This is a genomic window from Catellatospora sp. KI3, assembly GCF_029948125.1.
Lineage (GTDB): Bacteria > Actinomycetota > Actinomycetes > Mycobacteriales > Micromonosporaceae > Catellatospora.
Genome location: NZ_JASAMB010000030.1, coordinates 1 through 84,628 on the forward strand (window position 1 = coordinate 1; position 84,628 = coordinate 84,628).

83 protein-coding genes and 1 riboswitch are annotated in these 84,628 nt (G+C 73.0%); of the genes, 45 read left to right on the forward strand and 38 right to left on the reverse strand.

What is annotated here, in order from left to right:
- Positions 1–234: 234 nt before the first annotated feature.
- Entirely contained in the window at positions 235–1,149 is a 915-nt protein-coding gene (locus QEZ54_RS32220; RefSeq protein ID WP_281308534.1) for an SDR family oxidoreductase, read from the forward strand.
- Here QEZ54_RS32220 and QEZ54_RS32225 read toward each other — a convergent pair.
- Positions 1,140–2,123, reverse strand: coding sequence for a YafY family protein (locus tag QEZ54_RS32225; protein WP_281308535.1), 984 nt, complete (start codon positions 2,121–2,123; stop codon positions 1,140–1,142). The genes QEZ54_RS32220 and QEZ54_RS32225 overlap by 10 nt on opposite strands.
- A 14-nt stretch (positions 2,124–2,137) precedes the next feature.
- A complete protein-coding gene (locus tag QEZ54_RS32230) occupies positions 2,138–2,704 on the reverse strand; it encodes an alpha/beta hydrolase (RefSeq protein WP_281308536.1) in 567 nt (188 codons plus the stop codon).
- Between the two features lie 175 nt (positions 2,705–2,879).
- Between QEZ54_RS32230 and QEZ54_RS32235 the strand changes: the two genes are divergently transcribed.
- The 12 genes from QEZ54_RS32235 (at position 2,880) to QEZ54_RS32290 (ending at position 12,507) form a co-directional block, all read left to right on the forward strand.
- Entirely contained in the window at positions 2,880–4,076 is a 1,197-nt protein-coding gene (locus QEZ54_RS32235; protein WP_281308537.1) for a tetratricopeptide repeat protein, read from the forward strand.
- Between the two features lie 284 nt (positions 4,077–4,360).
- Positions 4,361–5,500 carry a cellulose binding domain-containing protein gene (locus tag QEZ54_RS32240; RefSeq protein ID WP_281308538.1) on the forward strand — a complete coding sequence of 380 codons (1,140 nt, stop codon included), beginning with the start codon at positions 4,361–4,363 and terminating at the stop codon, positions 5,498–5,500.
- A 199-nt stretch (positions 5,501–5,699) separates the two neighbouring features.
- A complete protein-coding gene (locus QEZ54_RS32245; RefSeq protein WP_281308539.1) occupies positions 5,700–6,320 on the forward strand; it encodes a CDP-alcohol phosphatidyltransferase family protein in 621 nt (206 codons plus the stop codon).
- Between the two features lie 13 nt (positions 6,321–6,333).
- Entirely contained in the window at positions 6,334–7,224 is an 891-nt protein-coding gene (locus QEZ54_RS32250; RefSeq protein ID WP_281308540.1) for a DUF881 domain-containing protein, read from the forward strand.
- The gene (locus QEZ54_RS32255; RefSeq protein WP_281308541.1) at positions 7,221–7,553 is read left to right on the forward strand and encodes a small basic family protein; all 333 of its coding nucleotides are present in this window, start codon (positions 7,221–7,223) and stop codon (positions 7,551–7,553) included. The genes QEZ54_RS32250 and QEZ54_RS32255 overlap by 4 nt, the downstream gene beginning before the upstream one ends.
- Before the next feature lie 8 nt (positions 7,554–7,561).
- Positions 7,562–8,398, forward strand: a complete 837-nt coding sequence (locus tag QEZ54_RS32260; protein WP_281308542.1) for a DUF881 domain-containing protein — start codon at positions 7,562–7,564, stop codon at positions 8,396–8,398.
- A gap of 43 nt (positions 8,399–8,441) precedes the next feature.
- Complete coding sequence (gene gcvH, locus QEZ54_RS32265; protein ID WP_281308543.1) at positions 8,442–8,819, forward strand: glycine cleavage system protein GcvH; 378 nt, start codon at positions 8,442–8,444, stop codon at positions 8,817–8,819.
- 166 nt (positions 8,820–8,985) lie between these two features.
- Complete coding sequence (locus tag QEZ54_RS32270) at positions 8,986–9,426, forward strand: FHA domain-containing protein (protein WP_217398789.1); 441 nt, start codon at positions 8,986–8,988, stop codon at positions 9,424–9,426.
- A 59-nt stretch (positions 9,427–9,485) separates the two neighbouring features.
- A complete protein-coding gene (locus QEZ54_RS32275) occupies positions 9,486–10,169 on the forward strand; it encodes a MerR family transcriptional regulator (RefSeq protein WP_281308612.1) in 684 nt (227 codons plus the stop codon).
- Positions 10,170–10,303: 134 nt separating this feature from the next.
- Positions 10,304–10,768, forward strand: coding sequence for a bifunctional nuclease family protein (locus QEZ54_RS32280; RefSeq protein WP_281308544.1), 465 nt, complete (start codon positions 10,304–10,306; stop codon positions 10,766–10,768).
- A 163-nt stretch (positions 10,769–10,931) separates the two neighbouring features.
- On the forward strand, positions 10,932–11,525 hold the full coding sequence (locus tag QEZ54_RS32285) for a MerR family transcriptional regulator (protein WP_281308545.1): 594 nt from the start codon (positions 10,932–10,934) through the stop codon (positions 11,523–11,525).
- A gap of 142 nt (positions 11,526–11,667) precedes the next feature.
- Positions 11,668–12,507, forward strand: coding sequence for an SDR family oxidoreductase (locus QEZ54_RS32290; protein WP_281308546.1), 840 nt, complete (start codon positions 11,668–11,670; stop codon positions 12,505–12,507).
- 71 nt (positions 12,508–12,578) lie between these two features.
- Here the strand turns inward: QEZ54_RS32290 and QEZ54_RS32295 are convergent, their stop codons facing one another.
- Together QEZ54_RS32295 and QEZ54_RS32300 are read right to left on the reverse strand one after the other, a co-directional pair.
- On the reverse strand, positions 12,579–12,776 hold the full coding sequence (locus tag QEZ54_RS32295; RefSeq protein WP_281308547.1) for a hypothetical protein: 198 nt from the start codon (positions 12,774–12,776) through the stop codon (positions 12,579–12,581).
- The gene (locus tag QEZ54_RS32300; protein WP_281308548.1) at positions 12,773–13,342 is read right to left on the reverse strand and encodes a carboxymuconolactone decarboxylase family protein; all 570 of its coding nucleotides are present in this window, start codon (positions 13,340–13,342) and stop codon (positions 12,773–12,775) included. The genes QEZ54_RS32295 and QEZ54_RS32300 overlap by 4 nt, the downstream gene beginning before the upstream one ends.
- An 87-nt stretch (positions 13,343–13,429) precedes the next feature.
- Here QEZ54_RS32300 and QEZ54_RS32305 point away from each other — a divergent pair, with 87 nt between their 5' ends.
- Positions 13,430–13,972 carry a TetR/AcrR family transcriptional regulator gene (locus QEZ54_RS32305; RefSeq protein ID WP_281308549.1) on the forward strand — a complete coding sequence of 181 codons (543 nt, stop codon included), beginning with the start codon at positions 13,430–13,432 and terminating at the stop codon, positions 13,970–13,972.
- Between the two features lie 51 nt (positions 13,973–14,023).
- Here QEZ54_RS32305 and QEZ54_RS32310 read toward each other — a convergent pair whose 3' ends face one another.
- Entirely contained in the window at positions 14,024–14,761 is a 738-nt protein-coding gene (locus tag QEZ54_RS32310) for an ElyC/SanA/YdcF family protein (protein ID WP_348650597.1), read from the reverse strand.
- 149 nt (positions 14,762–14,910) lie between these two features.
- On the opposite strand from QEZ54_RS32310, the gene QEZ54_RS32315 reads away from it, so the two are divergent.
- From QEZ54_RS32315 to hypE, 14 genes are all read left to right on the forward strand, one after another.
- Positions 14,911–15,450, forward strand: a complete 540-nt coding sequence (locus QEZ54_RS32315) for a hypothetical protein (protein WP_281308550.1) — start codon at positions 14,911–14,913, stop codon at positions 15,448–15,450.
- Between the two features lie 49 nt (positions 15,451–15,499).
- Positions 15,500–15,748, forward strand: coding sequence for a HypC/HybG/HupF family hydrogenase formation chaperone (locus QEZ54_RS32320; protein WP_281308551.1), 249 nt, complete (start codon positions 15,500–15,502; stop codon positions 15,746–15,748).
- Entirely contained in the window at positions 15,745–16,428 is a 684-nt protein-coding gene (locus QEZ54_RS32325; RefSeq protein ID WP_281308552.1) for an SIS domain-containing protein, read from the forward strand. Before QEZ54_RS32320 ends, QEZ54_RS32325 begins: the two co-directional genes overlap by 4 nt.
- Before the next feature lie 5 nt (positions 16,429–16,433).
- On the forward strand, positions 16,434–17,489 hold the full coding sequence (locus tag QEZ54_RS32330) for a hydrogenase expression protein HypE (protein WP_281308553.1): 1,056 nt from the start codon (positions 16,434–16,436) through the stop codon (positions 17,487–17,489).
- A gap of 36 nt (positions 17,490–17,525) precedes the next feature.
- Positions 17,526–19,298, forward strand: a complete 1,773-nt coding sequence (locus QEZ54_RS32335; protein ID WP_281308554.1) for a nickel-dependent hydrogenase large subunit — start codon at positions 17,526–17,528, stop codon at positions 19,296–19,298.
- On the forward strand, positions 19,295–19,849 hold the full coding sequence (locus tag QEZ54_RS32340) for a hypothetical protein (RefSeq protein WP_281308555.1): 555 nt from the start codon (positions 19,295–19,297) through the stop codon (positions 19,847–19,849). Before QEZ54_RS32335 ends, QEZ54_RS32340 begins: the two co-directional genes overlap by 4 nt.
- Entirely contained in the window at positions 19,846–20,637 is a 792-nt protein-coding gene (locus QEZ54_RS32345) for a DUF5947 family protein (RefSeq protein ID WP_281308556.1), read from the forward strand. Before QEZ54_RS32340 ends, QEZ54_RS32345 begins: the two co-directional genes overlap by 4 nt.
- Positions 20,630–21,286 (forward strand): DUF6084 family protein, encoded by a 657-nt coding sequence (locus QEZ54_RS32350; protein ID WP_281308557.1) that lies wholly within the window; start codon positions 20,630–20,632, stop codon positions 21,284–21,286. The genes QEZ54_RS32345 and QEZ54_RS32350 overlap by 8 nt, the downstream gene beginning before the upstream one ends.
- The gene (locus tag QEZ54_RS32355; protein ID WP_281308558.1) at positions 21,268–22,695 is read left to right on the forward strand and encodes a hypothetical protein; all 1,428 of its coding nucleotides are present in this window, start codon (positions 21,268–21,270) and stop codon (positions 22,693–22,695) included. Before QEZ54_RS32350 ends, QEZ54_RS32355 begins: the two co-directional genes overlap by 19 nt.
- Entirely contained in the window at positions 22,692–23,222 is a 531-nt protein-coding gene (locus QEZ54_RS32360; RefSeq protein ID WP_281308559.1) for a hydrogenase maturation protease, read from the forward strand. The genes QEZ54_RS32355 and QEZ54_RS32360 overlap by 4 nt, the downstream gene beginning before the upstream one ends.
- A gap of 116 nt (positions 23,223–23,338) precedes the next feature.
- Positions 23,339–23,686 (forward strand): hydrogenase maturation nickel metallochaperone HypA, encoded by a 348-nt coding sequence (locus QEZ54_RS32365; protein WP_281308560.1) that lies wholly within the window; start codon positions 23,339–23,341, stop codon positions 23,684–23,686.
- A 2-nt stretch (positions 23,687–23,688) separates the two neighbouring features.
- Entirely contained in the window at positions 23,689–23,961 is a 273-nt protein-coding gene (locus QEZ54_RS32370; RefSeq protein WP_281308561.1) for a HypC/HybG/HupF family hydrogenase formation chaperone, read from the forward strand.
- Between the two features lie 11 nt (positions 23,962–23,972).
- Positions 23,973–25,100, forward strand: coding sequence for a hydrogenase formation protein HypD (gene hypD / locus QEZ54_RS32375; protein WP_281308562.1), 1,128 nt, complete (start codon positions 23,973–23,975; stop codon positions 25,098–25,100).
- Positions 25,097–26,173, forward strand: a complete 1,077-nt coding sequence (gene hypE, locus QEZ54_RS32380; RefSeq protein WP_281308563.1) for a hydrogenase expression/formation protein HypE — start codon at positions 25,097–25,099, stop codon at positions 26,171–26,173. The genes hypD and hypE overlap by 4 nt, the downstream gene beginning before the upstream one ends.
- Before the next feature lie 9 nt (positions 26,174–26,182).
- Here the strand turns inward: hypE and QEZ54_RS32385 are convergent, their stop codons facing one another.
- Together QEZ54_RS32385 and QEZ54_RS32390 are read right to left on the reverse strand one after the other, a co-directional pair.
- Positions 26,183–26,563 carry a hypothetical protein gene (locus QEZ54_RS32385; RefSeq protein ID WP_281308564.1) on the reverse strand — a complete coding sequence of 127 codons (381 nt, stop codon included), beginning with the start codon at positions 26,561–26,563 and terminating at the stop codon, positions 26,183–26,185.
- Between the two features lie 32 nt (positions 26,564–26,595).
- On the reverse strand, positions 26,596–27,321 hold the full coding sequence (locus QEZ54_RS32390; RefSeq protein WP_281308565.1) for a class I SAM-dependent methyltransferase: 726 nt from the start codon (positions 27,319–27,321) through the stop codon (positions 26,596–26,598).
- A gap of 147 nt (positions 27,322–27,468) precedes the next feature.
- On the opposite strand from QEZ54_RS32390, the gene QEZ54_RS32395 reads away from it, so the two are divergent.
- Together QEZ54_RS32395 and QEZ54_RS32400 are read left to right on the forward strand one after the other, a co-directional pair.
- On the forward strand, positions 27,469–29,463 hold the full coding sequence (locus tag QEZ54_RS32395; protein ID WP_281308566.1) for a glycoside hydrolase family 76 protein: 1,995 nt from the start codon (positions 27,469–27,471) through the stop codon (positions 29,461–29,463).
- Positions 29,460–29,585, forward strand: coding sequence for a hypothetical protein (locus QEZ54_RS32400; RefSeq protein WP_281308567.1), 126 nt, complete (start codon positions 29,460–29,462; stop codon positions 29,583–29,585). The genes QEZ54_RS32395 and QEZ54_RS32400 overlap by 4 nt, the downstream gene beginning before the upstream one ends.
- 18 nt (positions 29,586–29,603) lie before the next feature.
- Here QEZ54_RS32400 and hypF read toward each other — a convergent pair whose 3' ends face one another.
- The 5 genes from hypF to QEZ54_RS32425 all read right to left on the reverse strand — a co-directional run bounded on the left by hypF (position 29,604) and on the right by QEZ54_RS32425 (position 34,757).
- Positions 29,604–31,883, reverse strand: coding sequence for a carbamoyltransferase HypF (hypF, locus tag QEZ54_RS32405; protein WP_281308568.1), 2,280 nt, complete (start codon positions 31,881–31,883; stop codon positions 29,604–29,606).
- Positions 31,884–32,238: 355 nt separating this feature from the next.
- Positions 32,239–32,586, reverse strand: a complete 348-nt coding sequence (locus tag QEZ54_RS32410) for a VOC family protein (protein WP_281308569.1) — start codon at positions 32,584–32,586, stop codon at positions 32,239–32,241.
- On the reverse strand, positions 32,538–33,002 hold the full coding sequence (locus QEZ54_RS32415) for a VOC family protein (RefSeq protein WP_281308570.1): 465 nt from the start codon (positions 33,000–33,002) through the stop codon (positions 32,538–32,540). Before QEZ54_RS32415 ends, QEZ54_RS32410 begins: the two co-directional genes overlap by 49 nt.
- A gap of 88 nt (positions 33,003–33,090) precedes the next feature.
- Positions 33,091–33,741, reverse strand: coding sequence for an alpha/beta fold hydrolase (locus QEZ54_RS32420; protein ID WP_281308571.1), 651 nt, complete (start codon positions 33,739–33,741; stop codon positions 33,091–33,093).
- Positions 33,742–33,851: 110 nt separating this feature from the next.
- Positions 33,852–34,757, reverse strand: coding sequence for a MerR family transcriptional regulator (locus QEZ54_RS32425; RefSeq protein ID WP_281308572.1), 906 nt, complete (start codon positions 34,755–34,757; stop codon positions 33,852–33,854).
- A 184-nt stretch (positions 34,758–34,941) separates the two neighbouring features.
- Between QEZ54_RS32425 and QEZ54_RS32430 the strand changes: the two genes are divergently transcribed.
- The 5 genes from QEZ54_RS32430 to QEZ54_RS32450 all read left to right on the forward strand — a co-directional run bounded on the left by QEZ54_RS32430 (position 34,942) and on the right by QEZ54_RS32450 (position 43,319).
- Positions 34,942–36,144: a deoxyribodipyrimidine photo-lyase gene (locus QEZ54_RS32430; protein WP_281308573.1), complete on the forward strand. Its 1,203-nt coding sequence runs from the start codon at positions 34,942–34,944 to the stop codon at positions 36,142–36,144.
- A gap of 48 nt (positions 36,145–36,192) precedes the next feature.
- Positions 36,193–37,068 carry a GNAT family N-acetyltransferase gene (locus QEZ54_RS32435; RefSeq protein ID WP_281308574.1) on the forward strand — a complete coding sequence of 292 codons (876 nt, stop codon included), beginning with the start codon at positions 36,193–36,195 and terminating at the stop codon, positions 37,066–37,068.
- A complete protein-coding gene (gene menC, locus QEZ54_RS32440) occupies positions 37,065–38,165 on the forward strand; it encodes an o-succinylbenzoate synthase (RefSeq protein WP_281308575.1) in 1,101 nt (366 codons plus the stop codon). Before QEZ54_RS32435 ends, menC begins: the two co-directional genes overlap by 4 nt.
- Positions 38,166–38,176: 11 nt before the next feature.
- Positions 38,177–39,733 (forward strand): D-aminoacylase, encoded by a 1,557-nt coding sequence (locus QEZ54_RS32445; RefSeq protein WP_281308576.1) that lies wholly within the window; start codon positions 38,177–38,179, stop codon positions 39,731–39,733.
- A 271-nt stretch (positions 39,734–40,004) separates the two neighbouring features.
- Positions 40,005–43,319, forward strand: a complete 3,315-nt coding sequence (locus QEZ54_RS32450) for a glycoside hydrolase family 48 protein (RefSeq protein ID WP_281308577.1) — start codon at positions 40,005–40,007, stop codon at positions 43,317–43,319.
- Positions 43,320–43,405: 86 nt separating this feature from the next.
- On the opposite strand, the gene QEZ54_RS32455 is transcribed toward QEZ54_RS32450, so the two are convergent.
- The gene (locus QEZ54_RS32455) at positions 43,406–44,386 is read right to left on the reverse strand and encodes a serine hydrolase domain-containing protein (RefSeq protein WP_281308578.1); all 981 of its coding nucleotides are present in this window, start codon (positions 44,384–44,386) and stop codon (positions 43,406–43,408) included.
- Between the two features lie 314 nt (positions 44,387–44,700).
- Here QEZ54_RS32455 and QEZ54_RS32460 point away from each other — a divergent pair, with 314 nt between their 5' ends.
- Entirely contained in the window at positions 44,701–45,192 is a 492-nt protein-coding gene (locus QEZ54_RS32460; protein ID WP_281308579.1) for an Hsp20/alpha crystallin family protein, read from the forward strand.
- 168 nt (positions 45,193–45,360) lie between these two features.
- On the opposite strand, the gene QEZ54_RS32465 is transcribed toward QEZ54_RS32460, so the two are convergent.
- The 3 genes from QEZ54_RS32465 to QEZ54_RS32475 all read right to left on the reverse strand — a co-directional run bounded on the left by QEZ54_RS32465 (position 45,361) and on the right by QEZ54_RS32475 (position 48,717).
- Positions 45,361–45,711, reverse strand: a complete 351-nt coding sequence (locus tag QEZ54_RS32465) for a VOC family protein (protein WP_281308580.1) — start codon at positions 45,709–45,711, stop codon at positions 45,361–45,363.
- A gap of 57 nt (positions 45,712–45,768) precedes the next feature.
- A complete protein-coding gene (locus QEZ54_RS32470; RefSeq protein ID WP_281308581.1) occupies positions 45,769–47,880 on the reverse strand; it encodes an alpha-galactosidase in 2,112 nt (703 codons plus the stop codon).
- Positions 47,881–47,949: 69 nt separating this feature from the next.
- The gene (locus tag QEZ54_RS32475; RefSeq protein ID WP_281308582.1) at positions 47,950–48,717 is read right to left on the reverse strand and encodes a GNAT family N-acetyltransferase; all 768 of its coding nucleotides are present in this window, start codon (positions 48,715–48,717) and stop codon (positions 47,950–47,952) included.
- Positions 48,718–48,755: 38 nt separating this feature from the next.
- Here QEZ54_RS32475 and QEZ54_RS32480 point away from each other — a divergent pair, with 38 nt between their 5' ends.
- Entirely contained in the window at positions 48,756–49,472 is a 717-nt protein-coding gene (locus tag QEZ54_RS32480) for a DUF72 domain-containing protein (protein WP_281308583.1), read from the forward strand.
- Between the two features lie 122 nt (positions 49,473–49,594).
- Positions 49,595–49,777: a hypothetical protein gene (locus tag QEZ54_RS32485; protein WP_281308584.1), complete on the forward strand. Its 183-nt coding sequence runs from the start codon at positions 49,595–49,597 to the stop codon at positions 49,775–49,777.
- A 73-nt stretch (positions 49,778–49,850) separates the two neighbouring features.
- On the opposite strand, the gene QEZ54_RS32490 is transcribed toward QEZ54_RS32485, so the two are convergent.
- The 5 genes from QEZ54_RS32490 to QEZ54_RS32510 all read right to left on the reverse strand — a co-directional run bounded on the left by QEZ54_RS32490 (position 49,851) and on the right by QEZ54_RS32510 (position 54,386).
- Positions 49,851–50,612 (reverse strand): nucleotidyltransferase domain-containing protein, encoded by a 762-nt coding sequence (locus QEZ54_RS32490; protein WP_281308585.1) that lies wholly within the window; start codon positions 50,610–50,612, stop codon positions 49,851–49,853.
- Entirely contained in the window at positions 50,609–52,102 is a 1,494-nt protein-coding gene (locus QEZ54_RS32495) for a PQQ-binding-like beta-propeller repeat protein (protein WP_281308614.1), read from the reverse strand. Before QEZ54_RS32495 ends, QEZ54_RS32490 begins: the two co-directional genes overlap by 4 nt.
- Before the next feature lie 45 nt (positions 52,103–52,147).
- Complete coding sequence (locus QEZ54_RS32500; protein ID WP_281308586.1) at positions 52,148–52,858, reverse strand: nucleotidyltransferase domain-containing protein; 711 nt, start codon at positions 52,856–52,858, stop codon at positions 52,148–52,150.
- Between the two features lie 159 nt (positions 52,859–53,017).
- Positions 53,018–54,022: an L-glyceraldehyde 3-phosphate reductase gene (gene mgrA, locus QEZ54_RS32505; RefSeq protein ID WP_281308587.1), complete on the reverse strand. Its 1,005-nt coding sequence runs from the start codon at positions 54,020–54,022 to the stop codon at positions 53,018–53,020.
- A gap of 94 nt (positions 54,023–54,116) precedes the next feature.
- Positions 54,117–54,386: a hypothetical protein gene (locus tag QEZ54_RS32510; RefSeq protein ID WP_281308588.1), complete on the reverse strand. Its 270-nt coding sequence runs from the start codon at positions 54,384–54,386 to the stop codon at positions 54,117–54,119.
- Between the two features lie 311 nt (positions 54,387–54,697).
- Here QEZ54_RS32510 and QEZ54_RS32515 point away from each other — a divergent pair, with 311 nt between their 5' ends.
- The 3 genes from QEZ54_RS32515 (at position 54,698) to QEZ54_RS32525 (ending at position 57,165) form a co-directional block, all read left to right on the forward strand.
- Entirely contained in the window at positions 54,698–55,348 is a 651-nt protein-coding gene (locus QEZ54_RS32515) for a hypothetical protein (RefSeq protein WP_281308589.1), read from the forward strand.
- Positions 55,349–55,463: 115 nt separating this feature from the next.
- On the forward strand, positions 55,464–55,931 hold the full coding sequence (locus QEZ54_RS32520) for an NUDIX domain-containing protein (RefSeq protein ID WP_281308590.1): 468 nt from the start codon (positions 55,464–55,466) through the stop codon (positions 55,929–55,931).
- A gap of 265 nt (positions 55,932–56,196) precedes the next feature.
- Complete coding sequence (locus QEZ54_RS32525; RefSeq protein WP_281308591.1) at positions 56,197–57,165, forward strand: zinc-binding dehydrogenase; 969 nt, start codon at positions 56,197–56,199, stop codon at positions 57,163–57,165.
- 21 nt (positions 57,166–57,186) lie between these two features.
- Here the strand turns inward: QEZ54_RS32525 and QEZ54_RS32530 are convergent, their stop codons facing one another.
- The gene (locus QEZ54_RS32530; RefSeq protein WP_281308592.1) at positions 57,187–58,053 is read right to left on the reverse strand and encodes a hypothetical protein; all 867 of its coding nucleotides are present in this window, start codon (positions 58,051–58,053) and stop codon (positions 57,187–57,189) included.
- A 178-nt stretch (positions 58,054–58,231) separates the two neighbouring features.
- Positions 58,232–58,323: riboswitch (glycine riboswitch) on the forward strand.
- Positions 58,324–58,420: 97 nt separating this feature from the next.
- Between QEZ54_RS32530 and gcvP the strand changes: the two genes are divergently transcribed.
- Positions 58,421–61,225, forward strand: a complete 2,805-nt coding sequence (gene gcvP, locus QEZ54_RS32535) for an aminomethyl-transferring glycine dehydrogenase (protein ID WP_281308593.1) — start codon at positions 58,421–58,423, stop codon at positions 61,223–61,225.
- 123 nt (positions 61,226–61,348) lie between these two features.
- Here gcvP and QEZ54_RS32540 read toward each other — a convergent pair whose 3' ends face one another.
- Positions 61,349–61,546, reverse strand: a complete 198-nt coding sequence (locus QEZ54_RS32540) for a DUF5999 family protein (RefSeq protein ID WP_212829021.1) — start codon at positions 61,544–61,546, stop codon at positions 61,349–61,351.
- A gap of 179 nt (positions 61,547–61,725) precedes the next feature.
- Here QEZ54_RS32540 and QEZ54_RS32545 point away from each other — a divergent pair, with 179 nt between their 5' ends.
- On the forward strand, positions 61,726–62,937 hold the full coding sequence (locus QEZ54_RS32545) for a chorismate-binding protein (RefSeq protein ID WP_281308594.1): 1,212 nt from the start codon (positions 61,726–61,728) through the stop codon (positions 62,935–62,937).
- Positions 62,938–63,452: 515 nt separating this feature from the next.
- On the opposite strand, the gene QEZ54_RS32550 is transcribed toward QEZ54_RS32545, so the two are convergent.
- The 9 genes from QEZ54_RS32550 to QEZ54_RS32590 all read right to left on the reverse strand — a co-directional run bounded on the left by QEZ54_RS32550 (position 63,453) and on the right by QEZ54_RS32590 (position 74,864).
- Complete coding sequence (locus QEZ54_RS32550) at positions 63,453–65,114, reverse strand: substrate-binding and VWA domain-containing protein (protein ID WP_281308595.1); 1,662 nt, start codon at positions 65,112–65,114, stop codon at positions 63,453–63,455.
- Between the two features lie 275 nt (positions 65,115–65,389).
- Positions 65,390–66,541: an alanine racemase gene (locus tag QEZ54_RS32555; protein ID WP_281308596.1), complete on the reverse strand. Its 1,152-nt coding sequence runs from the start codon at positions 66,539–66,541 to the stop codon at positions 65,390–65,392.
- Positions 66,531–68,150, reverse strand: coding sequence for an IucA/IucC family protein (locus tag QEZ54_RS32560; RefSeq protein ID WP_281308597.1), 1,620 nt, complete (start codon positions 68,148–68,150; stop codon positions 66,531–66,533). Before QEZ54_RS32560 ends, QEZ54_RS32555 begins: the two co-directional genes overlap by 11 nt.
- Complete coding sequence (locus tag QEZ54_RS32565) at positions 68,150–69,709, reverse strand: IucA/IucC family protein (protein WP_281308598.1); 1,560 nt, start codon at positions 69,707–69,709, stop codon at positions 68,150–68,152. The genes QEZ54_RS32560 and QEZ54_RS32565 overlap by 1 nt, the downstream gene beginning before the upstream one ends.
- Positions 69,710–69,943: 234 nt before the next feature.
- Positions 69,944–70,810, reverse strand: coding sequence for an EamA family transporter (locus tag QEZ54_RS32570; protein ID WP_281308599.1), 867 nt, complete (start codon positions 70,808–70,810; stop codon positions 69,944–69,946).
- Positions 70,811–71,352: 542 nt separating this feature from the next.
- Entirely contained in the window at positions 71,353–72,126 is a 774-nt protein-coding gene (locus tag QEZ54_RS32575) for a TSUP family transporter (RefSeq protein ID WP_281308600.1), read from the reverse strand.
- A gap of 347 nt (positions 72,127–72,473) precedes the next feature.
- Positions 72,474–73,460: a sporulation protein gene (locus QEZ54_RS32580; RefSeq protein ID WP_281308601.1), complete on the reverse strand. Its 987-nt coding sequence runs from the start codon at positions 73,458–73,460 to the stop codon at positions 72,474–72,476.
- Between the two features lie 124 nt (positions 73,461–73,584).
- On the reverse strand, positions 73,585–73,887 hold the full coding sequence (locus QEZ54_RS32585; protein ID WP_281308602.1) for a GNAT family N-acetyltransferase: 303 nt from the start codon (positions 73,885–73,887) through the stop codon (positions 73,585–73,587).
- Between the two features lie 14 nt (positions 73,888–73,901).
- A complete protein-coding gene (locus QEZ54_RS32590) occupies positions 73,902–74,864 on the reverse strand; it encodes an aldo/keto reductase (protein WP_281308603.1) in 963 nt (320 codons plus the stop codon).
- A 240-nt stretch (positions 74,865–75,104) separates the two neighbouring features.
- Here QEZ54_RS32590 and QEZ54_RS32595 point away from each other — a divergent pair, with 240 nt between their 5' ends.
- Positions 75,105–76,298, forward strand: a complete 1,194-nt coding sequence (locus QEZ54_RS32595) for a glutamate-cysteine ligase family protein (protein ID WP_281308604.1) — start codon at positions 75,105–75,107, stop codon at positions 76,296–76,298.
- A gap of 9 nt (positions 76,299–76,307) precedes the next feature.
- Here the strand turns inward: QEZ54_RS32595 and QEZ54_RS32600 are convergent, their stop codons facing one another.
- The gene (locus tag QEZ54_RS32600) at positions 76,308–76,712 is read right to left on the reverse strand and encodes a hypothetical protein (protein WP_281308605.1); all 405 of its coding nucleotides are present in this window, start codon (positions 76,710–76,712) and stop codon (positions 76,308–76,310) included.
- Between the two features lie 37 nt (positions 76,713–76,749).
- Positions 76,750–77,223 carry a GNAT family N-acetyltransferase gene (locus tag QEZ54_RS32605; RefSeq protein ID WP_281308606.1) on the reverse strand — a complete coding sequence of 158 codons (474 nt, stop codon included), beginning with the start codon at positions 77,221–77,223 and terminating at the stop codon, positions 76,750–76,752.
- A 56-nt stretch (positions 77,224–77,279) separates the two neighbouring features.
- Here QEZ54_RS32605 and QEZ54_RS32610 point away from each other — a divergent pair, with 56 nt between their 5' ends.
- Entirely contained in the window at positions 77,280–77,930 is a 651-nt protein-coding gene (locus QEZ54_RS32610) for an MOSC domain-containing protein (RefSeq protein ID WP_281308607.1), read from the forward strand.
- Between the two features lies 1 nt (position 77,931).
- Here QEZ54_RS32610 and QEZ54_RS32615 read toward each other — a convergent pair whose 3' ends face one another.
- The 4 genes from QEZ54_RS32615 to QEZ54_RS32630 form a co-directional block, all read right to left on the reverse strand.
- Positions 77,932–78,735 (reverse strand): PhzF family phenazine biosynthesis protein, encoded by an 804-nt coding sequence (locus QEZ54_RS32615; RefSeq protein WP_281308608.1) that lies wholly within the window; start codon positions 78,733–78,735, stop codon positions 77,932–77,934.
- A gap of 179 nt (positions 78,736–78,914) precedes the next feature.
- Complete coding sequence (locus QEZ54_RS32620; protein WP_281308609.1) at positions 78,915–82,292, reverse strand: family 16 glycoside hydrolase; 3,378 nt, start codon at positions 82,290–82,292, stop codon at positions 78,915–78,917.
- A 242-nt stretch (positions 82,293–82,534) separates the two neighbouring features.
- The gene (locus tag QEZ54_RS32625; protein ID WP_281308610.1) at positions 82,535–83,368 is read right to left on the reverse strand and encodes a methyltransferase domain-containing protein; all 834 of its coding nucleotides are present in this window, start codon (positions 83,366–83,368) and stop codon (positions 82,535–82,537) included.
- A 128-nt stretch (positions 83,369–83,496) separates the two neighbouring features.
- Entirely contained in the window at positions 83,497–84,348 is an 852-nt protein-coding gene (locus QEZ54_RS32630; RefSeq protein ID WP_281308611.1) for a hypothetical protein, read from the reverse strand.
- Positions 84,349–84,628: the final 280 nt, after the last annotated feature.

The window sequence follows — 84,628 nt, forward strand, 5'->3', positions numbered from 1 at the left end:
AAGATCACCTTCCTTGTGATAGGCCAGCGTCTATGGGAAGCGGGCGCGGTGCGGACCGCGGCGGTCCATGATCGGCGGGTGGGGTCATTCGGCGGGGCGGAGGCGGCGGTTTCCGCCGCGGGAGGTGATGTTGCGGTGGTGCGGGGCGGGCGAGAGGCCACGCGCTGCCGAACTCGGCGCAACGGGTCGCAAAACCTGACGGAACCTGTCCAGGTATGCCGCCAGCATGGACCCATGCAGCAGCGACTTCACGGCAAGGTGGCCCTCGTGGCGGGGGCGACCCGGGGCGCCGGGCGGGCGATCGCGGTCGAGCTCGGCCGCCTCGGCGCCACTGTCTACGCCACCGGCCGCACCACCCGGGCCCAGCGGTCGGAGATGAACCGCCCTGAGGCCATCGAGGACACCGCCGACCTGGTCACCGCGGCTGGCGGCACCGGCATCGCGGTCCAGGTGGACCACCTCGACCCGGCCCAGGTCGCCGCCCTGGTCGCCCGGATCGGCGCCGACCACGGCCGACTGGACGTCCTGGTCAACGACGTCTGGGGCGGCGACCACATGACCGAGTGGGGCAGGCCGCTGTGGGAGCAGCCCCTGGCGGGCGGGCTGCGGCAGCTGCGCCTGGGCCTGGAGACGCACATCGTCACCAGCCACGCCGCGCTGCCGCTGCTGATCCGGCAGCCGGGCGGCCTGGTGGTCGAGGTGACCGACGGCACCGACGCGTACAACGCGAAGTACCGGGGCTCGTTCTTCTACGACCTGACCAAGGTGTCGGTGTCCCGGATCGCCAAGGCGCAGGCGGAGGAGCTGCGCCCGTACGGCGCGGCGGCGGTGGTGGTCACGCCCGGCTTCCTGCGCTCGGAGGCGATGCTGGACCACTTCGGCGTCACCGAGGACACCTGGCGCGACGGGATCGCGCAGGCGGCGCACTTCGTCCTGTCGGAGACGCCGTACTTCCTGGGGCGGGGGGTGGCGGCGCTGGCGGCCGACGCCGACGCCGCGCGGTTCAGCGGGCGGTCGCTGTCGGCGACGGACCTGGCCCGCCAGTACGGCCTGACCGATGTGGACGGGTCGGTCCCCGACATCTGGGGCTACTTCGCCGACCACGGCGACGGCCAGGAGATGTCCGGGGATCCGGCGGGCTACCGCTGAGCGGCCACCGGCGCGTTGCGGGCGGCGACGGCGGCGCCGAGCGCGGCCAGTGCCGCCCGCAGCTCCGGCGGGGCCAGCACCTCGACCTCGGGGCCGAGCGCGAGCAGCTGGTGCGCGGCGACCTTGACCGACTCGACGGCCAGGGTCACCTCGCACCAGCCGGTGCCGTCGGGCGGCCCGACGTGCACGAGCGCCTCGGCGCCGGCGGCGGGGTCGGTGGCGCCGGGCAGGTCGCGCAGGCCCGCCGGGCTGACCCGGAGCAGGACGGTCTCGCGGATGAGGGTGCGGTCGAAGGCCGCCGCCGACCGGGCCCACCACTGGGCCAGCACGAAGCCCTCCGGCCGGGCGAAGGCCTCGTCGAGGGGTTCGGCCGCCGTGATCCGGCCCAGCCGGTACGTACGCGGCCCGGCCCGCTCCGGCGCCGTGGCGGGGACGTGCGCGACGACGTACCAGACCCCGGCCTTGAGGACCAGGCCGAGGGGTTCCAGCACCCGGCGGACGCTGGTGTCGTTGCGGCGGTAGCGGACGGCGACGCGCCGCTGGTGCCATACCGCGTCGGCGATCACGGCCAGGTGCGGCACGTCCTCGGCGCGGCGGAACCAGCCCGGGGCGTCCAGATGGAACCGCTCGGCGATCGTGCGGGCGCGTTCGCGCAGCGCGTCGGGCATGGTGGCGATCAGCTTGGCCTGCGCGGCCAGCAGCACCGAGCCCAGCCCCAGCTCGGCCAGCGCCTGCGGGGCCGCCCCGGCCAGCAGCGCGGCCGCCTCGCTGCCGGTCAGCCCGTCGAGGCGGGTGCGCCAGCCCGCCAGCAGCCGGATGCCGCCGCCGCGCCCCGGCTCGGTCCACAGCGGCACCCCGGCGGCCTGCAGCGCGGCGACGTCGCGGTAGACGGTGCGCTCGGACACCTCGAACAGCGCGGCCAGTTCGGCGGCGGTCGCCGAGCGCCGTTGCTGCAGCGTGAGCAGCAGTGACACCAGGCGGGAGGCTTTCACAGCGTGCTCAGGAACTCGTCCATCCGGGCGGTGACGCGGGCCAGGTCGCGTACCGAGGTGAGCGGGTCGTCCGGGTGCTCGAGCGCGTGGTCGGCGCCGGGCAGCACCAGCTGCTGCGCGCTGAGCCGGGCGGCGACCTCCGGCTCCCAGCTGGCGTCCGCCCCGCCGCCTATCAGCAGCGTCGCCGCCGTGGTGGCGGCCAGCGCCGCGGCGATGTCCGGCTCGGACAGGATCGGGGTGAGCCAGATCGCGGGCAGGCCGAGTGCGACGGCCAGCGGGGCGGCGAAGGTGCCGAGCGACTTGCCGACCAGCAGCCGCCGCGGCGCGGTCTCGGCGGCCAGGACCGGCTCGGCCTGGGCCAGCACCCAGGCGGTGCGGTCCATCGAGAACCGGTCGGCGGGCGGCTGCCACCGGAGCTCCTGGACGGTCCAGCCGTGCTTGGCCAGGACCGCGGTGGCGTAGTACAGCAGGGGCATGTCCGGGGTGTAACCGCCGCCGGGCAGCACGATCGCCACCCGGTCGGGGTCGCCGTGCCAGCGGTTGGTCGCGGGGTCGTACGCCATGGCGGTGATCATAGGCGTCTGTCATCCTGCCGGAGGGCCGGTCGCGGGGCGGGCGGTGCGACCGCCACCCGGTCTGGTTAGGCCGTTGTTCCGGGCGGCGTCGGCTGTCCGACCCTGTCGGTGGACGGGGGCGGCGCGTACCGTGGCCGTAGCTGGAGGGGGTGTGGGGATGCCGGTGGGGGAGTCTGTGCTGGCGCGGGCCCGCGAGCGGATCGCGTCGGGCGCGCTGTCGGCCGCGCACGAGCTGCTGACCGAGGCGCTGACCACGATGCCGCCCGACCCGATGGCGGCCGGGCCGTACGTGGCCGAGGCCGTGGTGCTGCAGACCGGTGTGCTGCTCGGGCTGAACGAGCCGTACGCGGCACGCGGCTGGGCCGCGTACGGCTTCACCGCCCATCGCGGCCTCTACGGCGATCGCGACCGGCGCACCCTGCACGCGCTCGGCCTGCTCGCGGCGGTGCTGACCCGGGTCGGCCGGCACACCCGCGCCGCCCAGCGCTACCAGGACCTGATCTCGGCGTACGCGGAGCTGGAAGGCCCGGACTCCGACCGGGTGCTGGCCGCGAAGGCCGACCTGGCCACGGTCGAGCACGCGGTCGGCGACTGCCTGTCGGCGCGGCTGCGCCTGGCCAACGTGATCGCCGAATACCAGCGCCGCCACGGCAAGGTGCACCCGGTCGCGATCCGGATGCAGGCCCGGCTGGCCGCGATGTGGCGCGACTGCGGCCGCTTCGACGACGCCCACGAGCTGCTGTCCGAGGCCCGGCGGTACGCCGCGCTGCTGGGCGCCGACGACCCGGTGCACGCGCTGCTGGCCACCGCGGCCGGTGCCGAGGCCGACCTCAAGCACGCCTGCGGCGGCGAACTGGTGCCGCCGCCGGTGCCGCGCCCCGACGACGGCTGGTCGGCGCCGCAGGACGATCCGCTGCTACCGGACGCGCCGCTGGTCGACGCCCAGCCGGTGGGCGCCCACGTCAACCACGCCTGGACGCCCCGCCAGCCGGAGTACGCCACCACCGCGCCGGCCCGCGAGCCGCTGCCGCACGAGCGGGCCTGGGCGGCCGAGACGGCGTGGTCCACCCCGGACGCCGGGGCGGCCCGCTGGGACCACCTCACCCCCGCCCACGACGGCCCCGACGCACCCTCGGCACCCGGCTTCACCACCGCCTACCTCCCGCCGTACCTGGCCACGCCGGACTTCGCCACGCCGCACTTCTTCGCCCCGGAGCAGGAGGCGCCGCGCTGGGCGCAGCCTCCGGCGCCGGAGCGGGCGCAGCAGCGCCAGAACCTGGTGCTGATCGCGGCGTGCGTGGGGATCGTCGCGGTGACGCTGCTGTTCGTGCTGCTCGTCAGCTCCGTCTCCCCGCACTGAGGCAAGGAGGGGACCCTTCTTATCGCTTTCCGATATGGAAGGGCCCCCTCTTAACGCCCGACCTTGTCCGGCGGACGGCGACTGTCGCGTCTGGACGGGCGAGGCACTAGCATCGAGTCCGGCCGCTGTCGCCGACCCTGGGAGCCGGGTCCGCCGCGGCCGGGTGCCCCCATGCGACCGCCGAGTCCGGCGCGGCGTCGCGGGGCGGCCGTGCACTCCGTATCCCCGGCGAGGCCGGGTCCCGCGTGGGCGGCGGGCGGCTCGCCTGTCCTGGAAGGACGTCCATGTCCTGGCCCAAACTCAGAGCGGCGCTGATCGCGCTGCTCACCACGGTCGCCTCGGCGGCCGCCATGCTGGTCCTGTCCCCGTCCGCCCCCGCCGCCGCGGCGGCGGTGCGGATCATGCCGCTGGGCGACTCCATCACGGGGTCCCCCGGCTGCTGGCGGGCCCTGCTGTGGAACCGGCTGCAGTCGGCCGGCTACACCAACATCGACTTTGTCGGCACGCTCGGCCCGCAGGGCTGCGGCGTGGCGTACGACGGTGACAACGAGGGCCACGGCGGCTTCCTCGCCACCAACGTCGCCGATCAGAACCAGCTGGTGCCGTGGCTGGCGGCGACCCTGCCCGACGTCGTGGTCATGCACTTCGGCACCAACGACGTGTGGAGCAACCGGGCGCCGTCGGTGATCCTGGCGGCGTACAGCAAGCTGGTGGACCAGATGCGGGCCAGCAACCCGAGCATGAAGGTCCTGGTCGCCAAGATCATCCCGGTGAACCCGCCGAGCTGCCCCGAGTGCGCCCAGCGCACCATCGACCTCAACAACGCCATCCCGGCCTGGGCGGCGGGCAAGACCACCGCCCAGTCGCCGATCACCGTGGTCGACCAGTGGACCGGCTTCAACACCGCCACCGACACCGGCGACGGCGTGCACCCCAACGCCGCCGGCGACCAGAAGATCTCCGACCGGTGGTACCCGGCGCTGGCCGCGGCCATCAGCGGCACCACGCCGTCGCCCAGCGCGTCGGCCTCGCCCAGTGCCTCCCGGTCGCCCAGCCCGACCCCCACGGTGAACCTGACGCTGTCGCCCAGCCCGTCCCGGACGACCCCGCCGCCGCCCCTCAAGAGCTGCGCGGCGACGTTCACGGTCACCAACCAGTGGAACAACGGGTTCCAGGGCGACATCACGGTCAAGAACACCGGCTCGGTGGCCCTGACCGGCTGGATCGTGCGGCTGGTCTTCCCGAACGGGCAGGTGATCACCCAGGGCTGGAACGGCGTCTTCAGCCAGTCCGGCGCCACGGCGACGGTCACCAACGTCGCCTGGAACGGGGCGCTGCCGCCGGGCGGGACCGCCTCGGCCGGGTTCCTGGCCAACTGGAGCGGCGTCAACGGCCCGCCGACGGTGACGTGCACCCCGCTCTGAACAGGAAGTGAGGTAGGGCACCTTCACGCTCCCCGTGAGCGTGCGGGTGCCCTACCGCACCCGGGCGGGGCGTAGGCGAATCCCGTTCCCGTGGTAGAACTGGGGGTCGTGAATTCGCCGATCATGTCCGGCGATCCGAGTGAATACAGCCGGCCCGCGCCGGCTGTCCCTTTTGTGGGCTGGCGGAGGGGGGCGTGCGGTGACGCAGCCGCTGGAGACGAGCCGGCCTGACGGCGCGGTGGCGCGCGACCGCGTGCTCACCATCCCCAACCTGATCAGCTTCGCCCGCCTGCTGGGCGTGCCGCTGTTCCTGTACCTGTTCCTGGCCGCCGACCAGATCGGCTGGGCGGTGCTCGTGCTGGCCCTGGGCGGCACCACCGACTGGATCGACGGCTACCTGGCCCGGCGCCTGGGGCAGGTCAGCCGCCTCGGCGAGCTGCTGGACCCGTTCGCCGACCGGCTCTACATCCTGGCCACCCTGCTCGCCTTCACCGTCCGCGACATCGTGCCGTGGCAGTTCACGGTGGCGCTGCTGGCCCGCGACGTGCTGCTGCTGGCGACCTTCCCGGTGCTGCGCCGCCTGGGCTACGGCCCGCTGCCCGTGCACTACCTGGGCAAGACGGCCACCTTCATCCTGCTGATGGGCTTCCCGATCCTGCTGCTGGCCTGGGCGGTGCCCACCGGCCCCATGCACGAGATCGCGTACGCCAGCGGCTGGGCCCTGGCCTGGTGGGGCATCGTCCTGTACTGGATCGCCGGCATCTTCTACCTCGCCCAGTTCGCGGCCGTGCTGCGCCAGTCGCGGCAGGCGGCGGCCTGACGGGCGGGCGGCCATGACCGAGCCGAACGAGCCGCCGCGGCCGCAGCCGGGCCGGTTCCAGGCGGACATGCTCACCGAGCTGTTCCAGGACCCGCTCGACCCCGCGTACGCCGACGCCGCCCGCGCCCGCCGCGAGCGCACCAGCCCGCTGCCCGGCTGGAACCGCGGCACCCGCAAGGCGGCCAAGCTCATCGCGCTGCTGATCATCGGTGTCGTGCTCGCCGTCGCCTACCAGCAGGTCATCGCGCGGGCCCCGGGCCGGGCCACCGCGCGCGCGGCGCTGATCAAGGAGATGAACCAGCGCCAGGCCAAGACCGACGAGCTGGCCCAGGAGGCCGAGCGGCTGCAGAACGAGGTGTCGACGCTGCGCGAGTCGGCGCTGTCGGACACCACCGTGGCCAAGCTGCGGCAGCTCGAGGCGGCCACCGGCATGCGCAAGGTCGCCGGCGACGGCGTGATCGTCACCATGCAGGACGGCCCGAACGCGGCCTCGGTGCCCGAGGCGGGCGTGCTCGACGTGGACCTGCAGGTGGTGGCCAACGCGCTGTGGTCCTCCGGCGCCGAGGCGATCGCCATCAACGGGCGGCGGCTGAGCTCGATCACGCCGATCCGCCGGGCGGGTTCGGCGATCCTGGTCGGCAACGCGCATATCCTCGGTCCGTACGAGGTGGTCGCGATCGGCCCGCCGGACCTGGCCGACCGGTTCGAGGAGACCGCGGCGGCGGACTACTACCGGGCGCTGCGCGACGACAAGAACTACGCGGTGGGCTTCGACGTCAAGGAGCGCGACAACCTGGAGCTGCCCGCCGCGGTGCTGCCGCAGCTGGCGCTCGCGACCGTGCCGAAGCCCAGCGCGACCCCGACCCCGACCCCCTCGACCTCACCCTCGGGAGGACGCAAATGATCGCTGTGCTGGCGCTGGTCGCCGGGGTGGTGCTGGGCGTCGTGCTCAACCCCACCGTCCCGGACGCGCTGCAGCCGTACCTGCCGATCGCCGTGGTGGCCGCGCTGGACGCCGTCTTCGGCGGCGTGCGCGCCAAGCTCGACGGCATCTTCGACGACAAGCAGTTCGTGATCTCTTTCATCTCGAACGTGCTGGTCGCGGCGTTCATCGTGTACCTGGGGGACAAGCTGGGCGTGGGCGCGCAGCTGTCCACCGGCGTCGTCGTGGTGCTCGGGGTCCGGATCTTCGGCAACGTCGCGGCGATCCGCCGACGGCTGTTCAAGGCGTAGGTGCGGCCATGAGTGACGAGCAGAGCAGGCCCGGCGAGCCGGACGAGCCGACCGTGGTGATCGACCCCGCCGGCCCGGAGCCGGACGCCGGGGCCGAGAGCGGCGCCGTGCCCGCCCCGGCGGAGCGGCCCGCGGCGGCCGAGCCGGCGCCGGCGCGGCGGCTGACCGGTGCCGGGGCCCTGATCGGGCTGCTGCTGGTGCTGCTGGGGTTCACCCTGGTGGTCCAGCTCAAGAGCAACTCCGAGGACAAGGCGTACGCGTCGCTGCGGCAGGAGGACCTGGTCACCATCCTGGCCGACCTCGACGCCCGCGAGGACCGGCTCCAGCAGGACATCAGCGCCCTGGAGGCGAGCCGCCGCGAGCTGGTCTCCGGCGCGGCCAGCCGCGACGAGATCATCAAGAAGGCGGAGGAGCGCGCCGACGACCTGGGCATCCTGGCCGGGACGCTGCCCGCGCAGGGCCCCGGGGTGCTGGTGCGGCTTGAGGACGACACGAAGAAGATCACCGCTAACCACCTGCTCAACGCGGTCCAGGAGCTGCGCGGGGCGGGCGCCGAGGCGATCCAGATCGATGCCCCGGGCGGCTCGGTGCGGGTCATCGCCTCGACCTCGTTCATCGACGCCGACGGCGGGATCGTGGTCGACGGGGTGCGGCTGACCGGACCGTACTCGATCAAGGCCATCGGCGAACCCCGCGACGTGGCGATCGCCATGCGGTTTCCCGGTGGGGTGGTTGACGATGTGACTCGCGACGGCGGTAACGTGATCGTCAGCGAACCGGGCACGGTCGACATCACGACCGTCCGGTCAGCACCGACTCTGCAGTACGCCAAGCCCGTCTCCTGACGGGTCAGTGCCGCACGACGGCCGAAGCGCGAGGGGAAGCACCGTGATTCCTGAGGACCTGAAGTACACCGCCGAGCACGAGTGGGTCGCGACCCGGGGCGGCACGGTCCGGGTGGGCATCACCCACTTCGCGCAGGACGCCCTCGGCGACATCGTGTACGTGCAGCTGCCCGAGGCCGGTGCCAAGGTCGACGCGGGCGACTCGTTCGGCGAGGTCGAGTCCACCAAGAGCGTGTCGGAGATCTACGCCCCGATCGGCGGCACGGTGACCGCCCGCAACGAGGCGCTCGGCGACTCGCCGGACCTGATCAACACCGACCCGTACGGTGAGGGGTGGCTTGTCGAGATCGAGGCGACCGACCCCGCCGCGGTGGATGCGCTTCTGGACGCGGCCGCGTACCGTGAACTGACCCAGAGCTGAACCAGCATTCAGCACCCCGAGCCGGAGCCTGGCGAGTCCGGTTGACCCGTCATTTCCGGGGTCGCTAGGCTCGCGGGCTAAGCTCGCCGCTGTAGTCGAGTAACGCCGTGTCGGTATCCATAGCAGCACCACGCATGCGTGGCCTATATGACCGTGAGGTGGTCCGATGACGCGACCAGACGACGAGTTCCCCCAGCTCGACGTCACGTCGACCCTGCACCTCGGCAACCTGGAGGAGGCCCTGGAGGGGCCCGACTCCGACGTGGTGCCGGGGCGGGTGGCCGGGCAGCTCCCGCCGGGCATGGCCCTGCTGGTGGTGCGCCGCGGCCCCAACGCGGGCGCGCGGTTCCTGCTGGACCACGACGTGACGACCAGCGGACGCCACCCCGACAGTGACATCTTCCTCGACGACGTCACCGTCTCCCGCCGGCACGCGGAGTTCCACCGCGACGGCAACACCTTCACCGTGCGCGACGTGGGCAGCCTCAACGGCACCTACGTGAACCGGGAGCGGGTCGAGTCGGCCACGCTCAACAACGGCGACGAGGTCCAGGTCGGCAAGTTCCGCCTGCTGTACGTCGCCGGCCCGCGCGCCGAGGAGGCATGACAGCTGCGGTGCCGGCGTCGGCCGGCGGTGCGGGTGGGCCGGCGCGGGCACAGGCGTTGATGAGCATCGGCGAGGTGCTCGCCGTGCTGCGTTCGGACTTCCCGGACGTCACCATCTCCAAACTGCGCTTCCTGGAGACGGAAGGGCTGGTCGAGCCGCAGCGCACCGCGTCGGGTTACCGCAAGTACAGCCGTGACGACGTGGCGCGGCTGCGGTTCATCCTGTCCGCGCAGCGTGACCAGTACCTGCCCCTTCGCGTCATCCGGGAGCAGTTGTCCGAAGGCGCGCACCTGGCGCAGGCGCGCCCGACGCTGGTCGCGGTCGGCGACGACCACCGGCCCGAGCCGCGCGCGGCGGTCGAGGAGCCCGCCGTGCTGCGCCTGCGTGCCCAGGAGCTGTGCACCCGGGCCGGCATCGACGAGCGGCTGCTCGCCGACCTGGAGCAGCACGGCCTGGTCACGGTGCGGGCCGGGCAGTGGTACGACGCGGACGCGCTGGCCGTCGCCGAGGTGGCCGGCCAGCTCGCCGAGTACGGTGTCGAGCCGCGCCACCTGCGCGCGTACCGGGTCGCCGCCGACCGAGAGGCGGGGCTGTACGCGCAGTTGGTGGCGCCGCTGATGCGCCAGCACGACCCGACCGCGCGGGCCCGCGCGGCGGAGGCGGTGCGGGAGTTGACCATGCTGTCGCAGCGGCTGCACGCCGCACTGCTACGGTCCGGTCTCAACGACGCGCTCGGCGGCTGACGCACGCTCGAACGAGCAGAGCGAGTACGCAGGCGTGTAGCGTGCAGTAGGAGAGGCGAAGGCGCGGTGCCGCACGGGACTCCGTACGGGTGGGGCCGACCCGAGCCACAGGCAGACGCGACGGAGGCGAAACGGTGCGCGAGCTGAGCGTGATCGGGGTAAGGGTCGAACTGCCTACCAATCAGCCGATCGTGCTGCTGCGTGAGGTGGACGGGGACCGCTACCTGCCGATCTGGATCGGCGCGGTCGAGGCGACGGCGATCGCGTACGAGCAGCAGGGGGTCAAGCCGGCCCGTCCGCTCACCCACGATCTGCTGCGCGATCTGCTGCAGGCGCTGTCGGCGCCGCTGCAGGCGGTCGAGATCGTCGAGCTCAAGGACAGCATCTTCTACGCCGACCTGCTGATCGGCGAGTCGGTGCGGGTGTCGGCGCGCCCCAGTGACGCGATCGCGCTGGCCCTGCGGGTCGGCGCGCCGGTGCGCTGTGCGGAGCAGGTCCTCGACGAGGCGGGCATCATCATCCCGGACGAGCAGGAGGACGAGGTGGAGAAGTTCCGCGAGTTCCTCGAGCAGGTCCGTCCCGAGGACTTCGCGAGCTGATCCGCGCGCCCGGTCCGGGCCGCGCCGGGCGCGGCTCAACGATCGGGCCGGGAAAAGGTGACGCGTCGGGGCCCGATTGTGGCGTGTCGCGACGTTACCTCCCCGCCTGCGGCAGGCGTGCGCTATAGGCTGACCACGTCGACACTCGGCGGGAGGTAGTCGCATGCAGCAGCTCCATGACTTCGGCGTGCCCGAGGGCGGGGATCACGAACCCGACCCGGGCGGCTCACTGGGTTACCGTGGCGTGACCGCGTGCCACGCGGTCGGGATCAGCTACCGGCAACTCGACTACTGGGCGCGTACCGGCCTGGTGGTGCCCAGCATCCGGGACGCCTCGGGCTCGGGCACGCAACGGCTGTACTCCTTCCGCGACCTGGTCGTGCTGAAAGTCGTGAAGCGACTGCTGGACGCCGGGGTGTCGCTGCAGAACATCCGCCGCGCCATCGAGACGCTGCAGGCGTACGCGGCCGAGGATCTGGCCAGCATCACCCTCATCTCCGACGGCACCTCCGTCTACGACTGCCGCTCGCCCGAGGAGGTCGTCGACCTGCTGCAGGGCGGCCAGGGCGTGTTCGGGATAGCCATCGGCGGGGCGTTCAAGGAGATCCAGGGCTCGCTGTCGCACCTGCCCGCCGAGCGCGGCGAGGTCGACGAGCCGATCGCCCCGGCGACCCCGGCCCCGTTCGCGCCGGCGGTGCTGCCGCTGGGGGTCACCGACGAGCTGGCCGCGCGCCGGGCCCGGCGCCGGGCGAGCTGACGAAACGGTCGACGTGAATCACATAGCGTGCGTGATTCACTCCCGTCTGTAAGTTGACATTGCTGTAAGTCACCGGGTCCTGACAGTCTGATTCGGCACGTCCACACGCGAACGTGCACGTCAGACGGAAGGACTGAGGTACATGGCACGACGCTGGCTGGTCACGGGCTGCTCCACCGGGCTTGGTCGCGCGCTCGCGCAGCGGCTCGCCCAGGAGGGGGAGCAGGTGCTGGCGACCGCGCGCGACCCCCGCACGCTGGCGGACCTGGTCGACCGGTATCCCGCGCTCGTCACCGCAGCGCTGGACGTCCGTGATCCGGACCAGTGCGCGGCCGCGGTGGCGAAGGCGCAGTCCGCCTTCGGCGGCCTGGACGTGCTGGTCAACAACGCGGGCTTCGGGCAGTTCGGCACCGTCGAGGAGGTGTCCGACGTCGAGCTGCACAACCAGTTCGAGACCAACGTGTACGGCCCGTGGCGGCTGACCCGCCTGGTCCTGCCGCTGTTCCGGGCCCAGGGCCACGGGCACGCCGTCTTCGTCGGCTCGGTCGCGGGGCAGGTGCCGTTCCCGGGGCTGTCGGCGTACACGGCGAGCAAGTTCGCGGTGGAGGGCCTGGCCGAGACGCTCGCGGCCGAGGTGGCGCACCTGGGCATCCGGGTGACGGTGGCCCAGCCGGGCGGCTTCGCCACCCACTACGGCGCCTCGACGGTCCTGCCGCAGCAGCGCGTCGACGCCTACGAGGCGGTCGCCGGGCCGATGCTGAACGGCGTCCGGAACATGAACCTGAACCCGGCCGTCAACTCGCCGGAGCTGTTCGCCGACGCGGTGTTCCACCTGGCCGGGCTGGCCGAGCCGCCCCTTCGCCTGCCGGTCGGCCCCGACGCCCGGGAGTACCTGGGCGCCGCCTACGCGGCCCGCACCAAGGAGTTCGAGGACGTCACCGCCGCGGGCCTGCACCTCGGCCGCCCCGCCACCCAGCCCTGAAAGAGAAAGGAAGGGTCCCTTCTTATCGCGATCCGATGTGGAAGGGGCCCTTCCTGACCCGCGGAGCGGGGTCAGGCGCAGGTGATCAGGTGCAGTGAGGGGGCGGACACGATCTGGATGTCGTCGCGGCCCGGCACGCGGACGTTGACGAAGCCGCCCTCCAGGGCGAAGTCGACCACGGGCAGCTCCGCCGCCGGCAGCCCGGCGGCGTCGAGCAGGTGGTAGCCGGGCAGCAGGCGGATCGAGCCGCGGCGCCAGTCGCGGGTCATGCCGCCACCTCCACCGTGTGCGCCCCGACCGGCGCGGACGGCTCGGCCAGCGGCGGTGCGGGCGGGAAGTCCGGCTCCGGCTGGGCCAGGTGGTTGAAGTAGTTCGACAGGGTGTTCAGTGCGACGTGCGCGACGATCTCGGCCAGCTCGGGGTCGGTCACCCCGGCCGCCCGGGCCGAGGCGAGCGAGGCGTCGGAGACCCGGCCGCCGGTCCGCATGACCTCGCGGGCCAGGCCCAGCACCGCCGCCGCGTGCGGGTCGCGGTCGTCGGCATGGCGGGTGCGCATCAGCTCCTCGGGCGAGAGCTTCATCAGGCCGCCGCGCAGGTGGTGCGCGCTGACGCAGTAGTCGCAGCCGTTGTCCTGCGCGACGAGCAGGGCGAGCTGCTCGCGCAGCCGGGCGGTCAGGGCGCCGCGGGTCAGTTCGTGGCGCAGGGCGAGGTAGCCGGCGAGGGCCGCGGGGCCGTTGGCCATGGCGGCGTAGAGGTTGGGCACCCGGCCGAGCTGGGCCCGGACCTGGGCCAGCTGCTCGGTGGTGTCCTCGGTGAGCTGAGGCAGGCGTGGCACGGCGTCCTCCAAAACGGTACTGATCGGTTCCGTTTAGAACGGTACTGAGTGGTTCCGTTTCTGTCAACGCGCCGCTATGCTGGCCCCGTGCCCACCAGAGCCCGCGAGCGCCTGCTCGACACCGCCGAGGAGCTGTTCTATGCCGACGGCATCCGCGCGGTCGGTCTGGAGCGGATCCTGAGCACCTCCGGCGTCGGCCGGGCCTCCTTCTACCGCCACTTCGCCGGCAAGGACGAGCTGGTCGTGGCCGTGCTGCGCCGGCGCGACGAGCGGTGGCGGCAGTGGCTGGACGAGCGCGTGTCGGCACTGGGCGGCGGGCCGCTCGCGGTCTTCGACGCGATCGCGGAGCGGTTCGACCGCGCCGACTTCCGGGGCTGCGCCTTCATCAACACCATGGTCGAGTCCGCTGACCCCGCCGGCGGCGCGCACCAGGTCGCCGTCGCGCACAAGCAGGCGCTGACCGACTACGTCGCCGGGCTGCTGCGGACGCACGGCGCGCCCCGGCCGGACGAGACGGCCGAGCGGTTCGTGCTGCTGATGGACGGTGCGACGGTCACCGCACTGCGCGAGCGCAGCTCCGCTCCGGCGCGCCGGGCCCGCGAACTGGCCTCGCTGCTGCTGGCGGCCTGACCGGCCGGGTCGCGCCTCAGCCGCGGGGCCCGAACGGCGCCGGGGCGGGGTTCAGCCGCGCAGGGCGTCCTCGACGCCGGTCTCGTGGCGGCCGAGGAAGACAGGGTCGCGGCCGGACAGCGTGTCGAGGGCGGCCTTCAGGCAGGCGCCCTGCTCCCGTACGACGGCCTGCCGCCAGAAGCCCTCGAAGCGGCGTACCGAGTCGTCGGCGACGCCGTCGGTGTCGATGCCCGCGTCGCGGCACAGGGTGACCGCCCGCGCGATGTGGTAGCTCTGCGTCACCACGATCGCCTTCTGCACGCCGAAGATCCGGGCCGCGCGCTGGCAGGAGTCGTACGTGTCGAACCCGGCGTGGTCGGTGACCACCCTGCTCGCGGGCACACCCCGGTCGACGAGCCAGGCGCGCATGGTGTCCGGCTCGTCGTAGCTCCACTCGGCGTGGTCGCCGGAGACCAGGACGGCCCGGACCTTGCCGGCGTCGTACAGCTGCTTGGCGATCGCCAGCCGCGCCTCCAGGAAGGCCGACGGCACCCCGTTCTCGTGCACCTTCGCGCCCAGCACCAGTGCGACCGGCGCCTCGGGCACGTCCTGCACCGAGTACACGTGCCCGGAGGCGCCCCAGCGGATCCAGCCGATGCTGCCGCCGACCGCCAGCAACCCGGCCAGGACGCCCCAGAGCACGACGCGCACCACCCGGCGGCGCCAGCGCGCGAGCCGGCCGGGCGCGGGTCGCGCCGGGGCGGCCTGCTCGGGGTCGGGCTGGTCGGCGGGGGAGAGGTCGTCGGACACAGCCGCATCATCGGGTACGCCCGCCAGCCCCGCAACACCGTCCACCGCAGCGTGACCATGTGATCACCCAGTGCCACATGCGGCGGGCGATTTGCGCGTGTTGTGGTGATAGGAACGCTATGGTGAACGACGACGGAGGAGGGGACGCCATGACAGCGCCCGCGGTCGACCCGCCGGTACGGCGGCGGGAGCAGCCCGGAGCGGCCCTGGTCGCACTGGCCCCCGCCCTCGTCGGCGCCGCCGCGGCCGTGGCCGAGCGGCTGGGCGCGGGCGGGACGCTGCACGTGTTCGGCGACGCCGACGCCGAGTCGGACGCGCACCATGTCGCCGTCGAATTCGTACACCCGGTGATCGTCGGAAAGCCCGCGCTGCCCGCACTCGCGCACCCGGCCGCCCGCACCGCCCACCGGCTGCGCCACGCCGCCGCACCGTACGACGTCGCGCTGGCCCTGTGCGGCCCGGACCCGGCCGCGGTCGAGCCCGGACTGCGCGCCGCCGCCGAGCGCGGCCTGCTCGCGGTGGTGCTGGGCGGCCCGCGGCTGCCGCAGGCCCCCGCCGCGCACCTGCTCGCGCTGCCCGCCGACGATCCGCTGATCGCGCGCGAACTGCGTGTCAGCGCCTACCACCTGCTCTGGGAACTGGTGCACGTGGTGCTGGAGCGCGACGGCGAAGCGGGGCGACCGGCATGAGCGAGGGCTGCGGACCGACCACCGACCGGGCCCGGAACGGGGCGACCGCATGAGCGTCCGGCTGGCGATCCTGGCCGAGCTGCGCGCCGCCGCGCAGCCGACCGAGTCCTGCGTGACCTGCTCCGACACGGCCGTGCCGGTGACCGTGGTGCGGCTGCGCCCCGAGGGCCTGGCCCTGGTCGACGTCGGCGGCCGGGTCGAGGAGATCAGCGTCGCCCTGGTCGAGGCCCGGGTCGGCGACACGGTGCTGGTGCACGCCGGTGAGGCGATCGCGGTGCTGCCGGAGGTGGCGCCGTGACGGCAGGCCACCGGACCGCGCCGACCGCCCTCGGCGCGCTCTACCCCTTCCTGTACGACGGCGCCCCCGCGCCCGACCCCACCGCCGACCTCGTCGCCTCCACCGAGGCCAAGCTGCGCGACACCGCCCGGCTGCGCGCCGACGTGCTCACCGAGCAGGCCGCCGCACTGCGCCGCTGCGCCGCGACCCTGGCCGCCGCCCTGCACCGGGGCGCCCGCCTGTACGCCTTCGGCAACGGCGGCAGCGCCACCGACGCCCAGGCCTGCGCCGACCTGTTCGCCGACCCGCCCGTGCCCGGCCCCAGCCGCCCCGCCACGGCGCTGGGCGGCGACGGCGCGGTGCTCAGCGCGCTGGCCAACGACGTCGGCGTGGAGGCGGTGTTCGCCCGGCAGCTGGCCGCGCTCGCCCGCCCCGGCGACATCGCGGTCGGCTTCTCCACCAGTGGAAACTCCCCCAACCTGGTCGCCGCGTTCAGGCAGGCGCGCCGGATCGGCATGGTCACCGTCGGCTTCGCCGGCGGCGACGGCGGCGCGCTGGCGCGCGAGCGGCTGGACCACTTGTTCGTCGTGCGGTCGCCGTCGGTGCACCGCGTCCAGGAGGCGCAGACCACCGCCTGCCACGTGCTGTGGGAGCTGACCACGGCCGGGGCGGCGGGGTCGGGGCCAGAGCACAGGGGGTGAACGACGTGGGTGCGACGCAGTCCGCCGGAGCCGCGGTGGAGGAGAAGCCGATCCACATTCTCTGGATCAACGCCGGGCTGAGCTGCGACGGCGATTCGGTGTCGCTGACCGCGGCCACCCAGCCCAGTATCGAGGAGATCGCGCTGGGCGGCCTGCCCGGCCTGCCGAAGATCGCGGTGCACTGGCCGCTGATCGACTTCGAGTGCGGCCCGGAGCAGGGCGCCGACACGTTCATCGAATGGTTCCACAGGGCCGACCGGGGCGAGCTGGAGCCGTTCGTGCTGATCATCGAGGGGTCGATCCCGAACGAGGCGATCAAGGAAGAGGGCTACTGGGCCGCGTTCGGCAACAACCCGGCCACCGGGCAGCCGATGACCACCAGCGAATGGCTGGACCGGCTCGCGCCCAAGGCGCTGGCCGTGGTCGCGACGGGGACGTGCGCCACGTACGGCGGGATCCATGCGATGGAGGGCAATCCGACCGGGGCCATGGGCGTGCCGGACTACCTGGGCTGGGACTGGCGCTCCAAGGCCGACATCCCGATCGTGTGCGTGCCCGGGTGCCCGGTCCAGCCGGACAACATGGCCGAGACGCTGACCTACCTGCTCTACCAGGCCGCGGGGCAGGCGCCGATGATCCCGCTGGACGACAAGCTGCGCCCGCAGTGGCTGTTCGGGATGACCGTGCACGAGGGCTGCGACCGGGGCGGCTTCTACGAGCAGGGGCAGTTCGCCAAGGCGTACGGCACGCCCGAGTGCATCGTGAAGATCGGCTGCTGGGGCCCGGTGGTCAAGTGCAACGTGCCCAAGCGCGGCTGGATCAACGGCGTCGGCGGCTGCCCGAACGTGGGCGGCATCTGCATCGCCTGCACCATGCCCGGCTTCCCGGACAAGTTCATGCCGTTCATGGACGAGCCGCCCGGCGCCCACGTGTCGGCCAACGGCAGCGGCATGTACGGCGCGATGATCCGCCGCCTGCGCAACATCACCGCCAAGACCGTGGACAAGGAGCCCAAGTGGCGCCACCGCGGCCCCGAACTGACCACCGGCTACCGCCGCTGACCGCTTTCACGCGACCGGAAGGGCTGAACAACCGCCATGACCATGCAGCAGGAGCGTGAGGGTCTGGTCGAGATGTCGTGGGATCCGATCACCCGGATCGTCGGCAGCCTCGGCATCTACACGAAGATCGACTGGAAGCAGAAGCAGGTCGTCGAGTGCTACAGCACCTCGTCGGTCTTCCGCGGCTACAGCATCTTCATGAAGGGCAAGGACCCGCGCGACGCCCACTTCATCACCAGCCGCATCTGCGGCATCTGCGGCGACAACCACGCGACCTGCTCGGTCTACGCCCAGAACCAGGCGTACGGCGTGCAGCCGCCGCACCTGGGGGAGTGGATCGTCAACCTCGGCGAGGCCGCCGAGTACATGTTCGACCACAACATCTTCCAGGAGAACCTGGTCGGGGTGGACTACTGCGAGCGCATGGTCCGCGAGACCAATCCGGGGGTATGGGAGAAGGCCAAGAACACCCCGGCGCCCGGCGCGGCGCAGCACGGGTACAAGACGATCGCCGAGATCATGACCTCGCTCAACCCGCTGGAGGGCGAGTTCTACCGCGAGGCGCTGCAGGTCAGCCGGACCACCCGGGAGATGTTCTGCCTGATGGAGGGGCGCCACGTGCACCCGTCCACGCTGTACCCGGGCGGCGTCGGCACGGTCGCCACGGTGCAGCTGTTCACCGACTACCTGTCCCGGCTGATGCGCTACGTCGAGTTCATGAAGCGGGTCGTGCCGATGCACGACGACCTGTTCGACTTCTTCTACGAGGCGCTGCCCGGCTACGAGGAGGTCGGCCGGCGGCGGGTGCTGCTCGGCTGCTGGGGCGCGCTCAACGACCCGGACCACTGCGACTTCTCGTACGAGCGGATGTCGGACTGGGGCCGCAAGATGTTCGTCACGCCGGGCATCGTGGTCGACGGCAAGCTCGTCACCAACGACCTGGTGAAGATCAACCTCGGCATCCGCATCCTGCTCGGCAGCTCCTACTACGACGACTGGCAGGGCGAGCAGGTCTTCGTGCACCGCGACCCGCTGGGCAACCCGGTCGACGTGCGCCACCCGTGGAACCAGCACACCCTGCCCAAGCCGCAGAAGCGCGACTTCGACGGGGCGTACTCCTGGGTCATGTCGCCGCGCTGGTTCGACGGCGCCGACCACCTGGCCCTGGACACCGGCGGCGGCCCGATCGCCCGGCTGTGGTCCACCGCCCTGTCCGGCCTGGTCGACATCGGCTACGTCAGGGCCACCGGCCACAGCGTGATCATCAACCTGCCCAAGACGCTGACCAAGCCCGAGGTCAGCTTCGAGTGGAAGATCCCGCGGTGGAGCAACGCCCTGGAGCGCAACCGGGCCCGCACCTACTTCCAGGCGTACGCCGCCGCCGTCGCCCTGCACGCCTGCGAGAAGGCGCTGGGCGAGGTCCGGGCCGGGCGCACCCAGACCTGGGAGCCGTTCACCGTGCCCAAGGACGTCAACAGCGTCGGGTTCACCGAGGCGGTGCGCGGCGTGCTGTCGCACCACATGGTCATCCGGGACGGCAAGATCGCCAACTACCACCCGTACCCGCCGACGCCGTGGAACGGCAGCGTGCGCGACCGGTACGGCACGCCCGGCCCGTACGAGGACGCGGTGCAGAACACCCCGATCTTCGAGGAGAACACGCAGGAGAACTTCAAGGGCATCGACATCATGCGCGCCGTACGCAGCTTCGACCCGTGCCTGCCGTGCGGGGTGCACATGTACACCGGCGACGGGAACGTGCTGCGCAAGCTGCACACCCCGCACGCGTTCGCGTCCGGTGCCGCATGAGCGCCGACGTCGACTCCGACCTCGACCCGCACGCGGTCGGGGAACGGGTGCAGGCCCGGCTCGACGAGGTGGAGCGCGCGGGCGGCCCGGCCGCCCGCGCCGCCGCCGACGACGCCGTACGCGAGCTGATGCTGCTGCATCAGGCCGCCCTGACCCGGCTGCTGCACGGGCTGACCGCGCTGCCCGGCAACGCCGCCGTGCTGCCCGCCCTGGCCGCCGACGAGCTGGTCGGCGGGCTGCTCGCCCTGTACGACCTGCACCCGGTGCCGGTCACCGACCGGGTCGCCGCCGCGCTGCCCCGGGTGGCGGGCAAGCTCGGCCGGGAGGTGGCGCTGCTCGGCGTCGACGCCGACGGGGTGGCCCACGTCGCGCTGACCGCTTCCGGCTGCGGGGGCGGCGGCTGCGGCGGCTCGGCGGCGGCGGTGGCCGACGCGCTGACCCGGGCGGTGCAGCAGGCGGCGCCGGAGGTCGTCGAGGTACGGGTGCAGGAGCGGGTCGCGCCCGCGCCGCTGCTGCAGATCGGACGGCGCGACGCCGGTGTGCCCGCATGACCCTGCGCCAGTACCTGCGCCCGGCGCCCGGGCCGGACCCGGCTGCCACGGCGGCCACGGCCGGCCCGGCCGCCGAGCGGTGCGAGCTGTGCGCGGCGCCGCTGCCCGCCCGCCACGACCACCTGGTCGACCGGCACACCCGCTCCCTGCCCTGCGCCTGCCGCCCCTGCTGGCTCCTCTTCCCCGCCGCGCCACCCGGCGCCGCGCCCAGCCTTAAATCGACGCTGGCCTATCTGGAAGACGGTTTCGGCGAGTCGCGTCCTCTGGATAGGCCAGCGTCGATGCTAAGTGCGAGCGGTGAAGCCGCCCCGCCCCCCGCCCCCGCACAGTCGCCCGTACCCGACCGGCTCGCCCGTTACGTGGCGATTCCCGCCACCGTCACCGGGCTGCCGGGGTTCCCGCTGACCGAGCGGGACTGGGCGGCGCTCGACCTGCCCGTGCGGCTCGCGTTCGTCTACCGCGACAGCTCGCTGCGCCACCCCGTGGCCCTGTACCCGAGCCCGGCCGGCGCCGCCGAGTCCCCGCTGTCGCCCGAGGCGCTGGCAGAGCTGCTCAGCCGGCACCCGTTGACCGCCGCCCTGCCCGAGGACGTCGCGGCGCTGCTGCTGCACCGGGGCGACCACGGGCCGGAGTGCTTCGTTGTGCCCATCGACGCCTGCTACCGGCTGGTCGGGCTGGTGCGTACGCACTGGCGCGGCTTCGACGGCGGCGACCAGGCGCGCGCCGCCATCGCCGGGTTCCTCGACGAGGTGCGCGCGGACGCGAGGACGGAGACCGCAGTTGCTTGAGCTCGACTTCACCTGCCTGGACGTGCAGGCGCAGCGCTGGGCGGCCGCCCCGACGCTGCGCATCCGGCTGGGCGTGACCGGCCCGCCGGACGTACGCGTGCACGCCGGGGTGCTGACCTGCCAGCTGCGCATCGACCCGCGCGCCCGCGACTACACCGACGCCGAGGCGCAGAAGCTGGCGTGCGTGTTCGGCGAGCCGTCGCGCTGGGCGGCGAGCATGCAGCAGCTGCAGTTCGCCACGGTCACCGCGATGCTGCCGGGCTTCACCGACCGCACCGAGATGGAGCTGCTGGTGCCCTGCTCGTACGACCTGGAGGTCGGGCTGGGCAAGTTCTTCCACGCCCTGTCCGGCGGGGATGTGCCGCTGACGCTGCTGTTCAGCGGCACGGTGTTCGTGGCGACCGAGGCGGGCGTGCAGGTGGCGCGGGTGCCGTGGGACCGGGAGGCGGGCTACCGGATGCCCGCCGCGATCTGGCGCGACCTGATGGACCTCTACTTCCCGGACTCGGCCTGGATCCGGCTGCGCCGCGACACCACCGACGCGCTGCTGCGCTACCAGGCCCGGCACGCGGTGCCCAGCGCCGACGTGGCACTGGCCGGGCTGCTGGCGGCCCAGCAGGAGGAGGCGGCGTGTCCGGCTCCGCGCTGAGCGACCCGTTCGAGCAGGCCCGCGCCGTCGCCGACGCGGTGCTGTACGAGGGCTACCTGCTCTACCCGTACCGCGCCGACGCGGCCAAGAACCAGCTGCGCTGGCAGTTCGGCGTGCTGGTGCCCCCGTCGTACGCCTCCGACGCCCACGGCGAGTACGCCACCTGCCAGACCCAGCTGCTGGCCGAGCCCGGCCCCGACGCGGTGCTGCGCTGGCGCCTGCGCTTCCTGCACGCGGTCACCCGCACCGTCGAGGCGGCCACGCCCGACGGCTGGTCGCCCCGCGACTCCGCCGAGCACGACGGCGTGCTGCACCTGACCTTCGACGAGACGGTCGAGCAGACCGTCGACGTCGAGGCCGCGCTGTGGCCGCTCGCCGACGCCCCCGACGACCTCACCCCGTTCGCCGTCCCCGGCGGCGAACAGATCGAGCAGCTCAGCCCCGAGCTGCGGCTGCGCCGGGTACGCCGTCCGCTGCAGGGGGCGCTGCGCCTGCGCGTGGAGCGGCTGCCCGGCCCCCACCGCCAGACCCTCCGCCTCACCTGCACCGTCGAAAACCGCACCGACGAAAGGAAGGGACCCTTCTTATCGCTATCCGATGTAGAAGGGTCCCTTCCTAACGCGGCCGCCGCGCAGGCGGGGGCTGGGGGCGGGCGCTCCGGCCGGCCGGAGGCCCTGCGGTCGTCGCTGATCGCCGCGCACAGCGTGTTCGCGTTGAGCGCGGGCGGGTTCGTGTCGGCGCTCGACCCGCCGGAGTGGGCGAAGGCGGCGGTGGGCGCGTGCCGCAACGTGCGGACCTGGCCGGTGCTGCTGGGCGAGCCGGGGCGTACCGACGCGGTCCTGTCCGCCCCGGTCATCCTGTACGACCACCCGGTGGTCGCGCCGGAGAGCCCCGGCGACTCGTTCGATTCGCTGGAGATCGACGAGCTGCTGGTGCTGCGTACGCTGACGCTCACCGACGCGGAGAAGCGGCAGGTCCGGGCCACCGACGCGCGCGCGGACGCGCTGCTGGGCCGGGCCGAGGCGCTGCCGCCGGAGCTGTTCGAGCGCCTGCACGGCGCGATCCGGCAGCTGCGCCCGGCTGCCGTCGCCGTCGACCCTTTCACGACGACGGCACCCTGGTGGGACCCGGGCGCGGACGCGGGCGTGGATCCCGCCGCCGACACCGTGGTGATCGACGGGGTGGAGATCGGCGCGGGACGCAAGGTGCGGCTGCGGCCGGGCGGGCGGCGCAGCGACGCGCAGGACATGTTCCTGGTCGACCGGGTCGCCACCGTGCACGCCGTACTGCTCGATGTGGACGGCTCGACGCACCTGGCCGTGACGCTCGACGACGATCCCGCCGCCGACCTGCAGGTCGCGCAGGGCCGGTTCCGCTACTTCGCGCCGCAGGAGGTGGTGCCGGCATGACGGTGCTGGTCGCGGGCCTGGGCAACATCTTCCTCGGCGACGACGGGTTCGGCGTGGAGGTCGCGGCGCGCCTGGCGGCGCAGCCGCATCCGGAGTGGGTACGGGTGGCCGACTACGGCATCCGCGGCGTCCATCTCGCGTACGACCTGATGGAGGGCTACGACGCCACCGTGCTCATCGACACCGACCAGCGCGGCGACGTCCCCGGCACGGTACGCCTGGTGGAGATCACCGCCGAGCACCGCGCCGCCGACCGGGCGGCCGGGGACGGGGTGCTGGTCGACCCGCACGGCATGCAGCCCAACCGGGTGCTGCACCTGCTCGACAGCTGCGGCGGCAGCCCCGGCCGGGTGCTGCTGGTCGGCTGCGAGCCGCTGGTGCTGGAGGAGGGCATCGGGCTGAGCCGCCCGGTGCTCGCGGCCGTCGACGTCGCGGTGGTGCTGGTGCGCCAGCTGTGGGACGCCGGACCGCAGGCCCTGCTGGAGCAGAGCGTTTCGTCAGGTCCATCAAGGAGAGGGGCACCGTGATGCTGTGGAAGAAGGTCGTGGCCGGGCTCGTGCTGGCCGGTGCGGCGGCGCTGGTGATCCAGTCGCTGCCCGACATGAAGCGGTACCTCAAGATGCGCAGTATGTGAGGCGGACGGATGCATGAGATCGGGCTCTGCGAGAGCATTCTCGCGGTGGTGCGGCAGCGGGCGGAGGGCCGGGCGGTGGACCGGCTGAAGGTGCGGATCGGGGTGCGCCACGGCGTGGCCGAACCGGCGCTGCGCGACGGGTTCGCGCTGGTGGCGACCGGGACGACGGCCGACGGGGCGGAGATCGAGCTGGTCACCGTCCCGGCGCTGGTGGTGTGCCGCAGCTGCGGCGGCGACGGGGAGACGCTGCTGCTGCCCGCGATCTGCGGCGACTGCGGCAGCGCGCAGGTCACCGTGTACGGCGGCGACGACCTCATCCTCGAGGAGCTGCACCTCATCGACCGGGCGGTGCGCTGAGCATGTGCCTCGGTATCCCCGGTGAGGTCGTCGAACTCCACGCCGACCGCCCCGACCTGGCCCAGGTCGACGTCTCCGGCGTACGCCGGGCCATCAACATCGGGCTGCTGGAGCCCGGCGAGGTGGGCGTCGGCGACTGGGTGCTGATCCACGTCGGCTTCGCCCTCTCCAAGATCGACGAGGCGGAGGCGAAGGCGGCGATGGAGTTCCTGGAGAGCATCGGCCAGGCGTACGCCGACGAGCTCGCCGCCCTGCAGTCGTCCACCATCGAGTAGGGGAGCCGACGATGCGATTCGTGGACGAGTTCCGCAACGCTGAGCAGGCCAGGGCACTGGCGGCCCGGATCGCGGCCCGGTGCGAGCCGGGGCGGCACTACAAGTTCATGGAGGTGTGCGGCGGGCACACGCACACCATCTACCAGCACGGGCTGGAGGACTACCTGCCCGAGTCGGTCGAGCTGGTGCACGGGCCGGGCTGCCCCGTCTGCGTGATCCCGATGGGCCGCGTCGACGACGCCATCGCCATCGCCAGGCGGCCCGAGGTGATCCTCACCTCGTTCGGGGACATGATGCGGGTGCCCGGCGGCGACGGGTCGTTCCTGGACGCGAAGGCGGCCGGGGCCGACATCCGCATGGTCTACTCGCCGCTGGACGCGCTGAAGCTGGCCCGCGCCCACCCCGACCGCGAGGTCGTGTTCATGGCGATCGGGTTCGAGACCACCGCGCCGAGCACCGCCGTCACGGTGCGCCGGGCCGCCGCCGAAGGGCTGGCCAACTTCTCGGTCTTCTGCAACCACGTGACGATCATTCCGGCGATCAAGGCCATCCTGGACTCGCCCGACCAGCGCCTGGACGGCTTCCTCGGCCCCGGGCACGTCTCGACCGTGATCGGCTGCGAGCCGTACCGCTTCATCGCCGAGCGGTACGGCAAGCCGCTGGTCGTGGCCGGGTTCGAGCCGCTGGACATCCTGCACTCGATCGACATGCTGCTGGCCCAGCTGGAGCAGGGCCGCTGCGAGATCGAGAACCAGTACAGCCGGGTCGTGCCCTGGGACGGCAACCTGACCGCCCTCAAGACCCTGGCCGACGTGCTGGAACTGCGCCCGTTCTTCGAGTGGCGAGGCCTGGGCTTCATCGCCCACTCCGCGCTCAAGCTGACCGAGCGCTATGCCGCCTTCGACGCCGAGCGGCGCTTCGCCGTGCCGGGCGTGCGCGTGGCCGACCCGAAGTCGTGCCAGTGCGGCGAAGTGCTCAAGGGCGTGCTCAAGCCGTACGAGTGCAAGGTCTTCGGCACCGCCTGCACGCCCGAGACGCCGATCGGCACCTGCATGGTCTCGCCCGAGGGCGCCTGCGCGGCGTACTACAACTTCGGCCGGTTCCACCGGCAGCGCCTGCTGGAGGTGACCGCCCGATGACCGCCGAGCTGACCGAGGTCCTCGACCGCATCGACCGGACCCGCCGCGCCCGTCCCCGGGTCCGCGAGCAGCGGCTCACCATGGCCCACGGCGCGGGCGGCAAGGCCACGCAGACGCTGGTCGAGGCGGTGTTCCTGGAGGCGTTCGACAACCCGGAGCTGAACGCGCTCGACGACGCGGCGGCGCTGACCGCCGGTGGCGCCCGGCTGGCGTTCACCACCGACTCGTACGTGGTCAAGCCGCTGTTCTTCCCCGGCGGCGACATCGGCGACCTCGCCGTCAACGGCACCGTCAACGATCTGGCCGTGGCCGGTGCCCGCCCGCGCTTCCTGTCGGCCGGGTTCATCCTCGAAGAGGGCCTGCCGGTCGCCGACCTGACCCGGATCGTGGCCTCCATGGGGGCCGCCGCCCGCGCCGCCGGGGTCAGCATCGTCGCCGGGGACACCAAGGTCGTCCCGCGCGGCCTGGCCGACGGCTGCTACATCACCACGGCCGGGGTGGGCGTACGGGAGCACCCCCGCGACTTCGGCGTGCACCTGGCCCGCCCCGGCGACCTGGTCCTGGTCTCCGGCCCGATCGGCGACCACGGCATGACGGTGCTGGTCGCCCGGGGCGACCTGGACCTGGAGGCCGACCTGCGCTCGGACACCGCCGCGCTGACCGGGCTGGTCGACGACCTGCTCGCGGCCGCGGGCGAGGGCGTACGCGGGATGCGCGACGCGACCCGGGGCGGGGTGGCGACCATCCTCAACGAGATCGCCCGCGCGGCCGGGGTGACCGTGGTGGTCGACGAGTCGGCCGTGCCGGTGCGCGCGGGCGTACGCGGCGCCGCCGAACTGCTCGGCATCGACCCGCTGTACGTCGCCTGCGAGGGCCGCCTGGTCGCGGTCGTGGCCCCCGAGCACGCCGCCGCCGCCCTGGCCGCCCTGCACGCGCACCCGCTCGGCGACCAGGCCGCCGTCATCGGCCGCATCGACCCCGACCCGGCCGAACTGGTCCTGCTGCGCACCCGCTTCGGCGGCACCCGCATCGTCGACCTGCTGGTAGGCGACCCCCTGCCCCGCATCTGCTGAAGCGCCTGCTCAGGCCCGCTCGGCGGCGTCGGGGTCGTACGAGCGCAGCAGGGCGAGCAGTTCGAGGCTGGGCGGCGCGGCGCTGTCGAGCGTGAACCAGCCGGAACCGAGGTGGCCCCGGTACTGGCCATTGCTGCAGCGGAAGCAGATGGCCACCTCGGTCGAGCCGCCGTCGGCGGTCCACAGCCGCATGCCGTAGACGGGCACGAAGCAGCGGGCCGGATCATCCTCGGGCAGGGCGGCGAGCAGCAGCGCGGCGGCGGTGGCTGCGGGTGGGTCCAGGGTGGCCAGTTCCTGGTGCACCTGCCAGTCCGTCACGCTGTCCCAACCCGGGCTTACCCGCAGGACGTCCACGGCGGTGACGGCAGCGGGGTCGAAGAAGTCGATCACCGGCACAGCGTGCCACAGCCGCCGCCGGACGGTCAGCCTGGACGTGCGGCGAGGAAGACGTACTCACGGCCGGGGCGGTCGGGGGCGTCGCGGACGTCCAGCAGTTCGAAGCCGCAGGCGGCCAGGGAGTGCTCCACCTCGGCACGGTCGCGGAAACGCAGCGTCGAGTCGGAGCCGACCACCGCCCCGTCCGGGAACGTGTACGTGAAGCGGAACGACACGTACGGCAGGGCCACCCCGGTGAGCTCGAAGCGCTGCTCGACGGCGCCGATTCCGGGCACGTCGCGCACGGTCACGGGCGGTTCGGCGGCCCACTCCTCCCAGGCGCGGTAGGCGGGCTGGCGGGTCTCGAACGCGAGGCGGCCGCCGGGGCGCAGCGCGTTGTGCAGGCCGCGCAGGGCGGTGTGCCAGTCGTCGTCGGTGCGGAACACCTGGGCCGCGTTGCCGGTCATCAGGGCGAGGTCGGCGGCCGTGTCGGGCAGTGAGGTCGCGTCGCCGTGGTGCCAGTCGACCTGCTCGGCGCCGGGTTTGGCGCGGGCGATGGCCAGGGACGCGGCGGCGGGGTCGACAGCGGTGACCCGGATGCCGCGCCCGGCGAGCAGGACCGCCAGCGAGCCGGTGCCGCAGCCGAGGTCGAGCACGTGCCGGGCGCCGACCCCCTCGACCAGGCGCAGGTACGCGTCGAGGTCGGCGCGGTCGCCGTCGAAGGCGTCGTACACGGCGGCCAGGCGGGGGTGGGCGAAGAGGGCGTCGGGCACGGCGACCACGGTAGCCGGGTTGGCACGGCCACGCCGTGGACAGCCAACGGTTAAGTTTGTTAACTTCGATCCCCAAACATCGACAGATACCAAAGTGAATGTTGTCGGTATCTGCTGGAATGCCGTGGCCGAGGCGAGGTGGATCCGATGCGCAAGCTGATAGTCCTCATGACCGCGCTGCTCGCCGGGGCGGCCGGGGCGGTGGTGGTCGCGACTCCGGCGGCGGCGGCGCCGGTGTGCTCGCTGTACTGCGACACCCGCGACCCGTCCCTGGCCCGGCAGGAGCTCTTCCCGGTGCCCGAGGTGAACCTCAACGGCCGCCGCCTGGTGCTGCACGTGTCCGACACCGACCGGATGGCCTGGGGCAGCATCGACAACGGCGTGACCGGCGACTCGGTCTGGCTCGACCGCAGCTGGACCGACGGCTCCAGCTGGGACGGCCTGCTGGGCCGGGCGAGCATCCCGTCGACCTGGACCGGCACCCGCACGCTCATGCACAACCTGGCCGACCCGGCCGCGCACCGGCGCGGCATGGTCCGGGCCTGCGGCGACGCGGGCGGGGTCACCTGCACCGCCTGGGTGTACCCGAAGGTCTGCGACGCGGTCTGCGACGGCGCCGACGCGGCGACCGCCGTCGGTGACAACCGGCCCGTGCCGGGCACCGTCCTCAGCAACCGCCGCATCGACCTGCACATCGACAACCGGGGCCTGGCCTGGGCCACCCTCGGCTCGGGCGCCGCCGGCGACGAGGTGTGGCTCGACCGCTCCTGGGACGAGGGCGCGTCCTGGCCCGGCGGCTCCTCGCTGGGCCGCATCAGCGTCCCGTCGGGCGCCGCCTCGGTGCGCACCACCATGGTCAACACCCGCGATCCGCGCTCGCTGCTGTACGGCGGGGCGGTGCGCGCCTGCGGCCGGGCCACCGGCAGCGCCAACGGCAGCTGCACCGCCTGGGCCCGGCCCGCCGCCGACCGACCGGCCGCGGCCGCCGACGCGCTGGCGTACTCGTACCGCACCGACACCGCGTGGTGGCCGTCGAGCTGGTGGAACTCGGCGGTCGCGGTCACCGCGCTGGGGGACTGGTCGGCCCGCACCGGCCGCACCGACTACCGCTGGCTGATCGACCGGACCTTCGAGCTGAACAAGGGCGTCATGCCGGCCGGGCAGAAGAGCACCGACCCGATCGAGGGCAACTTCATCAGCCGCGCGGTCGACGACACCGGCTGGTGGGCGCTGGCCTGGGTGCAGGCCTACGACGTGACCCGCGACGCGAAGTACCTGAACATGGCGGTGACCATCGGCAACTACATGCACTCGTACTGGGACGGCACCTGCGGCGGCGGGGTGTGGTGGAACCGCGAGCGCACCTACAAGAACGCGGTCACCACCGGTCTGTACGTCCGGTTGACCGCCGCGCTGCACAACCGCATCCCCGGCGACACGCTGTGGCTCGGCCGGGCCACCGCGGGCTGGAACTGGTTCGCCGCCAGCGGGATGATCAACGGGTCGAAGCTGGTCAACGACGGGATCACCGGCGGCTGCGCCAACAACGGGCAGACCGTGTGGACGTACAACCAGGGGCTGGCCATCGGGGGCGCGGTCGAGCTGTGGCGGGCCACCGGCAACCCGGCGCTGCTGACCTCGGCCCGGCAGCTCGCCGACGCCGCGATGAACTCCACCGTGCTGACCCGCTCGGGCGTCCTCACCGAGTCCTGCGACCCGGCCAACAGCTGCGACGACAACCAGAAGCAGTTCAAGGGCATCTTCATGCGGTACCTGATGGACCTGGCCGACGCCTCCGGGGCGGCCGCGTACCGCACGTACGCGCAGCAGCAGTCCGACACGATCTGGCAGTCCGACCGCGACAGCCTGAACCGCATCGGGCAGCGCTGGACCGGGGCGACCCCGAACGCGCGCGACTGGCGCACCCAGGCCTCCGGCCTCGGCGCCCTGCTCGCGGCCACGGCGGGGCCGTCGACGCCGCCGACCCAGCCGCCGTCGGAGGCGGCCTGGGCGCCGAGCGTGTCATACGCGACCGGGACGGTCGTGACGTACGCCGGATCGCGCTGGCAGTGCCGCCAGCCGCACCTGTCGCAGGTCGGCTGGGAGCCGCCGAACGTGCCCGCCCTCTGGCAGCAGCTGTGAGCTCCGGGCGGCGGGCCGTCGCACGCCGGCCCGCGGAGCTGATGGCCGCCGCGGGCGCGTACGCGCACCCGTTCGCGCTGCAGGCCAGCGGATACCACGAGACCGAGCAGGTCGCCGCATGACTGTACGGGTGAGCCCGCTCAGCGGTCGAGGGCGGCGGCGACGGCGGCCTGGCCGAGACTGATGCCGCCGTCGTTGGGCGGGACCAGGCTGTGGGTCAGCACCCGGAACCCGGCCGCCGACAGGCGGTCGACCACCATCGTGAGCAGCACGACGTTCTGGAACACGCCGCCGGACAGGGCCGCCGTGTCCAGCCCGTGCCGCTCGCGTACCAGTACGCAGGCCGCGGCGATGAGGTCGGCGAGCCCGGTGTGGAACCGTGCGGCGATCACCGGCACCGGCACGCCGTCGAGGCGGTCGGCCAGCACGGCCCGTACCAGATCGGCGCCGTGCAGCGTGAGCAGCGGGCCCTCCTCGACCCGGGCGGGGTAGCCCGGCTGCGGTGCCTGCCCGGCTGCGGCCCGCTCCAGCTCGATCGCGGCCTGCCCCTCGTAGGAGACCTCGTCGCGCAGGTCGAGCAGCGCCGCCACGGCGTCGAACAGCCGCCCCGCGCTGGAGGTCGGCGGCGAACTCAACCCCTGCCGGGCGGCCGAGCGCAGCGGCGGCCACCGGTCGGCGTGCCGCGTCACGACCGGCAACTCGGGCAGCTCACCGAGGCCGTCCAGGTAGGACAGGGCCATCCGCCACGGCTGGCGGACCGCGGCCGCGCCGCCGGGCAGCGGCACCGGCGCCAGCCGACCCGCCCGGGTGTACGACCGCAGATCCGCCACCAGGAACTCCCCGCCCCACAGCGTGCCGTCGTCGCCGTAGCCGAGGCCGTCGAAGGCCACCCCGAGGACCGGTCCGTGCTCGCCGTGCTCGGCCAGGCAGGACGCGATGTGCGCGTGGTGGTGCTGCACCCCGATCAGCTCCACCTCGTCCAGCCCGTACGCGTACCCGGTGGACAGGTACTGCGGGTGCAGGTCGTGCGCGACCAGCTCCGGGCTGATCCCCAGCAGCCGCCGCAGGTGCGCCACGCCCTCGGTGTACGACCGGTACACCGCGGCGTTCTCCAGGTCGCCGATGTGGTGCGACAGCACCGCCTGCGCACCCGCGGCCAGGCAGAACGTGTTCTTGAGGGTGGCGCCGCAGGCCAGGATCGGGCGGCGGGCCGCCACCGGCAGGGTCAGCGGGCGCGGCACGTACCCGCGTGAGCGGCGCAGCAGCAGCGGGCGCCCGCGCACCACCCGCGCGACCGAGTCGTCGGTGCGGGTGTGGATCGGCCGGTCATGGGCCAGCATCGCGTCGGCGAGCCCGGCCAGCCGGTTCACGGCGTCGTCGTCCCGGTAGGCGATCGGCTCGTCGGAGGTGTTGCCGCTGGTCAGCACGATGGGGCGGGCGACGGCGCGCAGCAGCAGGTGGTGCAGCGGGGTGTAGGGCAGCATGACGCCGTACTCGGGGCAGCCCGGCGCGACGGCCTCGGCGATGCGGTGCGGGCTGCGGCGGCGCCGGGGCAGCAGCACGATCGGCCGGGCCGGGTGCGTCAGCAGCTCGGCCGCGCCCGGCTCCAGCTCGACGAGCTCGGCGGCCTCGGTCAGCCCGGCCGCCATCAGCGCGAACGGCCGGTCCTCGCGGTGCTTTGCGCCGCGCAACCGGGCGGCGGCGTCCGGGTGGGTGGCGTCGACGGCCAGGTGGTAGCCGCCCAGGCCCTTGACCGCGACGATGGCACCCTCGCGCAGCAGGCGCGCGGCGGTCGCGATCGGATCGCCGGAGAGCGGTTCCGGCTCGCCGCTGCCGGGCAGGGTGTGCAGCCGCAGCCGGGGGCCGCAGCCGGGGCAGCAGACGGGCTGGGCGTGGAAGCGGCGGTCGGCCCGGTCGGCGTACTCGGTGGCGCAGGTGGGGCACAGGGCGAAGCCGCGCATCGTCGTGTTGGCGCGGTCGTACGGGACGCTTGCGACGATGGTGAAGCGCGGGCCGCAGTGGGTGCAGTTGGTGAACGCGTACCCGGCCCGGCGGCCGGTGGCGGCCATGGTCTCGTCCAGGCAGGCGGCGCAGGTGGCGGCGTCGGGCGAGACCTGCGCGGCCGGCGCCCCGGTGCCGTCGCTGCCGACGATGCGGAAACCGCGTGCGCCGGTCGGCGCCAGCGGACTGGCCGCGACCGAGTCGATCACGGCCAGCGGCGGGCGCTCGCCCTCCAGCGCGGCCAGGAACGTGTCGAGCGTGCCGGGAGCGGCCTCGGCCTCGATGAACACGCCGCGCGTGTCGTTGCCGACGTGCCCGTCGACCCCCAGGCGCCGGGCCAGCATATAGACGAACGGGCGGAAGCCGACCCCCTGCACGATCCCGGCGACCCGCACCGCCAACCGGGTACGCGCAGCCACATCACCTGACATTTCGGACACATGATGATTCTGGCCCGCCCTGCAGCTGCACCCCGACCGGACACGCCCCGACGGACCCCCCCGACGGACACCCCCCGACCGACCTCGCCCCGACCGACCTCGCCCCGACCGACCTCGCCCCGACCGACGTCGTCCCGACCGCCCCGGGTGCCCCGACTCGCGTCCGGCGATGATCGCGGCCTGCGGTCAGAAGGCGGCCGTTGACCGCCTGATACGACCGCAAATGCAGATCTCGGCGGGCCGAAACCGCCATGATCACCGGTTCGGGTCGGTTGACGGCCAGGGGGCGGGGTGGGTGCGGCCTGGGGGAGGGTGGGTGCGGCCTGGGGGAGGGTCAGGCTTGAGGTGCTGTCGCGGGTAGGCTGCCGGTGTGCGGGTCGCGCGCGGTCAGGCAGTAGACGTGCCCGGCGGGGTCGCGCATCACCGTCCACCGCTGCTGCCGGGTGACCACGCTCGCCCCGTACGACTCGTGCCAGGCGCGGACCGCGTCCACATCCGAGCAGGCCAGGTCGAGGTGCGCGCCGGTGGGCCGCTCCTCGTCCAGCCGCTGCAGCAAGATGCGCAGCGGCAGGTGCGCGGGCGGCTTCAGCACCCGGAACTCGGGGCGGGAGCCCTCGGCGAGGTCCCACCCGGTCAGCCCGGCCCAGAACGCGGTCTCCGCGACGGCGCGATGTCCAGGCACACCTGGTCGACCCGGCTCACGGCGCCCGCCGGACCGGTGACCACCGGGGTACGCGCCGAGTCGCCCTGGTACGGCACCGCGCACAGCAGCAGCCCGCCCGGCGAGCGCAGCACCGTGAACCCCTGGCCGGTGTCGGCGATGCTCCCGCCCAGCCGCAGCGCCGTCCAGACCAGCGCCTGCGGGTCGTCGGTCGCCGGGTCGAGGTGCATGCCGCCAGGCGGCCCCACGACCTGCGCCTTCAGGTGGGCGTCGCCGTCGCCGAGCAGGGTCGCGAACTCCCCGTGGGCGCCGCGCCGCGCGGACAGCCGGGTGCCGGTGACCGCGAGCCAGAACGCCGTCCCGGCGTCGAACCGGTCGGCCGGGTAGTCGAGGAAGGCGTGCAGCCAGCGGATCGCGGGCGGAGTCGGCACGGACATTCGCATCACGATAGCGGCGGCTGTACGCACCCGACGACGGCGGGGACAGGGGGCCGAGATACCTGTAAGCGCGTGGAGGGCGGCGGCCTCACGGGCAGTCGCGGGCCAGCGTGGACCCGCCCACCGCGTCCGCGTCGAGCACCGTGCTGACGAAGGCGCCGACCAGGCAGTTCCAGTGGCTGGCGCGGCGCAGCATGGCGTGGCCGTCGCCGCTGACGTCCAGGTACGTCACCCGCGCCCCGGCCTCCTCGGCGGCCAGCGCGTAGCGGCGCGAGGCCGACGGGTCGGTGATCCGGTCGCGGTCACCGTGCGCGATCAGCACCTGCTTGCCCGCCAGCTGCTGGTACGGGTCCCCGGCCTCGATCCACGGCGCCAGCGCGCAGACCGCCGCCACCCGGGGGTCGCCGCCGCCCCACAGCGCGGCGCGGGCGCCCATCGAGTGCCCGACCAGGATCACCGGCAGCTCCGGCCGCACCTCGGCGGCGCGCCCGAGGGCCCACTCCAGGTCCCGCACCGGGTCGGCGTCGGCGCCGTTCCAGCCGTAGTAGCGGTAGCGCAGCCGCCACACCAGCACGTCCGGCGGCAGGGCGCGCAGGAACGGCAGCATCCGCAGGTAGGCCAGCCGGGCCCGGTGGTCGGGCCACCGGCTGCGCTCCGCACCGCCGTGCAGCATCAGCACCAGCCCCCGGCTCGCGGCGTGCGCCGTGCTGGACTCGTACCCCGCGCTGCGCGTCGTCACCGCACCCTCCCGCCTGCGAACCTATCTCGGCGCCGGGTGCGGCCGCGCGGCCTCAGCCCTTCGCGCCGCCGAACCGCGCGCCCTGCCGGGCATCGTTGGGTCGACGGGTTCTACACGGAGGCGGCCAGGGTGATCGCCGCGGCGAGGCTGTCCGGGGTGAGCACGCCGTCGGGCAGCTCCTCGGGCCAGCCGGGGCCGGCAGCCACCACCAGCGCGGGGCGGCGGGGCATGGTGAGCAGGTCCGCCAGCACGCCGGTGTCGGCGGTCTGCGGGGCGTGCGACCAGATCAGCACCAGGGCGGGGCCGGTGCGGCGTACGGCGTCGAGCAGGGAGCGGCCCGGGACCCGGGCGCCGAGCAGCCGGGTGCCCACCCCGCGCTCGGCCAGCGCCGCCGACAGCGCCTCCAGCGGCAGGCTGTGCTGCTCGTCGTCGGCGCAGGCCAGCAGCACCGGCACGGGAGTTCCCGGCACGGGGCGGGGCACCGCGCCGAACACCTCGGTGATGCAGCGCGACACCAGGTGCTCGACCTCGATGAGCCGGCTGGTGGCCGCGTGCCGGGTGCCGATGCCGACCAGCACCGGGCACAGCAGGTCCTGCCAGGTGGCCACCACGCCGTGCTCGGCCACCGCCTGCTCGACCAGGTCGCGCACGGTGAGCGCGTCCAGCCGCATCGCGGCGCGGGCCAGGCCGCGGGCCTGTGCTCCGGCGCGCCCGACGGCGACGGTGTGGCCGCCGCCGTCGCGGCGCGGTTCGGGCACCTCCGGCTGGCCATCGGCGGGCGTGGCCAGCGCGATCCGGGCCGCCTCGGCCGCGGGCACGCCGTGCGCGGTGAGCCGCCGCATGGTCTCCAGCCGCGCCAGGTCGTCGGAGTCGTAGCGGCGGTGGTGCCCGGGTGCGTGCCCGCCCGGACCCAGCCCGTAGCGCTGGTGCCAGGTGCGCAGCGTGGTCACGGCGATGCCGAGCCGCCGGGCCACCGCCCCCGCGCTCAGCCCTTCGTCATCGACGCCGTCCACCACGCGTTGCAGCCTACCGCAGACTAATATTGCGTTGATTGGTGAATCGTTATCCGGCGCGTCGCGGTTTGCGAGCGTGCGGTTTCGGGGAAACTGCTGCTCTGGCGCGTCGATTGCTGCAGTTTCCCCGAAACCGCAGCGCACCGCTGCCCCGTGCGCGGGCGGCGCGAGGGAGGGGAGGGACGGCGTGAAGACGGTCGTGGTGCTGTTCACGCGGGACCTGCGGGTGCACGACCAGCCGGCGCTGGCCGCGGCCTGTGCGGCGTACGAGCGGGTGGTGCCGCTGTTCGTGGTCGACCCGAGCCTGGCGGTGCCGGACAACCGGCGCCGGTTCCTGCTGGAGTGCCTGCTCGACCTGCGCGAGAACCTGCGCGGGCGCGGCAGCGACCTCGTGGTGCGCACCGGCGACCCGGTCACCCAGGCGGTGAGATTGGCCAAGCAGGTCGGCGCGGCCGGGATCGGGCTCACCGAGGACTACGGCCCGTACGCGCTGCGCCGCCAGGACCGCCTGGCCCGCGCCTGCGAGCGCGAGCGGATCGCGCTCAAGCTGTTCCCCGGCGTGACCGTGGTGCCCGCCCGCGAGGTGGTGCCCACCACCGGCGGCGACCACTACAAGGTGTTCACGCCCTACTACCGCGCCTGGCAGGGGCACCGGTGGCGGTCGCCGGCGCCCACGCCGCGCACGGTGCCGCCGCTGCCTGACGGCGTGCTCGGCAGCGATCCGCGGCGGGCGCTGGCCGGGGCGAAGTCCGAGTCGCCCGGCCCGATGACCGGCGGCGAGACCGAGGCGCTGCGCCGGTTCAAGGCCTGGCTGCCGCAGGCGCCGCAGTATGCCGACCGCCACGACGACATGGCCGGTGACGCCACCTCCCGGATGAGCCCGTACCTGCACTTCGGGTGCGTGTCGCCGCTGCGGCTGGCGACCGCGGCCGGGGTCGCCGACGCGTACGTGCGGCAGCTGTGCTGGCGCGACTTCTACACCCAGGTGCTGGCCTGCTTCCCGAAGCTCGGCACCGAGGCGTACCGGGCCGGGGCGCAGGAGCAGTGGCACGACGACGCCGACGCGCTGGCCGCCTGGCAGGCGGGGCGGACCGGGGTGCCGCTGGTGGACGCCGGGATGCGGCAGCTGGCGGCCGAGGGCTGGATGCACAACCGGGCCCGGCTGGTGACCGCGTCCTACCTGACCAAGACGCTGGGGCTGGACTGGCGCGAGGGCGCCGCCTGGTACGCGCGGCTGCTGCTGGACGCCGACGTGGCCAACAACTACGGCAACTGGCAGTGGGTCGCGGGCACGGGGACCGACACCAAGCCGTACCGCAGGTTCAGCCCGCAGCGGCAGACCGAGCGCCACGACCCCGAGGGGATCTACATCAAGCGCTGGACCGGCTGACGCTCGCCTGCCCGCACGGTCGGATCAGCGCGGTGGTTCACTACTCGGATGGTGTTCGCTTCCGGTGCCGTGCCCGCTGAGCAGGTGCAGACCGCCGTCGAGCTGGCGGCCGCGGCCGCGGCCCGGCTGCGGCTGGAGATCCGGGAGCTTACGGCCGTGCCCGCCCAGCACGAGGCCGCCGAGCTGCTGCGCCGGATCTGGCACGCCGACACGGCCGACCAGCTGATCAACCGGGCCACCCTGCGGGCGCTGCAGCACGCGGGCAACTACGTGGCCGGGGCGTACCGCGACGGGGTGCTGGTCGCGGCCGCGATCGCCTTCTTCGGCTCGGACCACCTGCACTCGCACATCACCGGGGTCGATCCGGCCGCGCAGAGCGGCGGCGTCGGGTACGCCCTCAAGCAGCACCAGCGGGCCTGGTGCCTGGCGCGCGGCATCACCGAGGTCCGCTGGACCTTCGATCCGCTGGTGCGCCGCAACGCCTACGTCAACCTGCACAAACTCGGCGGCCGCGCGACGGCGTACCTGCCGGACTTCTACGGCGAGATGAACGACGGCATCAACACCGGCGAGGCGACCGACCGGCTCTACCTGAGCTGGGAGCTGCTGTCGGCGGGCGCCCAGGCGGCCGCGCGCGGCGACGTGCGCGACGTGGACCTGGCCGTGCTGCGCGCCGCCGGCGGCGCGGTGCTGCTCGACCGGGGCGCGGCGCAGGAGCCCCGCCCGGCCGCGGTGCCGCTGGACGGCCGTCCGCTGCTGGTCGCGGTGCCCGACGACGTGGTGGCGCTGCGCGAGCGCGACCCGGCTGCGGCGGTGGCCTGGCGGCTGCCGGTACGCGAGGCGCTGTGCGCCGCCCTCGACGCCGGCTACCGGATCACCGGGATGAGCCGCGACGGCTGGTACACCCTGGAGGCGGACCGATGATCAAAGGCTTCGAGCTGCGCCGCATCGCGATGCCGCTGGTCAGCCCGTTCCGCACCTCGTTCGGGGTGGAGCTGGACCGCGACGTGCTGCTGGTGCGGGCGGTGACCGACACGGCCGAGGGCTGGGGCGAGTGCGTGGCCATGTCCGCCCCGCTCTACAGCTCCGAGTACGTCGCGGGCGCCGCCGAGGTGATCAAGCGGTTCCTGATTCCGGCGCTGGCCGGGGTGCCCGACGCCGACCCGCGCCGCACCGAGGCGCCGTTCGCGAAGATCAAGGGTCACCCGATGGCGAAGGCGGCGGTGCAGACCGCGCTGCTGGACGCCTGGCTGCGCGAGCACGGGCTGCCGCTGGCCGCGCACCTGGGCGCCGAGCGCGACCGGGTGCCCGCCGGGGTCTCGGTCGGCATCATGGACTCGATCCCGCAGCTGCTGGCGGCGGTCGAGGGCTACCTCGCCGAGGGCTACCTGCGGATCAAGCTGAAGATCGAACCGGGCTGGGACGTGGCGCCGGTGCGGGCCGTGCGGGAGCGGTTCGGCGACATCCTGCTCCAGGTGGACGCGAACACGGCGTACACGCTGGCCGACGCCCGGCACTTGGCCAAGCTGGACCCGTTCGACCTGCTGCTGATCGAGCAGCCGCTGCCCGAGGACGACGTACGCGGGCACGCCGAGCTGGCCCGTCAGGTGCGCACCCCGATCTGCCTGGACGAGTCGATCACCAGTGCGCGGGCCGCGGCCGACGCGATCGCGCTGGGCGCCACCTCGGTGGTCAACATCAAGCCGGGCCGGGTCGGCGGCTACCTGGAGGCCCGCCGGGTGCACGACGTGTGCGCCGCCAACGGGATCGGAGTCTGGGTCGGCGGCATGCTGGAGACCGGTATCGGCCGGGCCGCCAACGTGGCGCTGGCCGCGCTGCCGGGCTGCGTGCTGCCCGGCGACACCTCGGCCTCGGACCGCTACTTCCGCCGCGACGTCACCGACCCGTTCGTGCTGGACGGCGGCCACCTGGCCGTGCCGACCGGCCCCGGCATCGGCGTCACCCCGGACCCCGACGCGCTGCGCGAGGTCACCACGGCCACCGAGTGGATCCACGTCTGAGGAGCACCACCATGCACGATCTCGTCCTGCGCGGCGGCACGGTCTACGACGGCCTCGGCGGTCCCGGCGTACGCGCCGACGTCGCCGTGACCGGCGACCGGGTGACCGCGGTCGGCCCCGACCTCGGCCCGGCCCGGCGGGTGCTCGACGTCGACGGCCTGGCCGTGGCGCCGGGCTTCATCGACCCGCACAGCCACTCCGACCCGGTGCCGCTGATGGCCGACCCGCAGCCGTTCAAGCTGCACCAGGGCGTCACCACCGAGATCGTCGGCAACTGCGGGTTCTCCTTCGCCCCGCTGGACGCGGCCACCATCGAGGCGGCCGGGCCGCTCTTCGCCGAGCTGGCGGGCGGGGTGCCGGTGCTGGCGCGCGACTTCGCGGGCTACCTGGCCGACGCGCAGGCGGGCGGGCCGACCAACCACATCGCGGTGCTGGTCGGGCACAACACGCTGCGGGCGTACGCCAACGGCATGGACGAGAAGCTGCGGCCCGGCGCGCTGGAGCGCATGCGCGCACTCGCCGACGCGGCGTTCGCGGCCGGCGCGATCGGCCTGTCCAGCGGCCTGATCTACCCGCCGGGCTCCTACGCCGACACCGACGAGCTGGTCGCCCTGGCCCAGGTCGCGCACCGCTGGAACCGGCCCTACGCCACGCACATGCGCAACGAGGACGACCAGCTCGGCGCGGCCCTGGACGAGGCGATCGAGATCGCGACGCGGGCGCGGGTGCGGCTGCAGGTGTCGCACTGCAAGGTCGCCGGGAAGGCGAACCACGGCGGTGCCCCCGCGCTGCTGGCCAAGCTGCACGCGGCCCGGCTGGCCGGGGTGGACGTGCGCGGCGACCAGTACCCGTACCTGGCCGGCGGGACCTTCCTCAACGCGCTGCTGCCCGGCTCGGCGCAGGTCGGCGGGCTGGACGCGATGCGGGCCCGGCTGGCCGACCCGCAGGGGCGCAAGCTGATCCGGGCCGAAGCCGAGGATCCGGCGTACCCGCAGGGTTTCTGGTCCCGGGTCACCCCCGCCGACGTGCTGGTCACCACGCACGCGACCCGCCCCGACACCACCGGCCGGACCCTCGCGGAGCTGGCCGGCGGTGCCGACGCGTTCGACGCGCTGTGCGAGGTGCTGATCGCCGACCCCGGCGCGGGCATGGTCATCACCATGATGGACGAGGCCGACGTACAGGCGATCATGGTCGATCCGCTGGTCGGCATCGGCTCCGACAACGGCCCGCCGGTCGGCCTGCAGCACCCGCGCACCTGGGGCTGCTTCCCCAAGGTGCTCGGCGAGTACGTCCGCGAGCGCGGCCTGCTCACCCTGCCCGAGGCGGTCCGCAAGATGACCTCGGCCATCGCCGACCAGTTCGGCCTGTCCGGGCGTGGTTTCCTCGGTACGGGCGCCGTCGCCGACCTGGTCGTGTTCGACCCCGCCACCATCGGCCACACCGGCACCTACGCCGTGCCCGACATCCGCCCCACCGGCGTGCGCCACGTGCTGCTCGCCGGAGCCCACGTCATCGACGCCGGTGAGTTCACCGGTGCCCGCGCGGGGCAGGTGCTGCGCGGCTGAGGAGTTCCTGAGTCTCCTGTGGATCTCCTGAAAATCGCTGCTTGATCATACCTTGTGATCAGCAGCAGTCGATGCGATGCTTCAACTACTCGTGTGAGGAGCCTTTCACGCGGTTCGGGCGGCCGAGGGCATCCGGGAGACCGGAACGGCGCCCGGTCTGCCTGTGCACCGCGTGAGGTCACGCCGACGGCTGGAACACGTCGCGATGCGTCGTCGTCCACCGCCCTGCCCGGGGCAAGGGTCGGTGATCCGTCCCCACGAGGAGACCTCAATGAGATTCAGCACGTTCCGCCGCCGTGTCGCGCTCGCCGCGACAGGGCTGATGGTCGTGGCGATGGGAGCCGCGATAGCGACCCCCGCCCACGCCGCCGTCGCCTGCCAGGTGACGTACACGAAGGCCTGGGACAACGGCTCCGGCTTCGGCGCCAACATCACCGTCGCCAACACCGGTGACGCGTGGACCAGCTGGACGCTGACCTGGGCCTGGCCCGGCAGCCAGACCGGCATCCAGGGCTGGTCGGCCAACTACAGCCAGTCCGGCCAGAACGTCACCGCCACCAGCCTGTCCTACAACGGCGCGGTCGCCAACGGCGGCTCGGTCGGCATCGGGTTCAACGCCTCCTACAGCGGCACGAACACCGACCCGACCAGCTTCAAGGTCAACGGCACCACCTGCGGCGGCACCCAGCCGGCGGTGAACCTGGTGGTCTCGCCGACGTCGGTGTCGGTGCCCGAGGGCGGCACGGCCACCTACGCCGTACGCCTGTCGGCCCAGCCGTCGGCCAGCGTCACCGTCAGCACGACCGCCGGCACCGGCGACGCCAACCTGACCGTGTCGTCCGGCGCCAGCCTGACCTTCACGACCAGCAACTGGAACACCAACCAGACGGTCACCCTGGCCGCGTCCGAGGACTCCGACACCACCAACGGCACCCGGCCGTTCACGGTGGCGGCATCCGGCCTCACCCCGGTGACGGTCAACGCGACCGAGGCTGACAACGACCCGGCCGGCACCCAGTCGCTGGTGGTCTCGCCGACCGCGGTGACCGTGCCCGAGGGCGGCACCGCCACCTTCGGCGTACGCCTCAACATCGCGCCGACCGGCAACGTCACCGTCACCACGACGGCCGGCACCGGCGACGCGAACCTGACCGCGTCGGCGGGCACCAGCCTGACGTTCACGCCCAGCAACTGGAGCACGGCCCAGAACGTGACCCTGGCGGCGTCCGAGGACAGCGACACCACCAACGGCACCAGGCCGTTCACGGTCGCCTCCAGCGGCCTCACCTCGGTGACGGTCAACGCCACCGAGGCCGACAACGACACCACGACGACCCAGTCGCTGGTGGTCAACCCCACGTCGGTGAACGTGCCCGAGGGCTCGACCGCCGTGGTCGGCGTACGGCTGGCCGTCCAGCCCGCCGCCAGCGTCACCGTCACCACGACGGCGGGCAGCGGCGACACCAACCTGACCGTGTCCTCCGGCTCCAGCCTGACGTTCACGACCGGCAACTGGAACACCGTGCAGAACGTGACCCTGGCCGCGGCGCAGGACACCGACAGCACCAACGGCACCCGGCCGTTCACCGTCGCTTCCAGCGGGCTCACCTCGGTGACCGTCACCGCGACCGAGGTGGACGACGAGAACACGGCCAACGCCTACATCACCGAGTTCACCACCCAGTACAACAAGCTGAAGGACCCGGCCAACGGGTACTTCTCGCCCGAGGGCATCCCGTACCACACGATCGAGACGCTGCTCGTCGAGGCGCCCGACCACGGCCACGAGACCACGTCCGAGGCGTTCAGCTTCTGGATCTGGATGGAGGCCCAGTACGGCCGGGTGACCGGCAACTGGACCCCGTTCAACAACGCCTGGAACATCACCGAGCAGTACATCATCCCGTCGGCGGCGGCCCAGCCCGGTCAGAGCACCTACAACCCGAGCGACCCGGCCGACTACGCCCCGGAGGCGCTGCAGCCCAACGGCTACCCGGTGCCGCTGAGCACCAGCGTGGTCGCCGGCCAGGACCCGCTGGCCAACGAGCTGCAGACCACGTACGGCAACCGCAACATCTACGGCATGCACTGGCTGCTCGACGTGGACGACGTGTACAAGTACGGCACCGGCCGTACCGGTGCCGAGTGCGGCGACAGCACGCAGCGGGTGACCTACATCAACACGTTCCAGCGTGGTCCGCAGGAGTCCACCTGGGAGACGGTCGCGCACCCGTCCTGTGACACGGGCCGGTTCGCGAACTTCCCGTCGCTGTTCATCCAGGGCTCGACCACCGGGCAGTGGCGCTACACCAACGCCCCGGACGCCGACGCCCGCGCCGTCGAGGCCGCGTACTGGGCGCTGCAGTGGGCCACGGCCCAGGGCAACCAGTCGCAGATCTCGGCGACCGTGGCCAAGGCCGCGAAGATGGGCGACTTCCTGCGGTACGCGATGTACGACAAGTACTTCAAGACCCCGGGCTGCACCTCCACCTCCTGCACCCCCGGCAGTGGCAAGAGCAGCAGCAACTACCTGCTGTCGTGGTACTACGCGTGGGGCGGCGACATCGCCGGGGCGTGGTCGTGGCGCATCGGCTCCAGCCACAACCACCAGGGCTACCAGAACCCGCTCGCCGCGTACGTCCTCGGCTCGTCCGGCCCGACCGCGCTGCGCCCGCAGTCGCCCACGGCCGCCGCGGACTGGGACACCAGCCTCACCCGCCAGCTCGACTTCTACCTCTGGCTCCAGTCGGCCGAGGGCGCCATCGCCGGTGGCGCGACGAACAGCTGGAACGGCAACTACTCGGCCCCGCCGTCCGGCACGCCCACCTTCTACGGCATGGCGTACGACGTGAAGCCGGTCTACCACGACCCGCCGTCGAACCAGTGGTTCGGCTTCCAGGCCTGGTCGCTGCACCGCGTGGCGGAGTACTACTACGTCACCGGCAACGCCAAGGCCAAGCAGATCCTGGACAAGTGGGTCGCCTGGGCGGTCGCCAACACCACCCTGGGCTCGGGCTCGAACTTCTCGATCCCCAGCGACATGACCTGGTCGGGTCAGCCGTCCGGCAACTACAGCGGCGGCGGCACCCCGGCGGCCAACCCGGGCCTGCACGTCTCGGTCACCAAGTCCGGCAACGACGTCGGCGTCGCGGCGGCCTACGCCCGTACGCTGACCTACTACGCGGCCAAGGAGAACGGCTCGACCCTGGGCAACTCCGCCAAGGCGACCGCGAAGGGCCTGCTGGACCGCATGATCCTGCTGAAGGCGAACGACACCAAGGGCATCGTGGTGCCTGAGGTCCGCGAGGACTACAACCGGTTCGACGACGTGTGGAACTCCACCACGCAGACCGGCATGTACGTCCCCTCGGGCTTCAGCGGCATGATGGGCACCGGCGTGCCGATCAACTCCAGCTCGACGTTCATGAGCGTCCGGCCGTTCTACGCCACCGACCCGGCGTGGCCGGCGGTCCAGGCGTACCTGAACGGCGGGCCCGCACCCACCTTCACCTACCACCGGTTCTGGGCGCAGTCGGACATCGCCATGGCGTTCGCCGACTTCGGCTCCCTCTTCCCCGCCGGCTGACCCCCGGTAAGGAAGGGGGCCCTTCTTATCGCTTTCCGTAGCAGAAGGGCCCCTTCCCAACCTCGCACAGCCGGGGCGCGTCCGGCTCAGGCCGGGCGTGCCCCGTCAGGGGCGTCGTCCTCCAGCAGCAGTTCGGTGAGGGCGTCGGTGAGGGCGACCATCCGGTCGACGCCGTCGGCCAGCGCGAGTACGGCCAGGCCGCGGCGGGTGCCGGCGATCCGGACCAGCTTCGCGGTCACGCCGGGCCAGGCGCCGCCGTGGGAGTGCAGCATCCGGCCCCGATGCGTCCGCAGCCCGACCCCCATCGCATACGGCACGGACGTCCCGTCCCCCAGCCTCCCCGGCGTATGCAGCATCTGCGCCGTCCCCAGCTGATCCGCGCCGATGCCCCTGTTCCAGCGCAGCAGGTCGGCGACGGTGCTCCACATGCCGCCGTCGCCGAGCGTCAGCGGCGCGGGCCGTGACGGCAGCGGCGTGGCACCCGGCGGCGCCGGACCAGGACCGGACCACAGCACGGTCGCGGCCATGCCCAGCGGCCCGAACAGCTCCCGCCCCGCGAACAGCGGCAGCGGCTCACCCGCCGCCCGCGCCGCGACTTCGGCCAGGCAGACGTACCCCCAGTTGCAGTAGCCGTGGACCAGCCCGGGTGCCGCCACCCGCTCGACCGCACCCAGCGCCGCCAGTACGCCCGGCGTGGTCCGGTCGGCCTGCCCCGCCGCTCGCATCGCACGCCACAGCCGCTCCTCGCCGGGCAGTCCGCCCGAGTGCGCCAGCACATGGGCCAGGCGGATCCGGGCGGCCCAGCCGGGCAGCTCCGGCAGCCAGCGGGCCAGCGGGTCGTCGAGCGCCAGCGCGCCGCGCCGGGCCAGCAGCGCCAGGCAGGCGCCCGTGACCTGCTTGGACACCGATGCCGTGTACGCCACAGTGTCCGCAGTGAACGATCCGTGCGTGGCCGCGGTGGTGATCTCGCCCTCGCGGTCTACTCCGACCACGACCCGCTCCGCCGATGCGTACCCGGCGGCGACGATCAGCCCTCGAAGCCGCCGGTCCAGATCCGCGCTGCCCACCGTTCCCCCGAACTCTCGACTGCTTCCTGTCCGACGCCGCGTAGGGGCCGATCTTCACGGCTGCGCCGGGCCGGTCAAGCCGGAGGATCGGCGTCCCGGGTCAGCATCCGACGCTGGCGACCCCATTCTGACCACAGTCGGCGATCACGGCGGACTTCCGATCCGAAGATCGGCGTTCGGGGTCGACAGCGGCAGCGGAGGGGAGTGGCAGGCGACACACCGGAACCAGGCCAGGCCGGGAATTGAGTCGACCCGACTCAACTTTAAGTTGGTGTCGGTTCACGACGGCCGACGACCGACCCGAGGAGAACGCCATGAGCACCCTTTCCCTGTGGACCCGGCGCGACCCCTTCGCCGAGTTCGACGCCCTGGTACGCCAGGCCTACGTCCCCGTCCCCGCCCGGACCGCGGGCTTCACCCCGGCGGCCGAGGTCACCCGTGACGGCGACGACGCGCTGGTCCGGGTGGAGCTGCCCGGAGTGGACGTCGCCAACGACGTCGCGGTCGAGGTCGACCGAGGTCGGCTGGTGATCAGCGGCGAGCGTCGCGACCAGCGTGCCGGGCAGCGTGACGGCTTCGGCCTGCGTGAGGTCCGCTACGGCTCGTTCCGCCGTACCTTCCGGCTGCCGGCGCATGTCGACGCCGCCGCGGTCCAGGCCGGCTACGACGCGGGCGTGCTCACGGTCCGCATTGCCGGCGCCCATGCGGTCACCCCGGGGACCCGCGTCGCCATCACGACCGCAACCGCTCCCACGCTGACCGCCGACGGCAACACCGACAGCAACACCGACAGAAGCGCAGAGTGACCGTGGCGCGTCCGCTACGCGGATGCGCCACTCATGATCCGAAATCGTGGACGCTGAGTGCTGCTATGGCGGCACCCAGCGTCCACGATTTCGGATCACCGACCCTTCACCGCCCCGTCCACCGCTGCCGCGAGCCGCGAGCCGCGGTGGGAGCCGGGCGGGGCAGGGTCAGCGGTCCACGACCAGGAGTACGTTTCCGTCCAGGTCGGGCACCGTGAAGAAGCGGCATACGCCCGGGTCGCCGGTCAGTTCGGTCGTGGTGTGGCCGTCGGCGGCCAGGCGCGCGTGGACCGCGTCGAGGTCGTCGACGATCAGGTTGTGGGTGGCCCAGGGCAGTCCGGGCTGTGCCTTGACCCCGCTGGCCGGTCCCAGCAGGGTGAGCCGGCCGCCGTGGCCGTCGCGCAGGACGGCCGACCAGCTGTCCACGGACTGCTCGGTCAGGCCGAAGGCGCGCTGGAACCATGCCGACGCGGCCGCCGGGTCACCGACGGGCAGGAACGCCGATCCGATCTTAGTCACGATCGGTGACGATACCGCCCGGGTGTGACAGTGCGTGACGGCCGCCCGGTGTGACGCTCAGCCGACCCGGTGCAGTTCCAGCACGAAGCCGTCGGCCGGGCGCAGCAGCGGCGCGGCGAGCCCGTGCCCGGCCAGCGCCGCCCCGGTGAGGGTGACCTGCGGCGACCAGTCCTGCGCCCAGATCCTCGGCACGGGCAGTTCGGGCACGAGGCCGACGCGGTACCGGGCCAGCGGGTCCAGACCGGGCAGCCGCAGCCGCGTGGTGCCCTCGTACGCGCTGGCGGTGAGCTGGGCGTACGCGAAGACCGCGTGCTCGCCGCCGGTGGACACGATGCCGTACAGGTGGGCGGACGGGTCGGGGTGGTCGGCGCGGACGGTGCGTCCGGAGTGGAGCAGCCCCCGCAGCCGCCGGTACGCCCCGATCCAGGCCGACAGCTGCGCGCGCTCGTCCTCGGTGCAGCCGGTGATGTCCCACTCGATGCCCGCGTGCCCGAACAGCGCGGTCAGGCAGCGGAAGCTCAGGTTCGCGGCGCGGCCGTTGGTGTGCGACACCGGCGGCCCGACGTGGGAGCCCATCAGCTCGGGCGGCAGCAGCAGCGCGGTCCAGCGCTGGATGTGCTGGCGCTCCAGCGGGTCGTTGTTGTCCGAGGCCCATACCCGGTCGGTGCGCGACAGGATGCCGAGGTCGACGCGGGCGCCGCCGGAGGAGCAGGACTCGATCTCCAGGTGCGGGTGGCGGGCGCGCAGCGCGTCGAGCAGCCGGTAGGCGGCGGCGGTCTGCGCGTGCACCCCGGCGGTGCCGTCGTGGACGGCTTCGACCAGGTCGCGGTTGTGGTCCCACTTGAGGTAGTCGGGCCGGTACTCGGTGACCAGCGCGTCGAGCCGTTGGAGCAGGTGCGCCCACACCTCGGGGCGGGCCAGGTCGAGCACCTGCTGGTGGCGCCAGTTGGCGGGCAGCCGGTCAGGCGTCGCGAGGTACCAGTCGGGGTGGGCGCGGGCCAGGTCGGAGTCCGGATTGATCATCTCGGGTTCGACCCAGAGGCCGAACTGCAGGCCGAGGCGGCGCACCTCGTCGACGAGCGGGTGCAGGCCGTCGGGCCATACCGTCGGGTCCACATGCCAGTCGCCGAGCCCGGCGGTGTCGTCGCGGCGGCCCAGGAACCAGCCGTCGTCGAGCACGAACCGCTCGACGCCCAGCTCGGCGGCGGTGCGTGCGAGCGCGGTGAGGCGGGTCAGGTCGTGGTCGAAGTAGACGGCCTCCCAGGTGTTGAGGGTGACCGGCCGGGGCGTGCGCGGATGGGTGTCGCGGGCGCGCAGCCAGGCGTGCATCGCGTCGGACAGGCCGTCCAGTCCGGACGGCGAGTGGCAGAAGTAGACCCAGGGGGTCGTGTACGTCTCACCGTCGCCGAGCCGGATCTCGCCGGCGCCGAGCAGCTCACCGCCGCCGAGCACGCCGTCGCCGTCGACGGTCCGCTGGGCGAGCTGCGTGTGGTCGCCGCTCCAGCCCACGTGCACGCCCCACACCTGCCCGTGCCGGAACCCGAAGGCGGCCGTACCGGCGGCGAAGAACGGCGGGGCGTCGAAGCCGGTGCGGCCCCGGCGGCTCTCGTGCGCGACCGCCTGGTGCCCGAACGCCGTACGCTGCGGCACCCGCTCGCGCGACCAGCGCCCGGTGAAGTCCAGCACCTCGACCGCGTCGGCGGGCACCGGCAGCAGGCACAGCAGCCCGTCCACCGTGTACGTCCCCGCGTCGGTGCTCGTCACCGCGTGCCGCATCCGCAGCACGCCCTGCGCCCCGAGCTCGATCTCCGTACGCAGCCGCACCCCGGCCGCCTCGTCGGTGGCGTGCACGGTCACCGTGCCGCCCCCGGCCGGGTCGACCATGGCCGCGACCGGCTCGGTGCGCAGCAGCCGCAGGTGCGGGTACGTGCCGTCGCGGTGCCCGGCCAGCGCGGGCTGCCCGGCCCAGCGGTCGGCCTGGGTGGGCAGCAGCGGGGCGCCCAGCGGCTGGTTCGGGTACACCGGCTGCGCCGCCGCGAGCAGATCCAGCGCGTCCTCGCCGAGGTCGGCGCCCCAGTGCAGCACCCGGGGCAGCCCGGTGCCGGTGGCGTCCAGGGCGAGGCCCACTCCGGCGGCGCGCAGCACGATCAGGTCGGCAGAGGCAGGCACAGATTCACACCCGATCAAACGTGATCCAACATCGGCGAGCCAGAGCCTAGGAGGACGGGCCCGACCCCGTCAACGCGCGGAGCAGGTGAACTCGCCGTACTCGGCGATCGGGGTGAAGCCGAGGCGGTCGTATAGGGCCAGCGCGGCCGCGTTGCCGGCGTGCACGTTCAGGGTCACGTGGTCGACGGTCTCGCGCAGGCGGCGGCACAGCGCGGCGACCACGCCCCTGGCCAGGCCCTGTCCGCGCAGCTCCGGCCGGGTGGTGACGTTGCCCAGCGCGCTGACCCGGTACGCCGGGGACCAGACGTGGATCCCGGCCACGGCGGCCAGGCGGCCGTCGCGGCGCACCCCGACGTACTGGCCGGTCTCCAGCATGCGCCGGTCGAACCAGTTGCCGGGGTACGCGGCGTCGTACAGCTCCGACAGCTCCGGCAGGTCGCCGGGGCCGAGCACGTCGCCGAGCGGCTCGGCGGCGGCCAGGGCGGCCGGGTCGGTCAGCGCCATCTTCAGGTGCGGACCGCCGGGTTCGAGCCGGTAGGCCGCGGCCAGCTCCGACTCGGCGCCGGGGGACAGGTGCGCGTAGAGGCGGCCCGGCAGCAGCGGCAGCAGGTCGCGCAGCAGCGGCGCGACCGTGCCGGGGCCGTCGGGGTCGAAGGCGAGCAGGGTGGGCAGGCCGCCGCCGTGGTAGACCAGCGCGAGCGCGTCGCCGCGCCGATACCAGGTGGTGTACGGCCAGAAGAAGTCGTCCAGATCACCGAGCTGGTACGCGTACCGGGCCGGGTCCCGCCCCAGCAGTTCGGCCAGTTCCGCTCGATCGTGCACGCTGTGTACCGGCATCAGCCGATGATCACACAGCCGGGGCGCAGACTGGAAAGGTGATCCTGGTCGGCACCTCCGGCTGGCAGTACCGCGACTGGCGCGGCCCGTTCTACCCGCCCGGCCTGCCGCAGCGCCAATGGCTGGCCCACTACGCCGCCGAGTTCCCGACCGTCGAGGTCAACAGCGTCTTCTACCGGCTGCCGCAGCGCGGCGTCTTCACCGCCTGGCGCGAGCAGACGCCGTCCGGGTTCACCGTGGCGGTCAAGGCCAGCCGCTACCTGACCCACATCCGGCGGCTGCGCGACCCGGCCGAGCCGGTGCGCCGGTTCCTCGACGCGGTCGCGGGCCTGGGCGACCGGCTCGGCCCGGTGCTGCTGCAGCTGCCGCCGACGATGCGCGCCGACCCGGCCGCGCTGGCCGATACGCTGCGCCACTTTCCCGAGGGGCGGCGGGTCGCGGTCGAGCCCCGGCATCCGTCCTGGTGGAACGATGCGGTCCGGGCGGTGCTGGAAGGCCACGGCGCCGCGCTGTGCTGGGCCGACCGGCTGGGGCGGCCGCAGACCCCGCTGTGGCGTACCGCCGACTTCGGCTACCTGCGCCTGCACGAGGGCCGCGCCCAGCCCCGCCCCCGCTACGGCCGCACCGCCCTGCGCACCTGGCAAGGCCGCCTCCAGGACACTTTCGGCGACCACCCTGTGTACGTCTACTTCAACAACGACCCCCACGCCGCCGCGATCGCCGATGCCCGCGCCTTCACCTCCCTCGCGGGTTAACAAGGGGCCCTTCCTCTACGTAAAGCGATAAGAAGGGGCCCTTCCTTTCTCTCAGGTTTAGGGGTGGGGCGGGTGGGTCATCCACGGGGCAGGATTCGACCGTCACCCCTCGGGAGATAAAGATGTTCGCCGTCATCGCCGCGATCCTGTTCGGCCTCGCGCTGCTGCTGGACCTCGTGAACGAGAGCATCGGCAGCCTGCTCACGCCCGGCACCCTGGTCACCGCGGGCCTGCTGTTCCTGGCCCTGCACATGGCCGGTGCGGGCACCTACGTGCGCGGGCGGTCCTGGCGCGGCCGCCGCTGACCCCCGGCGCCCCCTGATCGGGCGGTGTGCACGCCCCCGTGGTGCACACCGCCTTTTCTGTGCCCGTGGGACGTCAGAGGCCCAGGCGGGCGCGGACGACCAGGTCGTGCAGGGCGTCGGCGGCGGTCGGCTGGGCGGGCAGCTTCGCGTCGGCCTTGGCCTGGTTCAGCTGCTCGCGCAGCCGGGCCGTGTCGGCCAGGATCCGGTCCGGGCCGGGCAGGCCCGCGTCCGTGCCGAGCACCCGGTGCTCGCCCTCGCGCTTGGCCGCGATCAGGTCCGGCACGTACGGCAGGTCGCAGTCGCCGTACAGCAGGGTCAGGTCGGCCTGGACCGTGCCGGTGCGCATCAGGTGCAGGCCGGTGCACAGCACCCGGAGCAGGTACAGCGCGGGCTTGAGCTTGTTCGTCTTGGTGAACAGCAGCTGCGACGAGGTGGCGAAGCCGAGGTAGTGGTCGGCGTAGCCGGTGGAGACGCAGCCCGGGACCAGCGACAGCAGCTCGGCGTGCGTCTCGGAGGTGTGGATCACCAGCGGGGACGTGACCTGCTCCAGCACGTCGCCGCTGCGGCGCAGCAGCAGGCGGCAGCTCTTGGCCAGGTCGTGCGTGACCAGGTCCAGCTCCACCCCGGCGCGGTCGCCGGTGTGCGACAGCGTCTCCGGGCCGTGGCGCAGGCCGACCAGCTCGCGCGGCGGCAGCAGGTGCGCTCCGCGCAGGTCGACATCGGAGTCGACCGAGGCGAAGCCGTAGAGGTGGGCGCCGCTGACGGTCGCGAAGACCATCGGGTACGGCTGCTCGGCGACCACGTCGCCGGTCCAGGCGGGCACGACCGTGGTCATCGCAGCGCCAAGGAGTGCAGGTACCCGCCCCGGGTGCCGACGTAGAGCGTCCCGTCCCAGACCGCCGGGGTGGACTCGATGCAGGCGCCGGGCTTGGTCTGCCACAGCGGCTTCGGCGCGACCGCGGTGTCGGCGACGTCGAAGGCGTGCAGGTAGCCCTGGCTGCAGTCGCCGATGACCAGGACGTCGTCGACGATCACCGGCGAGCCGTGGCCCATGCCCGCGACGTGGTACCGCCAGCGCACCGCGCCCGTGGCCCGGTCGACGCCGACCAGGTAGCCGGTGTGCGTGCCCCAGACGACGATGTCCTTGTGCAGCGCGACCGTGCTGTAGACGCCCCCGGGATTCGTGTCGTGATCGTCGATCTTCCACACCACCGGGTCGTCGGGCTTGCCCGGGTCCAGCTTCATCATCTGGCCCATCTCCTTCGACCTCTTGTTGCCCTTCTCGTACTGCGAACCGACGTACAGCATCCCGTCGCCGTCGGAGACGATCGACGCGTCGGTGTCGTCGCCGGTCCAGAACCGCAGCGTACGGGTCGGCATCCGGCCCTCCTTCAGCCCGCTGACGTCCCAGCCCTGCACCAGCCCCGCCGAGTTGGCGAAGTAGATGGCGCTGCCGGTGACGTTGACCGAGTTCTCGATCGACACCGTGTCGTGTCCGGCGTCCTTGAGCAGCTGGGCGTCCCAGCCCGGCGTGTGCCAGACCAGCTTCGGCGCGACGGTGACCTTCCCGTTCGCGTCATAGCCCCGGTTCAGCTTCACGATGTGGAACTGGCTGTTCTCGCCGCCCTCGAACAGGTAATCGTCGATGATGATCGGCGAGCTGTCCCAGTCGTTGTTCCACATCACCGGCTTCACGTCGTACGCCGAGAGCTTCCACAGCTCCACCGGCTTGCTCCGGTCCATGGCGATGACCCTGAAGTAGTTGTCGCGCGAGCCGGAGTACAGCAGCGGGAAGCCGTCCGGGTCGACCGTCACCGAGCCCTTGATGATGTCGCCGGTCGGAAAGTCGGGCAGGATCCGCCGCCCGGTCTTCCCGTCGACGAAGTGCAGCTTGCCGTCGTACGCGCCGAACACCACCCAGGTGCGGCCGTCGCGCTCGAACACGGCCGGCTGGCCGGTCCAGCCCATGCCGCACCACAGCCGCACGCCGTGCTCGTCGCTGGACTCCTTGCACATCGGCTGGTCCGGGAACTTCCACCGCTGCACCGGCTTGCCGCGCGGCATCGGCCCGGTGCCGTAGAAGGTGCGGGTCGGGTTGCCCCGGAACGTGAGCAGACCCTCGACCTTGTCACCCCACGGCTTGCCCGCCAGCGCCGGATCCGACCAGCCGGTGAACGCGGGCGGCGCCGGGGACGGGACCGGCACGGCCGGGCCGCTCGGCGCGGCCACGAACGCCGGTTCGGGCGGCGCCGTGTCGCACGCGGACACGGCCAATGCCAGCAGGGCTGCGGCGAGCAGGGAGAATCGGCGGCCGACGGGTCGCATCACCGCGTAAGTATCGACGACGGCGCGCCGTTGCCGATCATCGATTCAGATCGGCCGAACTGCCGGTTCGGCGGAGTCGAGCCCCTCCTCGCGTACCCCCGCCAGGAACGCGTCGACCGCGGCCCGGTCCGGCTCGACCGGCAGCACCGGCGCGGCGGCCGCGGCCGCCAGCTGCTCCGTGCGCTCCCGGGCCAGCTCCCGCACCCGCTCGAACGGCAGCTCGCCGCGCTTGACCGACAGCAGCAGCTCGCGCTCGTCCCGCACCTCCACCAGCACCTGCCCGGTACGCAGCACGTGCGCGCCCGCCCGCAGCAGCCGCAGCATGTGCATCGCCTGCTTCCACCGCACCTCGCCGGTACGGTCGAAGTGGCCGGTCAGCTTCGCGAACTGGTCGGCGGCGTAGCGCCCGTACGTGTCGGCGGCCCGCCGCGACAGGAAAGCCTCCCGGACCGCGAGCAGCCGCTGCCCGGCCGGGGTGATCCGCTCGACCAGCGGCGACCACAGGCACTCCAGCACGGTCGGGTTCGCGGTCAGCGCCAGCGCGCACAGCCGCTCCACCTCCCACGAGAACTCCTCGTGGCGAGGTCCTTCGACGTGCGTGGGCGGCTTGTCGAGATGCCAGAACAGCCTGGTCGGCGCCGCGTACACGCCTCGGCGGTCGGTGTCGGAGCCGGGCCCGTCCAGCCCGTACGCCCGCGACCCCACGACCACCGACAGGATCGTGTACCGCTCGACCAGCCCATGCCCCGCATCCATGCCGCGCAGGCTAGCGCACCACCCGCCCCTTGATCACGCGAGTTGTCAGGCGCGTTGGTCGTTCAAGTTGCCGGGCGATCGGGCGTATACAGCGTGCGATACCCCCGATCGCCCGGCAACTTGGATGACCTTGGCCGCGATGGCGGCCGGGCGGGACGGTCAGGCGATCTCGGCCTCGGTGGCGAAGCGGTCGATCTCGGCGAGTTCGGCGTCGGTGAACGACAGGTCGTCCAGGGCGGCGACGTTGTCCTCCAGCTGCTTGACGCTGGAGGCGCCGATGACCAGCGAGGTCATCCGCTCGTCGCGCAGCGCCCAGGCCAGCGCGAGCTGCGCCAGCGACTGCCCGCGCCGGGACGCGACCGCGTTCAGGCCCTCGACCTTGGCGCGGTTGCTCGGCGTCAGCGCGTCCTCGTTGAGGAACCGGCTGGTGCGGATGCGCGAGTCGTCCGGCACCCCGTGCAGGTATCGGTCGGTGAGCAGGCCCTGGGCCAGCGGCGAGAACGCGATGCAGCCCGCGCCGACCTCCTCAAGCGTGTCCAGCAGGCTGTCCCGCTCGGTCCACCGGTTGATCATCGAGTACGAGGGCTGGTGGATCAGCAGAGGAGTGCCCAGGTCCTTGAGGATCGCCGCCGCGCGTCGAGTCTGCTCGGAGGTGTAGGACGAGATGCCCACGTAGAGGGCCTTGCCCGCGCGGACCGCCGCGTCCAGCGCGCCCATCGTCTCCTCGAGCGGGGTCTCCGGGTCGAAGCGGTGCGAGTAGAAGACGTCGACGTAGTCCAGGCCCATGCGCTTGAGCGACTGGTCCAGCGAGGCGGTCAGGTACTTGCGCGAACCCCACTCGCCGTACGGGCCGGGCCACATGTCGTACCCGGCCTTGGTCGCGATGACCAGCTCGTCGCGGTACGGCTTCAGGTCGGTGGCCAGCATCCGGCCGAAGTTCTCCTCGGCCGCGCCCGGGGGCGGGCCGTAGTTGTTCGCCAGGTCGAAGTGGGTGATGCCGAGGTCGAAGGCGCGCCGGACGATCTCGGTCTGCCGCTGCCAGGGGCGCTCGTGCCCGAAGTTGTGCCACAGGCCGAGGGAGATCGCCGGCAGCTTCAGGCCGCTGCGCCCGGAACGGCGGTAGATCATCCGGTCGTACCGCTTCGCTTCTGCCACGTACGTCATGGAGATCACCCTACTGGCGGCGAATGCCGACGGGATCATGCCCGTCCCGCTGCCATTTCAGCCGTGGAGGCGGAGTCGGGGCGGCGGCCGCCGGTCAGGCCTCCGGCGGGAGGTCGACGCACTTCTCGCTGATGTAGACCGAGTAGCCGGCCTTGATGCCCCAGTCCAGGATGGTGCCCTCGCAGTTGGTGGTGTGGCCGCCCTGCAGCCGGGTGTGCGCGGCATCGGCGTAGTAGAGCCAGCCGCACTTGTAGTTGGCGGGGCAGCTGGGGTAGGTGCTGACCGTGCCGGACCCGCCGACGGGGGCGAGGACGGACGCGACGCCTGCGGCGGCGAAGGCGAGCACGGCGATACGACGTTTCATCGGGTCTCCTCAGTGATGAGTATCGAATCGATAATCGTCGCAGTCGTGCCGCGCGCGCAAGGCCGCGCGTCCCCTGCCTGCGGATAGGCCGCGCCGTGCCTGGGCTGGACCGCTGCAGTTTCGGGGAGACTGCGGGAATCACCGCCGGCTTTCGTGCAGTTTCGAAGAAACTGCACGAACGGGTCGCCCGGCGCCCGGGGGCGAGCGCACGTGGAGTGACGGGCAGTTGACATCAGGTATCAGGCGCCGCGCGCCGGGTCTCTTGTCTTCGTCGGAAACACGCGGGAACCGCCAAGCCGAAGGAGGCAGCCATGATGACGTACGGCTCGGACGACGAGTTCGAAGAGCCCGAGTACCCCAACAAGGTGTTCAAGTGCACCACGTGCGGGAAGTTCAAGATCCTCACACTGACCGAGGAGGAGATGCGCCGCGCCCAGGCCTGCCCCAAGTGCGACACGAAGCTGGTGTGGGCCAAGGACGACGACGCCCTGAGCGGCTTCCCCACCTGCGCCATCGTCACCTGCTCCCAGTACCTGAGCACCGCGGCGACCGGTGACACGATCGACCGCTGCGAGGGCAAGCGCACCGACAAGAAGGGGGACTGCAAGAAGCCCCTCGAGGTGCTCACCATGGAGGCCGTCCAGGCCCTGCCGGACTCCTCGGTCGAGGAGGTCGACGACTCCGACGCCAAGCCGGTGCGGCAGCTCAAGGCCCTGACCAAGCAGTCGCTGGCCTGGGTGAAGGGCTCGGGCAGCCACCACCGCTCGACCGGTGGCTCGCACACCAGCGCCGCGCGCGAGAAGCACTCGGCGGCCTCCGGCTCCAAGGACAAGGTGCGCGACCGCTTCATCGAGAACCTGAAGGAGCTGATCGCCCAGGTCGGCGACCTCACCGAGACGGAGTCCTCGAAGAAGGCCGTCAAGGACGGCAAGGACGCGATGTCCAAGCTCGGCGGCAAGTAGGCCGGGCTCCTGCGGGCGGCCGCCGACCGTCGGCCGCCCGTGCCCGGTGCGGCGGCGCGACCCCGACGCGCCGCTCCTGCCGTACTCCCGGCCGTCGCGGCAGTACGCTGGCGCGGTGACCTGGATCGATCCAGCGCTGTGGTACCAGAGCCTGCCGACCTTCCACGTGTCGGCCAGTGCCCTGGTCACCGACGCCGAAGGCCGCGTCCTGCTGGTGAAGGCGACCTACCGCGACCACTGGTCGTTCCCCGGCGGGATCGTCGAGGCGGGCGAGCAGCCGCACGTCGCCGCCGCGCGCGAGCTGGCCGAGGAGGCCGGGCTGGCCGCCGAGGTCGGGTCGCTGCTGCTGGTCGACTGGGCGGCGCCGCAGGGACACCGCTCCCGCGCCATGGTCCACTTCCTGTTCGACGGCGGCACGGTCGCCGCGGCCGGTGCCGCCGCGGACTCGACCGAGATAGCCCAGCTGGGCTTCTACGCACCGGATGCGGCCGCCGGCATGCTCGCCGAGAACTCGTCGCGCCGGCTGCCGGCCGCGCTCGCCGCCCGCCGCGACGGCCGCCCCGTCTACCTGCCATACCACTGAGGCGACCGCACGCCGCGATCGTCCAGCTGCCTGCTGTGGTGATCGGCGGCTGAGGTCGATTCATGGGCTTACAGGTGCGGAACTGGCCTGAGCCGCCGATCTTGCGCAGAGATCGCTGCCGCGGGCCGGAACCGGCGTGTGCGCGGTGCGCCGGAGGTCCCCGGGGCGGTGCTTGACCTGAAGCGCGGTTGAGGTTTTAGCGTCGTCGGCGGGCACCCGGCGCCATCGCGCCGGGTGGCACGGCTTGCGAGACCCGAGGAGCACCATGCGCGCCATCCGCCAGTACGAGTTCGGCCCGGCCGAGAACCTGCGGTTCGAGCAGGTGCCCGACCCGACGCCAGGGCAGGGCCAGGTGGTGGTCCAGGTGGAGGCGGCCGGGGTGCACCTCATCGATACGACGGTCAGGCGCGGCGGCGCCACGCCGTTTCCGCTGCCCGCGCTGCCGATGACCCCGGGCCGTGAGGTGGCGGGCCGGGTGGTCGCGACCGGCCCGGGCGCGGACCCGGGCTGGCTGGGCCGCCGCGTGGTCGTACACCTCGGCCTGACCAGCGGCGGGTACGCCGAGCGCGCCGTCGCCGCCGCCGCGTCCCTGCACCCGATCCCCGACCACCTGTCCGCCCGGACGGCGGTCGCGATGATCGGCACCGGCCGCACCGCCGTCAGCGTGCTCGACCGCGCCGCCCCCACCAGCGCGGACACCGTCCTGGTCACCGCCGCCGCGGGCGGCCTGGGCACCCTGTTCGTGCAGGCGGCCCAGCGGGCGGGCGCCCACGTCGTCGGCGTCGCGGGCGGCCCGGCCAAGGTCGACCAGGTGCTGCGCAACGGCGCCGACACGGCGCTCGACTACACCGACCCGGGCTGGCCGGAGAAGGTACGCGCGGAGCTGGGGGAGCGGCGGGTGACGCTGGTCATCGACGGGGTGGGCGGCCAGGCCGGCCGGGCGGCACTCGAGCTGCTGGCGCCGGGCGGGCGCTTCGTGATCTGCGGCTGGTCCGCGGGCGCCGCCACCGAGATCACCACGGCTGACCTGTACACCCGGGGCATCACCGCGAGTTCGGCCCTCGGCCCGGGAATGGTCCGCCCGCTGCGCGACCTGGAGGAGCAGGCGCTGCGCGAGGCGGCCGAGGGGTGGCTCACCCCCGCGGTGACCGGGTTCCCGCTGGCCGAGGCGGCGGCCGCACACCGCGCGCTGGAGAGTCGCGCCACGGTCGGCAAGGTCGTCCTGCTGCCGTGACGCGGCGTGGCGCGACGGCGGTCACGGAGTCGGTTCCAGGTCGGGGAAGCCGTCGCCGAGCGGGTCGTCCTCGTCGAGCATCCTCGCCCTGTCGTCGTCGCGGATGATCACGGCGCATCCGGCGACCAGCAGCACGTAGCGGACCGGCTTGTGGATCTCGCCGTTGGCGGTGCGCACCACGGTGTCGAACCGCTCGCCGAACGGGCACTGCAGCTGGTCCTCGGCGAGCTGCCGCATGGGTACCAGTACGGCGACGGCGCGCACCAGCTGTTCGTCGTCCGTGGTCGCGAAGGTCTGCCGCGTGCCGCCGAGCCAGAACTCGAAGGCCTGCTCGTACTCGATGAGGATGCGCCGGCCGGGCTGCAGGATCAGCGGTAGCGGCTGACTGCGCTTGAATCGGGCGTCGGCGCGCTCCTGGTCGTCCTTGATCTCGTTGACGGTGATCCAGTCGCCCCGGTCGGCGTACACGGTCACGGCGTTGGCCCGGTCCACCCGGCGTAGTTCCGCGCCGGAGACCTGGGGGAATACCGTCTCGACATCGTTGACGACGATCGGTGTGGCGCTGGTGTTCGCGATCGACAGCATCGAACTCCAGCCGATCCGGGTGGCGTCCGTGCCGCCCGACGCCGGGTCCCGCAGCGACATGCTCTTCTGGAAAGGCCACTCCTGCGCCAGCAGCAGCGCCTTTCGTTCGAGGTCCAGCGCGGTGGCCGAGGCGGGCGGCGGCGGATCGTCTGCGAGCAGACCGAACATGTCGTTGGCGAATCCGACGACCAGCGCTATGGCGCTGAAGGTGGTCACCGCGATCCGCACCAGTGGCGCCTTGGACATCCGCTTGAGCCGCCGCGGCAGTGTCGAGGGGCCTGCTGCCGGTTCGGGAGTGTTCATCGACCAGCATCGTACGCCGCGGTGGCTACCCGTCGTGACGAACGCGTTGCTGGAAGCTTCCCACAGTGGTCCGTCGTTCGGGTGGGGCTGGTGGGACCTTCGGGGCTGGCGAGCCGGTCCGACAGTGGCCCAGGTTACGGTGCTGCCCCCAGGGTGCTGGTAGCGTGATCGTTGCCGGCACACCCGTGTGGGAGAGTCCGCGCGCGAGCGCGGCGCCGAAGGGGCAATTCCTCCCCGGAACCTCTCAGGCACCCGAACCGTACGGGCATGGCGACTCTGGAACTCAGGCGCGACCGCCGAGGCGAGGCTTGCGAGCCTCGCCTGTGACAGAGGGGGAGGGCTTAGGTCCTCGACCCCGGAGTCTCATATGAGTGCTTTCGTCGAACGCCACATCGGTCCCGGCTCCGCCGACACCGATCGCATGCTCAACGCCATCGGCTACTCCTCGATCGAGGAGCTGATGGACGCGGCCATCCCCGAGGTGATCCGCTGGCACGGCACCCTGGACCTGCCCGCCGCCGCGACCGAGGCCGAGACCCTGGCCGAGCTGCGCGCGCTGGCGTCGCGCAACTCGGTGCTGACCTCGATGATCGGCCTGGGCTACCACGGCACGCACACTCCGGGCGTGATCAAGCGCAACGTGCTGGAGAGCCCGGCCTGGTACACGGCCTACACGCCGTACCAGCCGGAGATCTCGCAGGGGCGGCTGGAGGCGCTGCTCAACTTCCAGACCATGGTCACCGACCTGACCGGGCTGGCCACCGCCAACGCCTCGATGCTGGACGAGGGCACCGCGGCCGCCGAGGCGATGACGCTGGCCCGCCGCTCGGCCAAGAGCAAGAGCAACGTGTACGTGGTCGACGCCGACGCGCTGCCGCAGACCATCGACGTGATCACCACCCGGGCCGAGCCGCTCGACATCGAGGTGCGCGTGCTCGACCTCGACACCGAGGAGCTGCCCGCTGACTTCTTCGGCCTGCACCTGCAGTACCCGGGCGCCTCGGGCGCGCTGCGCGACCACGCCGAGCTGATCGCCGCCGCCCACGCCCGCCAGGCCCTGGTCGCGGTCGCAGCCGACCTGCTCGCGCTGACCGTGGTCCGCGCCCCGGGCAGCATCGGCGCCGACATCGCCTGCGGTTCGGCCCAGCGCTTCGGCGTGCCGATGGGCTTCGGCGGCCCGCACGCCGGCTACCTCGCCGTGCGCGCGGGGCTGGAGCGCTCGCTGCCCGGCCGCCTGGTCGGCGTCTCCAAGGACGTCGACGGCACCCCGGCGTACCGGCTGGCGCTGCAGACGCGGGAGCAGCACATCCGCCGCGAGAAGGCGACCAGCAACATCTGCACCGCCCAGGTCCTGCTCGCCGTCATGGCCAGCATGTACGCGGTCTACCACGGCCCCGACGGCCTGCGCGGCATCGCCCGCCACGCCCACGGCGCCGCCGTGCGGCTGGCCGACTCGCTGCGCGCGGGCGGCGTCGAGCTCGCCCACGGCGCCTTCTTCGACACCGTCACCGCCGTGGTGCCGGGCCGCGCCGACGAGATCGTGGCGGCCGCCGCGGCCTCGGGCGTGAACCTGCGCCGCGTCGACGCCGACCGGGTCGGCGTGGCCTGCGACGAGACCACCACCGTGCCGCACCTGCGCGCGGTCGCGGCCGCGTTCGGGGTGGAGCTGGCCGCCGCGACCGAGCGGTCGGCGATCCCGGCCGGGCTGGGCCGCGACACGGAGTTCCTGATCCACGAGGTGTTCCGCACCCACCACTCCGAGACCGCGATGCTGCGCTACCTGCGCCGCCTGTCGGATCTGGACTACGCGCTGGACCGGGGCATGATCCCGCTGGGCTCGTGCACCATGAAGCTCAACGCCACCACCGAGATGGAGGCCGTCACCTGGCCCGAGTTCGGGCAGATCCACCCGTTCGCCCCGGCGGCGCAGACCGCGGGCTACCGCGAGCTGATCACGCAGCTGGAGGGGTGGCTGGCCGAGCTCACCGGGTACGACGCGGTCAGCGTGCAGCCCAACGCCGGTTCGCAGGGCGAGCTCGCGGGCCTGCTCGCGATCCGCGCGTACCACCGGGCCAACGGCGACGCGCACCGCGACGTGTGCCTGATCCCGTCGAGCGCGCACGGCACCAACGCGGCCAGCGCCGTCATGGCCGGTATGCGCGTAGTCGTGGTGGCCTGCGACGACTCCGGCAACGTGGACCTGGTCGACCTGGACCGGGCGATCGACAAGCACCGCGACGCCCTCGCCGCGATCATGGTGACCTACCCGTCCACCCACGGGGTGTACGAGACCGGCATCGCCTCCCTGTGCGCCAAGGTGCACGAGGCGGGCGGCCAGGTGTACGTCGACGGCGCGAACCTGAACGCGCTGGTCGGCTTCGCCAAGCCGGGCAAGTTCGGTGCCGACGTGTCGCACCTGAACCTGCACAAGACGTTCTGCATCCCGCACGGCGGCGGCGGCCCCGGCGTCGGCCCGGTCGCGGTCCGCGCGCACCTGGCCCCGTTCCTGCCGGGTACGAAGGACGTGTCGGCGATCAGCGCGGCGCCGCACGGCAGCGCCTCGATCCTGCCCATCCCGTGGGCGTACCTGCGGATGATGGGCCCGGACGGCCTCGCGGCCGCGACCGGCACCGCGGTGCTGGCGGCCAACTACGTCGCCGCGCGGCTGCGCGAGCACTACCCGGTGCTGTACAGCGGCAACAAGGGCCTGGTCGCGCACGAGTGCATCCTCGACCTGCGCCCGATCACCAAGGCGACCGGCGTGACCGTCGACGACGTGGCCAAGCGCTTGATCGACTACGGCTTCCACGCCCCGACCATGTCGTTCCCGGTGGCGGGCACCCTGATGGTGGAGCCGACCGAGAGCGAGGACCTGGCCGAGCTGGACCGGTTCGTGGAGGCGATGATCTCGATCCGCCGCGAGATCGGCAAGGTGGGCTCGGGTGAGTGGCCCGCGGATGACAACCCGCTGGTCAACGCGCCGCACACGGCGTCGATGGTGACCGGGGACGAGTGGGCCCACGCGTACCCGCGCAGTGTCGCGGCGTACCCGGCGCTGTCGAGCGCGTCGGAGCGGGCCGGCAAGTACTGGCCGCCGGTACGGCGCATCGACGGCGCGTACGGTGACCGGAACCTGGTGTGCTCGTGCCCGCCGCCGGAGGCGTTCGCCTGATCCGGCGGGCGGCGGACGGTTCCCCCGCGTCGCGCCGGCCTGGGCCCTGCCTCGGGCCGGCCGGCGTGGCGGGGACGGCGGCAGCTCTGCCGCCTGGGTGAGGGCCTTAAGGTGGTGGGACCGTCAGGCCATGGCGTGCACCGCGGGACCGCGGTGCGGGGCGACGCTCGACCCGTCGGGGAGCAGCTCGCCGGTGTCCTCGAAGACGATGACGCCGTTGCAGAGCAGGCTCCAGCCCTGCTCCGGGAACGAGGCCACTACCTTGGCGGCGTCGTGGTCGATGGCGTCCGCGGACGGACACTGCGGTTGGTGCTGGCACAACATCTCGGGGTTCTCCGCGATTCGGTTAGGGGTGAGGGCGTGGTTGCTCGGTCTGAGCTGAACCGGCGCCGGTGTGCGGTCGATCACATGAACAGTGACGCACGCTACCAAGCCGAACGAGCCTTTTACGAGCAGGTGACGCTGGGCGTTTTCATTTATCAGCCGTTCGGACGAGACGAATGAAGCCGGTCGGCCTATACCCCACCCATGGTCTGGCCAGGGACATCCCCGGCATTCCGGCCGCGTGTCGTGACCAGGCGTGGGAACGCTCCCGGTTCGAGTGGCGGGTCGGCGACCCCGGCGATCCGGCCGCCCTTGTCGAAGCTTTTCTGTCCCGTCATAACCTTATTGTGAATGATCTGTCCGGTAGGTGTTCTTCGGAAGTGCCCGATCCGGAACACGACATCTGCGGAGCGGCACTGTTCGTCTCCGCCGCGGGCGGTGCGGTGATGGCGGGCGGCGCCCTGGGCGCGCCCAGCCCCGTTCCCGCGGTCCCGGATGTGGTCGCGGTCGTTTACGAGCACTCCGCCACCGTACGCCCGTCTGGCGAACCGGACGCCCCGTCCGGGCAAACGGACGGCGACTGGCGATTGGGCGCTTGGCGGCCCTCCTGGACCCCCGCAGACCATGCCGCAGCGGTGGAGCAGGTGCGTACGTCGATCGCCCGCGGTGACGTATACCAGGTCAACGTGGTCGGCCATGCCGCCGCCGCGTACGCGGGCGACCCGCTCCCGGCGCTGCGCCGGCTCACCCGCCTGGCCGGTGCCCGCTACGCCGGGATCCTGCGCGGCGAGGGCTGGGCCATCGGCTGCGGCTCGCCCGAGACCCTGCTGCGGGTACGCGGCGGCGAGGCGCTGACCCGCCCCATCAAGGGCACCGGCCCCGCCACCGAGGCCGGGCGGGCCGCGCTGCTCGCCTCGCCCAAGGAGCGCGCCGAACACGTCATGATCGTCGACCTGATGCGCAACGACCTCGCCCACGTCGCCGCCACCGGCTCCGTACGGGTGCCGCGGCTGTTCGCGCTGCGCCCCTGGGTGGACCTGTGGCAGGCTGAGTCCGACGTGACCGCGCGGCTGCGACCCGGCACCGGGCTCGCCGAGCTCCTGCGCGCCGTGTGCCCCGGCGGCTCGGTCACCGGAGCGCCGAAGCTCGCCGCGCTGGCCGAGATCGCCCGGCTGGAGCCCGTCGGCCGGGGCGTGAGCATGGGCGCGCTGGGGTGGATCGGCCCCGACCGCGTCGACCTGGGCCTGACGATCCGCACCGCCGCCGCCGACGAGGGCCTGGTCCACGTCTGGGCGGGCGGCGGCATCACCATCGACTCCGACCCGGCCGCCGAGGTGGCCGAAGCCGCCGCCAAGGCCGCCCCGGTCCGCGCCGCCCTCCGCGGCTGACCCAAGCCGCACCCGCGCGGGTGCTCCCCGCGCGCCGCACCCGCGCGGGTGCTCCTGCGCGGCGCTCGTGCGGCCGAGTCGCCGCAGGGCAGGTCCGCCGGACACGACCCGTCTTGTATCGACGCTGGCCTATTACGTCGACTTCGATCTTGATTGAGTCGATGTAATAGGCCAGCGTCTATGACGGGCGGGCCGGGTCGCCCGCCCGGCGGGCCGCTCCGCCCTCGGCTTTCCGGCAGTTTCGGGGAAACTGCGCGAATGGGGGCGCCTTTTCCGGCAGTTTCCCCGAAACTGCACGGATCAGCGCCAGGCCCTGCTGACCGCGAGTCGCGAGCGCACCCCTACACCCAGGCGCGTGATCGGTGGCCGCGGTCCGAATGTGCCGGTAGAGCCGGCCGTCTGACCGCAAACGCTGATCATGTGGCTGAGCGTAGGGGTGTGTGCTGGGGCGGGAACGGCGGAGGCCCGGCCCGCGTGGTGGCGGGCCGGGCCTCCGGCTGTCGGGGCGGGGCGGGTCAGTTCGCCTCGAAGATGGCGCTCATGAGCACCTTGCCGATGTCGTACGACCGCTCGGAGCTGTAGGTGTTCACCCCGGTCGCGGAGCTGATCTTGGCGAGGGCGGAGCTGTTCTCCGGCTTGCCCAGCGCGATCGTCACGACCTTCACCGGGCGGCTGGCGTCGGCTCCCTTGATCTTCGCGGTGAGCTCCTCCAGCTTCAGGCCCTGCAGCTGGTCGTCGTCGGCGCCGTCGGACAGCAGCACGATCATGTTGGTCGCGTCGGGCACGTACTTCTTCTGCATGGTCTGGTACGCGGCCCAGACCGTGTCGTACATGCCCGTGTTGCCGCCCGGCTCCAGCTCCTTGAGCTCGGCGACCAGCGTGTCGCGCCGGGACGCGGTCTGGCCGTCGGCCTCGAGGTCGTCGTCGAGCTTGCCGACCGGCACCACCTCGCGGTACGCCTTGCTGCCCGACTGCTGCGAGGAGAAGACCCACAGGCCGACCTGCGCGTCGTCGCCGAACAGCTCGATCGCCGCGCCCGCGCCGGCCTTGGTCAGGTCCAGCTTGGTCATGCCGGTGCCGCGCACCACGCCGCCCATGGAGCCGGAAACGTCCAGCACCAGCAGCATGTTGGTGGGGCGGGTCAGCGCGGTCCAGGTGTTGACCGTCTGGGTGATCGACTCGCTCAGCAGCACGCCGCCGGGCAGCGCGGTCAGCTTGCCGATCACGCCGTTGTTCTGGGTCAGCTTCGGGCCGGGGACGCGGTTGGAGTCGCGGTAGCCCATCGACTGAACCTCGGCCCGGGCCGGCTCCTCGCGCAGGTACTGCAGGAAGGCCTGCGCGGCGGCGCTGCGCTCGGGGCTGGTCCACGCCGCGTTCTTCAGCACCAGGTACGGGTTGTCCGCCTCGGTGGTGGCGTTCTGCGGGTAGACGGCGACCAGCGGCAGGTCGGGGTGGGCCTCGTTGTGCCGGACGATGTCTTGCTCCAGCGCCGGGAACGCGGTGAGCGTCTTGCCCTGGCCGGCCACGTACTCGGCGAACAGCTCCTCGGTGGTGCTCTTGTACACCGCCAGGCGCTGCTCCAGCTGGAACACCCGGCCCAGTTCGGTGGCGTCGACCTCGGTGTTGTCGTCGGCGTCGATGATCGCCGACAGCGCCAGCAGGCCCGCGGTCGAGGTGGCCGGGTTGCTCATGCCGATCTTGACGGTCTTGTCCTGCGCGAGCTTGTCGAGCAGGTCCTTCCAGTCGAGCTTGGTGTTCGGCCAGTTCAGCTGCTCGGCGGACGCCCGCGGCATCGCGATCACGACGGGTGTGCGGGCCACGCTCGGCAGCAGGTCGGGCAGCAGACGGTCGGCGGTCTCGCTCGCGGCGGCGGCCTTCTTCACCCAGGCGCTCGACGGCGGCACCCACACGTCCGGGGCCGGGCCCGACGCGGTCGGGTCCCAGTCGTGCGCCAGCGCCTCGACGGTCACCGAGGCCTCCTGGACGCCGATCGCGACCGAGGCGCACACGCCGTTGACCGAGGGGTTCGTCTCCGCCCACTTGCCGGCCAGGTCCTGCAGCAGCGACGCGGTGCTGGGCGGGGCCACGATGGTGGCCTGGGTGCTGCCGGAGCAGGCGTTCTTGATGAGGTACACGTAGCCGATGGTCAGGCCGGAGCCGACCAGTACCAGTGCCATCGGGATGACGAGCCAGGGTGCGATCCCGCGGCGCCGACCGCCGCCGCGCCGGTGCGATCGGACCGCGGAGCTACGGCCGTTCGGCATCGGGGCCTCCGCAATAAAAGGGGTGGGGGTGGGGGTGGGGGTGGAGCGTGTGTCGAGAACCACGGGGGCGGTGCTGGACCGGGACAGTCTAGGACGTTGTCAAGCCGGGTCGAACAGCCCGGACCATCTCGTGATCATCCGATTCGCTGGGTAGACACCGACGTCACGCGGGGTTACCCAGAACCGGGTCAGAGCACCACGAAGTCCGGCTCCGGGTGCCGCAGGAACGCATGGTGCGAGATGTCCCAGCCGTACGCCCCGGTGCGGGCGAACACCAGCACGTCGCCGACGCGCAGCCGGTCCACGCGCTGGTCGCGGGCGAGCACGTCGCGGGGCGTGCACAGCTCGCCGACCGCGTCCACCGCGACGTCGCGCACCTGCGGCCGGGGCCACGGGTACGGCCAGTGCTCGACCGGCAGCACGGTGAAGGGGTGGCTGTACCCCCACGCCGCGGGCAGGCGGAAGTGGTGGGTGCCGCCGCGCAGCACCGCGAACCAGCGGCCGTGCGTCTGCTTCAGATCCAGCACCTGCGCGGCGTACCAGCCCGCGTCGGCGGCCAGCCAGCGCCCCGGTTCCACCACCAGTTCCACCCCGGCGGGCACCGGGACCCGCAGCGCGGCCGGGTCGAACTCGGCGCCGCCGGTGTAGTCGACGCCGAATCCACCACCGGCGTTGACGCTGCGCAGCGCCACCCCGAGCTTGTCGGCCAGGAGCACCGACCAGTCCAGCGCCTCGGTGAGGAACCGGGCGTGCGCGGCGGCGTCGAGATTGTTGGACACCGCGTGCAGGTGCCAGCCGGTCAGTTCCAGTCCCGGCAGCGTACGGGCCAGCGCCACCGCCTCGGGCAGCTGCTCCTCGGCGATCCCGAACGGCGTGGCCGTCCCGGCCATCGCGTGGGTGCCCGGCAGGCCGCCCCCGGCCCGGTTGACGCGCAGCGTGATCACGGCAGCCTGCCCCGCCCGCGCCGCGATGAGGCTGAGCCGGCGCAGCTCGTGCACGCTCTCCACGTTCACGGTCGCGCCCAGGCGCAGGGCGGTGGCCAGTTCGGCGTCGGTCTTGGCCGGGCCGCCGAACACGATCCGGCGCGCTCCGGCCGCCTCGGCCAGGGCCAGCTCGCCGCCGGAGGCGACTTCCAGGCCGTCGCAGGCCCGCGCCGCCGCGCCGACCAGGGCCGGGTGCCCGTTGGCCTTGACCGCGTAGCAGACGGTGACGCCGGGCAGGGCCGCGCGCAGGCGGGCGACGCGGTCGGTGAGCACCGCCGGGTCGTACACGTACGCGCAGACCGGGTCGGGTAGGGCGCGCAGCGCCTCGGCCACGCGGGGTGGCAGGTCAGCGGGCATGCAACGGATTCTGCACCGGCACGTAGACGTCGCCCGACCCGGCCAGCCGCATCCGGGTCAGCGCCTTGTGCGGCACCGTCGGCGCCGTGTAGAACGCGTGGTCGCGGTGCCCGGCCAGGGCCTCGTCGACGACGTGGCGTACCGCCGCCCAGGCCGTGCCCTCCGCCAGCCCGTGCGACCGGCCCAGCCGCAGCACGAGCTCCCCCAGGTGCGCCTGGAACGCCGTGTACGCCACCTTCGACAGCAGCACCGACTCGTCGCCGGTGCCGATCACCGAACCGGGCCACAGCCGCAGCGCCACCCCGGTCGCGGCCAGCCGCCCCTCGTGCACGCGCATCCCGGCCAGGTCCCGGATGCCCATGCGGTGCGGCACGCCGTCGCGGAAGGTCGGCACGCAGTTCTGCAGGTGCGCCTCCAGCCCGATGCCGTGCTGCGCGGCCAGGCGCAGCACCGGCGGCAGCAGCAGCACCGCGTACTCGTTGAGGAAGCCCAGCGCCGCCAGCTGCGGGGAGGTGGCGCGGCGGCTGTGGGCGTACCGGTCGACCAGGCCCGTCAGCAGCGTGGCGCCGCTGACCGGGTCGAGCGCGGCCAGGGCGCTGCCGGGCACGGGCTGCTCGCCCGGGGCCAGGCGGCCGCCGAGGCCGTCGCGGACGATGGTGCTGAGCTGCCGCGAGTCGCCGACCAGGCCCGCGGCTCCGGCGGGCTCGGCCATGAGCAGCAGGCGGCCGCCGGACTCGGCGTCCAGCAGCGCGCCGAGCGCCTCGGACAGGGCCGGGCCGTTGCGGGTCGAGGCGACGGAGATGGTGCGCCGGGTCGAGGTGACCTGGATGTCCAGGGACAGCTTCAGGTACGTCCCCGGCCGGGCCGAGCCGGTCAGCAGCACCGTACGCAGGGCCGCGGTGGGCAGGGCGGGCAGCACCGGATCCAGCACCCGCAGCGTGCCGTCGGCGAACAGCTCGGGGAACCGGCCGCGCAGGTGCCGCAGCTGCCAGATGTGCACCGGCAGCACCCGGCGGCCAGGCGGCGCCGCCACCCCCAGCCGCTCGGTGAGGTCGTCGCCGAGCACCAGCTCCGGCCGGGCCGCCACGAACCCGACGGCCGTCGACTCGGTCTCCAGGTCGTGCGCGATCATGTCGCCCGCGCTCCAGCCCAGCCTGGTCCGGCCGCACGGGTGCAGGTTGTGGCCCTCGGTGGCCAGCCGCTCCAGCCGCGCCACCCGCTCGTCCGGATCCAGCTCCGCCAGCAGCTCGATCATGTCGGCCCGGCCCAGCGCGGCCGCCGCCGCCCGGTGCCCGGGGTCCTGCACCGCGCGCCGGGCGTACGCCAGAGCCAGCCCGTGCACCGCGCTGTCCAGCTCGGCCCGCAGCCCCGGATGGTCCACCAGCGACAGCGGGTCGTCGGCGACCGGGCCGAGCACCACCCGGTCGAAGCCGTGCACGGTGCCCCGGAAGCGGCCGCGGGCGTCGCCGATGTCCTCGCGCCACAGCGCCTCGGCCAGCCGGGTCGCGACCGCCGCCCGCGCCCGGGGCAGCGCGTCGCGGTACCCGTCGAGCAGGTCCGGTGCGATCCCGGCCACGTCGGCGGCCATCGAGCCGTCGAGGGTGCGCATCACTGCGCCAGCGGGTTCGGCAGCGCGGCCCACACGTCGTCCAGCGGGTCGTCGGCCAGCCGCATCGCGGTGGTGGCCTTCAGCGGCAGCGGCTCGCCGAGCACCGCGCGGGCGTCGGCGGCCGCCCCGGACGGCAGGTTGTCGTAGACGCCCTCGACCCGGTCGCGGACCAGGCGCCACAGGGCGGCCGGGTCGACGCCGTACTCCCGGGCGACGGTCGCGATGGGCTCGCCCAGCGCCACCGCGATCCCGGACGCGAGCACCTTGGCCCGCAGCTGCACCGGGTCGTCGCTGGCCAGGTCGCCGTGCAGCACCGGGGCGTCCACGCCGTGGCGGCGCAGCCGCTGCGGGCTGACCCGGATGCCGCCGATGTCGCGGTACGACAACCCGGTCGGCCGCCCGTGGCTCAGCGTCACCAGCAGGTTCTGCCCGTGCGCCTCCAGCGCGACGCCGCGGTGCAGCAGCGTCAGCAGCACCGGCGCGATCAGCGCGGCCAGGTCGGCGACGAACCCGGCCGGGTGGCCGCCGTAGCCCAGCCGCACCGCCTCGCACAGCAGCGGGCGGCCGTCGTTCGGCGAGGGCGCCGACAGCGCCGCCACGGGCAGGACCACCTCGTTCGGGCCGGGCCGGGCGGCGCGCCGGGCCACCACGGCCAGGCTGCGCAGCGGCTGCCCGGCCTCGTCGAGCACCGCGCCCGCGGCCAACTCCGGCCACACCGTAAGCCCCAGGTCCGCCCCCAGCTGCGCGAGCAGCTTCGACACCACCGGGCCGTTGCGCACCGCCGCCGGGGACACGATCCGCACCGCGCTGGTCATCTGCACGTCCACCGACGTCTTGTAGTGCCGGGTGGGGTCGGCCACGGCGGCCAGCGTGCGCAGCGACATCAGCGGCCGGGCCGCGATCTTCTCACCCGAGGGCTTCAGGAAGGGGTACGCCGACAGCACGTGCTCGCGCTGCCACGGGTGCACCGGCAGCCGGGGCGCCAGCCCCGCACCCGTGGTCAGCCAGCGCTTGGCCGGGACGGTGAACACCTCCAGCGCCACCGTGGGCCGGTGCTCCGGGGCGTACGCCAGCGACTCGGCGGCCGACATGCCCAGCCGGGTGCGGCAGCACGGGTGCAGCGGATGGCCGTCCACGACCGCCTGCTCCAGGATCGCCAACCCGTCCGGCCGCCCCGCCAGCACGGTCAGCGTCGCCTCGCCCCGCTGCGGATACGGCTGGTTCGCGCGGGCCAGGGCCAGGTGGGCGACGCTGTCGGCGACCTCCTCGGCCAGCCGCAGCGGATGCCCGGGCAGCTTCAGCGCCCGCAGCAGCGCCGCCGGGTCGTCGAACCGCTCGGTCTCCAGCGTGACGCGCAGACCCTCCGGGGCGACGGCGAACATCTCGGCCATCGCGGCCGAGCCCATCAACCGCTGACCGGAGGCCAGGGTCACCAGGATGTCCCCGCCGTACGCCCGGCGGTCCAGCACCCCCGGCAGCGGCTCGCGGACCAGGGCCCCCCACAGCCGCGCGAGCACCGCCGCGCGGGCGCCGGGGAGCGTGTCGTCGGTGCTCGGCACGGTGTTGATGGAAACCCCTCCCCGACGCCACGGCTGGAGATCCAGTGTGGACCACGCCTGCCCAGCCCGCCAGCAGTCCGGCGGCGGCGACCCTGTCAGCCTAGCGTTCTTAGGTATGCCTAACCAATGTGGCGCGCGGGCGGAGTGCTCCGCGTCACCGACGCCCGCTCCGCTGCGCCCCGGTCCCGGCGGCGCACCGGTGCTCACGCCACCACGGGTCGCTTCCGGCGACCCTCACCGGTGCCCGGTCCGCTGCGCCCCGATCCCGGCCACGACCACCAGCGCCACGCCCAGCACCTGCAGCGCGGCCGGGCTCTGGCCCAGCAGCACCGCCCCGACCAGCAGCGCGAACGCCGGTTCCAGGCACATCAGGGTGCCGAACGCCGCCACGTTGAGGCGCCGCAGCGCCAGCAACTCCAACGCGTACGGCAGCACCGGCAGCAGCAGCGCCAGCCACGCCGCCTGCGCGACCACCGGGCCGCTGAGCCCGCCCGCCGCCTGCGGCATTCCGAACACCGCCGTCACCACCACGGCTGCGGGCATCGCCACCGCCAGCCCCTTGACCCCCTCGAACCGGTCCCCGACCCGCTGCGTCAACAGGATGTACGCCGCCCACCCGACCGCCGCCACCAGCGCCAGCGCCACCCCGGTCACCGACACGCCGCCGCGCCACGGCTGCGTCAGCGCCAGCACCCCCGCCAGCGCGAACACCGGCCAGAGCAGACCCCACCGGCCGGTACGCCGGACCACCGCCAGCCCGAGCGGCCCCAGGAACTCCAGCGCCACCGCCGTGGCCAGCGGGATACGCGCGATCGCCTCGAAGAACGCCACACTCATCACCGCGCTCACCGCGCCGAGCAGCAGAGCACCGCCGAGGTCGGCCCGGCGCTGGGCGCGCAGCCAGCGCCACGACGGGCGGGCGATCAGCCAGAACGCCAACGTGGCCCAGCACTGGCGCAGCCACGCGGTGCCCGCCGGGCCGACCGCCTCGAACAGCCGCGTCGACGCGGCCGCACCCACCTGCACCGACAGCATCGAGCCGAGGATCAGCAGCACGGCCGGGCCGGTACCCGCCCGCCGCCCACCCGGACCCGACGCCATACCCCCATGATCCCGCCCCACCACGCCCCCCGACCCCACTTCCCCTCACCCCTCAGAGTTGCGGTTCGGGGTCGTGGGCCGTCGCGGCACGGATTGAGGGCCGCGATGATCGCCGTGCGAGGACGAGACCTCAGCCTGTGGCTCGGATTCCGACCGCAGGTTGCGATCACCGCTCGGGCGCGGTTCGGATCGCCGCCGAGAGGACGTGGTTCGAAGATCGCGGCCTGTGGTCACATCACTGCGTAGGACTCCGTGTCGGGCTTCGTGATCGCTGGTTCCGGTCAGGAGATTGGCTTTAGACCGCTGTTCTGACCGCAGGTCGCGATCATCGGCCGAAACGGGGTCGAAGATCGCGGTCGCCGGTCAAATCGCTGCGCAGCCGACGAGGTCGAAGCCTGCTTCTTGACCGGAAGCGCTGATCACCGGTGCTCAGGTGGCGTTCCGCCGGCTGAGCACCGGGGCGAAGATCGCGACCTCCGGTCGCAACCCCGGGGCGGGGCTGCTGTGCCGGAGCGACGTCCCCGTTGACCGGGTGGAGCGGGTCAGTTGGCGAACCACTGGTCGTAGGAGAGGCGGGCGATCAGGGCGAGGACCACCACCAGTAGCACCACGCGGACGAAGCCGGAGCCGCGGCGCAGGGCCAGTCGGGCGCCCAGCTGGGCACCGATGATGTTGCAGACCGCCATCGCCGCGCCGAGCTTCCACCACACGTGGTCGCCGATGGCGAAGACGACGAGCGCGCCGAGGTTCGTACCCGCGTTGACGATCTTGGCCATGGCCGAGCCGTGCAGGAAGTCGGCGCCGATCACGGTGGTGAAGGTGAGCACCAGGAAGGTGCCGGTGCCGGGGCCGATCATGCCGTCGTACAGGGCGATCAGGCCGCCGGCGAGGGCGATCGCGACGGCGGCGCGGGTGCGGGTGCGCTTCTCCGGGTGGGCCACCACGCCGTTGTTCGGGCGGAACGTGACGAACAGGGCGACGCCGACCAGGATCGCGAGCACCACCGGCCGGTACGCCTCGGGCGGCACCGAACCGGCGAACCACGCGCCGATGCCGGCGACGACCACGGCCATCGCGGCGGCGGGACCCGCGACCCGCCAGTCGATGCGGGTACGCCGCGCGTACAGCACCGCCGCGCTGGAGGTGCCCGCGATGGCGGTCATCTTGTTCGTGCCCAGCACGGTGGCCACCGGCACGTTGGGCAGGCCGATCAGCAGGGCGGGGAGCAGCAGCAGGCCGCCGCCGCCGACCACGGCGTCCACCCAGCCTGCGGCGGTGGCGGCGGTCAGCAGCAGCGTGAGGGTACCGGCGTCCATGGGGGTGGCGGGCGGTCAGCGCTTGCGGCGCTGCATCGACAGCCACATACCGGCGGCGCCGATGGCTATGAAGACGAGCATGAAGCAGACGAGGGCCTTGAACACCCGGCAACAGTAGCCGCTCCCGCGCACCACCCCCTGCCCCAGCCCCGCGCGGGCCGCCGGGCGGCGTGCCCCGCTCCCGCCCCGCCGGGCGGCGTGCCCCGCTCCCGCCCCGCCTCTGATCGACGTTGGCCTATCGCGAGGAAGATGATCTACGAAAATCCCTCGTGATAGGCCAACGTCTATGAAAGGCGGCGGGGCGGGGCGGGGCGGGGCGGGGCGGGGCGGGGCGGGGCGGGGCGGGGTCACTCCTCGAAGAAGTCGCCGCCGTCGAAGTCGAAGACCTCCTCGGCCACCTCTCCGGCGACCATGCCGCCGAGGAAGCCCGCCGCACCGGCGGCGACGACCGTGCCCATGCCGTACCCGTCGTGCCCGTGCGAGCCGTGGCGCCCGTGCCCGTATCCGTGGCCGCCGTGCCCGTACTGCTGGTGGCCGTACTGCTGGTGGCCGTAGCCGTGGGCGCCGTGGCGCTCCAGGGCCTGGCGGAGCCAGCCGTCGATGACGGCGGTCCAGTCGGTACGGCCGGCGTCGGCGTGGCTGACGTGGTGGCGGCTGAACGTGTCGTGCCCGCCCGCGAACCCGCGCTTGTCGAACTCCAGCACCACGTCCATGCCCTGCGGGCCGGTGACGAAGGTCAGCTCCAGCTGCCGCATCCGGCCGCTGTACGCGGGCGACGGGTAGAACTCGATCTCCTGGTAGAACGGCAGCGTCTGGTGCACCCCGTGGATGCGGCCGCGCTCGAGGTCGGCGCGGGCGAACTGGAACCCGAGCCGGGTGAACGCCTCCATGATCTCGGCCTGCAGCGGCAGCGGCTCGATCGCGACGGGGTCGAGGTCGGTCTTGTCCACGGCGTTGGCGACCGACAGCTCGGTGTGCACGCCCATGGTCATGCCGCGCAGCGGGGTGCCGTAGAAGGCGGTGACCGGGGCCTCCCACGGGATCTCCAGCTGGAACGGCAGCACCTGGTTCGCGCCCGCGGCCAGGGTGAACGGGCCGGTCAGCCGTACGTGTTGGAACTCGACCGTGCTGCCGTACTCGCTGTCGCCGTGCTCGACCTCGACCCGGGTGACCAGGCCGATCGACACGTACTCGATGTGGTTGTCGCGTTCGCCGCCGCGGATGTGCACCTGGCCGGCGAGCACCCCGCCCGGGCGCACCACCGGGGTGGACAGGACGGTGTCGACCGACGGGCCGCCGACGCCGAGCGCCGACAGCATCCTCTTGAAAACCACTGGTCCGCTTCTCCTCGTGTACGTGCCGCGGATCTGATGCGGCTCGTACACATCTAGCAGATCCTGTCCACTGTCGCCCGGGTCACACCGGCACGCCCCAAGTGGCGTGCCGGTGCCGAAACGGTCAGGAGTGCTCGATCAGCGGCAGGTACTCGGGGTGGTCGTGCACCCAGCGGCGCACGAACGAGCAGGCCGGAACGACGTGGACCTCGTCGGCGGCGGCGTCGGCCATGGCGGCGGCGACGAGCAGCGCGCCGATGCCGCGTCCGCGCGCCGCGGGCTCGACCCCGGTGTGGTCGAACACGATCATGCCCGGTCTGCGGTGGTACGTCAGCTCGCCCAGCAGCACGCCGTCCTGGCGTGCCTCATACCGGCTGCTCTCGGGCACCTCGACGACCTCGACGTCGGCCACGGGGGTCTCCTTCACTCTCCCGGTCTCCATTATCGGGCGGGCGGCGGCGACAGCTCGTCGAGTTCGGCCAGCTCGCTGGCGGAGGGGATCCAGTCGGCCGCGGCCGCGTTCGCGCGGACCTGCTCGGGGCTGGTGGCACCGGCGATGACCGAGCCGCAGCCGGGCTGGGCGGCCAGCCAGCCGATGGCCGTCTGCAGCAGGCTCTGCTCGTGCCGCTCGGCCCAGCCCGCGAGCGCCTCGACCGTGTCCAGGCGGGCCTCGGTGATGAACCGGGCCGACTCCTTGGCCAGGCGGCTGTCGTCGGGCGCGGCCTGGCCGCGGCGCACCTTGCCGGTGAGCAGGCCGTTGGCCAGCGGGAAGAACGGCAGCACGCCCATGCCGTAGTGGCGCGCGGCGGGCACGATCTCGGCCTCGATGCCGCGCTCCAGCAGCGACCAGTGGTTCTGCGCGCTGATGAACGCGGTGGTGTTCAGCTGCTGCGCGACGCGTACCGCGTCGGCGACCTGCCAGCCGGTGAACTGCGAGCAGCCGATGTAGCGGACCTTGCCCGCCTGCACCAGCTCGTGCAGCGCCGACAGCGTCTCGCCGATCGGCGTGGCCGGGTCGGGGGTGTGCAACTGGTACAGGTCGATGTGATCGGTGCCCAGGCGGCGCAGCGAGTCCTCGACGGCGCGGCGGATGTAGGCGCGGCCGCCCTTGGCGCCCGCCGCGGGCCCGAACTCGAGGTCGACGTCCTGGTGGCCGAACTTCGTCGCGAGCACGACCTGGTCGCGGCGCCCCTTCAGGACCTCGCCGAGCATGGACTCCGACGCCCCGACGGCGGTGCCGCGGCCGTAGATGTCGGCGGTGTCGAAGAAGGTGATGCCGGCGTCGAGGGCGGCGTCGACGACGGCGCGGGTGCCGTCCAGGTCGAGCCGCCAGCCGAAGTTGTTGCAGCCGAGGCCGACGGCGGAGACGGTCAGGCCGGAGTTGCCGAGCGGGCGATAACGCATGATCGACACCCTAGCGCGCGGTGGGGCGCCGACGGTACGGCCGACGGCCGGGGCATGCGGGACGACCTCCCTACTATCCATTTCCGCGACAGCCTGACCGGGTCGAATGGCGGTGTGACCTCAGCGTTTCGACGAGTGGACAACTGACATCGGTCTATGGAAAATCAGCGGTACCCGCATCTGCTGGCGGCATAGTGCGGCCGTTAACAATCGTCGGTCGAGCCTGCCGTGGAGGTGCGGGTGACAAGTGCGCTCTCCGAGCCGTACGCCGAAGAGTGGATTTTCGACAACGCCTTCTCGACGCGGCGGATCGGCCGCCTGGGCGTCGAACTCGAATGGCTGGTCGTGGACCCGACCGCACCGGCGTCGCGGCCTGACCACGCGCTGGTCCAGGAGGCCGTCTGCCCGCCCGGCCGCCGCCTGCCGTACGGCAGCGCCATCAGTTTCGAGCCCGGCGGCCAGGTCGAGCTGTCCACCCTGCCCGCGGCGAACCTGACCGAGTGCCTCACCGCCGCCGCCGAGGACCTGTCGGTGATCCGCAACGAGGCGCGCGCCCGCGGCCTGCGGCTGGTCGGCGCCGGGCTGGACTCCCGCCCGCCCCGGCGGGTCGTCGACGATCCGCGCTACGCCGCGCTCGAAGCCGCCTACGACCAGTACGGTCCGGTCGGCCGGCAGATGCTCTGCAACGCCGCGTCGGTGCAGGTCAACGTCGACGCCGGGGACGACTCCGGCGGCTGGCGGGGCCGCCAGCGCCGGTGGTGGCTGCTCAACACGCTCGGCCCCGCGCTGATGGCGATGTTCGCCAACTCGCTGGGCGAGGGCGGCCGCAGCACCCGCCAGCTGCTGCGCTTCCGGACCGACCCGACGCGCACCGACCCGACCGGGCCGGGGGAGTGCCGGGCGACCTGGCTGGCGTACGCGCTGGACGCGCAGGTCGTCGGCGTGCGGATGCCGTCGGGGCGGCCGTGGCTGGTGCCGCCGGTCGGCTTCACCATGCGCCACTGGCTGCGCGGGCAGGGTCCGCGGCCGGCGACCCTCGCGGATCTGCGGCGCCACCTCAAGAGCGTCATTCCGCCGGTACGGGCGCAGGGGCACCTCGAGCTCCGCATGATCGACGCCCAGCGCGGCGACGACTGGGCGGTGCCCACCACGGTGGTGGCCGCGCTGCTGGACGACCCGAGCGGATCGGAGCGCGCCGCGGCGGTCGCCGAGCGGCTGCCGCAGGAGCCGAGCCGGACCTACTGGGCCGAGGCCGCCCGGGACGGGGTGTCCCGGCCGGAGTTGGCCGCGGCGGCCCGGGCGCTGATGGAGATCGCGCTGGACACGCTGCACCGGATCGGGGTGCCCGCCTGGGCGGCGGCCGCGACGGCCCGCTTCGCCGACCGGTACACCGACCGCGACCGCTGCCCCGCCGACGACGGCCGCTCGGCCTGACCGCTCAGCTCACTCGATCTCGGCCGTGCAGCCCTTGGCCTGGGCGCCCTCCCGGTAGCGGACGGAGGTGTCCCGGGTGAGGGTCGCGCCCGCGTGGAGATTGGGAACCCGCTCGGTGGTGTCGCCGAGCGACGCCCCGCCGGCGTCGGTCACGCTGACCCTGACGTCGAAGTCGCCGTTGAGCAGGCCGCCGTTGGTGACGGTGAACCTGATCCGGGCCACCGGCCCGGCGAGATCGCAGTCGAGGACCTGGGTGGTGGCCCGGTTCGCGTCGAGGAAGAGCTTCACCCCGCCCAGGGGCAGTCCGCAGCAGGCGACCAGGGCGACCAGCCCCGCCACGACCTTCGCGCGGGTCAGGCGGCGCCTGGGCGCCGGGGCGGGTGCGGGTGCGGGTGCGGGTGCGGGGCTGTTCACGGGGGCTCCTCCCAGTGGCGGCGGCGTGGCCGGGCGGTCAGTCGGCGAGCTGGGCCAGGGCGTCGCCGCTGAGCCGGAACACGGTCCAGGCGTCCATCGGCTCGGCGCCGAGGCTCCGGTAGAACCCGATCGCGGGTTCGTTGGAGTCGAGCACGCCCCACTGCAGTCTGGTGTATCCGCGCTCGACGCACAGCCCCGCCAGCGTCCGCAGCAGCGCCCGGCCGTGCCCGCCTCCGCGCGCTTGCGGGCGCACGTACAGGTCCTCCAGGTAGATGCCGTGCACACCGTCCCAACTGGAGTAGTTGAGGAACCACAGCGCCATGCCGACGGTCTCCCCGGTCGCCTCGTCGACGGCGACGTGCGCGAAGGCCGCCGGGTACGGCCCGAACAGGGCCTCGCGCAGCTGGGCGGGGGTGGCCTTCGCCTCGTGCGCGGCGCCCTGGTACCGCGCGAGTCCGGCGATGAGGTCGAGCAGCACGGGGACGTCGTCGGGCACGGCGGTACGGATCATGGGCGCACCCTACCGGCGTACTTCAGCCGCCGCGGGCACCCCGTTAGGCTTGACCGATGGGCAGGATCATCTCCGTCAACGCGGGCCGGGCCCGCCCCAGCGACGCCGCCGACCTGGGCGTCACCGGCATCGACAAGCGCGCCGTCGAGGGTGCGGTCGTGCTGCGGGCCCCCGGGCCGCGCGACACGGGCCTGGGCAGCGGGGTCGAGGGGGACGACATCTGCGACCGGCGCCACCACGGCGGCGACGACCAGGCCGTCTACGCGTACGCCCGCGAGGATCTGGACGGCTGGGCAGCCGAACTCGGCCGCGAGCTGCGGCCGGGCCTGTTCGGCGAGAACCTCACCACCACCGGTGTGGACGTCAACGGCGCCCTGATCGGGGAGCGGTGGCGGGTCGGCACCGCGCTGCTGGAGGTGTCGGTGCCCCGCATCCCGTGCCGTACCTTCGCCGCGGCGATGGAGCAGCAGGGCTGGATCAAGCGGTTCACCCAGGCGGCGCTGCCGGGGGCGTACCTGCGGGTGGTCGAGCCGGGCGAGGTGCGCGCCGGGGACGAGGTAACCGTGGTGCACCGCCCCGACCACGACGTGACCATCGCGCTCACCTTCCGGGCGCTGACGCTGGAGGCGGAGCTGCTGCCCCGCCTGGTGGACATCGAGCAACTGCCCGCGTCGGTACGGGAGAAGGCCGCCGCCAGGACCGGCTGACTCAGACGTGCAGGGTGCCGTCCAGGACGGTCACCGCCCGGCCGGTCAGCTCGACCCGGTCACCGCGCCGCACGGTGCCCACCAGCCCGGTCCGGGCGGACGCCTGCAGGCCGACCAGCTCGTCGCGGCCCAGCCGCGCTCCCCAGAACGGGGCCAGCGCCGTGTGCGCGCTGCCGGTCACCGGGTCCTCGGGCACCCCGACGGCCGGGCCGAAGAACCGGGACACGAAGTCGTAGCCCGCCGCCGGGTCGGCCGCGGCGGCGGTGACGATCACACCCCGGGTGGCCAGCGCGGCGACCTTGGCCAGGTCGGGCCGCAGGGTGCGTACCGTCTGCTCGTCGGCCAGCTCCACCAGCAGGTCGCCGAGCGCCCCGGTGTCGTGCGCGGAGACGACCGGCACGCCCAGCGCCTCGGCGAGGCCGGGCAGCGGCGCCACCGCGACCGGCAGGTTCACCGGGAAGTCCAGCGTGATGGTGCCGTCGTGGTTGGCGGTGGCCGACAGCAGGCCGCTGCGGGTTTCGAACCCGACCGTGCCGGTCGCGAGGCCGTCGGCGGCCATGGCGTGCGCGGTGGCCAGGGTGGCGTGGCCGCACAGGTCGACCTCGGTGGCCGGGGTGAACCAGCGCAGTGCCCAGCGCGAGCCGCCCAGCGGCCGCGCGAACGCCGTCTCGGAGAGGTTCATCTCGGCCGCGATGCTCTGCATCCACTGCCCGTCCGGCCAGGCGTCGCCGTCGAGCAGGCAGACCGCCGCCGGGTTGCCGCCCATCGGCCGGTCGGTGAACGCGTCGATGATCCTGATCCGCATAGTCGGACCTTATCGGCAGGTCGCGGCGCATCCGACGGCCAATCGCCGATTCGTGGCCCCGGACGACGGCGGGCGTGCGCCCCTGCCGGAGCCGCACGCCCGCCGCTGTGCCGTCGCGACCGTTGAGAAGGGGCCCTTCCCCTACGTATTGCGATAAGAAGGGCCCCTTCCTTACCTCACTACACGAGCGGTTCGAGCCAGATGTTGCGGAAGCGGGGGTTCTCGCCCGCGTCGCCGTGGTCCTGCAGGCGGATGCCGCCGACGGACGCGCCCTCGGCCGCGCCGGCGCCGGTCGGGCCGTCGATCGCCACGTCGTTGTGGACCACGAAGCCGTTCCAGACGATGGTCACGCGGGCGTTGGCGGTCTTGGTGGCGCCGCTGTAGCGGGCGGCCCGGAACGTGATGTCGTAGCTCTGCCACGTCTGCGGGGCGCCTGCGGCGTTTCGGTCGGCCGCCTTCTTCTGGTAGATCGAGGCGGCCTCGGTGTTGTCCAGCGCGGTGTCGCCGTACGAGTCGAGCACCTGCAGTTCGTAGCGGTCCTGCAGGTAGATGCCGCTGTTGCCGCGCTGCTGGCCGGTGACCGAGCCGGGGTAGAGCGGCTCGTACCACTCGACGTGCAGCTTGAAGTCGCCGAAGCCGAACTTCGTGCGGATGTCGCCGCCCAGCGACTCCATCGACCCGCCCGACAGCGGCCAGGCCGCGGCGCCGCCGGAGCCGTTCTGCCACAGCGTCAGGTCGTCGCCGTCGAACAGCTGGATGCGCTGCCCGCCCGCGGTGACCGTCCAGTGCTGGCTGGTCGCCCCGACGTAGTCCCAGATGTGGATCTGGGTGCCGTCGGCCGAGCTGCCGCTCAGCGCGTCGAGCACCTTGCCCGACTGCGGGTTGAGCAGCGAACCGTTGGCCTGCGGCTGCCATACCTGCGAGCCGGTGCCGTTGCAGGTCCACAGCTGCACCTTGGTGCCGTTGGCGGTGCCGGCGTTGTCGACGTCCAGGCACTTGCCGAAGGCCCGGAAGGTGGTGCCGACCCGGGTCCAGCGCTGGGCGTTGGTGCCGTTGCAGGTCCAGAGCTGGACCTTCGTACCGTCGGTGGAGCCCGCGTTGTCCAGGTCCAGGCACTTGCCGCCGTTGCCGATGATCGGGCCGGAGCCGCCGGACAGGGCCAGCGAGTCCAGGTTGACGTTGCCGGAGTCACCGGTGTCGTAGCGGATGGCGATGGTGTTGCTGCCGCCGTTGAGGGCGACGGTCTCGACCTGGGTCGCCCACTGGTCCCAGTTGGGGGTCCCGCCCAGGGTGAGCTGGCGCAGCCTGGTGCCGTTGACGTACAGGCTGACGGTCTTCGCGCCGGCGGACGGGTTCGGGCCGGCGGAGAAGCGCAGGGCTGCCTGGTAGACGCCGGTGGTGGCGGCGTCCACGGTGAACGTGGTGGTGGCGCCGGCGGTGCCGTACCCGGCGACGAAGCCGGTGCCGGTGTATCCGGTGTGGTCGGTGGCCACCGACGCGCCGCCGCTGCGCGCGGCGTTCTCGGCCTGGTAGACGCCGTCGGCCGGGGGCGGGGTCTGGCCGGGGATGGCGTTGAGGGTGTACCACGCCTCGGTGCTCCACAGCGACTGCCCCGAGGTGGAGCTGAACGGGCGGGGCGAGCGCACGTACACGACCCGGCCAGCCTTGCGGCCGCTGACGGTGAGGTTGACCTTCTTGCCGTCGGTCGACACGGTCGCGCCGGTGACCGCGAGGGTCTCCTCGTCGATCTTCGGGCCGCCGTACGCGGAGGTGGCCTCGTAGCGCCACTGCTTGAACGCGTACTTCGAGGCGATGCCCGCGATGGTGTCGGCCGACAGCGGCTGGGTGTACTCCAGTTCGAAGCCGGTGGTGGTGGCCCGCATCGCGAGGATGTCGAAGACGCTGGTGCCGTTGGGCGTCAGCTTCTGCAGGCCGTAGACGAGCTTGCCCGCCTGGCCCCAGTTGCCGCCCGCGCCCAGGCCGCCGACGTAGACCGCGCCGTCGGGGCCCAGGTGGACCTCGGCGATGCCCGACTCCAGGCCCTGCGTGAGCCGGAACAGCGCGCCCTGGTACTCGCCGTTGACCTTCTCCAGGAACCCGCGCTGCAGGCCGCCGTAGGTGACGTCGCCGATCAGGAACTGCCCGGCGTACGGCCCGGACGGCATCAGCAGCGGGGCGCTGGGGGAGTTGGCGATCTCGTTCTGCGGCATCCACAGCACCGGCGGGGTGACCGGGTTGGCGTCGAACTGGCCCGACGGGGACGTGTAGTGGTTGAAGAACCGGCCGGGCTTGATCTCGACCAGCTTCGAGGCGGGCAGCCAGCCGCCCTGGTTGTCGGTGACGAACACGCCGCCCTCGGGGCCCCAGCCGATGCCGTGCGGGGTCCGCAGGCCGCCCGCGACATAGGTGATCGCGCCGGTCGCTTTGTTGATCTTAATGCTGGTGCCGCGGTTCGGGTCCGGCTGCGGCACGGTGGTGGCGCCGCCGTAGTCGATGGCCACGGACAGGTTCGCGTAGAAGTAGCCGTCCTTGTAGAGCAGGCCGAACGCGAACTCGTGGAACGCGCCGGTGAAGGGGAAGGTGGCGATCGTGTTGTACTGGTCGGCGACCTCGTCGCCGTTGGTGTCGACCAGCGCGGTCAGGCGCGTCTTCTCCGTCACGTACACGATGCCGTCGACGACCTTGAGGCCCATCGGCTCCTTGAGGTTGCCCGCGATCTTCTTCACGGTGACCCCGCCCGGCCCGCCGGTCCCGGCGGTGCCGGTGAGGATGTAGACCTCGCCGGCCTGCGAGGTGCCGGACTGGTCGCTGCCGCCCCAGGTGCACAGCACCAGGCGGCCGTCGGGCAGCCAGTCCATGCCGGTGACCTTCGGCTGGAAGGTGGACGGGCGCAGGTTGGTCAGCGTGAACCCGGGGTGCACGCTGGTCAGCGGCAGGCCGTCGCCGGGTGAGTCGCCGCTGGCCTCGCACTCCTTGCGGCCCGGCGCGGTCACCCGGACCACGCCCGCGTCGGTGCTCAGCACCGAGTTCGGCACCAGCGTGAAGGCCGTGGCGCCGGGCGTCTTCCAGTCCAGCGTCAGCTGCTGGCCGCCGCCCGCCTCGAAGTAGTCGATGCGCAGCGAGTGGTAGCCGGTGGCCAGCGTGACGGCGCCCTCCTTGGCGGTGGCGCCGTGCAGGCCGTCGTGGTCGATCACGGTCGCGCCGTCGATGACCAGCCGCGACCCGTCGTCGGTGGTCAACCGGAACGTGTACGACCCGGCCGTGGTGATGTTGACGTTGCCCAGCACCTGGGCCGCGAAGTTGTCCTCGAACCCGAAGTCGGCCGCCGTGGTCCAGTTGACCGTGGCCATCTTCTTGTCGACGTTCGGGGTCTGCCCGGTCTTGAGCGTGCACAGCTTGCTCAGCGCCACCTGCAGGTCGTAGACGCGCAGCGTGACGCCGGGCTCCTGGGCGGGCAGGGCCGCGGCGGCGGGTAGGGCCGGGAATCCGGTCGCGAGCAGGAGCACGGCTGACGCCAGCACGGTCTCCCGCAGTCGGCGTAGCGTTCGGGTGCCCATCGTTCCTCCTGGGGGTAGAGGTTGCCGACGGCTGCCGCGTACGGCGGGTCCGCGCGATGACCGTCGGGTCCGTGCGCAGGTGGTCATCGACGCCGACGATTAACGCACCCGAAACATCGGTGGGACACAACGTAGACGACTTTAATTTCGATGTCTATATCTTTCGATCAAACTGGCAAAAGTCCGCCATGCCCACCGCGAAAGTGCCCGACGCACCGGCGTGTCACCGCCTCCCGCGCAGCTCAGCCGGTAGGTAGCGGCCGGTAGTGCGAGTCGACGGCGGGCTGGCCGGTGAAGTTGGGGCCGGCCCGGTCGTCGGCGCCCGCGTACGTGAACGGCAGGTCCAGGTTCCGAGGCCCGACGCAGGTGACGATGCGGCGCCGAGCGTCGTAGCCGACCCGGTTCTCGCGCAGCAGGCGGCGCAGCGTCCGGCTGGCGTCGGTGCCGTCGGCCAGGCGGATGCTCGCCAGATCAAGGTGCGCGGCGAACGTACCGCCAGGGGACAGCCAGGTCAGCGCCCGCGCCAGCACGCCCAGCTTGTCGCCGACGTAGTGCAGCCCGTGTACGCAGGTGATCAGGTCGTAAGCCCGGCCCGGCTCCCAGCAGGAGACCGATGCCACGTGCAGGTCCAGGCCCGGTGCGGTACGGGCCGCCGGATCGAACCAGTCGATCAGGTCGACACCGGTCAGCGTGACCTGCGTCCCGCCTGCGACGTCGCCGCCCCCGTCTGGCCGGATGGGAGCAGCCGAGATGAGGCCGGCCCTTCCCGGACCGCTCGGGGCCGGGCCGCTCGGGATCGCGACCCTGGCGGCCGGGTCGATCGGTGCCGAGTCGGTCGGAGCTCGGAGGAGATCGGCTGCCTGGGTGAGGGCGCGGGCTGATCCGCAGCAGAGGTCCAGCCAGGACGCCCGGCCGTGGTCGGCGAGCCGGGAGCGCAGCAGGTCGAGCGGGTGCAGACCGAGGTCTTTGGCGTAGCTGTTGACGCCGTCGAGGCCGCGCTCGCGATTCATCGCGCAGTTGGCGACCACATCGGAGCGCTCCAGGGCGTCATCGGTGAGCAGGCGGTCGGCGGGCATCGCCAGATCCTGCCAGAGGCCGTACCGACCCGGCTGCCCCGTGCCGGGCGCCCCCGGATCCCGCCGTGGGTGAAGAAGGGGCCCTTCTACCGCGTAAAGCGATAAGAAGGGGCCCTTCCTTCCCTTGCCTAGGCGGGGGTGGGGGCGGTGAGGGAGGCGGCGAGCTGGCGGAAGGTGGGACGGTGGGCGGGGTCCGGCGCCAGCGCGGCGGTGACCAGGGTGGACATGGCGGGCCACGTGTCCGGTACGGCGCGGTGGGCGGTGCCCGTGGCGATGGACGCCCAGGCGTCCCGGGGGTCGTCCGCGCGGCCGTTGGTGGCGCAGGGGTGCGCCCAGCGGCCGGTCCAGGCGGCGTACAGCAGGGCGCCGAAGGCGTAGACCTCGGCGGGTGCGGTCAGTGCGACGTGCTGGTCGGGGTCGGTGTCCAGCAGTTCGCGGGCGGTCTCCGGCGCGGTCAGCTGGGGCAGGCCGCCCCGCCACGGCGTCGCCGGGGCGAGAGAGGGGTGCCCGGCGGGGTCGGGGTGCTGCGCGTGGGCGTAGTCGAGCAGGCGGGCGGTGCCCCGGGCCGGGACCAGCAGATGCTCCGGCCGCAGTCCGGCATGGCGCCAGCCGAGGTCGTGCAGGTCGGCGAGGGCTACCGCCGCCGACCAGGTGGCCACGGCTGCGGTACGTCGCTCGGCCGGGCCGTCGGTGCCGCGTACGCCCTGCCAGCGCCGGTGCAGGGTCGGGGCGTCGAGCCAGTCCAGCGCGATCCAGGCGCCGTGCTCGGTGCTGCCGTGGGCGCAGAGGTAACCCGGATGCCCCACCCGCGCCAGCACGCCGGCTTCCCGGGTGGGCAGATGCCGGTCCGGACCAGTGGCGTACTTGACGGCCCAGTGCCGCCCGTCGGACAGGCGCACCTTCCAGACCCGGCTGCGCGCGGAGGCGACCAGTGTCGCGGCCTGCGCCTGCTCGGGCAGCTCGATCTCCGGCGGCAGCATGGGCGCCTCCCTTGTGGTTCCTGGCTGCCAGTATTGCCCTAAGACCGATTTGTACCTTTTAGCCGCGCCCGCCGTACGCCACTCGCCACAACCGACCGCGTCAGCGACCCCCCTCGCCCTCCCGGATCCCGGGACGGTCGGCCCGGAGACCTCCTCTTGCGCCCCCATGTAGCGATCTTGGGGTCCATCCCGGCGTTGATCGCCGTTTGAGGTCAAAGCGGGGCCTACCGGCCGAGGTTCTGACCGCCGATCGCGATCACCGGCCTGGCGGCGGAGGTTC

Excerpts from the sequence above, each read along its gene's own strand:
- QEZ54_RS32240 (WP_281308538.1), top strand. The coding sequence starts at position 4,361 with ATGTCCTGGCCCAAACTCAGAGCGGCGCTGATCGCGCTGCTCACCACG.
- QEZ54_RS32545 (WP_281308594.1), top strand. The coding sequence starts at position 61,726 with ATGAAGCCGGTCGGCCTATACCCCACCCATGGTCTGGCCAGGGACATC.
- QEZ54_RS32620 (WP_281308609.1), bottom strand. The coding sequence starts at position 82,292 with ATGGGCACCCGAACGCTACGCCGACTGCGGGAGACCGTGCTGGCGTCA.
- QEZ54_RS32555 (WP_281308596.1), bottom strand. The coding sequence starts at position 66,541 with ATGCCCGCTGACCTGCCACCCCGCGTGGCCGAGGCGCTGCGCGCCCTA.
- QEZ54_RS32255 (WP_281308541.1), top strand. The coding sequence starts at position 7,221 with ATGATCGCTGTGCTGGCGCTGGTCGCCGGGGTGGTGCTGGGCGTCGTG.
- QEZ54_RS32495 (WP_281308614.1), bottom strand. The coding sequence starts at position 52,102 with ATGCGACCCGTCGGCCGCCGATTCTCCCTGCTCGCCGCAGCCCTGCTG.
- QEZ54_RS32345 (WP_281308556.1), top strand. The coding sequence starts at position 19,846 with ATGACCCTGCGCCAGTACCTGCGCCCGGCGCCCGGGCCGGACCCGGCT.
- QEZ54_RS32360 (WP_281308559.1), top strand. The coding sequence starts at position 22,692 with ATGACGGTGCTGGTCGCGGGCCTGGGCAACATCTTCCTCGGCGACGAC.
- menC (WP_281308575.1), top strand. The coding sequence starts at position 37,065 with ATGATCAAAGGCTTCGAGCTGCGCCGCATCGCGATGCCGCTGGTCAGC.
- QEZ54_RS32365 (WP_281308560.1), top strand. The coding sequence starts at position 23,339 with ATGCATGAGATCGGGCTCTGCGAGAGCATTCTCGCGGTGGTGCGGCAG.
- QEZ54_RS32340 (WP_281308555.1), top strand. The coding sequence starts at position 19,295 with ATGAGCGCCGACGTCGACTCCGACCTCGACCCGCACGCGGTCGGGGAA.
- QEZ54_RS32625 (WP_281308610.1), bottom strand. The coding sequence starts at position 83,368 with ATGCCCGCCGACCGCCTGCTCACCGATGACGCCCTGGAGCGCTCCGAT.
- QEZ54_RS32515 (WP_281308589.1), top strand. The coding sequence starts at position 54,698 with ATGATGACGTACGGCTCGGACGACGAGTTCGAAGAGCCCGAGTACCCC.
- QEZ54_RS32550 (WP_281308595.1), bottom strand. The coding sequence starts at position 65,114 with ATGGCACTGGTACTGGTCGGCTCCGGCCTGACCATCGGCTACGTGTAC.
- QEZ54_RS32485 (WP_281308584.1), top strand. The coding sequence starts at position 49,595 with ATGTTCGCCGTCATCGCCGCGATCCTGTTCGGCCTCGCGCTGCTGCTG.
- QEZ54_RS32510 (WP_281308588.1), bottom strand. The coding sequence starts at position 54,386 with ATGAAACGTCGTATCGCCGTGCTCGCCTTCGCCGCCGCAGGCGTCGCG.
- QEZ54_RS32370 (WP_281308561.1), top strand. The coding sequence starts at position 23,689 with ATGTGCCTCGGTATCCCCGGTGAGGTCGTCGAACTCCACGCCGACCGC.
- QEZ54_RS32615 (WP_281308608.1), bottom strand. The coding sequence starts at position 78,735 with ATGCGGATCAGGATCATCGACGCGTTCACCGACCGGCCGATGGGCGGC.
- QEZ54_RS32220 (WP_281308534.1), top strand. The coding sequence starts at position 235 with ATGCAGCAGCGACTTCACGGCAAGGTGGCCCTCGTGGCGGGGGCGACC.
- QEZ54_RS32575 (WP_281308600.1), bottom strand. The coding sequence starts at position 72,126 with ATGGACGCCGGTACCCTCACGCTGCTGCTGACCGCCGCCACCGCCGCA.
- QEZ54_RS32445 (WP_281308576.1), top strand. The coding sequence starts at position 38,177 with ATGCACGATCTCGTCCTGCGCGGCGGCACGGTCTACGACGGCCTCGGC.
- QEZ54_RS32610 (WP_281308607.1), top strand. The coding sequence starts at position 77,280 with ATGGGCAGGATCATCTCCGTCAACGCGGGCCGGGCCCGCCCCAGCGAC.
- hypE (WP_281308563.1), top strand. The coding sequence starts at position 25,097 with ATGACCGCCGAGCTGACCGAGGTCCTCGACCGCATCGACCGGACCCGC.
- QEZ54_RS32475 (WP_281308582.1), bottom strand. The coding sequence starts at position 48,717 with ATGCCGGTACACAGCGTGCACGATCGAGCGGAACTGGCCGAACTGCTG.
- QEZ54_RS32415 (WP_281308570.1), bottom strand. The coding sequence starts at position 33,002 with ATGTCCGTGCCGACTCCGCCCGCGATCCGCTGGCTGCACGCCTTCCTC.
- QEZ54_RS32450 (WP_281308577.1), top strand. The coding sequence starts at position 40,005 with ATGAGATTCAGCACGTTCCGCCGCCGTGTCGCGCTCGCCGCGACAGGG.
- QEZ54_RS32395 (WP_281308566.1), top strand. The coding sequence starts at position 27,469 with ATGCGCAAGCTGATAGTCCTCATGACCGCGCTGCTCGCCGGGGCGGCC.
- QEZ54_RS32335 (WP_281308554.1), top strand. The coding sequence starts at position 17,526 with ATGACCATGCAGCAGGAGCGTGAGGGTCTGGTCGAGATGTCGTGGGAT.
- QEZ54_RS32500 (WP_281308586.1), bottom strand. The coding sequence starts at position 52,858 with ATGGATGCGGGGCATGGGCTGGTCGAGCGGTACACGATCCTGTCGGTG.
- QEZ54_RS32605 (WP_281308606.1), bottom strand. The coding sequence starts at position 77,223 with ATGATCCGTACCGCCGTGCCCGACGACGTCCCCGTGCTGCTCGACCTC.
- QEZ54_RS32270 (WP_217398789.1), top strand. The coding sequence starts at position 8,986 with ATGACGCGACCAGACGACGAGTTCCCCCAGCTCGACGTCACGTCGACC.
- QEZ54_RS32525 (WP_281308591.1), top strand. The coding sequence starts at position 56,197 with ATGCGCGCCATCCGCCAGTACGAGTTCGGCCCGGCCGAGAACCTGCGG.
- QEZ54_RS32630 (WP_281308611.1), bottom strand. The coding sequence starts at position 84,348 with ATGCTGCCGCCGGAGATCGAGCTGCCCGAGCAGGCGCAGGCCGCGACA.
- QEZ54_RS32435 (WP_281308574.1), top strand. The coding sequence starts at position 36,193 with ATGGTGTTCGCTTCCGGTGCCGTGCCCGCTGAGCAGGTGCAGACCGCC.
- QEZ54_RS32230 (WP_281308536.1), bottom strand. The coding sequence starts at position 2,704 with ATGGCGTACGACCCCGCGACCAACCGCTGGCACGGCGACCCCGACCGG.
- QEZ54_RS32290 (WP_281308546.1), top strand. The coding sequence starts at position 11,668 with ATGGCACGACGCTGGCTGGTCACGGGCTGCTCCACCGGGCTTGGTCGC.
- QEZ54_RS32530 (WP_281308592.1), bottom strand. The coding sequence starts at position 58,053 with ATGAACACTCCCGAACCGGCAGCAGGCCCCTCGACACTGCCGCGGCGG.
- QEZ54_RS32260 (WP_281308542.1), top strand. The coding sequence starts at position 7,562 with ATGAGTGACGAGCAGAGCAGGCCCGGCGAGCCGGACGAGCCGACCGTG.
- QEZ54_RS32295 (WP_281308547.1), bottom strand. The coding sequence starts at position 12,776 with ATGACCCGCGACTGGCGCCGCGGCTCGATCCGCCTGCTGCCCGGCTAC.
- QEZ54_RS32285 (WP_281308545.1), top strand. The coding sequence starts at position 10,932 with ATGCAGCAGCTCCATGACTTCGGCGTGCCCGAGGGCGGGGATCACGAA.
- QEZ54_RS32560 (WP_281308597.1), bottom strand. The coding sequence starts at position 68,150 with ATGCGCACCCTCGACGGCTCGATGGCCGCCGACGTGGCCGGGATCGCA.
- QEZ54_RS32570 (WP_281308599.1), bottom strand. The coding sequence starts at position 70,810 with ATGGCGTCGGGTCCGGGTGGGCGGCGGGCGGGTACCGGCCCGGCCGTG.
- QEZ54_RS32250 (WP_281308540.1), top strand. The coding sequence starts at position 6,334 with ATGACCGAGCCGAACGAGCCGCCGCGGCCGCAGCCGGGCCGGTTCCAG.
- QEZ54_RS32320 (WP_281308551.1), top strand. The coding sequence starts at position 15,500 with ATGAGCGTCCGGCTGGCGATCCTGGCCGAGCTGCGCGCCGCCGCGCAG.
- QEZ54_RS32460 (WP_281308579.1), top strand. The coding sequence starts at position 44,701 with ATGAGCACCCTTTCCCTGTGGACCCGGCGCGACCCCTTCGCCGAGTTC.
- gcvP (WP_281308593.1), top strand. The coding sequence starts at position 58,421 with ATGAGTGCTTTCGTCGAACGCCACATCGGTCCCGGCTCCGCCGACACC.
- QEZ54_RS32490 (WP_281308585.1), bottom strand. The coding sequence starts at position 50,612 with ATGACCACGGTCGTGCCCGCCTGGACCGGCGACGTGGTCGCCGAGCAG.
- hypD (WP_281308562.1), top strand. The coding sequence starts at position 23,973 with ATGCGATTCGTGGACGAGTTCCGCAACGCTGAGCAGGCCAGGGCACTG.
- QEZ54_RS32315 (WP_281308550.1), top strand. The coding sequence starts at position 14,911 with ATGACAGCGCCCGCGGTCGACCCGCCGGTACGGCGGCGGGAGCAGCCC.
- QEZ54_RS32590 (WP_281308603.1), bottom strand. The coding sequence starts at position 74,864 with ATGCGTTATCGCCCGCTCGGCAACTCCGGCCTGACCGTCTCCGCCGTC.
- mgrA (WP_281308587.1), bottom strand. The coding sequence starts at position 54,022 with ATGACGTACGTGGCAGAAGCGAAGCGGTACGACCGGATGATCTACCGC.
- QEZ54_RS32275 (WP_281308612.1), top strand. The coding sequence starts at position 9,486 with ATGAGCATCGGCGAGGTGCTCGCCGTGCTGCGTTCGGACTTCCCGGAC.